General features: G+C 59.8%; 83 protein-coding genes and 1 riboswitch (1 of these 84 running past the window's edge). Of the genes, 40 read left to right on the top strand and 43 right to left on the bottom strand.

All coding sequences use genetic code 11. The annotated features are described in order from the left end of the window. The 5 genes from DBP26_RS09510 to DBP26_RS09530 form a co-directional block, all read left to right on the top strand. Nucleotides 1-304 (top strand): polymorphic toxin type 15 domain-containing protein (locus tag DBP26_RS09510; RefSeq protein ID WP_256604721.1); only part of this gene is annotated, 304 nt, incomplete at its 5' end. A gap of 9 nt (nt 305-313) precedes the next feature. Then, the gene (locus DBP26_RS09515; protein ID WP_108237331.1) at nt 314-931 is read left to right on the top strand and encodes a GAD-like domain-containing protein; all 618 of its coding nucleotides are present in this window, start codon (nt 314-316) and stop codon (nt 929-931) included. A 172-nt stretch (nt 932-1,103) separates the two neighbouring features. Then, nucleotides 1,104-1,724, top strand: a complete 621-nt coding sequence (locus DBP26_RS09520; RefSeq protein ID WP_108237332.1) for a GAD-like domain-containing protein — start codon at nt 1,104-1,106, stop codon at nt 1,722-1,724. 23 nt (nt 1,725-1,747) lie between these two features. Next, nucleotides 1,748-2,374 carry a GAD-like domain-containing protein gene (locus DBP26_RS09525; RefSeq protein WP_108237333.1) on the top strand — a complete coding sequence of 209 codons (627 nt, stop codon included), beginning with the start codon at nt 1,748-1,750 and terminating at the stop codon, nt 2,372-2,374. 114 nt (nt 2,375-2,488) lie between these two features. Further along, entirely contained in the window at nt 2,489-3,118 is a 630-nt protein-coding gene (locus DBP26_RS09530; protein WP_108237334.1) for a GAD-like domain-containing protein, read from the top strand. Between the two features lie 75 nt (nt 3,119-3,193). On the opposite strand, the gene cytX is transcribed toward DBP26_RS09530, so the two are convergent. Continuing rightward, nucleotides 3,194-4,531 carry a putative hydroxymethylpyrimidine transporter CytX gene (gene cytX / locus DBP26_RS09535; RefSeq protein ID WP_177411036.1) on the bottom strand — a complete coding sequence of 446 codons (1,338 nt, stop codon included), beginning with the start codon at nt 4,529-4,531 and terminating at the stop codon, nt 3,194-3,196. Between the two features lie 312 nt (nt 4,532-4,843). Further along, nucleotides 4,844-6,730 carry a phosphomethylpyrimidine synthase ThiC gene (gene thiC, locus DBP26_RS09545; RefSeq protein ID WP_108237337.1) on the bottom strand — a complete coding sequence of 629 codons (1,887 nt, stop codon included), beginning with the start codon at nt 6,728-6,730 and terminating at the stop codon, nt 4,844-4,846. Between the two features lie 167 nt (nt 6,731-6,897). Next, nucleotides 6,898-7,002, bottom strand: a riboswitch (TPP riboswitch). Between the two features lie 165 nt (nt 7,003-7,167). On the opposite strand from thiC, the gene DBP26_RS09550 reads away from it, so the two are divergent. Continuing rightward, the gene (locus DBP26_RS09550; RefSeq protein ID WP_108237338.1) at nt 7,168-8,607 is read left to right on the top strand and encodes a TolC family outer membrane protein; all 1,440 of its coding nucleotides are present in this window, start codon (nt 7,168-7,170) and stop codon (nt 8,605-8,607) included. 15 nt (nt 8,608-8,622) lie between these two features. Here DBP26_RS09550 and waaA read toward each other — a convergent pair whose 3' ends face one another. After that, on the bottom strand, nt 8,623-9,897 hold the full coding sequence (waaA, locus tag DBP26_RS09555) for a lipid IV(A) 3-deoxy-D-manno-octulosonic acid transferase (RefSeq protein WP_108237339.1): 1,275 nt from the start codon (nt 9,895-9,897) through the stop codon (nt 8,623-8,625). Nucleotides 9,898-9,911: 14 nt separating this feature from the next. Then, nucleotides 9,912-10,796 (bottom strand): LysR family transcriptional regulator, encoded by an 885-nt coding sequence (locus DBP26_RS09560; protein WP_108237340.1) that lies wholly within the window; start codon nt 10,794-10,796, stop codon nt 9,912-9,914. A gap of 107 nt (nt 10,797-10,903) precedes the next feature. Here DBP26_RS09560 and DBP26_RS09565 point away from each other — a divergent pair, with 107 nt between their 5' ends. The 4 genes from DBP26_RS09565 to DBP26_RS09580 all read left to right on the top strand — a co-directional run bounded on the left by DBP26_RS09565 (nt 10,904) and on the right by DBP26_RS09580 (nt 14,307). Beyond that, the gene (locus tag DBP26_RS09565; protein WP_108237341.1) at nt 10,904-11,236 is read left to right on the top strand and encodes an SMR family transporter; all 333 of its coding nucleotides are present in this window, start codon (nt 10,904-10,906) and stop codon (nt 11,234-11,236) included. Between the two features lie 69 nt (nt 11,237-11,305). Further along, complete coding sequence (locus DBP26_RS09570; RefSeq protein ID WP_108237342.1) at nt 11,306-12,481, top strand: FAD-dependent oxidoreductase; 1,176 nt, start codon at nt 11,306-11,308, stop codon at nt 12,479-12,481. Next, nucleotides 12,478-13,299 carry an aldo/keto reductase gene (locus DBP26_RS09575; protein ID WP_177411037.1) on the top strand — a complete coding sequence of 274 codons (822 nt, stop codon included), beginning with the start codon at nt 12,478-12,480 and terminating at the stop codon, nt 13,297-13,299. The genes DBP26_RS09570 and DBP26_RS09575 overlap by 4 nt, the downstream gene beginning before the upstream one ends. A 36-nt stretch (nt 13,300-13,335) precedes the next feature. Beyond that, nucleotides 13,336-14,307: a metal ABC transporter ATPase gene (locus tag DBP26_RS09580; protein ID WP_108237344.1), complete on the top strand. Its 972-nt coding sequence runs from the start codon at nt 13,336-13,338 to the stop codon at nt 14,305-14,307. 96 nt (nt 14,308-14,403) lie between these two features. On the opposite strand, the gene hldE is transcribed toward DBP26_RS09580, so the two are convergent. Both hldE and msbA read right to left on the bottom strand, forming a co-directional pair. Further along, nucleotides 14,404-15,825: a bifunctional D-glycero-beta-D-manno-heptose-7-phosphate kinase/D-glycero-beta-D-manno-heptose 1-phosphate adenylyltransferase HldE gene (hldE, locus tag DBP26_RS09585; protein ID WP_108237345.1), complete on the bottom strand. Its 1,422-nt coding sequence runs from the start codon at nt 15,823-15,825 to the stop codon at nt 14,404-14,406. Nucleotides 15,826-16,070: 245 nt separating this feature from the next. Further along, on the bottom strand, nt 16,071-17,873 hold the full coding sequence (msbA, locus tag DBP26_RS09590; RefSeq protein ID WP_108237346.1) for a lipid A export permease/ATP-binding protein MsbA: 1,803 nt from the start codon (nt 17,871-17,873) through the stop codon (nt 16,071-16,073). A gap of 171 nt (nt 17,874-18,044) precedes the next feature. Here msbA and DBP26_RS09595 point away from each other — a divergent pair, with 171 nt between their 5' ends. Further along, a complete protein-coding gene (locus DBP26_RS09595) occupies nt 18,045-18,707 on the top strand; it encodes a toluene tolerance protein (protein ID WP_108237347.1) in 663 nt (220 codons plus the stop codon). On the opposite strand, the gene DBP26_RS09600 is transcribed toward DBP26_RS09595, so the two are convergent. The 7 genes from DBP26_RS09600 to DBP26_RS09630 all read right to left on the bottom strand — a co-directional run bounded on the left by DBP26_RS09600 (nt 18,698) and on the right by DBP26_RS09630 (nt 27,162). Continuing rightward, a complete protein-coding gene (locus tag DBP26_RS09600; RefSeq protein WP_158541436.1) occupies nt 18,698-19,924 on the bottom strand; it encodes an O-antigen ligase family protein in 1,227 nt (408 codons plus the stop codon). The genes DBP26_RS09595 and DBP26_RS09600 overlap by 10 nt on opposite strands. Beyond that, the gene (locus tag DBP26_RS09605; RefSeq protein ID WP_108237551.1) at nt 19,921-20,805 is read right to left on the bottom strand and encodes a glycosyltransferase family A protein; all 885 of its coding nucleotides are present in this window, start codon (nt 20,803-20,805) and stop codon (nt 19,921-19,923) included. Before DBP26_RS09605 ends, DBP26_RS09600 begins: the two co-directional genes overlap by 4 nt. Nucleotides 20,806-20,961: 156 nt before the next feature. Continuing rightward, nucleotides 20,962-21,918 carry a glycosyltransferase gene (locus tag DBP26_RS09610; RefSeq protein WP_108237349.1) on the bottom strand — a complete coding sequence of 319 codons (957 nt, stop codon included), beginning with the start codon at nt 21,916-21,918 and terminating at the stop codon, nt 20,962-20,964. A gap of 70 nt (nt 21,919-21,988) precedes the next feature. After that, nucleotides 21,989-23,398: a PIG-L family deacetylase gene (locus tag DBP26_RS09615; RefSeq protein WP_108237552.1), complete on the bottom strand. Its 1,410-nt coding sequence runs from the start codon at nt 23,396-23,398 to the stop codon at nt 21,989-21,991. Further along, nucleotides 23,395-24,291 carry an antimicrobial resistance protein Mig-14 gene (locus tag DBP26_RS09620; protein WP_108237350.1) on the bottom strand — a complete coding sequence of 299 codons (897 nt, stop codon included), beginning with the start codon at nt 24,289-24,291 and terminating at the stop codon, nt 23,395-23,397. The genes DBP26_RS09615 and DBP26_RS09620 overlap by 4 nt, the downstream gene beginning before the upstream one ends. Then, complete coding sequence (locus tag DBP26_RS09625) at nt 24,291-25,421, bottom strand: glycosyltransferase (RefSeq protein WP_108237351.1); 1,131 nt, start codon at nt 25,419-25,421, stop codon at nt 24,291-24,293. The genes DBP26_RS09620 and DBP26_RS09625 overlap by 1 nt, the downstream gene beginning before the upstream one ends. Beyond that, entirely contained in the window at nt 25,405-27,162 is a 1,758-nt protein-coding gene (locus DBP26_RS09630; RefSeq protein ID WP_108237352.1) for a carbamoyltransferase, read from the bottom strand. Before DBP26_RS09630 ends, DBP26_RS09625 begins: the two co-directional genes overlap by 17 nt. Nucleotides 27,163-27,497: 335 nt before the next feature. Between DBP26_RS09630 and DBP26_RS09635 the strand changes: the two genes are divergently transcribed. Then, entirely contained in the window at nt 27,498-33,557 is a 6,060-nt protein-coding gene (locus tag DBP26_RS09635) for a membrane-targeted effector domain-containing toxin (protein ID WP_108237353.1), read from the top strand. Between the two features lie 44 nt (nt 33,558-33,601). Here the strand turns inward: DBP26_RS09635 and DBP26_RS09640 are convergent, their stop codons facing one another. From DBP26_RS09640 to glnE, 8 genes are all read right to left on the bottom strand, one after another. Beyond that, entirely contained in the window at nt 33,602-35,041 is a 1,440-nt protein-coding gene (locus tag DBP26_RS09640; RefSeq protein ID WP_108237553.1) for a lipopolysaccharide kinase InaA family protein, read from the bottom strand. Between the two features lie 73 nt (nt 35,042-35,114). Then, nucleotides 35,115-35,870, bottom strand: coding sequence for a lipopolysaccharide kinase InaA family protein (locus tag DBP26_RS09645; RefSeq protein ID WP_108237354.1), 756 nt, complete (start codon nt 35,868-35,870; stop codon nt 35,115-35,117). Further along, a complete protein-coding gene (locus DBP26_RS09650; RefSeq protein ID WP_108237355.1) occupies nt 35,867-36,601 on the bottom strand; it encodes a lipopolysaccharide kinase InaA family protein in 735 nt (244 codons plus the stop codon). Before DBP26_RS09650 ends, DBP26_RS09645 begins: the two co-directional genes overlap by 4 nt. Beyond that, nucleotides 36,601-37,407, bottom strand: a complete 807-nt coding sequence (gene rfaP / locus DBP26_RS09655) for a lipopolysaccharide core heptose(I) kinase RfaP (RefSeq protein WP_108237356.1) — start codon at nt 37,405-37,407, stop codon at nt 36,601-36,603. The genes DBP26_RS09650 and rfaP overlap by 1 nt, the downstream gene beginning before the upstream one ends. Beyond that, entirely contained in the window at nt 37,404-38,528 is a 1,125-nt protein-coding gene (locus DBP26_RS09660; RefSeq protein ID WP_108237357.1) for a glycosyltransferase family 4 protein, read from the bottom strand. The genes rfaP and DBP26_RS09660 overlap by 4 nt, the downstream gene beginning before the upstream one ends. After that, nucleotides 38,528-39,592, bottom strand: a complete 1,065-nt coding sequence (waaC, locus tag DBP26_RS09665) for a lipopolysaccharide heptosyltransferase I (RefSeq protein WP_108237358.1) — start codon at nt 39,590-39,592, stop codon at nt 38,528-38,530. The genes DBP26_RS09660 and waaC overlap by 1 nt, the downstream gene beginning before the upstream one ends. A 1-nt stretch (nt 39,593) precedes the next feature. Then, nucleotides 39,594-40,628, bottom strand: a complete 1,035-nt coding sequence (gene waaF, locus DBP26_RS09670) for a lipopolysaccharide heptosyltransferase II (RefSeq protein ID WP_108237359.1) — start codon at nt 40,626-40,628, stop codon at nt 39,594-39,596. A 269-nt stretch (nt 40,629-40,897) separates the two neighbouring features. Beyond that, complete coding sequence (gene glnE / locus DBP26_RS09675) at nt 40,898-43,849, bottom strand: bifunctional [glutamate--ammonia ligase]-adenylyl-L-tyrosine phosphorylase/[glutamate--ammonia-ligase] adenylyltransferase (protein WP_108237360.1); 2,952 nt, start codon at nt 43,847-43,849, stop codon at nt 40,898-40,900. Between the two features lie 386 nt (nt 43,850-44,235). Between glnE and aceE the strand changes: the two genes are divergently transcribed. The 4 genes from aceE (at nt 44,236) to msrA (ending at nt 52,593) form a co-directional block, all read left to right on the top strand. Next, nucleotides 44,236-46,884, top strand: a complete 2,649-nt coding sequence (gene aceE, locus DBP26_RS09680; protein ID WP_108237361.1) for a pyruvate dehydrogenase (acetyl-transferring), homodimeric type — start codon at nt 44,236-44,238, stop codon at nt 46,882-46,884. A 142-nt stretch (nt 46,885-47,026) separates the two neighbouring features. Next, the gene (aceF, locus tag DBP26_RS09685; RefSeq protein ID WP_108237362.1) at nt 47,027-48,688 is read left to right on the top strand and encodes a dihydrolipoyllysine-residue acetyltransferase; all 1,662 of its coding nucleotides are present in this window, start codon (nt 47,027-47,029) and stop codon (nt 48,686-48,688) included. A gap of 448 nt (nt 48,689-49,136) precedes the next feature. After that, nucleotides 49,137-51,830, top strand: coding sequence for an EAL domain-containing protein (locus DBP26_RS09690; protein WP_108237363.1), 2,694 nt, complete (start codon nt 49,137-49,139; stop codon nt 51,828-51,830). A gap of 103 nt (nt 51,831-51,933) precedes the next feature. Then, nucleotides 51,934-52,593, top strand: a complete 660-nt coding sequence (msrA, locus tag DBP26_RS09695) for a peptide-methionine (S)-S-oxide reductase MsrA (protein ID WP_108237364.1) — start codon at nt 51,934-51,936, stop codon at nt 52,591-52,593. A gap of 188 nt (nt 52,594-52,781) precedes the next feature. Here the strand turns inward: msrA and rlmJ are convergent, their stop codons facing one another. Both rlmJ and DBP26_RS09705 read right to left on the bottom strand, forming a co-directional pair. Then, complete coding sequence (rlmJ, locus tag DBP26_RS09700; RefSeq protein WP_108237365.1) at nt 52,782-53,624, bottom strand: 23S rRNA (adenine(2030)-N(6))-methyltransferase RlmJ; 843 nt, start codon at nt 53,622-53,624, stop codon at nt 52,782-52,784. A gap of 92 nt (nt 53,625-53,716) precedes the next feature. Then, nucleotides 53,717-53,917 (bottom strand): hypothetical protein, encoded by a 201-nt coding sequence (locus tag DBP26_RS09705; RefSeq protein ID WP_146749670.1) that lies wholly within the window; start codon nt 53,915-53,917, stop codon nt 53,717-53,719. Between the two features lie 681 nt (nt 53,918-54,598). Here DBP26_RS09705 and DBP26_RS09710 point away from each other — a divergent pair. Then, the gene (locus DBP26_RS09710) at nt 54,599-54,862 is read left to right on the top strand and encodes a hypothetical protein (protein WP_108237367.1); all 264 of its coding nucleotides are present in this window, start codon (nt 54,599-54,601) and stop codon (nt 54,860-54,862) included. A 118-nt stretch (nt 54,863-54,980) separates the two neighbouring features. On the opposite strand, the gene DBP26_RS09715 is transcribed toward DBP26_RS09710, so the two are convergent. Together DBP26_RS09715 and DBP26_RS09720 are read right to left on the bottom strand one after the other, a co-directional pair. Further along, nucleotides 54,981-56,084, bottom strand: a complete 1,104-nt coding sequence (locus tag DBP26_RS09715; RefSeq protein ID WP_108237368.1) for a GlxA family transcriptional regulator — start codon at nt 56,082-56,084, stop codon at nt 54,981-54,983. A gap of 577 nt (nt 56,085-56,661) precedes the next feature. After that, complete coding sequence (locus DBP26_RS09720; protein ID WP_108237369.1) at nt 56,662-58,038, bottom strand: L-serine ammonia-lyase; 1,377 nt, start codon at nt 58,036-58,038, stop codon at nt 56,662-56,664. A gap of 466 nt (nt 58,039-58,504) precedes the next feature. Between DBP26_RS09720 and DBP26_RS09725 the strand changes: the two genes are divergently transcribed. The 12 genes from DBP26_RS09725 to yccS all read left to right on the top strand — a co-directional run bounded on the left by DBP26_RS09725 (nt 58,505) and on the right by yccS (nt 75,774). Then, nucleotides 58,505-59,452 carry a choline ABC transporter substrate-binding protein gene (locus tag DBP26_RS09725; RefSeq protein WP_108237370.1) on the top strand — a complete coding sequence of 316 codons (948 nt, stop codon included), beginning with the start codon at nt 58,505-58,507 and terminating at the stop codon, nt 59,450-59,452. A gap of 64 nt (nt 59,453-59,516) precedes the next feature. Then, nucleotides 59,517-60,365, top strand: coding sequence for a choline ABC transporter permease subunit (choW, locus tag DBP26_RS09730; protein WP_177411040.1), 849 nt, complete (start codon nt 59,517-59,519; stop codon nt 60,363-60,365). Continuing rightward, the gene (choV, locus tag DBP26_RS09735) at nt 60,362-61,543 is read left to right on the top strand and encodes a choline ABC transporter ATP-binding protein (RefSeq protein ID WP_108237372.1); all 1,182 of its coding nucleotides are present in this window, start codon (nt 60,362-60,364) and stop codon (nt 61,541-61,543) included. Before choW ends, choV begins: the two co-directional genes overlap by 4 nt. 292 nt (nt 61,544-61,835) lie before the next feature. Beyond that, nucleotides 61,836-62,429, top strand: a complete 594-nt coding sequence (gene betI, locus DBP26_RS09745) for a transcriptional regulator BetI (RefSeq protein ID WP_108237373.1) — start codon at nt 61,836-61,838, stop codon at nt 62,427-62,429. A 76-nt stretch (nt 62,430-62,505) separates the two neighbouring features. After that, nucleotides 62,506-63,978: a betaine-aldehyde dehydrogenase gene (gene betB / locus DBP26_RS09750; protein WP_108237374.1), complete on the top strand. Its 1,473-nt coding sequence runs from the start codon at nt 62,506-62,508 to the stop codon at nt 63,976-63,978. 150 nt (nt 63,979-64,128) lie between these two features. Next, entirely contained in the window at nt 64,129-65,820 is a 1,692-nt protein-coding gene (gene betA / locus DBP26_RS09755; protein WP_256601580.1) for a choline dehydrogenase, read from the top strand. Nucleotides 65,821-66,014: 194 nt separating this feature from the next. Next, nucleotides 66,015-67,457, top strand: a complete 1,443-nt coding sequence (locus DBP26_RS09760; protein WP_108237375.1) for a TldD/PmbA family protein — start codon at nt 66,015-66,017, stop codon at nt 67,455-67,457. Continuing rightward, a complete protein-coding gene (locus DBP26_RS09765) occupies nt 67,457-68,782 on the top strand; it encodes a metallopeptidase TldD-related protein (protein ID WP_108237376.1) in 1,326 nt (441 codons plus the stop codon). The genes DBP26_RS09760 and DBP26_RS09765 overlap by 1 nt, the downstream gene beginning before the upstream one ends. 144 nt (nt 68,783-68,926) lie before the next feature. Continuing rightward, the gene (gene mdtD, locus DBP26_RS09770) at nt 68,927-70,369 is read left to right on the top strand and encodes a multidrug transporter subunit MdtD (RefSeq protein ID WP_108237377.1); all 1,443 of its coding nucleotides are present in this window, start codon (nt 68,927-68,929) and stop codon (nt 70,367-70,369) included. Between the two features lie 357 nt (nt 70,370-70,726). After that, nucleotides 70,727-72,106 carry an ATP-dependent RNA helicase DbpA gene (gene dbpA, locus DBP26_RS09775; protein WP_108237378.1) on the top strand — a complete coding sequence of 460 codons (1,380 nt, stop codon included), beginning with the start codon at nt 70,727-70,729 and terminating at the stop codon, nt 72,104-72,106. A gap of 135 nt (nt 72,107-72,241) precedes the next feature. Continuing rightward, nucleotides 72,242-73,420 (top strand): NAD(P)/FAD-dependent oxidoreductase, encoded by a 1,179-nt coding sequence (locus DBP26_RS09780; RefSeq protein ID WP_108237379.1) that lies wholly within the window; start codon nt 72,242-72,244, stop codon nt 73,418-73,420. A 143-nt stretch (nt 73,421-73,563) separates the two neighbouring features. Beyond that, nucleotides 73,564-75,774, top strand: a complete 2,211-nt coding sequence (yccS, locus tag DBP26_RS09785) for a YccS family putative transporter (RefSeq protein ID WP_108237380.1) — start codon at nt 73,564-73,566, stop codon at nt 75,772-75,774. Here yccS and DBP26_RS09790 read toward each other — a convergent pair. Further along, entirely contained in the window at nt 75,755-76,492 is a 738-nt protein-coding gene (locus DBP26_RS09790; RefSeq protein WP_108237381.1) for a transporter substrate-binding domain-containing protein, read from the bottom strand. The genes yccS and DBP26_RS09790 overlap by 20 nt on opposite strands. A 299-nt stretch (nt 76,493-76,791) precedes the next feature. On the opposite strand from DBP26_RS09790, the gene DBP26_RS09795 reads away from it, so the two are divergent. Beyond that, nucleotides 76,792-77,250 carry a GNAT family N-acetyltransferase gene (locus DBP26_RS09795; RefSeq protein WP_108237382.1) on the top strand — a complete coding sequence of 153 codons (459 nt, stop codon included), beginning with the start codon at nt 76,792-76,794 and terminating at the stop codon, nt 77,248-77,250. 68 nt (nt 77,251-77,318) lie between these two features. On the opposite strand, the gene DBP26_RS09800 is transcribed toward DBP26_RS09795, so the two are convergent. Genes DBP26_RS09800 through DBP26_RS09810 form a run of 3 tightly spaced genes read right to left on the bottom strand, consistent with a single transcriptional unit; the run spans nt 77,319 to nt 80,334 of the window. Further along, the gene (locus DBP26_RS09800; RefSeq protein WP_108237383.1) at nt 77,319-77,615 is read right to left on the bottom strand and encodes a winged helix-turn-helix domain-containing protein; all 297 of its coding nucleotides are present in this window, start codon (nt 77,613-77,615) and stop codon (nt 77,319-77,321) included. A 28-nt stretch (nt 77,616-77,643) separates the two neighbouring features. Then, nucleotides 77,644-78,138 (bottom strand): M48 family metallopeptidase, encoded by a 495-nt coding sequence (locus DBP26_RS09805; RefSeq protein ID WP_108237555.1) that lies wholly within the window; start codon nt 78,136-78,138, stop codon nt 77,644-77,646. Between the two features lie 54 nt (nt 78,139-78,192). Next, nucleotides 78,193-80,334 (bottom strand): EAL domain-containing protein, encoded by a 2,142-nt coding sequence (locus DBP26_RS09810; RefSeq protein WP_108237384.1) that lies wholly within the window; start codon nt 80,332-80,334, stop codon nt 78,193-78,195. A gap of 317 nt (nt 80,335-80,651) precedes the next feature. Between DBP26_RS09810 and DBP26_RS09815 the strand changes: the two genes are divergently transcribed. Beyond that, complete coding sequence (locus tag DBP26_RS09815) at nt 80,652-81,323, top strand: polysaccharide lyase family 7 protein (protein ID WP_108237385.1); 672 nt, start codon at nt 80,652-80,654, stop codon at nt 81,321-81,323. A 140-nt stretch (nt 81,324-81,463) separates the two neighbouring features. Here DBP26_RS09815 and putP read toward each other — a convergent pair whose 3' ends face one another. Further along, the gene (gene putP / locus DBP26_RS09820; RefSeq protein ID WP_177411038.1) at nt 81,464-82,948 is read right to left on the bottom strand and encodes a sodium/proline symporter PutP; all 1,485 of its coding nucleotides are present in this window, start codon (nt 82,946-82,948) and stop codon (nt 81,464-81,466) included. A 331-nt stretch (nt 82,949-83,279) separates the two neighbouring features. On the opposite strand from putP, the gene putA reads away from it, so the two are divergent. Continuing rightward, on the top strand, nt 83,280-87,230 hold the full coding sequence (putA, locus tag DBP26_RS09825; protein WP_108237387.1) for a trifunctional transcriptional regulator/proline dehydrogenase/L-glutamate gamma-semialdehyde dehydrogenase: 3,951 nt from the start codon (nt 83,280-83,282) through the stop codon (nt 87,228-87,230). A gap of 218 nt (nt 87,231-87,448) precedes the next feature. Here the strand turns inward: putA and DBP26_RS09830 are convergent, their stop codons facing one another. After that, nucleotides 87,449-87,883 (bottom strand): hypothetical protein, encoded by a 435-nt coding sequence (locus DBP26_RS09830; protein ID WP_108237388.1) that lies wholly within the window; start codon nt 87,881-87,883, stop codon nt 87,449-87,451. A gap of 4 nt (nt 87,884-87,887) precedes the next feature. Next, complete coding sequence (locus DBP26_RS09835; protein ID WP_108237389.1) at nt 87,888-88,577, bottom strand: hypothetical protein; 690 nt, start codon at nt 88,575-88,577, stop codon at nt 87,888-87,890. Nucleotides 88,578-89,167: 590 nt separating this feature from the next. Here DBP26_RS09835 and DBP26_RS09840 point away from each other — a divergent pair. Then, the gene (locus DBP26_RS09840) at nt 89,168-90,970 is read left to right on the top strand and encodes an acyl-CoA dehydrogenase (RefSeq protein WP_108237390.1); all 1,803 of its coding nucleotides are present in this window, start codon (nt 89,168-89,170) and stop codon (nt 90,968-90,970) included. 6 nt (nt 90,971-90,976) lie between these two features. Here DBP26_RS09840 and DBP26_RS09845 read toward each other — a convergent pair whose 3' ends face one another. Beyond that, nucleotides 90,977-93,505: a DUF6543 domain-containing protein gene (locus tag DBP26_RS09845; protein ID WP_108237391.1), complete on the bottom strand. Its 2,529-nt coding sequence runs from the start codon at nt 93,503-93,505 to the stop codon at nt 90,977-90,979. Between the two features lie 345 nt (nt 93,506-93,850). Between DBP26_RS09845 and DBP26_RS09850 the strand changes: the two genes are divergently transcribed. From DBP26_RS09850 to selO, 3 genes are read left to right on the top strand one after another with little or no spacing between them, the layout of a single operon-like run. After that, nucleotides 93,851-95,593: a potassium/proton antiporter gene (locus DBP26_RS09850; protein ID WP_108237392.1), complete on the top strand. Its 1,743-nt coding sequence runs from the start codon at nt 93,851-93,853 to the stop codon at nt 95,591-95,593. Between the two features lie 36 nt (nt 95,594-95,629). Then, nucleotides 95,630-99,004 (top strand): mechanosensitive channel MscK, encoded by a 3,375-nt coding sequence (mscK, locus tag DBP26_RS09855; protein ID WP_108237393.1) that lies wholly within the window; start codon nt 95,630-95,632, stop codon nt 99,002-99,004. 51 nt (nt 99,005-99,055) lie between these two features. Then, complete coding sequence (selO, locus tag DBP26_RS09860) at nt 99,056-100,519, top strand: protein adenylyltransferase SelO (protein WP_108237394.1); 1,464 nt, start codon at nt 99,056-99,058, stop codon at nt 100,517-100,519. On the opposite strand, the gene DBP26_RS09865 is transcribed toward selO, so the two are convergent. The 5 genes from DBP26_RS09865 to DBP26_RS09885 all read right to left on the bottom strand — a co-directional run bounded on the left by DBP26_RS09865 (nt 100,503) and on the right by DBP26_RS09885 (nt 104,852). Continuing rightward, nucleotides 100,503-101,399 carry a hypothetical protein gene (locus DBP26_RS09865; protein WP_108237395.1) on the bottom strand — a complete coding sequence of 299 codons (897 nt, stop codon included), beginning with the start codon at nt 101,397-101,399 and terminating at the stop codon, nt 100,503-100,505. The two genes, selO and DBP26_RS09865, sit on opposite strands and share 17 nt — an antisense overlap. A 669-nt stretch (nt 101,400-102,068) precedes the next feature. Beyond that, nucleotides 102,069-103,076 (bottom strand): hypothetical protein, encoded by a 1,008-nt coding sequence (locus tag DBP26_RS09870; protein ID WP_108237396.1) that lies wholly within the window; start codon nt 103,074-103,076, stop codon nt 102,069-102,071. A 286-nt stretch (nt 103,077-103,362) separates the two neighbouring features. Beyond that, nucleotides 103,363-103,725 (bottom strand): type II toxin-antitoxin system PemK/MazF family toxin, encoded by a 363-nt coding sequence (locus DBP26_RS09875; RefSeq protein WP_108237397.1) that lies wholly within the window; start codon nt 103,723-103,725, stop codon nt 103,363-103,365. Then, complete coding sequence (locus DBP26_RS09880; RefSeq protein ID WP_256601576.1) at nt 103,725-104,015, bottom strand: AbrB/MazE/SpoVT family DNA-binding domain-containing protein; 291 nt, start codon at nt 104,013-104,015, stop codon at nt 103,725-103,727. The genes DBP26_RS09875 and DBP26_RS09880 overlap by 1 nt, the downstream gene beginning before the upstream one ends. A 141-nt stretch (nt 104,016-104,156) precedes the next feature. Then, nucleotides 104,157-104,852 carry an amino acid racemase gene (locus tag DBP26_RS09885; RefSeq protein ID WP_108237398.1) on the bottom strand — a complete coding sequence of 232 codons (696 nt, stop codon included), beginning with the start codon at nt 104,850-104,852 and terminating at the stop codon, nt 104,157-104,159. A 164-nt stretch (nt 104,853-105,016) separates the two neighbouring features. Between DBP26_RS09885 and trxC the strand changes: the two genes are divergently transcribed. Both trxC and DBP26_RS09895 read left to right on the top strand, forming a co-directional pair. After that, nucleotides 105,017-105,451 (top strand): thioredoxin TrxC, encoded by a 435-nt coding sequence (gene trxC, locus DBP26_RS09890; RefSeq protein WP_108237399.1) that lies wholly within the window; start codon nt 105,017-105,019, stop codon nt 105,449-105,451. 181 nt (nt 105,452-105,632) lie between these two features. Then, nucleotides 105,633-106,031 (top strand): PAAR domain-containing protein, encoded by a 399-nt coding sequence (locus DBP26_RS09895; protein ID WP_108237400.1) that lies wholly within the window; start codon nt 105,633-105,635, stop codon nt 106,029-106,031. Between the two features lie 25 nt (nt 106,032-106,056). Here the strand turns inward: DBP26_RS09895 and DBP26_RS09900 are convergent, their stop codons facing one another. Further along, nucleotides 106,057-106,836, bottom strand: a complete 780-nt coding sequence (locus tag DBP26_RS09900; protein WP_108237401.1) for a ParA family protein — start codon at nt 106,834-106,836, stop codon at nt 106,057-106,059. Between the two features lie 282 nt (nt 106,837-107,118). Between DBP26_RS09900 and DBP26_RS09905 the strand changes: the two genes are divergently transcribed. Next, a complete protein-coding gene (locus tag DBP26_RS09905) occupies nt 107,119-107,607 on the top strand; it encodes a hypothetical protein (protein WP_108237402.1) in 489 nt (162 codons plus the stop codon). 30 nt (nt 107,608-107,637) lie between these two features. Here the strand turns inward: DBP26_RS09905 and DBP26_RS09910 are convergent, their stop codons facing one another. Then, a complete protein-coding gene (locus tag DBP26_RS09910) occupies nt 107,638-108,528 on the bottom strand; it encodes a LysR family transcriptional regulator (RefSeq protein WP_108237403.1) in 891 nt (296 codons plus the stop codon). Between the two features lie 145 nt (nt 108,529-108,673). On the opposite strand from DBP26_RS09910, the gene DBP26_RS09915 reads away from it, so the two are divergent. Continuing rightward, complete coding sequence (locus DBP26_RS09915) at nt 108,674-109,903, top strand: MFS transporter (RefSeq protein WP_256604722.1); 1,230 nt, start codon at nt 108,674-108,676, stop codon at nt 109,901-109,903. A gap of 70 nt (nt 109,904-109,973) precedes the next feature. Here the strand turns inward: DBP26_RS09915 and hemE are convergent, their stop codons facing one another. The 3 genes from hemE to gltB all read right to left on the bottom strand — a co-directional run. After that, nucleotides 109,974-111,038 carry a uroporphyrinogen decarboxylase gene (gene hemE / locus DBP26_RS09920; RefSeq protein ID WP_108237405.1) on the bottom strand — a complete coding sequence of 355 codons (1,065 nt, stop codon included), beginning with the start codon at nt 111,036-111,038 and terminating at the stop codon, nt 109,974-109,976. A gap of 169 nt (nt 111,039-111,207) precedes the next feature. Continuing rightward, nucleotides 111,208-112,626: an FAD-dependent oxidoreductase gene (locus DBP26_RS09925; protein WP_108237406.1), complete on the bottom strand. Its 1,419-nt coding sequence runs from the start codon at nt 112,624-112,626 to the stop codon at nt 111,208-111,210. 115 nt (nt 112,627-112,741) lie between these two features. Beyond that, a protein-coding gene (gltB, locus tag DBP26_RS09930; protein ID WP_108237407.1) for a glutamate synthase large subunit crosses the window boundary here: on the bottom strand, nt 112,742-115,343 show its 3' portion. Its footprint extends 1,844 nt past the window's final position; only the last 2,602 of its 4,446 coding nucleotides appear in the window; its start codon lies off the right edge, out of view — the gene reads right to left on this strand; it ends in the stop codon at nt 112,742-112,744.

The following is a 115,343-nucleotide window of genomic DNA, read 5'->3' on the forward strand; positions in this document are numbered from 1 at the left end:
GGAGGATTTTATAAGGAAGCTAAGGATAGAGTTAGAAAGCCAAAAACACTCTGCCAGCGAAGCAACGAAAATGGCCAAAACATTGGCAAAAGAAAAAATGGCCGTACTTGCCGCGCTGCACAATCCAGACCTTTTCGCAGGAGGCAAAGATACGATTGCGGACTTCGGTGACCGCCGGGTAAATTCCAGTATAGGATCGCAGTGGCGTGGAAGGATCCTAGGCTTGGATGAAGCAGTTAGAAGATTGAAGAGCGCCGGAGCAAGCACGACCAAAATAAATGCAAGATTGGTACGATGTCAGTAGGAAAATATAATGGACGAAGATTTTAAGTTATTCATTGACGAATTTGGGCCACCCTCCGAGAAGAGGGAAGTGCCAGCCTCATCAATAGATAGATACAGAGGAAAATTACCTGGACAGCTGCTTGCGTATTGGGTGGAACATGGGTGGAGCAGCTACGCACGCGGTCTTTTCTGGACTGTTAACCCCTACGAATATGAAGGCATTATTAAGGAATGGCTGGAGTGCTCAGGGATTCCAAACGCCTCGAGCTATAACGTCATCGCAAGAAGCGCGTTCGGTGATCTCTACCTCTGGAAAAACAGTGCGTCGGAATTGATTAAAATTGACTCCGTTTACTCTCGCTACTCGCACGACATTTTAGACCCAACCAAGGGAAGAATCGATCTCGCCGTTCGCGTCTTTTTCGCTTCTGTGACCTATGCGAGTAACGATTTGGATGGCCTCTTTAAAAAAGCACTTCAAAAGCTAGGGCCGCTGAAATCCGACGAGATGTACGGCTTCGTCCCGGCCCTCGCACTAGGAGGGCCGAGCGATCTGGAACACCTGGAAAAAGTAAAAACCATCGAGCATCTAACGTTCTTGTCTCAGCTCACCCCCCTCACCGACTGGGGATTTCCAGACATTTGAAGACTTGGTGGCTGGTGGGTACGCAGCCATCAGCGGTATACACAGTCACGGGTAATAAGCTGGCGCATGGGGCTTGGGTGCAGGACAACGGCCCGAATAACTTCACCGTGAATGCAGAGCGAGTCGAAATAAAAATCAATGCACGTTTGGAGGGATGCAAATGAGCGAATGGATGGAAGAGTACTTCGAAATTTTCACGGAAAAAGTGGGTGATGCATGCTTCAGGAGGGAAGTGCCAACATCATCGCTCGACAAATACAAAAATATCCTTCCTTCGCGGCTGCTTACACATTGGAAAAATTATGGCTGGGCGGGCTATGGAGATGGAATCTTTTGGACAGTCAATCCGGAAGAATATGAGGGTATCGTTCATTCTTGGTTACTGGGGTCGAAGATTGCAGAGGCCAGTACTTTCCATCTCATCGCAAGAAGTGCATTTGGAGATCTTTATCTCTGGCAGGAGAAGACATGCAGCTACATAAAAATATGCTCGGTTTACTCCCGATACAGCATGTTAGAAAAAAACGCGTCTTCACTTAGAGAAGCAGACATCCTCATTATGTCATTTTTTGTGGCATCCGCCCGTGAACATAATGATTTCGATAGTCTTTTCGAGAAGGCACTGAGCAAGCTGGGCCCATTGCAACCTGAAGAAATGTACGGATTCGTCCCGGCCCTCGCACTAGGAGGGCCGAGCGATCTAGAACACCTGCAAAAAGTCAAGACAGTTGAGCACTTAACGTTCTTGTATCAACTCGATCCCCTGACTGACTGGGGATTCCCGGACATTTGAATGCTAAATATCAAGAATACATCATGGACGAACACTACAACGTTTTCACTGAAGAATTTGGACTTGGATTCAACCGTCGAGAGGCTCCAGACTCTACCCTTACACGCTATGCAAGCAGACTTCCCAGCCAGCTTCTGGAGTATTGGGAAAAGTACGGATGGTGTGGGTACGTAGACGGACTATTTTGGACCGTTGATCCTCAGGAATATGAAAACCTGGTAGACGCCTGGGTTTCGGCAATTCCCGAACTTGCACACGAGAAGCTGCACGTGATAGCTCGAAGCGCGTTTGGGGATCTTTATCTATGGGGAGAGAAGAAGGGGCACTGCCTAACTGTATTCAGCCTTACTGCTCGCTATTCATTGCGGACTTCCAAGCTGATTGGTGTACACATGGATCTCGGGGTGCAAGCTTTCTTTTCTTTCGTGAAAAAGAATCACCATGACTTCTGCGACATTTTCTACCCTCTTTTGGCTAAGCTCGGAAAATTGAAAACCGACGAAATGTACGGGCTTGTGCCAGCGCTAGCTCTAGGCGGTTCGACAAGCCTGGAGAATTTTGAGAAGTTAAAAACGATCGAACACCTTACGTTTCTATCCCAACTCATGCCGCTCATGCCTTGGGCGTTTTCTGGTATTGAAATCAATTGAGCGCGCGGTGTGAAGGCCGAATAGACACGTTCGAGGAAACTTTAAAACGTCCACGAAGCAGATCGCCACGCAACAAAAACCAATGCAAGCCTGGAAATTTCACATAGGCGCACTATGAACGAGTACTTTTCGTATTTTTTGAACAACATGGGACCTGACATCCATCGGCGTGAAGCACCCGCGACATCTATCGAATGCTACAGAGGCGATCTGCCCGATCTGCTGCTTGAATTCTGGGGAGAGAACGGCTGGAGCGGTTATGGCGACGGCATTTTCTGGACGGTCAACCCGGCCGATTACGATGCAACTGTAAGGACGTGGCTGGAGGCATCAGGCATTCAGGATGCTGACACTTATCATGTCGTGGCTCGCAGTGCATTTGGCGACCTCTATCTATGGCAAAGCCGTACAGGAAGCACTTTAAATATCGATTCTGTATACGCGCGCTATTCGCTGAGCGCGCGCCCGCTCATGTCAAAAGCTGAAGCGAATCACCATGTCGAAGTTTTTTTCATGAATAAAGATCGCGATACAGATGATTTCGATGATCTTTTCACTGCAGCGCTGAAAAAACTCGGTCGTTTGGAACCCGATGAGATGTACGGTTTCGTCCCTGCCCTCGTACTAGGAGGGCCGAGCGATCCAGACCACCTGCAAAAAGTCAAAATTGTCGAACACTTGACCTTTCTTTCTCAGCTATCGCCTTTGAGAGACTGGGGCTTCCCGAATCTGGATTCGCTTTGACGGTGTAGCGCCTCTGTACAGCTAGAGGCGCTCCGTTCTTCTTTTCAATTCATTATGTCTTAGCCGCGCAATGCTTCAGCTGGGCGAAATATCGGGCTGCGGGTGGCCTTGGATGTGCGACAACACCCAGTGCAACGCACCTGCCACCACCAGCGCTGGCAGTGTCGCACCGACATCTGGATAAAGATTAGCCAGCATATGGTAGGTGGCGATGCCGCCAAGCCATGCCAGCAATGTCATCCCCCGCAAACCCACAGTTGCCGCCCCCTCGCGGCGGCGACGCAGGATGAAATGATCCACCAGCACGACGCCGAACAGTGGCGCGAATACCGAACCGATCAGCAGCAGAAAGTTCTGGTACTGCGCCAGGGGCGCGAAACAGGCGATGAGCGTGCAGATGACGCCGATGACCAGCGCCAGATGCTCGACCTTGGTCTTTAACAGAATCCCGCTGGAGACCGCCGCCGAGTGGATATCGGCGAAAGCGTTTTCTGACTCGTCGAGCAGAATCAGTAGCAACGGAATGCCCATCCCTGCCCCGGCCAGCGCCAGCAACAACGCATTGGCTTCGCCGCTCGGCGCGAACGCCAGCGTGTAGGCGACGCCCAAGGTCATCAACCAGAAATTGCCGATGAAAAAGCCCAGCACGGTGCCACCGAACACACCGGTCGCACCTTTGCCGAACCGGGAGTAATCCGCAATCAGTGGCAGCCACGACAGCGGCATGGCAATGGCGATGTCAAAACCCACCGCAAACGGCATCGAACCATCCCCGGCGCGCGCCCACAGCGCGGCCAGATCGGCCTTGGCGAAGAGGTTCCAGGTCAGCCATGCGCACGCGGCCAGCAGCAGCCAAATGCCCCACTTGCGCAAGATCTGGCGCACGAAAGCCAGCGGACCGCTGACGGCGAGTAAGGTGGCCAGCCCACCAAACAACAGCGTCCAGAGCAACGGGCTCGTCCAAATGCTGCCTTCAGCGAACGCCCCGGCAGCCAGCAAACTGGCCGCATCGCGCATGACGATGATTTCGAACGAACCCCAGCCCACCAATTGCAGCAGGTTGAGGATCGCCGGCACTGTCGCGCCTTTGGTCCCGAGGCTCAGCTTGAGCGCAGCCATGGCTGACAGGCCCGTATCGCTGCCGATCACGCCAACCGCCGCGAGCAGCAAGACCCCAATCAAGGTGCCGAGAACAATCGCCAGCATCGAAGCTGACATGCCCAGCCCCGGCGCGAGCAATGCGCCGGTTTGCAGGACCATCAGGCCGATGCCGAGGGAGAACCACAGGGAAAACAGATCGCGCCCGCCGAAGACCCGCTTGGCGGCAGGAACGGGGATGTCGGGGGAGTAGGTGCCGGGTGTGTTCACAGTGTGTGATCTCAGAGGAGCATTGTTATTGGGTTTGGTGATCATTCCCACGCTCCGCGTGGGAATGCTGCCCCGGACGCTCCGCATCCCATTTGACGCAGAGCGTCAGCCAGGGCGTTACCACGCGGAGCGTGGGAACGATCAAGATCTTCTGGTTGGCCGCGTATTCGCGAACTTCCTGAGTGAACTTGATCGAGCAGAATTTGGGGCCGCACATCGAGCAGAAATGCGCCACCTTGGTGATCGTTCCCACGCTCCGCGTGGGAATGCCGCCCCGGACGCTCCGCGTCCCATTTGACGCAGAGCGTCAGCCAGGGCGTTACCACGCGGAGCGTGGGAACGATCAATCAAGATCGGTCAGACCTTTTTATAAAGCTGGCTACCTTCCTGCTTGAACCGTTCAGCCTGTTCACGCATGCCTTCGGCTACCGAAACGTCCACCGCCTCGATCTTCTGGTTGGCCGCGTATTCGCGGACTTCCTGAGTGATCTTCATCGAGCAGAATTTGGGGCCGCACATCGAGCAGAAATGCGCCACCTTGGCGGAATCCTTCGGCAGGGTTTCGTCGTGATACGAGCGTGCCGTGTCCGGATCCAGCCCAAGGTTGAACTGATCTTCCCAGCGGAATTCGAAGCGAGCCTTGCTTAGTGCGTTGTCGCGAATCTGTGCACCGGGGTGGCCTTTGGCGAGGTCGGCCGCGTGCGCGGCGATCTTGTAGGTAATGATCCCGGTCTTGACGTCGTCCTTGTTTGGCAGCCCCAAATGCTCTTTCGGGGTGACGTAGCAGAGCATGGCGCAGCCGAACCAGCCAATCATCGCCGCCCCGATGCCGGAAGTGATGTGGTCGTAGCCTGGAGCGATGTCGGTGGTCAGCGGGCCGAGGGTATAGAACGGCGCTTCGTCGCAGCATTCCAACTGCTTGTCCATGTTCTCCTTGATCAATTGCATCGGCACATGGCCGGGGCCTTCGATCATGCATTGCACATCGTGCTTCCAGGCAATCTTCGTCAACTCGCCGAGGGTTTCCAATTCGCCGAATTGCGCTTCGTCGTTGGCATCGGCAATCGAGCCGGGGCGCAAGCCATCGCCCAGCGAGAAGCTGACGTCGTAGGCCTTCATGATTTCGCAGATCTCATCGAAATGCGTGTAGAGGAAGTTTTCCTTGTGGTGCGCCAGGCACCATTTGGCCATGATCGAGCCGCCGCGGGAGACGATCCCGGTCACGCGTTTGGCCGTCAGCGGCACGTAGCGCAGCAGCACGCCAGCATGAATGGTGAAATAGTCGACGCCCTGCTCGGCCTGCTCGATCAGCGTGTCGCGGAACAGCTCCCACGTCAGGTCTTCTGCGACACCGTTGACCTTTTCCAACGCCTGGTAGATCGGCACGGTGCCGATCGGGACTGGCGAGTTGCGAATGATCCACTCGCGGGTTTCATGAATGTGTTTGCCGGTGGACAAGTCCATCACGGTGTCCGAACCCCAGCGAATGCCCCACGTCAGCTTCGCCACTTCTTCTTCGATGGACGAGCCCAGGGCGCTGTTGCCGATGTTGCCGTTGATCTTCACCAGGAAGTTACGGCCAATGATCATGGGTTCCAATTCGACATGGTTGATGTTCGCGGGAATGATCGCGCGGCCTCGGGCGATCTCTTCGCGCACGAATTCGGCGGTGATCTCTTTCGGGATGCTTGCGCCAAAACTGTGCCCCGCGTGCTGCTGTTTCAACAGGCCGGCAGCCCGCGCCTCTTGCAGCTTCATGTTTTCGCGGATGGCGACGTATTCCATTTCAGCCGTGATGATGCCTTGACGCGCGTAGTGCATCTGGCTGACGTTGGCACCCGCCTTGGCACGACGGGGGTTGCGCACGTGGGCGAAGCGCAGCTTGGTCAGCTCGGCATCCGCCAGACGCTGTTGGCCGAATTCCGAACTCAGGCCGGCGAGGCGCTCGGTGTCGCCGCGATCGTCGATCCAGGCCGAGCGGACATCGGCCAGGCCTTTGCGCACGTCGATGACCACATCCGGGTCGGTGTAAGGACCTGAGGTGTCGTAGACGCACACCGGCGCGTTGATCTCACCGCCGAAATCGGTGGGCGTGATGTCCAGGCTGATTTCGCGCATGGGCACGCGGATGTCCGGACGCGAGCCCTGAACGTAGATTTTCTGCGAACGGGGGAACGGCTGAACCGACCCCGAATCGACTTGGGCGGACTCACTCAGATTGGCGCTTTTTAGTGTTGTACTCATCACGGGCTCTCCTGACATCATCCTGCAGCGGATGGAATTGTCGGAGCTTGAGCCTGATTGGAACGGACGGAGGCACCCTGAGAAGACGGATGCTGAGAGTCGAACGACGAGGACTGTTCAAAATATGAACAAAGACACCCCGGACGACACTCAAGAGGACTCGCCGGGAGACGAGAAATCTTGTTCCCTACGCAGGCGCTAACCTGATCAGGTTCAACGGGATCCGGATTATCCGATCTCAGCCTCATAGCAAGGCACCCCGACAAGAACGGCGTCAGTCTAGACGCGACAGCCGATAAACGCCAAGCAGGGAATTCAAACGCTCGTTAAATGGCGGTTCTGTCCGATTGTTGTAGCGATCCGACGGAACTACACTCGCTACGCGACGCCAAAGCCGTCGGTGTAAATGTTGGCGAAACCATTACCAGGGACTGTCTATGCTGCGCAAAATCTCATTGGCCATTGCCGTGTCATGTGCCTCGAACGCAATGGCGGGTGCAGCGGACTTGCCTCTACCGACCAGAACCGGACTGGTCAGCGTGTACCAGGAAGCTGTCAACAACAACGCGGACCTGGCCGCCGCCCGTGCCAGCTATGACGCGCAAAAGGAAATCGTGCCTCAGGCCCGTGCCGGTCTGCTGCCCAACCTCTCCGGCGGGGCCGACATCAACAGCACGCGGACCAAGATCGACGAACCGTCTGCCGTTATCAACCGCAGCGGCACCGTGTACCGCGCCACCTTGAGCCAGCCGATCTTCCGCGCAGATCGCTGGTTTCAGCTCAAGGCGGCCAAGGACGTCAGTGAACAGGCTTTGTTGCAACTCTCGGCGACCGAACAAAACCTGATTCTGCAGAGCGCGGAAGATTACTTCTCGGTGCTGCGTGCTCAAGACAACCTGGCCTCGACCAAAGCCGAGGAAGCGGCCTTCAAACGTCAGCTCGATCAAGCCAACGAACGCTTTGACGTGGGCCTGTCCGACAAGACCGACGTGCTGCAAGCCCAGGCCAGCTACGACACGGCCCGCGCTGCGCGGATCGTCGCCAAACGCCAAGTGGATGATGCCTTCCAGGCCTTGGTCACGTTGACCAATCGCGAGTACAACTCCATCGAGGGCATCGTGCACACCTTGCCGGTGCTGGCGCCCTCCCCCAACGACGCGAAGTCCTGGGTCGATACCGCCTCGCAGCAGAACCTCAATCTGCTGGCCAGCAATTACGCTGTCAGTGCTGCCGAAGAGACACTGCGCCAGCGCAAGGCCGGCCACGCGCCGACCGTCGACGCTGTCGCCCAGTATCAGAAGGGCGATAACGACCCGCTGGGCTTCACCAACCCGAACTACACCGGGCAGGACTTCCATGGCAGCGTTGAACAGCGCTCCATCGGCCTGCAGGTGAACATTCCGATCTACAGTGGCGGCCTGACCAGCTCGCAAGTGCGCGAGGCGTACGCTCGTCTCGGCCAGACCGAACAACAGCGTGAAGGTTTGCGCCGCCAGGTGGTGGAAAATACCCGCAACCTGCACCGAGCCGTGAACACCGACGTCGAGCAGGTGCAGGCGCGCAAGCAGTCGATCATCTCCAACCAGAGTGCGCTGGAAGCCACGGAAATCGGCTATCAGGTCGGTACGCGCAACATCGTCGACGTGCTCGACGCGCAGCGCCAGCTTTATGCGTCAGTGCGTGATTACAACAACACCCGCTACGACTACATCCTCGATAACCTGCGCTTGAAGCAGGCAGCGGGGACGTTGAGCCCGGGAGACCTTCAGGACCTGGCGCGCTATCTGAAGTCCGATTACAACCCGGACAAGGACTTCCTGCCCCCGGACCTGGCGAAAGAGGCGGCGAAGAATTTCGAGCGGCCCTCAGGGCGTTGACATTCGAACCGATCGTCAGCGCAGCAGGCCGCCGATGCCGTCCAGCAGCTTGCTCAACGCCCCGTGATTGGCCTTGATCACCGCCAACCCGGCATCCGCCATCGCCTTCGCTTGGTCGGGCTGCTCGATCAAACCCTGCACCGCCGCTGCCAGGCCCACCGCGTCGCTCGCCTCCTTCAAAGCCCCCGCATTGCGCAGCAACGCGGCGATTTCAAGAAAGTTGAACAGGTGCGGACCGCTCAGGACAGGCTTGTCCAGCGCAGCAGGCTCCAGGAGATTGTGCCCACCGTTAGGCACCAGACTTCCACCCACGAAGGCGATGTCAGCCAGTGCGTAGAGAAACAGCAATTCGCCCATGGTGTCACCGACCAGCACCGCTGTCTCGCGGGTGACCGGCTCACCGGAGGATCGACGCACGCCGGTAAAGCCTTGCTGGCGGACCAATTCATACACGCTGTCGAAGCGTTCGGGATGGCGCGGCACCAGTATCAGCAGCGCGTCTGGATGATGCGCCAATACTTGGCGATGGGCGGACAAGACCACCTCATCCTCACCGGCGTGGGTACTCGCAGCAATCCAGACGGGGCGATCGAGGGTCTGCCAATCGGCGCGTTGCCGGGCGGCGCGGCTGAGCAATTGCGGGTCAATGGTGAGATCGAATTTGATCGAACCCGTGACCTGCACGCATTCCGGATGTGCGCCCAGGTCGCGAAAACGCTGCGCCTCGGTTTCGGTTTGCACGGCGATCAGGCTCATTTCTGCCAGCATGGGCCGTGTGAGCCGCGCGAACTTTGCGTAACCCCGTGCTGAGCGCTCCGATAGACGCGCATTGGCCAACACGGTGGGAATGCCGCGCTTGGCGCATTGATGAATGTGATTGGGCCACAGCTCGGTCTCCATGATCACCCCGATCTTTGGCCGTACGTGATCGAGAAATCGGGCGGCCGCCCAGGGAAAATCATAGGGCAGATAGCAGTGCTGCACTCGGGGTTCGTTGGCGAACATCGAGCGGATGCGTTCCGAGCCTGTGGGTGTCATGCAGGTAATGGTCAGCGGCAGGTGTGGATAACGCGCCAGAAGCGCGCGCACCATCGGTGCCGCCGCGATGCTTTCGCCCACCGAGACGGCGTGAACCCAGATGCCGCCCTGCTGCATCATTGGAAGTCCGCGGGCGAAACGCTCGCCGATACGCTGCGCGTAAGCGGGCGCTTTGCGGGCTCGAAGCCACAGACGCAAGGCAATCAGCGGCAGCCCAAGATGAAACAGCAGTGTGTAGAGCGTTCTATTCATGGGCGCGGAGTCTATCAGCCAATGGCCTTCAGGTGATGGGTGAAACATTCGGCCAGCCATTGAGCAGCAGGCCCCAATGGCTCATCGCGGCGCCAGACCATTTCGACCACCAACGCCGGAGGTGTCCATTCGCTGCTCAACTCGATCATCTGATTCTGATACGCCGGGTACTGAACGACATGGCGCGGCAACCAGGCCCAGCCCAGTCCACGCATCAGCAATTCGGCCATGACGTAGAAGCTGTCAGCGCGCCATATCTGCGGGCTGACCGGCTCCCCGCCAGGGTAACCACTCTGCTGAGGGGCGATGAGCAATTGACGGTGCCGGGCAAGTTGCTGGCGAGTGACCATCGGCTCGTGGGCCAGGGGGTGATTGGTGGCGCACACCGTGACCATTTCCACGCTGCCCAGCACCCGACGCTCGAGCGCATCCGGCATCTGTTCATGATGGAACAGTAGACCGAGGTCAGCGCGACGCTCCACCAGTTTGCGGGCCACATCCCCTTGGGCACCGCTGGCCAGTTGCACCTCGACGCTGGGGAATCGCTGGTCCAATTTGTCCAGACTATCGAGCACTGGCTGATAGGGCATCGCCTCGTCGTGAGCCAGGCGCAGACGCGCCTCCTGCCCACGCATCAGCGCCAACGCCCGGCCTTCCAGCCGATCACACTGGCGCAATAATTCCCGCGCTTCTTCCAGCAGGGCGCTGCCCGCCTCGGTCAATCGGGGCTGACGGCCGCTGCTCCGGTCAAACAAGCTGACGCCCAAATCGGTTTCCAGCAGGGCAATCGCACTGCTGACCGCTGACTGGGCGCGCTTCGCATCACGCGCTACGGCCGAGAACGAGCGTTGCTCGGCTACGCCGACGAACAACCGGATCTGCTCCAGACTCCATTGCATGTCGCTCAACCTATCGATTCGGGAGATAGGTAATGACTTTACCCCATCTATACAGCCTCTAAAATCCTCAGCCATCGAAGGGTGTATTTGCCAAGAGGATTTTCACCATGTCCGCCTATTACCTGCTCGCGATTGCCATTTGTGCAGAAGTCATCGGGACCGTTTCCATGAAAGCCGTCAAGGGGCTGAGCACCCCTCTGCCCTTGCTGCTGGTCATTGTGGGCTATGCGACGGCGTTCTGGATGCTGACGCTGGTGGTGCGCACGATTCCAGTGGGCGTGGCTTACGCGGTCTGGGCAGGCATGGGCATTGTGATGGTGAGCATTGCCGCGCTGATCATCTACGGCCAGAAGCTCGACCTGCCAGCGATTGGGGGCATGGCGATGATTGTGGCTGGCGTGGTGGTGATTCAGTTGTTCTCGAAAACGGCCGGCCATTGAGGCAATCGTTTAAAAGCGGCCCAGAAAAGCAGCATAATGGCGCGATTCGTTTCGCCATTTGAGGTTTCCATGCCATCTGCTATCTCCACTGACGTCCTGATTGTCGGCGCAGGCGTTGCCGGTCTCTGGCTCAACGCGCGCTTGCGTCGACAGGGCTTTTCGACAGTGGTCGTGGAGCGCGACAGCCTGGGTGGCGGGCAGACCGTCAAGTCGCAAGGCATCATCCATGGGGGGGCCAAGTACGCGCTGCACGGCGCGTTGTCCGGCGCTTCCGAGGCCATCGCCGACATGCCCCGTCGCTGGCGCGACGCGCTCTCGGGAAAGGGTGAACTGGATCTCTCCGGTGTGCGGCTGCTTTCCGAAGCCCATTATCTCTGGTCGCCAGGGACGCTGGCGGGCAACCTCACCAGCTTCTTCGCCAGCAAGGCCGTGCGCGGTCGCGTCGATCAGGTCAAGGGCGCGGAACTGCCCCCTGCCCTGCAAGACCCGCGCTTCAAAGGCAAGGTTTACCGTCTTGCGGAACTGGTGATCGACGTTCCGAGCCTGATCGAGAATCTGGCAGCCCTGGCTGGCGACAGCCTATTGGCAGGCGAGAAGATCGAGCCGCTGCTCGATGAAGGGGAAGTGGTCGGGCTGCGGGTCGACGGCCGAGATATTCATGCCCAGCGCGTGGTGCTGAGCGCGGGCGGCGGAACGGACGACCTGCTGAGAATGCTGAACGTCGACCAGCCCGCGATGCAGCGTCGTCCGCTGCACATGGTCATGGTCAAAGGGCCGACACTCAAGCCACTCTACGCGCATTGCCTGGGGGGCGGCCCCAAGCCACGCATCACCGTGACCACGCACCCTGCGGCGAATGGCGAGTGGGTCTGGTACCTCGGCGGCGACCTTTCCGAGGCCGATGGCGTGGCCCGTGAACCGGCTGAACAGATCGCCACGGCAAAAAAGGAACTCGCCCAATTGCTGCCATGGGTCGACCTGAGCCAGGCGCAGTTCGCCACACTGCGTGTCGACCGAGCCGAGCCTATGCAATCCGGCCTCGTGCGCCCCGACAACGCTTTTCTCGATGTCCAGGGCCGTCTGATGGTGGGTTGGCCAACCAAGCTGGCCTTGGCCCCGGACTTCGCCGACCGAGTCCTGGCTTCGCTGTCCCGCGATGCCATTCATCCGATACCACAGCCGAAATACCCCGACCTGCCCAAGCCGCCTTTGGCTAAACCGGTATGGGATGTATTGCTGCCATGAAGACCCTGCATGATTGGCACCGCCCACTGGGCAATCTGGGCCTCGACGTTTCGCCGCTTGGCTTGGGCACCGTCAAGCTGGGCCGCGATCAGGGCGTCAAATACCCCAGCGGCTTCACCATCCCTGATGACGACGAAGCACGCAGGCTACTCAAGCTCGCGCGTGATCTGGGCATCAACCTGATCGACACGGCCCCCGCCTATGGCCGTAGCGAAGAGCGCCTGGGACCACTGCTGCGTGGCCAACGCCATGACTGGGTCATCGTGAGCAAGGTCGGTGAGGAATTCGAAGCCGGCCAGTCACGCCATGACTTCAGCGCCGCGCACACACGGATGTCGGTCGAGCGCAGCCTGAAGCGTCTGGAAACAGACTTCATTGATCTGGTGCTGGTCCACTCGGACGGTAATGACCTGCACGTACTCAACGATTGCGAGGTGTACCAGACCCTGGCCGATCTCAAACGCGAAGGCAAGATTCGCGGCATGGGCTTCTCCGGCAAAACCGTAGAAGGTGGGCTGCTGGCCCTGCGACACGGTGATTGCGCCATGGTCACCTACAACCTCAATGAACAAGCAGAAAAGCCGGTGCTCGATTACGCCGCCGCGCACGGCAAAGGCATTTTGATCAAGAAGGCGTTGGCCAGCGGGCACGCCTGCCTGAGTTCCGGCGTCGACCCCGTGCAGGCCAGCTTTGAATTGCTGTTCGAGCATCCTGGCGTGACCGGTGCTATCGTCGGAACGATCAATCCATTGCACCTGTCCCACAACGTGGCCACTGCCGCTGCCGTGCTAGACCATCAGTACCGTCAACGGCGCTGACTGCCGCGGCCGACCCCAACGCAAGAAGGAGCCGATATGCCGCGAACGCTGATCCGCAAGAACCCGAGCAATTTCAAAACCCTGCCACTGTTCGTCGAAGCTACACCCGAAGGCCTGAGCTACCAGAGTGTCGGGATGCCGCTCAATTTTTCCCAGACCCTGCAACGTCGTCGCAACATCGAAGTGGACAACAGCGAACGCTTTTCCACCGAACTGGCCAATCTGGGGGTCTCGGTTCGCCTCACCCTCACCTGGCAGAACCGCGACTACTGGGTGTTGGTCCGGCAACGGCGGCAGGACCGCGGCGATGTGGTGCTGAAGCTGATCTCCGGCTACGTGCCGGCACATGAGCTCAACCTGCCGCTGCTGACCGCCATTCAGGAGGTCGCCGAAGAATGCCTGATCGAAACGCCACAGGGGTGGCTCAGCGGCCGCTTCAATGACACGTGGCTGCCGACACCCTACGCGTCAGCGTTGCATTACCGCGAGGCGATGCCCTTTCGCTTGAGCCCGCTTTCAGGGGCGGCGCGCCCGGTGCGTTGCGGCAGCATGAACCTGATCGAGCGACCTCGCGCCTACGTCCATCTGCCGACGGCATCGTTGCAATTGATCTATGACCTGCGCCTTGAGGTGCCGAAGGAAGCCCGTCCCTTGAGTCTGTTCCACGTCGACGAGGCGCTGGAGAAAGATGAACTGGTGGCACGCCTCAACCGCAGCAAGCCTGACCTGTATCTCATGCCTTTGGCAAATGGCAAACCGCTGCCCGAACTCTACACCTTGAAAAACGACAAGTTGTCTCCTGCGGGCACGCGCGGTTTGTACCTGGCCGAAAGTTTTGCAGCCCAGGATGGCTGGGTGGTGCGGGACGAGCGAATTCGTTGGAAAGACTGGCTGGTGCAGCAAGGGCTGGTGCCGCCTAAGGCGAAGAAGGCAGGGATCAAGCGGCGATTGAAAGTGGGTGCCAAACAACTGCTGCGCATGGCGCGGCACAAGTTGCACAAGTCCTAGTGGAGAGAAGAGCGCTCATGAGGGTGTTGAGCCTGACTGCCACCGCTTGCCGACAAGCGCTCCTACAGGCGCTTGTCGAGCGGGTGGAGCGATCACTCACTGGCCGCGAATTTTCTCGACGATGGCCGTGGTGGAGCTGTTTTCAACCAACCCGAGCACACGCACTTCGCCCCCATAGGCTTGCACGATCTGCGCCCCGACCACTTGGTCCACGGTGTAATCCCCGCCCTTCACCAACACGTCAGGTTTGACGTGACTCAGCAGGTTCTCCGGGGTGCCTTCCGAAAAGCTGATGACCCAGTCCACGGCGCCCAGGCCGGCCAGCACGGCCATGCGACGGTCGACGCTGTTGATTGGGCGGCCGGGGCCTTTGAGGCGACTGACCGAGGCGTCGTCGTTCACCGCAACGATCAGGCGATCCCCTTGGGCGCTGGCCTGCTCCAGATAGGTCACATGGCCGGCATGCAGGATGTCGAAGCAGCCGTTGGTGAAGACGATTTTTTCGTTGTGCGCCCGGGCGTCCTCGATCGCCAGCAGCAACTGATCAAGGCTCAGCACCCCTCGCTCGGAACCCTCGGCACGCTGAATGGCACGGCGCAACTCGGGGGCGCTGATCGCCGCGGTCCCTAGCTTGCCGACGACGATACCGGCCGCGAGGTTGGCCAGTGCCACGGCGTGGGGCAATTCTTCACCGGCAGCGATGGCCGCGGCCAAGGTGGAAATCACGGTGTCACCGGCGCCGGTCACGTCGAAGACTTCGCGGGCACGTGCAGGCAGGTGGAGGGCTTGCTGATCGGGGCGCAACAACGTCATACCGTGTTCGCCACGGGTCACCAGCAGCGCCCCCAGTTCCAGATCGGTCATCAGCCTCGCGCCTTTGGCGACAAGTTCAGCCTCATCGGCACAGGAGCCGACAATGGCTTCGAATTCGCTGAGGTTCGGGGTGATGATGCTGGCGCCGCGATAAATCGCGAAATCCTTGCCCTTCGGGTCGGCCAACACGGGAATACCCCGGTCGCGCGCGGCCTTGATTAGCACTTGGTGATTCTTCAGTGCGCCCTTGCCGTAATCGGACAGGACCAGCACCTTGACCCCGTCGAGCAAGGCGTCGACTTCACGGCCCAGCGCATCGGCGTCTGTAGCGAAAGGCTCTTCGAAATCGATGCGCAGCAATTGCTGATGGCGGCTCATGACGCGCAGCTTGACGATCGTAGGCTGTTGCGCGATGCGCTGGAAGCGCGCCGTGACGCCCGCGGCCTTGAGGCTGTTGCCCAGGCTCTCGGCGGCTTCGTCCTCACCGGTCACGCCAACCAGGGACGCCTTGGCTCCCAGCGCGGCGATGTTCAGCGCCACGTTGGCGGCACCGCCCGGCCGGTCTTCGATCTGATCGACTTTCACCACCGGGACCGGGGCTTCTGGGGAAATTCTCGACGTGCCGCCATGCCAATAGCGGTCGAGCATGACGTCGCCCACCACAAGAACTGGTGCCTGATCGAAACGTGGCATGGACAACTTCATCGAACAACCCGCAACTGAAAATGAACAGGGGCGGAATCTTAGCACAGGGTTTGCGAAGGCTTGATGCCTTGGGGAAAAGTGAGTGGGACCGTTGACGACAATTACACTTGTAGCAGCGCGCTTGCCCGCGATTACGGTGCATCAATCACATGGACCTTGATTGATGAATCGCAATCGCGGGCAAGCGCGCTCCTACAAGGTTTCGGGCGCTCGACAATTGTCAGAGCGCAATCGTCCGAAAAGGATCAGACCGCCCCGACCGGTGCCGGCTCGTCGAGCCCCATGGCATGCAGCCGCGCGTAATAACCATTTTTGGACAGCAACTGAGGATGGGTACCTCGCTCGACGATACGCCCCTGATCCATCACCAGAATGAGGTCGGCCCGTTCGATGGTCGACAGCCGGTGCGCGATGACCAGCGTTGTACGGCCCTTCATGACGTGATCCAGCGCGGCCTGAATGTGCCGCTCGGATTCAGTGTCCAGTGCCGACGTCGCTTCGTCGAGAATCAGCAATGGCGCGTTTTTCAACAGAGCACGGGCAATCGCCAATCGCTGCCGCTGACCACCGGAGAGCAGCACGCCGTTTTCACCTACCTGCGTGTCGAACCCTTCCGGCAATTGATCGACGAACTCCTTGGCATAGGCATCGGCAGCGGCAGCCTCGATATCCGCGCGGGGGGCACCGGCCAGATCGCCGTAGGCGATGTTGTTGGCAACGGAGTCGTTGAACAGCGTCACGTTCTGATTCACCTGGGCCACATGGCGGCGCAGGTTGCGCAACCGATAGTTTTCGATTTCGACACCGTCGAGCAGGATCTGCCCCGATGAATGGTGGTAGAAGCGAGGAATGAGGTTGGCCAGGGTCGATTTGCCGCTGCCCGAACGCCCTACCAGCGCGATCATCTGACCGGGCGAGGCGGAAAAACTGATGTCATGCAGCACTGTTCGATCGGTGTCCGGGTAGGCGAAACTCAGATTACGCACTTCCAGATGGCCTTCGACACGCTCGCGCTCGACGGTGCCCGTATCGATTTCCGGCTCCACATCCAACTGTTCGAAAATGCTCTCCGCGCCCGCCACACCCTTCTGGATCGTCGAACTGACTTCCGAGAGCTGGCGAATCGGTTTGGGCAACAGGCCCGCGGCGGTGATGTACGCCACCAGATCACCCGCCGTCGCGTCGCCACGCAACCACAGCACCAGGAACATCAGCACGGCCATGGCGGTGTAGATGACCAACTGCAGCATGGGCGTGTAGATCGAGCCGGTCTTGGTCATGCGCAGTTGCTTATCGGTATTGCTGGTGCTGGCCCTTTTAAAGCGTTCCTCTTCGTACTTTTCGCCGCCGAAGCTGCGCACCACGCGATAACCCTGAATGGTTTCCGAGGCCACGTGGGTGACATCCCCCATCGCCACCTGGATCTTCTTGCTCTGCTTGCGGAATTTCTTGCTGGAACTGCCCACCATGACCGCGATCAACGGCAGGATCGCCAGCATGACGAGGGTGAGCTTCCAGTTCATCCACACCAGGTACAGGAACAGAAACACAACGGTCAGCCCTTCGCGAATGACGACTTTGATAGCGTCCGTTGCAGCCCCGGTGACCATGGTGACGTTGAAGGTGATGCGGGAAATCAGATGCCCGGAGTTATGGGTATCGAAATAGCGATTGGGCAACACCAGCAGCTTGTTGAACAGTTCGACCCGCAGATCGTGAACCAGGCCGAGGGAGACCTTTGCCAGGAAATAGTTGCCCAGGTAAGAGCCAAGCCCCTGCCAGGCGGCGATCAGCACGATCAGCAAAGGCACCGCTTGCAGCAGTTGCACGTCCCGGAGGTAGGGCGTGTTGGGAAACAGCACGGCCTCGGGGTTGGTCAGGCCGTCGACGAAGTACTTCAGGATGCCCGCCAGCATGGGCTGGGTCGAGGCGAAAATGACGAAACCGACGATGCTGAGCAAAAAGATGCCCACGTAGGGTTTCACGTAAGTCAGCAGTCGAAAATAGATTTTCAGGCTGGAGGATTCGCGTTTCTCTGGCGTGCTCATGGTCATCGATACGATTAGAAGAGCCGAAATACTACCACACGCAAGGTAGGTGAAAACGTTACGCAACCGGGCCGCCCCGGCAACGAGCGATTTGAAGAGCCCCGTGCGCAGAGCGTTGGGCCTGGGGCGAGCGGCTGAGGTATCATGGCGGCCTTTTTCGAAGGAGCCCGCATGCGCGCACTCGCCTACCCTGACTACCAAGCCTTACGCAAAGATGCCGAAGTCATCGAGGCCGATGCTTTTGGAGACAAGGTCTTGCGCCTGACCGATGGCAACTTCATGAAGCTGTTCAGGCGCAAGCGACTGGTGTCGTCCGCTGCGCTGTTCCCCTACGCCAAACGCTTCGCGAACAACGCGTCGACCCTGCACAAGCGCGGCATTCCCTGCCCCGATGTGCTGGAAACCTACCGGGTAGGGGAAATAGCCCGTGACGTGGTTCATTACCGGCCACTGCCGGGTCGAACCCTTCGCCAACTGATTGCCGAACCTGGGTATTTCAACGATGAGGCTTTGCTGCGCAAGTTCGGCCGGTTCGTCGCAGAACTGCACAATCAGGGTATTTATTTCCGTTCGCTGCACCTGGGCAACGTCGTCATGACCCCGGACAACGAATTCGGCCTCATCGACATCGCTGACATGAAGACGCTGCGTCGCCCATTGCGTAAAAGCCTGTGCCTGCGCAACTTCCAGCACATGCGCCGCTATAAGGGAGACCATGCGTGGCTACTGCAAAACCACGGCGACCTCTTCTTCGAGGCCTACATTGAACACAGCGCCCACGCATGGGAACGCCAGGTACTCGTAGAGCACCTAGCACGTGCGGATCAGGTCTGACGCTCGATCGAGCGCTCCTTTTTTTCCGACTTACCGAGACACAGCGAAAGCACGAACGGCATCCAGACCACCATCCACATCGCACGCGCACGGCCGAAAACGGTGAAGACGTCGAACTGCACGGCCACCGTCGCGAACACCCAGATCATCAGAATCGCCATCCCCAGGCTTTCCGTCCGGTGACGCCATGCCCGAAAGCCCAGCCAGAGCCAGAGCCAGATCCAAAGCGCGGCAAAGGGCACCCCGTACTGAATGGCCGTGTCCAGAATCAGATTGTGGCAATGGCCGAATACCACTCCGCCCGCGCTCACTTCGTAGTCGCTGCTCAGGCCGATCCCCAGCCATGGGCGCTGCTGAATCAGCTCGACAGCGCCTTTCATCAGGATCAGCCGCTCCGAGTCGCCGCGTTGCACGATCGAAGGTTCGAAAATGGCCAGGGCTGCCGCGGCCACCAAAGCCACGATCGCCAGCGCACGATAGAAACGACCACCGCCCAGCAGCACGACTACGCCAGCGACGGCAATCAGCGACACGATGGACCCACGACTGCCGGTCATGATCACGAACGCCACTGAACATGCCTGCAGGATTGCCCAAACAACACGGGCACTCAGCCGTTGCGGCCACCATGTACAACTGAGCACCACCAGCGCTGCAATCGTGTAACCGGCTGGGTTGGGGTTGTCCATGAAGCCGCCAAACCCGAACATCCGGTCGATCCCGCGCATCGGATAGGCGATCAGCGCGGCCAGGGAGTAAAGCCCCGCAAGCGCGCCCCAGAGAATCATCATGCTTTGCAGCGGCTTGTTGAATGTGCGCCCCCACACGATCCAGCCAAGGATCAGCATGAGGAAAAACAACTCGCGTTTGATGATGGTCAGGTAGCGCTCGGCATCGGCACTCCAGCTCAGCGACACCAGCGACCAGACGAACAGCAGCAAGAACAGCCAGAGCTCACGGCGATTCAAAACCGTATGACGGAATTCGTGGAAGTAGCGCACGATCAGGTACAGGCATGGCAGGTAAACGAATGCCGTCAGCAGCCAGCTGTAAAACTTCATGGTCGGTGTCAACAGCACACCGGCGACGCTCCAGAACAAGCCCAATGCGAGCAGCAGGCCCCCAGGGCCCAGATGATTCGAAATCTCCCGCCACTGCGCGGTGACCTGAGAATAAACGCTGCTTACCGACCGCTTGTCCTGTAAAGGCTGACTCACTGTGCACCCTTGGGTTTGCCGTATTTGAAAACAAAGTGCCTGAATCTCTTCCATGTCAGGCGATTCCAGCGATGAACCGGAATGCTGGCGAACAGGCCCCGGGCGAATTTCTTGTCGGTCACGACGGACTCTTTCAACGCCTTGTTGATGATCGCCAGACGCCCCGCTTCGTAGGCCGGATTGTCGCGGTAGGCCTCGATGACTTTCAGGTCGTAGACGAGTTGGCTTTTGTACGCGGTTTTGGAGATGTTGGTGGCGTGCCGGCGATACAGCGTGACTCGATCAGGCAGAATGTCGACCTGATAACCGGCCTGGGCGATTCTCAGCGTCATCTGAAAATCCTGGACCTTGATGGCCGGGTCGTACCCACCGACATGATCGATCGCCTCACGCCGGTACATTGCCACCGGAGCCCCGACCGCATAAGCATCCGCCAGCAACTGGTCGAAGCTCCAGCGCTGCACGGACGATTGCCGGGCGACCTTATGCTTGATCGGACGACCAATCGAGTCGATGTAGATGACCTTTGCACCCAGCAGACCGACTTCCGGATGTTCCTGCATGTAGCTGACCTGCCGGCGGATCCGCCCGGCCAGCATGATGTCGTCGGAGTCGTGGGTAACTATGAACTCGCCCCGCGCATGGCTGAGCGCCAGGTTGAGTGCAGCACTGACGCCCATGTTGGGCTGCTGGTAAAACTGGAAACCGTGCAAGCGCTGCAGCGCTTCGATCTTCGCGGCGCTGCCGTCGGTGGAGCCGTCGTTCACGACGATCAGCTCAAAATTGTCGTAATCCTGCGCCAGAATGCTGCGCAGGCATTCCTCGATGTACAACTCGTGGTTGAAACACGGCACCAGAATCGAGACCAATGGCCATTTCATATCCGCAATTGACCCTTGGCTCTGCATAACACCTTCGATGACCGCATGCACAGGGAGCGATCAGTATCGCGTCGACCTGGCTTTAACAGCAAAAACGTTCGAGGGCAGTCTGTTTTCAAATGAGTGTCGTTATAGGCGCTGGCTAAGCCGTTCAATTCAGATCCCCAGTGCTGCGCGCAGCTTCTGGAAACCGCTCATGGGTGGTTGCGGGCGAAGCGCAGGTTCGAGTTCTCGCACGATGCGGGCACCGATGGCCTCGAAACTGAACTGAGACACTGCCAGATTGCGCCCGTTGACCGCAATACGCGCGGCCAGATCCTGATCCTGGCGCAACATGGCGAGTTTCGCCTGCAACTGCGGAATATCACGGTAGAACACCACATTGTCCATGTCCTGCAGACCCAATGCGCGATTCTCCGCCTCTCCTTGATCATAGGCAAACAGAACGCAGCCACAGGCCATCGCTTCGAAATTCTTGATCATGTATTCGCCCATGCCGACATCGGCGCTGACGAAGAAACGGATACGGTTCAGTGTGTTGCAGTATTCCTCGCCGGACTTGGTCCGGGTGACCACCAGGTTCTCGACCTGCCCTAATTCGTCGAGCAACGCCTTGCGGCCGCTGTATGCCACGCTGTTGGTGCTGCCGACGAATGCCAGCTCGATATCCCGCTCGCGCCGCTGATCGCTGAGCAACGTCTGGTCGTACCCCTTGGGCACGAACACGGCGTCGAATCCTTCACTGCGCAGGCGGTCACTGACCACGAAACCCGAACTGAGCACGCGCACCCACGGCATCTTGCGGTAATGGGCGCTGAACTGGCCGGTGTATTTGCAAGGGATGTAGTTCTGGTAGGCGTCGTGTTCGAGGATCACCAGGTTGGGCACCGTGCGGATGAAGCTCGCCTGACGAATTTCCTGCTTGAACCGCAGAAAGAATACGATGCGGTCGTACTTCGAAACATCGACATGCTGTCGGAAATAGCGGCGCAAGTGGCGCTGCTCGTCGGAGGTCAGCCAACGCAGGTCGCATTCGCAGTGTGCTGCAACGCCCTCATAGAGGCGGTCCAGAATGGCGCGCTGCTCCTTCTGGACAAGAAATAGAACCTTCATCGGCTTCCTTACAATACCGGATCACTCACAGCCCGGCCCGCTCACATCCTTAAACGGACTTCGAGGGCCATCAGAGCTCTCTGCGCCAGAACAGCTCGTGTCGACGCACGGCCTTTCTGAAAAATTCGTTTTCACCCTCGGCAGGCCACCGTCGACTTGCCAAGCGCTGTTGCAGCCATCGTCGCACACGACGCTTGAGCGGCGGAGGGGGCAGCAGGTCATGCATCATACCCAAGGCCATGGCCTTGTCTCGCTGTTGTTCTTCACCAAGCTCGATACTGTAAGGTACCAGCGGTTGGGATGCATCAAACACAGGTGGCAATGAGACACCTGTCTTTGCATCACCCATCGGCCAGCGATCGTTATCGTGAAGATGGTTGGCATACCCCAGCACCACACTCGGCTGCCAGGCAAGCCCGTCCAGCGCTTCGAGCACGGCGGCCTGGGAGCAGACGTGGTCGGGATGGGGGTCGATCGTCGCGTGCGGCATGACCAAGACCTGAGGTTTGGCATGGAGGATGACCGCCCGCAGATCTGCGATCAGGTTGTGCCAGGTCGGCGCTCCGTCTACGTCGCCAGGAAGCGGCATCGTATTGAACTGCCGGAACACTCGCGTATCGGCCAAGTCGGCTTCGCGAGAGGCAATCGGCTGATCGGGGGCGGCCTGCATCGCCGGGAGCTGAAGGCAGAAATAGCCCAGTTGCACACACCGTGACTCGGGCACACCCGCCCAACGTGGAACGACGATACTGTCCCAGGCGCGCAAGCGACCTTTGGTCCTGGCGGCTTCGGCAGGGCTCATGCCCATGCGCTGGTAATGCTCGGCTTCAATTTCGCCCGCCGTCAGCGTCACGATCCAGCTTTCGTCTGCCTCGCTGTACAGCCCGAAGGCGGCCAGCTCCGCGTCGTCGGCGTGCGGGGCGATGACCATCACCCGCTGCCGACGTGCATCGTCCTGCCGGAAGGCCCACAACCGCGGCTGACCTTCGATGCTGCAATAACGCCCACGCACACGAAGCGAGCCCTCGTTCAGTGCGGCGTGAAACCCGGTCAGGTTCAGGTAGCGCAGGCCATCAACCCCACGTTCGAAGGCTTGGCGGTCGTGCAACGGGCCGGCACTCAACTCGATGCAGGGATCCAGAAAACATCCCAGCCAGGAGCGTTTTATCGACAGCGCCAGGACCACCGTGTCATCGCCCGTCAAGACGCGCGAGTGATCGCATGCGAGGACATCGCCCTGCAACGCGACGCCTGCCAGCTCATGCCCTGTCGGGAATTGATATTGGTAGTCGTCACGCGGCGAATAGAACAGGTGATCGGAGAACCAGGCCTCGTGAGCGACCCACCCCAGCACCGCCAGGATGAACGGCAGCCACCAGGCAATCAGCAGCCCCACGAGGATCAGCACCACCAGCGCGACCAGCAACGCCATCCGTTTGTTGCGACGATGGCGTTTGAGCAGTTCCTGTTTGCGACTCAACTGTGAAATACCGGCACGGGGTTGCACCAACGATCCTTGTATTCACGATCGGCGCGACCAAACGAAAAACGCAGCGCTTTGCCACGAGCCCGTGCATCCTCCCAGGCACTCTGGGTATTGAGGAAACTCAACACACTGCCGGGGCTGAAATCACGGGTTTCGGGGTCGACGCCACCATTGATGTATTCGACGCTGATCCACTCGCACGCTTCCACGCGGTACACCAGTTGAATGGCGATCGGCGCGTCGTTCAGGAACACCACCGAACCGATCAGCAACTCGCGGAGCAACTCGATGACGTCTGCCATACGTTCGGCACCGGTTGCCGCGAAGCCCCAACGGCGCTGGAACAACTCGCAGTACATGCGCGCGATGTCGGCACTGCTGAAGTCGGTGATGGGACGCACCACGCCGCCCGCCTCTTCCAGCAAACGCAATTCGCGTCGCTGGTTGTAGCGAAACTTCTTGGACAGGTCCTCGGGGGCCCGGGCCATGGCAAGGGCTTCGGCCTGCGGCTTGAGCGTGGCGATACGGCCCTGATTGAGCTCCGATAGGTAGCGAGCCTGATGACGTAAAGGCACTTGAGCATCCGAGGCAGCCGGCAGGATCAGCTCGGCATTGCCCAGATCGAACAGGCCCTTTTTGCCGTTTTTCTTCAATACGTCCTTGGACAGCGCCAACGAGCGCCCCCAGGTCGGGATCGCGGCTTTCAATTCGCCGTCGCGCTCCCAACCCAAGTAGCGCACAGGAAGCCCGGCCAGTGTTGCAAGCCGCTCGACCACCATGGGGTACGTGGCGACGCTGCCCCCGTAACGCTGCCAGACTTGCTCGTACGCCGAGGCGTCGATCACCGTCCAGCCACGTTCGCGCCAGGCTTGAAAGTGATTGAGCATCAGGACTCCGTCGTCAGGTCGGTGACTTGCGGCAAGCGCCAGAAGACACTGCGCACAGACTCGTCGGAGAAGCGCTCGCGCACGCGTTTCAGCATCACGTCAGCGCAGGACTGACGCTGCTCGGCGTCGAGCCGCGAGAGGTGAACCAGGCCTTGGGCCAAATGCTCGGCATCACCGAGCGGAAACAGGATTCCCACGCCCTCGACGACCTCTTTGGCGCCCCCCGCGGCCGTGGCGATGACCGGAACGCCAGCGACCATTGCCTCCAGCAATACCATGCCGAAAGGCTCATGATCGGAACTCAGGGCAAAGGCGTCGAATGCCTTGAAGTAGCGGCTGGCCTGAGGTACCTGGCCCAGCAGCATGACGTGCTGAGCCACACCCAGTTCCATCGCCAGCGCCTTCAGGTCCTGTTCCAGACGCCCCTTGCCCAGAATCACCAACTCGCTGCGCGCAGGGAGATGGGGATGCGCCTGTGCGAAACCGCGCAGCAACGTGGCTTGGTCCTTATCGGGATGCAGCCGACCGACATTGCCGACGATCCAGGCGTCCTGTGGCAGACGAAGGGCTTCGCGGGCCTGCTCACGCGTCAGTTGAGTCTGCGAGAGAGCATCGACATCGATGCGGTTGTACAGCGTCTGGATCCGCCCGGTCGGCCAGTTCGGCAGGCAGTTGCGCATGTCGTCTCGCACGGCATCGGACACCCCCAGCAAGCTCAGGCGGGCGCGAAACAGCTGCGCAAACAGCTTGCGGCTGCGACGCTGATAGTCGCCAAAAGCGTGGTGAACGCCAATCACGGGCAAACGAGTGGCCAGCAAGGCAATGTAGATGGGCTTGAAACGGTGCGCGATGCAGAACGTGAAAGAGCGGGAGGCAGCGATTTTGCGAAGGTCTCGAATGGCGCCCAGCTTGAGGCCGCGAACGGCCTTTGAGCTGTATTCCATGAACAGCACTTCGTCAGAAGCACAGCCCGCAGCGACATCGGGGTCCGCCGCACCGGTCAGGAATACCGTGGTAACCCGATATCCCTTGCCGGCGAACAGGCTGGCGTATTGACGTGCACAGTCGAGAAACGGCCCGTCATAGCCGTGGCAGAACTGCAATACATGCCGCTCAGCCGAGCGTGTCATAAGCGTCCGCGCCGTCTTTTACCACCAGGATGTCTTCCATGATCAGGTACTGCAGGTCCGAGCCAAAGAACATGTTCAGGGCGTCGGTGGGCGAGCAGATCATTGGTTCGCCGCGACGGTTGAGCGAGGTGTTCAGCGAAACGCCGTTGCCCGTCAGGTTTTCCAGCGCCTTCATCATGTCGTAGTAACGCGGGTTGTATTCGCGCTTGAGGACTTGGGCGCGGGAAGTGCCGTCTTCGTGGACAACCTCCGGCACACGGGTTTTCCACTCTTCGGCCACTTCGAAAGTGAAGGTCATGAAGGGGGCCGGATGATCGATCTTGATCATCTGAGACGCAACGGTGTCGAGCATGGATGGGCAGAACGGCCTCCAGCGCTCGCGGAACTTGATCTGGTGGTTGATACGGTCGGCCACGCCCTTCACGCTCGGGCAGCCGATGATCGAACGACCGCCCAGCGCGCGCGGGCCGAACTCCATACGCCCCTGGAACCAGGCAACAGGATTGCCATCGACCATGATTTTGGCGATCTGCTCCGGCATGTTCTCCAGCTTGCGCCATTTTGGCTGACTGGGGTGACGGGCGCAGGCCGCGATCACGTCTTCGTTGCTGTACGAAGGGCCTAGGTAGACGTGTTCCATCTTCTCCACCGGAACGCCCCGCTGATGCGAAACGTAAGCCGCCGCGCCCACTGCCGTACCGGCGTCGCCGGAAGCGGGTTGAACGAACAGCTCCTTGACTTCAGGGCGGGCGATGATTTTCTGGTTCAGCTTGACGTTCAGCGCACAGCCGCCGGCGAAGGCGATCTTGCCGGTCTCCTTGAGGATGTCGCCCAGGTAGTGATCCATCATCTGCAGCGCCAGCTTCTCGAACAGCGCCTGCATGCTTGCCGCGTAGTGGATGTAAGGCTCGTCGGCGATGTCGCCTTCGCGCTTCGGACCCAGCCACTCGATCAGCTTCGGCGAGAAATAGAAGCCTTTGCCCTTCTCTTTATAGCGGCGCAGGCCGATGACGTTGGCGTATTCGGTGTTGATCACCAGCTCGCCGTTTTCGAAGCTGGCCAGCCGCGAGAAGTCATATTTGCTGGCATCGCCATACGGCGCCATGCCCATGACCTTGAACTCGCCGTCGAGCATTTCAAAGCCGAGGAATTCGGTGATAGCACCGTACAGGCCGCCCAGGGAGTCCGGATCGTAGAATTCCTTGATCTTGTGGATCTTGCCGTTTTCGCCGTAGCCAAAAAACGTGGTGGCGTACTCGCCCTTGCCGTCGATACCGAGGATCGCGGTCTTCTCTTTGAAGCCCGAGCAGTGGTAGGCGCTGGAAGCGTGAGCCAGATGGTGCTCGACCGGCTCGATCTTGACCTTTTTCGGATCGAAACCCAGTTGTTCGAGGCACCACACGATCTTGTTACGGTAGCGCTTGTAGCGGCGGTTACCCATCAGGATCGCGTCGAGGGCGCGATCCGGCGCGTACCAGTAGCGCTTGGCGTAGTGCCAGCGCGCCTCGCCAAACAGGCTGATCGGGGCGAACGGAATGGCCACGACGTCAACATCGGATGGCTTGATGCCCGCCTGCTCGAGGCAGAACTTCGCAGATTCGTACGGCATGCGGTTCTTTGCGTGCTTGTCGCGCACGAAGCGCTCTTCTTCGGCCGCCGCGACCAGCTTGCCGTCGATGTACAGGGCCGCGGAAGGATCATGGCTAAGGGCGCCGGACAGGCCAAGGATCGTCAATGCCACTAGGGTCTAGCCTCTCAAGTCTGCAACAGGCGTCGTACGCCTGATCAATAAGGTGCGCCTGGCGCGAATGTGCGGCGGGCAGCTAAAGGGCGGGATTATAGCGTAATGAAGTGAGATATGGCGCGGGCTGAACAAAACCGTCCCGCGCGCCATTTACCGCCCCGTCCCGCTCGATTCGAAACCCGCTGACCGCTCCCCCCTGACCGAAATGTGCTGCGTTAACTATGTATCGCGCCTCTGTGAGCGAACCGTGATTGATTAGGCCAATGAATCACGCGGGACTCCCCGCCATTGCCGCCCTCAGATCAATAGGGCTTATCAAGGAAGACAATCACATGCATCGCATCACCCCAGCCCCCTCCTCGCCCGAGGCTACCCACCGCCAGGCTACCGAGGCGCTGCAACGCCTGAGCCAGTCGGATAGCGCGTTGTCAGCTGAACTGGCGCAACTCCCAACGATTACGCAGACCTTGGTCGATGCACTGAACAGCAACGACGCGCCGCTGATCGAGCAAGAAACCGCTGACTTTCTGCAACGACTGGACACGTGGTGGAACGCCCCGAGCCACTCTGGCCTGCGTCGTCGCCAACTGTTCACCGACCATCTGGAAAGCGCTTTGCGTGACGAGGTCATCCTCAAATGCCATGAAGGACGTCTGACGCCTAGCGCTGCCGAATCCCTCACCACGCCCGCCCCCCAGCAAAACGAGGCCACCCGCGAACAGCCGCAAGCCTGTTCGCTTCATGTGCGGCTTGACGAGCGAACCACCGTTGAGATCAGAGGCGCATTGGTGATGAGCCATCCGACCGGCTCAACGCTACTCGCCTTGCCTGGCATCGGCCTGAGTGAATTCCCAACCCTGACAGCGCTGCTGAAGACGCTGGTTGAGTGGCTTAACGACGAGACATTGCGGCGGGTGCTCTTGATCAACGCCGATCAGCGCCATCAAGCGTCCGTTTTCAGCGTAGCCGACGATCAGGATCTGTTTTTGAGCCCCTTCGGCCAGCGCGACGTTGTGCTCCACGTCATCACCGGCGCGCCTTACCGGTTTGCGTTGCAGCGTCAGCTCGAGAAACAGCGTGAGGACATCATTTACGCATGCGGCGACGGCCGACGCACAAATCCGGACCGTCACGCAGAACGCATCACCGCCGCCATGCGCATGCCCGGCCTGTTCGGTCCTGCATCAATGCTGCAACAACGCGAACGGTTGTTGGCCGAAAGCGCATTGCGCGCAAAGCTTCCGCACTGGGTCAAAATGGCTCCGGCCGCTGACCTGCAAACTTACGTGGGACATCTCAAGCGCTATGACCAGGCCCGCGACGCGCTGTCTAGCGCCCTGAACGGAGCAACCTCGGCCCAAGACTTTGCGCAGATCAGCCTGCGCACCCGACTCGCGAACGACTTGGGTTATGACCTGGATCCCGCAACGATTTCTGTCAGCACTCAGCGCTTACTGCCTGTCACAGGGGAGCCCTACACCGTCACCCGCTCGCTGCCGGAACTGGCGCTGCACGGTCTTCACCCAAACGATGAGCAGGAAGACTCGGCGTTTTTGACGCACACCACCCTGCGTCTTAATGACGCCCCGATTGGGAGCCACCATGCCGCACTGACGCCCGCCTACCTCGCCCGAATCATTGACGAGCTGCAACTGCGCATCCACTTTGCCGACCACCAGCGAACGGCGTACGCCAAACCCGGTCATCAGAAGCTCATGCGCGACGTGCTGCACTTGCAGATCGTGGAGTCCGCGATGGCCGGCAAAATGCAGGGGCACATCAGCGCAACCGATCTCGCCCTCATCGAAACCATCGGCACGACCTCCGACCTCAACGGAACAGGTTTGTGTGTACAGCAACTGAACCTCGATGAAAGCGCCACCCTAGGACGAATCCTGCTGTTCAGAAAGCAGGCCACGCAGAACGAACAGGGCCGTCTGGTCATGTTCACGGCAGACGCGCCGGGTGATCGCCGCGTTTACAGCTTCGCCAGCGAGACTCAGTTGCTGGAAGAGTTGGTCGGTTGGTCCGCACGCCCGCAGATGCGTGAATACCTGCTCAGCCAGTTGCCCGCCGAGCTGCGTCCTGGCATCCAGGCATCACTTGACGCCCTCGCCCTTAAACCGATGCCGGAGCCGCAGTTCCTTCGCCTGACTGGCCTGGCAAATTACGAGACGGCGCTGAGCACCCTCGTGACGCAGACCATCGAGACGAACCTGTCTGACCTGTGCACTCGCACACCGGATTGGTACGTGAACGCGACGGCCGCCCAACGTCAGCAATTGGTTGCCCTTGAGGACGCCGCAGCTGGCGCGATTCGCAACTATGCCGCCAAACCGCACACTCAGGTTCAGGCGTTCGAGGACTACGTTCGGCAGCGAGCCAGCGAGAAAATCAGTCAGTTGCTGAATGTTCCGGTCGGCACCGTCGACCCGGACAGCGTCATCATCCACTCAGAGCGGGAAACCCTGAGCTACACCCGCATGATTCGCAACGGTTACGACGACAGCATCGGCTTTATCAACCCGTCGGCTGACACCATGGCGACGTTCAGCGGACCGGAAGGCGTCGACCTGAGCCCACTGACACCCGCCCGCGTTGCAGGGTCGGTGCGTGGTAAATGGCTGGCCGATGACTATGCGGCGCTGGTACAACGCTCGCTGCTCGACCCGCAAAGTGCCGGGTATGACTACCGACGCCGAACCAGCACGGCGATCACCCGCTTGCAGATGCAAAGCGCTGCACTGCGCAGCTACCTCAAGGGGCACATCGACGCTGAGCAGTACCAGTGGCTCGACGCAATCATCTGCAAGGTTCAGCGCAGTGATGCCGACACGCGCACGCGCTTCCCGGTGTACCCGCTGCAGATACACATCGATAAGCCATTCATTGCGTCACGCCTGCACCTGCTCGATCAGTTGGTCATCCCCGACACTCACCTGATTCACGTCGAAACCATCCAGGGCTGTTACGTCCTGCTGCCTACCGGCACCCGCCACTCGGCATTGCTGTACACGCCCGAGACGCCTGACGGCATCGAATTTCGTCTGTTCAGTTCCTTCGTCGAGTCGCTCGAGCAGCCCGGCATGATCGACTACTACAAAGACCGCTGCAGGATCGGCATCCGTCGAGTCATGTCGTTTTTCCTCAACGACATGAAAAAAGGCAACGCACACAAAGCGCCCTTCGTACCAAAAAACCCGATCTCGGACTTCGCTCAGACGTGTTTCAACCGCCCCCTTGAGCGCAAGCTGCGAGACGTGGCAGACACCACCACAGGTCGTAGCGACATGCTGAGCCAACTGATCTGGAACAGCGTCGAGATCATTGCCACCGTCATCACCTTGCCGTTTCCTCTGGCTGCGTTTGCGGTAGGCGTCACGCTGTCACTTCGGGACAGTCTTCACGCCCTGCAAGCACTGACGGGCGAAACACCGGAAGACGCCAGCGAACTGATTCTGGCGGCGATCCTCAACATGGCCGGCGCCGTGGGTGACCTCGATCAAGGGTTGAAGGGCTTCGGCGGGGTGTTGCGCAAACTTGGCAAACACTCCAGACCCGGCATGGGCCCTGCGTTTAAACCCGAAGCCGTGAGACTGAGCGCACCGGAAAAGCTCTACCCTGTCTCGCTGGGGGACGAGCCGTTCCTGGTGGCCAAACCCAACGCGAACGGACACGCGCAGGTGTACCATAACCCTGGCTTCGAAGCCGATGAGGTGTTCCCTACCGGTCATTACGCGACCCGCAACAACACCGGTACCTGGCAGCCGCTAGAAGATCTCCCGACGCAACGCAGCGCCCCTCGCGCCGTCGACCTGTCTCTGGAAGGCATGCCACGAGCGACCGAAGGCCATGCCGCAGGCGTCAGTCTGGCCAACGGTAAGTGCTACATCGAAATGAACGGTTCGAGCTTTCAGGTTCATTACGACACAAGCCTGATGTGTTGGCACATCGTGGACCCTGAAAACCCCTTCTCGTTTTTCGGCCGTCAGCCGGTGCGGCTGAACGAGAAAGGACAGTGGCATACCGTCGAACGCCCGGGGCTGCGTGGTGGTGCTGACCGCGCCACCCCGCACAGCCCTCAGACGAGCGAGTCCGTACCCGTAGGGCTGTCAGCCTATGAGTTGCCGAGAAACCTGCAACCGTACCTCGACGAAATCCTCACAGGCTCCTCGCTCGACCCTGTCGGACTTGGCGTGGAGGTGTATTTGGCTGAACGATTTGCGCAATACCGTCAGACGTTTGCCCAGCTCAGGGAAAACCTCTACCGCGATGCAAATACGTTTTTCTCCAACCCATTGGTCATTCCGCCGCGCCCCTCACTTCCGGCCGTCGACGACGTCAGCACCTTCGCGGGTTTTCTGGAAGACGTCTTCAATTACAGTAATGGCCTGGTGCTCAGTGAGGCGCCTGCGTCCGTCGCGAGTAAAAAACTCTTGATGAGCCACATGCAGACGCTGGTCGATCAGCGCGTGGAGGTGCTGTACATCCCTCACGTGTTCACCGACAAACATATGGCCAAGCTGGCGAAGCATCACGCCAAAGGTTCGCGCGTACGCTCCGGTTCCCATGAGATCAAATACCACCTGAAATACCTGAACGGTAAGGCGCTGGATAATCTGAGCCGCGAGTACGATTACTACCACCTCATCAAACAGGCCCATAAGCACGGTATTGAAGTCCGCCCCTTGAGTTCCTCGGTCAGCTATCCGCTGGAGATGCATCCGGTGGCCAGTGCCGGGGGAGACGCCACAGCGGGTCAAAAAATGAGCAATTTCTTCGGCCACAAGCTGATCAGCAGCGACGTCAGCGCCCATCCTGCAAAGCGCTGGGTAGCCTTGGTCGACCCCAGAATGGCCACAACCCACGATCAAGTCCCCGGCCTGACGCAGTTGCAAGGGTGTATCAGCGCGCACATCGAGCAAGCCCCAGACGGCTTGGCGACACGCGTCCAGCGTAACGCCGAGCTGGTAGACGCAAGCGCGAGCAGCACAGCCTGTGATTTCAAGATCGAAGTCGGTGACGCCCGCTACGCCGACACGCCTGCGGCGGGTGCCAATACCCCGTTACCCGCTCCCGATTCCGACGCGCTGGTGACGGCCATTCGCTCGCCGGAAGACATCGGCTTCCGCTGGGATGAATTTGCGGGTTGGCGCCGCGTCACCTCTGAACAGTGGCTGGCCGAGCACCCTCCGACCGCTGTCCAGCATTCCCTGTTCGACACCGCCTATAACATGCCTGGGGAAAACCGCGAGGCGATGTTCAAACTCGCCTATTTCAAATCAAAGGGGCTGAACAGCGACTATTTCTTCTTCGATGACGAGTTGACTGTGGTTCAGGACAAGTTCTTTGACCTGCGAGCCAAACTGCGCAACGACGCTCGCGCCATCCTGACCGCGGACCTGCCACCACGCCCAGCCATGCCCGCGCTGGTACCCACGCCGGACAACGCAGAGTTCATCCGACGCCTGTACCAACACACCGATGGTATGGTGGTTGGCGAGTATCACGCCTCCGTCGGCAGCAAGCGATTCATCATCGACCACCTGCCCTTGCTCGCCGAACAACAGGTGAAAACCCTGTACCTGGAGCACCTGCTGACAGACTTGCACCAAGCCGATCTGGATCGCTATTTCGAAACCGGCCAGATGACCAAGCGCCTGCTGCACAGTCTCAAGGCGCTCGACAACGGCCACATAACAGACCCGAGAAAGGTCTACAACTTTGAGCAACTGGTGATCAAGGCACGGGAGCACGGTCTTGAGGTACGCGCCATCGATTGCGCCGCGAGTTATCACCTCAAAGGCCTGCCGGAAACCACCTCATCCACGCGCCAGGAGATGATGAATTACTTCGCTTCGCGCACGATCCGTCAGCATCAGGCAGTGATGGGTAAGCATAGGTGGGTAGCGCTGGTCGGAAACAGTCACGCCAACCGATATAAAAACGTACCGGGGCTCGCTGAGCTGGAGGGCGCTATCGGTGTGAGGCTGGACGATGTGTCTGCCGGGACGTCACGGGGTGTATTCATCGACCCTGGAGAGGACCTGCGCCGACCGATGAGTAATCAGACCGAATTCGTCAAAAGTGACTTCATGGTGGAGATGGAGAATTTGAACATCTCGCAGGTCGTGCGCGCACCGCAGCCGATGTCGCTGGAGCAGCGTCTGGCAAGACCGGGTCAGTTCGTGACAGAGCAGATAGGTGACACGCATTTCATCTGCCATCGTTCCCGGGACCGTGCGATTTACCGCACGCCTGTGCAGGTGAGTGCTCAAGGCAAAGTATTCGTCGACCGCCCGAGCTGGGCAGCCGTGCACTTGCAGCCTTACAACAACATCGATGCGCTGATCATGGCACTGGAGGACATCAACCTGACCCGCGTTGGGTAAGGTTTACACCACAGTGGTGGCCATACAGCGCCACCACTTGAACCTCACGAGAGCTTCGGCAGGCGCTGCTCCAGCAACTGGTGCAGCGCGCTGTCGGCGGGCCAGTTGCGCATGAACCGGGCGCGGTCTTTGGCAAAGGCTGCCGCGAATGCACTTGCAGAGCTGTGCTGGCACATGGCGTCGAGGTCGATCAGCGCCCAGCGATCCTGATGCCAGAATACATTGTGCCCTTTCAGATCACCGTGGCTGATGCGCTCACGCACCAACTGGGCGAACAGGCGATCCAGCGCCTGCAACTCGGTTTCCGGCGCATCGCCGGAGGCCACGTAGGGCGCGAACCGTTCGATGATGTCCGGCCCTGGCAAATACTCCGTCACCAGGTACGCCTTGCGTCGCAGCCAGAAAAAACGCTGCTCCAGCAATGCCAGTGGTTTTGGCGTTGCGATACCGAGAAACATCAGGCGGTTGCCCTCGCGCCAGGAGTGCCAGGCCCGGCTCGGGCGCCAGAAACGCTTGAGCCAGTGAGCGAAGTTCTTGATGTTGTAGCGCTTGATCACCAGCGCCCGCCCATCGACGTCGGCTTTGGCCACACTGGCCGCGCCACCGGTTTTGTAAAGGTGGCCGCGGTCGATCAGCGTATCGGCCTGCTCGAGCACCGGCACCATCGCGGCCTCTTCTTCGCGGCGAATCGCGCGCAGACCGAACGGGCCGTCGCTGACGCTGAACAAACTGCACTCACGACCGACCTTGATCAAGTAATCCGCCAGGCGCCACCGACTGACCTTGTCGATCTGCTTCTGTAGCGCCTCGACCGGCAGGGCATGTTCGCCATTGCTCAACAGGTAGTAGACCAACAGTTCTTCAGTGAAGGGCTCCAGTGCCTTGGGCAATTGGGCGAAGAACACCCCGAGGTTTTCCAGCACTTTCTGACGAGACAGCGGCTTGCCCGGCTCCTCGGTCCGAATGCCGGCACCGTCGATCAGGTACAGATGGCCGTTCTGGCGGAGCAGATTGTCCAGGTGCAAGTCTTCCTGCCACAGACCTTTGGCGTGCATCTGGCCGATGGCGCCGAGCGCTTCGCTGAGCACGGCGGTCTGCTCATCGGCGAGCGGGGGCAGGTGCTCGACCGCCTTCCAGGCATCGCCGAGGGATTGGGCGCGATCGAGAAATTCGAACAACAGCCAGCCGCCCTCGCCCTCCTGCAGCCCGTCAGCCAGCAGCTTCGGCGTGGCCAGGCCTTGATCGGCAAGCCACTGCACGCCTGTGCGCTCACGCTGAAAATGCCGCGGCGCCTTGTGCCCCACGAGCAACTTGGCCAGTACCGGACGCCCACGCCATATGCCTGCGCCCACATAGCGCTGCCCCGGCAGCACACGCAACAGGCTGAGTAACTGCAAGTCAGCAGGGCCCGCCGCATCCGCTAAAGTGATGCTCATCGGCAACGCGGGGGTACGGCCGGCGTTTTTCAGTTCAGACAGACGCATCGGCATCCTCTTCAATCTTGCTTGATCCAGATGGCTCATCTGGCAGACAACATCACCCGCAGGGGTGAACGTTTTAACGATGGCTGCGCTTATGGCTGCCGCGTCTGGCCAACCGCTGCCACCATGCATCGATCAGCCCGCTGTCAATGGGGGCTTGCAGGTAGCTGGCAAGCAGCTCGCGAATTTCCGCTTCGTTCCACATCGGTGCGCGCCGCAGCAGTGGCTCGATGTCCTTGACTCGGTCGCGTTGGCCAAAGATCGCTCTGCGCGTCTTTTCCAGGTCGATCAATTGCGCCTGATATTCGCCGCCATTGGCCTTGAGGAAAATATGCTTGGGGTAGAAACAACCATGCACCTGCCCCGCCTTGTGCAGTGTACGCGCCAGTTGGCCACAAGCCTGGAGAATTGCCAGGCGCTGAGTGGCCGCCATCTCGCCCCAATGGGTCAGCAGGGTATCGAGATCGGTCCAGCCATCCAAGGCGCGGGTCATCAGGATAGCCCGGCGCTCGCCATCGACCTTCTTCTCGCCGTAGAACACGGCGTGCAGCGCCGGTATGCCAAGCTTCTGATAAAGACGGATATTGCGAAACTCGCGGGAAAACGAGGGTTCGCCGAACGGGTGATGCAAGGTATGCGTCAGGTAATTGCTCTGGCGCTTGAGGTAGAAACCCGCTCCTTCGAGGTCCAGACGGAACACACTGCTCCATCCGCCCCGCCCGGTATTGGGCTCGTCGACGGCGTCCAGTTCAAGCGCCCACAGCGGATCAAAGGCCGCCAGGCCGTGGCGCTCCAACAGCGAACGGTCGGCATCGGCAATAAAAACACTCATTCGCGCCCCTCGAAAAAGCTGACGATATGGCGAATACGTTTCTTGTCCGAATCGTTCAGGCGCTGGCGCCCGCGGTATTGCAGATAGAAACGCAGTCGCTGGGTGGCGGACAAGTGGTATTTGGCGACCTTGTCCAGACATGCCAAGTCCTTGGTGATGCGGTAACGCAACATGAAGCTGACCCAGAACGCGCCGTTGGGGCAATCGATCAGGAACACCGTTGACTGATCGTCCACCAGCAGGTTGCGCCACTTCAGGTCGTTGTGGGTGAAGTGATGGTCATGCATCGTGCGGGTGTAACGCGCCACTTGCTGGCTGATCCCTTCGACCCACGCGCGATCGGCCAGGCGTTCGTCTTGGTGCTTGGCCAGCTCGGACAAATCTTCGGTACGCGGCAGCTCGCGGGTAATCAACGCCCCTCGATCGTAAGCGGCGCCCTTGCGCTCTAGCCCCCAGGCCACCACTTCGGCCGTTGGAATGCCCCACTTGGCGAAACGCTTGAGGTTTTGCCACTCGGACTTGACCCGAGGTCGCCCCAGGTAGCGTCGCAGACCTTTACCCGCAGCCGAGTAGCGCTTCACGTAATAGTGGATGCCGCCGCGCTCGACGCGGATCACTTCTGACAGCGGGTCGCGGGTCAGGCGCTCTCCCTGCAGGGCGAAGACCGCGTCCAGCGAGCCAAAATCATCGGCCAGTGCAGCGTACTCAGGTTCCAGATTCCAACCCGCCATCAGAGCGCATCCCCGTATCGCAGCTTGCGCTGATACAGCTTCTCGGCCTTGGCCTCCAGCCAATCAAGGAGCGCCGACTCTTTGGCGAGGATCTTGCGCAGCGGCTGTTGGAAGTAGCCTTTGAGAAAGCGCAGCTTGTCGCGGCGGGTCAGGCCGATATCCAGCGCAGAAAAATAGAGCGCGGCCAGATCCTTGTTACGCCAGCGCCGGGTGATACGCGGTCGGGTCTGAGCGCGGTGCAGATCGATCACCGACAGCTTGAAGCTGTCCGGGGTGACCGGCGTGTCGGTGTGCAGCAGGAAGTGGCACAGATAGCAGTCACGATGGTTGACCCCCGCGCGATGCATCGTGCCGACCAACCTTGCGATTTCGGCGATGTACGCCCGCTTCATTCGGGGCTCGGGCGGGACTTTCACCCAGTCGATGCTGACGTCTTCCATGCTTTCAGTGGGCGCCAGCTCTTCGGTGATGATGAAAGAATGCTGGGCGGCGGGGTTGCTTCCTCGCTCACCGTAGGCCACCGACGTCATGGTAGGCACACCAGCCGCCTTCAAGCGATTGATCGCTTCGAACTCTTTGCCGGCGCCCAATACCGGCAACTTGGCGGTCAGCAGGTTCTTCGCGACTTCTCCCCAACCAATGCCCCGATGGATCTTGACGAAATAGCCACGGCCATTGACCTCGGTACGCAGAGTGCGGCGGTTTTCCAGCTCGCGGTACACCTGGCCCTGCAACGCCTCGACCGCTTCGAACGCATCGCGCCCGGCCCAGAGGCTCTTGAAAGGTTCTTCAAGCATCAGCTTCATCCGCGGTGCTCCGCCAGAATCACATCCGCTGCGTGCTGCGGCATGCTGTAAAGGTCAGCCGTGTCGGCGAACGCCAGCCCGTTCCTGCCCCAGGCGGCACGCAAGGCATCATCCTTGAGCACACGTTCGAGGCAATCGTTGAGCTGGTGTTGTTCGAAGGGCTCATCGAGCACCAGGCCGCTGTCGGCCTCGGCAATGTAATGGGCGTAGCCGCACACCGCACTGACCAGCACCGGCAACCCGGCGACCAGCGCTTCGAGCAGGACGGTGCCGGTATTTTCGTTGTACGCCGGGTGAATCAACAAGTCGGCGCCCAGCAGGAAGCGCGGGATATCGCTGCGCCCTTTCATGAACGTCACGTTGTCGGTCAGGCCCAGCGCGGTGCTCTGCATCTGGAACAGCTTGGGGTCGTCCTGGCCGATGACGAACAGACGAGTACGCTTGCGCAAGTCCGCTGGCAAGGCCGCGAGCGCCTTGAGACTGCGGTCGACCCCCTTGGTCTTGAACCCGGAGCCGATCTGCACCAAAAGCAGATCGTCGGCGTCCAGCTCGAACTCGCGACGGAAGTCAGCCCGGATCTGGGCTGCATCGGGCGGCGCGCGGCGGTCCTGAGAGATGCCCGGCGGCAGCAAATGGAAACGCTCCAGCGGCGTGCCGTAATGCTTGATGAACAGCGGCTGCTGCACTTCGGAGATCATCAGCACCTCGGTCTTGGCGTCCTTGGCGAATACCGCGCGCTCATAGTCCGCGAAATGACGATAGCGGCCCCAGTATTTGTAAAGGCCGTGGCGCAGGTTCTGCGCTTTGTCCTCATAGCACCCGTCGGCGGCGTAGTACACGTCCAGCCCTGGCATCTTGTTGAAGCCGATCAAGCGGTCCACCGGACGCTTGGCCAAGTCGGCATTCATCCAGTCGGTGAGTTTTTCGTTGCGCCGGTGATTGAAGATCGCCTTGACCGGTGCCACCAGCACCTCGAAGCCGGGAGGCACGTCACCTTCCCAGATCAGCGTGTAGACGCGAATCGAATGCCCACGCCGCTGGCACTCCAGGGCGATGCGCATGAAATCGCGCTGCAAGCCGCCGAAGGGGAAATACTTATAGAGCACGAATGCCAGTTGCATCACAGGTGTTCCTTTGCCGGCAACAGCGAGCTCAACCGGCTCGCTACTCGCTCGGGATTCAGGCGAGTGAAGCACATCGGCCACTCGCGTTCGATATCGACCTGACGCCGGTCTTCGGCGGTGGGGCGATAGGTGCATTTTTTCTGCAGGCAGGGTGCACAGGCCGGGTAGTCAGCCGCCAGGTGAACCTGCGATTTGCCATAGGCGCCGGTCAGGCCCGGATTGGTAGGCCCGAACAACGACAGCGTGGGTACGTCCAGCGCAGCCGCCAGGTGACCCAGACCGGTATCCACGGCCACACAGCCCTGAGCGCCGGCCAGAACCTGAGCAACGCCTGCCAGATTCAATTTGGGCAGCACAACTGCTTTATCAAGCCCTTGGGCGATACGCTCAGCCCGCGCCCTCTCTGACGGGTTGCCCCACGGCAGGTGCACTTCCAGGCCTTGCCCGATCATGCGCTCGGCCAGTTGGCGCCAGTACAGCTCGGGCCAGTGTTTGGTATCCCACGTCGTGCCGTGCAGGAATAGAACGAACGGCGCGCCGCGTTCACCACTCAGCAGACGGCTGCGGTCCAGACCATAATCGCCGACGCCCACAGGTACCGGGTACCCCAGCGCCTGGGCGAACAATTGCCGCAAGCGTTCGACGGCGTGCTGGCCGCGGGCGACAGGATACGGGTGATCATAAAAGTGCGCGGCCAAGGGCTCACGCGCAGAGCTTTTGTCCAGCCCCGCAATTGGCGCCTTGACGTAACGGGTCAGCCACGCGCTTTTCAGCAGGCCCTGTGCGTCGATCACCTGATCGTAACGGGTATCGCGCAAGCGCTGTTTGAACTGGCGCCACTGGCCGTTCTTGAAAGTCTGCCAGAGGTTTTTGCGCCAGCGACGAATCGCCACCGGAATCACCCCGGACACCGCGGGATGCCAGGTAGGAATCTCGGCGAAGCCTTCTTCCACCACCCAGTCGAACTGAATGCCAGGAATGGCGCGGGCAGCGTCGGTCAGCGCAGGCAGGGTGTGAATGACGTCACCCAACGAAGAAGTCTTGATCAGTAGTACCCGCAAGTCAGGCAACCTCGACCGGCGTGCTACTCAACTGGGCCAGCGCTTGGATCACCGAATCCGGTTCCAGGAGACGCAGGCAGTTGTAGTGGCCGAAACGGCAGGTGCGTTCGAAGCATGGGCTGCATTCGATGCCCAACTGCACGATTTCGACCTGATCGGCCAGAGGCGGCGTAAAGCTGGGCGAGGTCGAGCCATACACGGCGACCAAGGGACGGTTGAGCGACGCGGCCACATGCATCAGGCCTGAATCGTTGGAGACCACGGCGTCAGCGCAGGACAGCAGATCAATGGCCTCGGCCAGCGAGGTCGCGCCGCTGAGGTTGCTCGATTCCTCACGCAAGCCGGGAATCAGCCGCTCACGGATGCTTTCGCCCACTGCGTGATCGTTTTTCGAGCCGAACAGCCAGACTTGCCAGCCTTCGCGAATCTTCGCTTCAGCCACTTTGGCGTAATGCTCGGAAGGCCAGCGCTTGGACTCACCGAATTCGGCGCCAGGGCACAGGGCCAACACCGGGCGGTCGAGCGTGAGCCCGAACTTGGCCAGTGCGGCATCGCGGCTGGTGGCTTCGATCCGTAAACTCGGCTGCGGATAAGGACGCGGAATTTCAGCACCTTTGTCAAAGGCCAGCGCCATGAACCGCTCGATCATCAGCGGGTATTTCTGTTTGTCCAACAGGCGAACGTCATTGAGCAGGCCGTAGCGAAATTCGCCCCGCCACCCCGTCCGCTTGGGAATGCCTGCAAAAAAAGGCACCAAGGCCGACTTCAAGGAATTGGGTAACAGGATCGCCTGATCGTACTGGCCCTTCAGAGATTGGCCGATGCGTCGGCGCGTTGCCAACTCCAGTGCGCCGTGGCCGAGCGGAAAGCTCAAGGCCGTGCGCACCTCGGGCATGCGCTCGAGGAGCGGCCGACTCCATTCAGGGGCCAGCACATCGATTTGGCATTGCGGGTGTCGCTGTATCAGGCACTGGAACAGCGTTTGCGCCATCACCATGTCACCGACCCAGCTGGGCCCTACGATCAGAATTCTCATGCTCAATCCAAAACGACCAGAAACGAGCAGGGAGGCCGATCAGGCTGCGTGACGCTTCCACACAGCCTGACGCCTCCCTGTCATAGCTTTATATAAATCCAACAAATTCGGACCCTGTGGCGTTGGTTCTGACGCCATCGCGGGCAAGCGCGCGCCTACAATGGAACGCAGCGCCCCGATCAATCCCGATTTCCCGCAGAAACGCGATGTACCGGTGGCGCGCTTGCCCGCGATGGGGCCGAAGGCTTCCATGAAGAATCCTTCATGCTTCAACTCAACCCCAACTGCCCCCAGATCCGCATCACTTCACGCCGTTCGACTGCGAACTGATCACCGCTGACCACACCCGCATCCTTTTGCAGCGCCTGTCGGTGGGCGGCGGAACGGTAGGCTTTATACACCTCGCGCAACAGGCTGGCATCTGCGGGGGGCATCAGTCCTGCTGCTTCCAGCCCTTCGAGAATACGAATGTTATCGGTGTAGCGAAGCAGCGCGGGATGCTCTCTGGACCAGGCCAAGGCCGCGTATTGCACCATAAATTCGATATCGACGATACCACCGGCATCCTGCTTGAGGTCGAACGATGCCGTGGGTTCGAAGGCATTTTCGCCCTTGCCTGCTGCGGTGCTGCGGGTCCCGAGGTTGTCGCGCATCTTGGCGCGCATGTCGCTGACCTCCCGGCGCAACGTATCCAGATCGCGCTCGCGCCCCAGCACCGAAGCGCGTACGGCTTCGAACCCTTGCCCCACGTCCGCGCTGCCGACCAACACCCGTGCACGGACCAGGGCTTGGTGTTCCCAGGTCCAGGCTTCGTTTTCCTGATAGCGCGAAAATGCGCCCAACGAACTGACCAGCAGCCCCGCCGCCCCCGAGGGCCGCAGACGCATGTCCACTTCGTAGAGCTGGCCCGAGTTCGTCTGCGTGGTGATCAGGTGAATGATCCGCTGCCCCAGACGCGTGAAGAATTGCGCGCCATCGATGGGCTTGGGACCGTCGGTCTCGGCCTGGGGATCGCCATCGTGGATGAACACCAGGTCCAGGTCCGAACCATGACCCAGTTCAATCCCCCCGACCTTCCCGTAGCCGACGATCACGAAACCCGGGTCGCACAAACTGCCATCCGGACGGCGCGGCGCACCGTGACGCGCAACGGTGTGTCGCCACGCCAGTGCCAGAACCTGCTCCAGAATGGCCTCGGCCAGCCAGGTCAGGTAATCGCTGACTTTCATCAACGGCAAACTGCCAGTGATCTCCGAGGCAGCCACCCGCAGACGATGTGCCAGCTTGAAATGACGCAGCGCTTCCATTTGCTGCTCAAGATCGTCTTCAGGGATACGGGTCAGGCGTTCGCGCAACTCGGCAGCCAGTTCAAGCGCCTTTGGCGGGCTGAACAGGCGCCCCTCATTGAGCAACTCGTCGAGCAGCAACGGGAAGCGCGCGATCTGCTCGGCAATCCAGGGACTGGCCGCGCACAGGGTCAGTAAACGGCGCAGTGCGTCGGGGTTTTCGGTCAGCAGGACCAAGTAGGCCGAGCGCCGAGCCACTGCCTCGACCAGAGGCAGCACTCGCTCGAGCACCAGATCAGGATTGTCATGCTCGACGGCTTGGGCCAGCAGGCGCGGGATGAATGCGTCAAGGCGCTCACGCCCCAGCCGTTGCATCGAACGCAGTTGTGAGCTGTTGCGCAGATTGCTCAAGTGCCTGAGGGCTTTCTGGGCATCGGCGAAACCGGCTTCTTGCAGTTGGCGACAGGCGGCTTCCTCGTTCTGCGATTCTTCCCACAGCGGCAACCATTCGCCGCCGACGATCTCGTCACCGCCGTACGCCTGCCCTTCTTCCTCATCCGGGTCGGCGATCACTTGACGGAAATGCCATTCGATCCGACCCCGCCAGTGCATCAGCGTCTGGTGAAACGCGCTCCAATCGGCAAACCCCATGATGAAAGCGACACGCGCTTGATCACGGGGGTCATCGGGCAGCATTTGGGTTTGTCGGTCGGCGATGGCCTGAATTGCATGCTCGGTGTAGCGCAGGAATTCGTAGCCGTCGCGAAGCTCGGCGATGACGGAACTCGGCAGATAACCCTGCCCTTCGAGGGTGCGTAGCACCTTGAGCAGAGGGCGTTGCTGCAGGCTCAGGTCACGTCCGCCGTGGATCAACTGGAAGGCCTGGGCGATGAACTCCACCTCGCGAATACCGCCGGCCCCCAGCTTGATGTTGGCGGCCATGCCTTTACGACGGACCTCCTGTTGAATCAGTTGCTTCATCGTGCGCAGCGCTTCGATGGCGGAAAAGTCCAGATAGCGTCGGTAAACGAAGGGCCGCAGCATCTCCAGCAGCTCCCGGCCGCGAGCCTGATCGCCCCCGACCACTCGCGCCTTGATCATGGCGTAGCGTTCCCAATCGCGCCCTTGATCCTGGTAGTACTGCTCCAGAGCATTGAAGCTGAGCACCAACGCGCCGGACGAACCGTAGGGCCTCAAGCGCATATCGACACGGAACACAAAACCGTCGACCGTCACTGGATCCAACGCCTTGATCAAGCGCTGGCCGAGACGAATGAAAAACTCCTGGTTATCCAGCGGGCGTTTGACTCCGTGGGTCTCACCGCCTTCGGGGTAAGCGAAGATCAGATCAATGTCCGACGACAGGTTGAGCTCCACGGCCCCCAGCTTGCCCATGCCGAGGATGACCATCTGCTGAGGCTCGCCGCTTCGACGCCCAGTCGGCACACCGAATTGCTGGCAGTGTTTGTCGTACAACCACCGATAGGCGAGGTCGATACTGCCATCGGCCATGTCGGACAGGTCGCGGCATGTTTCTACCAAGTCGGCCTGGCGAGTGAGATCGCGCCAGATAATTCGGACTTGCTGCCGCGTCCGTTGACGACGTAGATTACGCCCCAGCTCATCGTCGGTGTTCGCTTCGGCAACCGCAGCGGCGATGTGCTCACGCAGCTCGTTGGCCGCAAAGCTGCGCTCCAACTCACCGGATTCGGCGAGATCGAGCAGCATTTGCGGATCGCGTCCGACGTGTTCGGCGACGAAGTCGCTGGCCGCGCAGACGCGCTCGAAAGCCGCCAGACGTTCGGCAGGCCAGGCCTCGAAAGCGGCCAGGCTCGCGTCGTTCAACGCGGCGAGCGCCGCTCGGACGGTGTGTTGCGCACGAGTGACCAGCGGCAGCAGTGAGGCTGGCAGATCGGCCAGCGAAGGAAGGCTCATGGTCTATCCTTGATCGGCGTTCGAAGGCCGGCCCGGAACCAGCGGTGTACCGCAACATCCGGTCGGACTGTCGAACAAAGGTTAAAAATTGCTGGTATTTGCCTGTTTTTGATTGCCAGCATCAGACGCCCGCTGATCTTTTTATGGTTTCTACCAACATTTTTCATTTGATTCATCGCAAAACTTGGGCGAAAACATCGCCCAACTGTAGTTTTACTACTGTATATACAAGTCAAAAAGCTGAAACAGCCAAAGATTTGTAGTAAAACTACACGGAGCCGGACACCTCTCCGGTCATCCAAGAATTTTACGTCGTCTGCCCACAAGGCCAGTCGCAACAAACTCAGGCAACCGATTCTGGAAGCCTTTCCGCCCTGGAGCAAGCCATGCAAGACCTCGATCCCGTCGAAACCCAGGAATGGCTGGACGCCCTGGAATCGGTTCTCGACAAAGAAGGCGAAGACCGCGCTCACTACCTGATGACCCGTCTGGGTGAACTCGCCACTCGCAGCGGTTCGCAACTGCCCTATTCCATCACCACGCCTTACCGCAACACGATCCCCGTTACCCGCGAAGCACGCATGCCCGGCGACCTGTTCATGGAACGCCGCATCCGTTCGATCGTTCGCTGGAACGCCTTGGCGATGGTCATGCGCGCGAACATGCAGGACCCCGATCTGGGTGGCCACATCTCCACCTTCGCCTCCAGTGCGACGCTCTATGACATCGGCTTCAACTATTTCTTCCAGGCCCCGACCGAGGAACACGGCGGCGACCTGATCTATTACCAAGGCCACGCTTCACCGGGTATCTATGCTCGCGCCTTCCTCGAAGGCCGCTTGAGCGAAGAACAGATGCTCAAATTCCGTCAGGAAGTCGATGGTGGCGGCCTGTCGTCGTACCCGCACCCACACCTGATGCCTGACTTCTGGCAATTCCCGACCGTTTCCATGGGTCTGGGCCCGATCACCGCGATCTACCAGGCACGCTTCATGAAGTACCTGGAAAACCGTGGCTTCATCCCGGCTGGCAAGCAGAAAGTCTGGTGCTTCATCGGTGACGGCGAGTGTGACGAGCCGGAAACCTTGGGCGCCATCTCCCTGGCCGGTCGTGAAAACCTCGACAACCTGATCTTCGTCATCAACTGCAACCTGCAGCGCCTCGACGGCCCGGTTCGCGGCAACGGCAAGATCATTCAGGAACTCGAAGGCGTGTTCCGTGGCGCCAACTGGAACGTCAACAAGGTCATCTGGGGTCGCATGTGGGACCCATTGTTCGCCCAAGACGAAGATGGCCTCATGCAGCGCCGCATGGACAAAGCCATCGACGGCGAGTACCAGAACTACAAGGCCAAAGACGGCGCCTACGTGCGCAAGCACTTCTTCGGCGACGATCCGGAACTGCTCAAGCGCGTCGAGAACCTCTCCGACGACGAGATCTGGAAACTCAACCGTGGCGGCCACGACCCGTACAAGGTCTACGCGGCGTACCATCAGGCGGTCAACCACAAAGGCCAGCCTACCGTCATCCTCGCCAAGACCATCAAGGGCTACGGCACCGGTGCGGGCGAAGCGAAGAACACCGCGCACAACACCAAGAAAGTCGATATCGAGTCGCTGAAGAAATTCCGTGACCGCTTCGACATCCCGCTGAACGATTCGGAACTCGAGTCGCTGCCGTTCTATCGTCCGGCCGAAGACAGCGCGGAAATGAAATACCTGCGCAAGTGCCGCGAGAAACTGGGCGGCTCGCTGCCACAGCGCAACCGCGGCAACATCAGCATCCCGACCCCAGGCCTGGATACGCTGAAATCCATCCTGGACGGCTCCGGCGACCGCGAAATTTCGACCACCATGGCGTTCGGTCGCATCCTCGCCTCGCTGGTGAAAGACAAGGAACTGGGCAAGCGCATCGTTCCGATCCTCGCCGACGAAGCGCGTACCTTCGGTATGGAAGGCATGTTCCGTCAGTTGGGCATCTACTCCCCAGTCGGCCAACTCTACGAGCCAGTCGACCGTGACCAGGTGATGTACTACCGCGAAGAGAAGGACGGCCAGATCCTGCAGGAAGGCCTCAACGAGGCGGGCGCGTTCTCCTCGTTCATCGCTGCCGGTACTGCCTACAGCAACTACAACACCCCGATGCTGCCGGTCTACATCTTCTATTCGATGTTCGGCTTCCAGCGCATCGGCGACCTGGCCTGGGCGGCGGGCGATGCCCAGACGCGCGGTTTCCTGCTGGGCGGCACGTCCGGCCGGACCACGCTCAACGGTGAAGGCCTGCAACACGAAGACGGCCACAGCCACCTGCTGGCCAGCACCATCCCGAACGTGCGCAGCTACGACCCTGCCTATGCCTACGAGCTGGCGGTGATCATGCAGGAAGGCACGCATCGGATGATGACCCTGCAGGAAAACGTCTACTACTACATCACCGTGATGAACGAGAACTACCATCAGCCAGCGATGCCGGCCGGGGTAGAGCAAGGCATCATCAAGGGCATGTACCTGCTGGAAGAAGACAAGCGCGAAGCGGCTCATCACGTTCAACTGATGGGTTCCGGCACCATCCTCAACGAAGTGCGCGAAGCGGCGAAGATCCTGCGCGAGCAGTTCAATATCGGGGCTGACGTCTGGAGCGTCACCAGCTTCAACGAATTGCGCCGCAACGGGCTGGCCGTTGAGCGCAGCAATCGCCTGAAACCCGGTCAGAAGCCGCAACTGAGCTACGTTGAAGAGTGCCTGAACGGCCGTAAAGGTCCGGTCATCGCTTCGACCGACTACATGAAACTGTTCGCTGACCAGATCCGTCAGTGGGTTCCGACCAACGAATACAAGGTTCTGGGCACTGACGGCTATGGCCGCAGCGACAGCCGCAAGAAGCTGCGTCACTTCTTCGAAGTCGACCGTCACTTCATCGTGCTGGCGGCTCTGGAAGCCTTGGCTGATCGCGGCGATATCGAACCGAAAGTCGTGGCGGAAGCCATCACCAAGTTCGGCATCGACCCTGAGAAGCGCAACCCGCTGGACTGCTGAGCGTAGGTCGAGAAGAGCGCTGAACGCATGCGCGAAACAGCCGCCGATGCGGAATTTACTTCGGTAAATGAGCATCCCCGGCTGTTTCGTTGCTGGCGCAACAGCGCAGTCGAGTGAACAGGTTCTCCTGAGGAGAGACATTGTGAGTGAGTTAATTCGTGTACCCGACATCGGCAGCGGTGACGGTGAAGTCATTGAGTTGTTCGTCAAGGTCGGTGATCGCATCGAGGCCGACCAAAGCCTCCTGACCCTGGAGTCGGACAAGGCCAGCATGGAAATTCCGGCGCCGAAAGCCGGTGTCGTCAAAGCACTGAAAGTGAAGCTGGGCGACCGTCTGAAAGAAGGCGACGAACTGCTGGAACTGGAAGTGGAAGGCGACGCGGCCGCCGCACCGGCGGCTGAACCTGCTGCCCAGGCCCCTGCTGCCCCGGCGCCCGCCGCCGAGCAACCCGCTGAAGCCGCGCCTGCACCTGCCGCCGCGCCTGCTGCTGCCGCAAGCGAGTCGGTTCAGGATATCCATGTACCGGACATCGGCTCGTCGGGCAAAGCTCGCATCATCGAGTTGCTGGTCAAGGCCGGCGACAGCATCGAAGCGGATCAATCGCTGATCACGCTGGAATCGGACAAAGCCTCGATGGAGATTCCTTCTCCAGCGGCAGGCGTGGTCGAAAGCATCAGCGTCAAGGTCGAAGACGAAGTCGGCACTGGTGACCTGATCCTGAAACTGAAGGTCGCAGGCGCTGCTCCGGCTGCCGCACCGGCTCCAGCCGCTGCTCCGGCTCAAGCCCCGGCCAAGGCTGAAACCCCTGCCGCCGCATCGGCTCCCGCTCCAGCGCCAAAAGCTGAAGCGGCACCGGCTCCGGCCGCTGCTCCGGCTGCAAGCGGTGCAAAAGTCCACGCAGGCCCGGCAGTTCGCCAACTGGCGCGTGAGTTCGGCGTCGAGCTGAACGCTGTGACGGCTACCGGCCCACACGGCCGCGTCCTGAAGGAAGACGTGCAGGCGTACGTCAAATCCATCATGACCAAGGCCAAAGACTCTCCAGCTGCTGCTGGCGCGACCGGCGGCATGGGCATCCCTCCGGTTCCGGAAGTCGATTTCAGCCGTTTCGGTGAAATCGAAGAAGTGCCGATGACTCGCCTGATGCAACTGGGCGCGACCGGCCTGCACCGCAGCTGGCTGAACATTCCCCACGTCACGCAGTTCGACCAAGCCGACATCACCGACCTGGAAGCTTTCCGCGTCGCGCAGAAAGCCGTCGCTGAAAAAGCGGGCGTGAAGCTGACCGTGCTGCCATTGCTGCTCAAGTCCATCGCGCACCTGCTCAAGGAAATGCCGGACTTCAACAGCTCGCTGGCCCCTAGTGGCAAAGCGGTCATTCGCAAGAAGTACTTCCACATCGGCTTCGCCGTGGATACCCCGGACGGTCTGCTGGTGCCGGTGATCAAGAACGTCGACCAGAAGAGCCTGTTGCAACTGGCGGCGGAAGCGGCCGAGCTGGCCGAGAAAGCCCGCTCCAAAAAGCTGTCGGCCAACGACATGCAAGGTGCCTGCTTCACCATCTCCAGCCTCGGCCACATTGGCGGCACAGGCTTCACGCCGATCGTCAACGCGCCGGAAGTCGCGATCCTGGGCGTGTCCAAGGCCACCATGCAGCCCGTTTGGGACGGCAAAGCCTTCCAGCCTCGTCTGATGCTGCCGCTGTCGCTGTCCTACGACCACCGCGTGATCAATGGTGCTGCGGCTGCGCGTTTCACCAAGCGTTTGAGCGATCTGCTGGCGGACATCCGGACGATCTTGCTGTAAGTCGCACGGGGCTCGCTCCCACGAGCGGGCCTTGGCTGTTTTCGAGCGCCACGCTCGTACCTCAACCCCGCTCAATCAGCGGGGCTTTTTTTGCCGAAGATATGACAGATGGTAGGAGCGCGCTTGGTCCGGGCCGCATCCGGACGATTGGGCATGCCTGCCACCCACAGCGGTGAATGTGCCACCGCCGTCGTCCGGATGCGGCTCAGACCAAGCGCGCTCCTGCGGTCTGCTGGTCGCCGACACTCACGAATAACAACCACTTACCCGCCCTTTACGACAATTCCGACCAACAACCTTTAGTTAATCCACGATTTGCCGACAGATTTATAGCACTAAGCCATCGCGCTCACTTGTCAGCCCGTGCGCCATGATGCAACCTTGCGACACGCGATTTAACGATGGGTTTCTGCCCACGCGCGACCGTACTCTCAAAGCGAGTTCCTTCATGAAAAGCCAACCTGATGCTGCCGCAAGATCGGCAGCCGAGGTCGTGACGCAATTGCCGGTGCCCTCGCGGCTCGGCATGTTGCGTTTCGAGCGGCTGAATGAAGCCAGTTGGGCCATGCTTTACCTGGACCCCAACTGCGAAAAGCAATTCGACATGCCCGCCATCGAGCTGTGCGCCCTGATCGGGGCGCCGTACGCCAGCCTCATGGAGCCCGAGGCACGCTATCAGTTGCACGACTCGGTGCAGACGCAGCTCAGCAAGCACTCGCACTACATCATCCGCTATACCCTACACACCACCCGTGGGCCGCTGGGCCTGATGGAGATCGGTGAAGGCTACCGACAGCACAATCGGGAACTGTTGCGGGGTTACCTGATGGTGGTCAGCGACGTTTTCGACCCCAGCGAGCTCGCCTTCTCCCCCGACCTGGAAGTCCAGAATTCGCGCCTACAGATCGCGCTGGAGCTCAACCAGCGGGCGCAGCACGAACAGTTGCAGCACTTGGAGCGCGTGCGTGCTCAGCAGAACCTGATTTTGCGGCTGACCCGCCATCGTTATCGATCCAGTGATTCGCTGCAGGAAGCGGCCGAGCTGATCACCAAAAACGCCTGCGAAATCTACGACATCGACCGCGCAGCCATCTGGAATCTCAACGGCCAGGTGCTGGAGCCCATTGCCGAGTACAGCCGTGCAGCCGATGAGTACCGCAAGGGTGCGCCCATCGATATCAGCCGCTACCCCAGTTACTTGGAAGCCCTGCACAACAGCCGCGCCATCGACGCTCACGATGTGCAACATGACCCACGCACCCGCGAACTGGCCGAGAGTCTGGGCCCGCGTGACATCAACGCCATTCTCGACGCCAGTATTCGTATCGATGGCCATGTAGTCGGTGTGCTGTGCCTGGAACAGACCGGCGTCACCCGCGAGTGGCAATCGGACGAGATCGCCTTTGCGGGCGAATTGGCCGATCAATTCGCCCAGGCCATCAACAACCACAACCGGCGCGCCGCAACCAATGCACTGCACCTGTTCCAGCGAGCGGTGGAGCAAAGCGCCAACGCGTTCCTGCTGGTGAACCGCGAGGGCGTGGTGGAGTACGTCAACCCAAGTTTCACGGCAATCACCCAATACACCGCCGAGGAGGTCCAGGGCCAGCGCCTATCCGAGTTGCCGGCCCTGGAGAACCTCGACACGCTGCTGCTCGATGCCAATTCCAGCCTGGTCAGTGGCAACAGTTGGCAGGGCGAATTCAAAAGTCGGCGCAAGAACCTGGAACCCTATTGGGGCCAGCTCTCGATCTCCAAGGTCTACGGCGATAACCGCGAACTGACCCATTACATCGGCATCTACGAAGACATCACCCAGGCCAAGCTCTCCCAGCAACGGATCGAGCGCCTGGCGTATACCGACAACCTGACCAACCTGGGCAACCGGCCAGCATTCATTCGCACCCTCGACGAGCATTTCGCCCGCGACGTCGAAACGCCGATCAGCCTGTTGCTGGTCGACATCGACAACTTCAAGCGCATCAACGACAGCCTCGGCCATCAGACGGGCGACAAGCTGCTGATCAGCCTGGCGCGCCGCCTGCGCAACAGCCTGAGCCCGAGCGGTATTCTGGCGCGCTTCGCCAGTAACGAGTTCGCCGTGCTGCTGGACGACACGGCACCGGAAGAAGGTCAGCGCATCGCACAACAGGTGCTGACGACCCTCGACAAGCCCATGTTCGTCGACAATCAGCTGATCAGTGTCACAGGCTCCGTCGGCCTGGCTTGCGCGCCGTTGCATGGCCGCGATCCACAGACGTTGATGAAGAACGCCGGGCTCGCGCTGCACAAGGCGAAAGCCAACGGAAAGCATCAGGTTCAGGTCTTCACCGAGGCGCTCAACGCAGAGGCCAGCTACAAGCTGTTCGTCGAAAACAACCTGCGGCGCGCGCTGACCCAGAACGAACTCGAAGTCTTTTACCAACCCAAGCTCTGCCTTCGCACAGGCCGGCTATTGGGCTTGGAAGCGCTGCTGCGCTGGAACCACCCGGAAAAGGGCATGATTCGTCCGGATCAGTTCATCAGCGTGGCCGAGGAAACCGGCCTGATCATCCCCATCGGGAAATGGGTCGCGCGCCAGTCCTGCCGCATGAGCAAGCAACTGAACGCTGCCGGTTACGGTAACTTGCATGTGGCAATCAACGTGTCGCCCAAACAGTTCTCGGACCCGGAACTGGTCAGCTCGCTGGCCAACATTCTGCGAGAGGAACAGCTCGACCCCTCATTGCTCGAACTCGAGTTAACCGAGGGTCTGCTGCTGGAGGCGACGGAAGATACGCGGCTACAACTGGAATCGTTGAAGACGCTGGGCCTGACCCTGGCCATGGACGACTTCGGAACCGGCTATTCGTCCTTCAGTTACCTGAAGAAATTCCCCATCGATGTGATCAAGATCGACCGCAGTTTCATCCGCGACATTCCGGATGACCAAGACGATATGGAAATCACCTCGGCGGTCATCGCCATGGCGCACAACCTCAAGCTGACGGTGGTGGCCGAGGGCATCGAAACGGCCGAACAACTGGCATTCCTGCGCCGTCATCGCTGCGATGTCGGCCAAGGGTATCTGTTCGACAAGCCCATTCCCGGCGAAGACCTCATCAACGCCTTGCGTCGCTACCCTCGCGTCAGCCGCGGCTGAACCCTTCCCTGCTCTGCCCTTGTGCGGCAAACTGGCCGCCTTGATCGGAATCAGAATCCTCTGACTTCACTTAGCCGTTATCTGTCCAGAGAGGATCGACCTCATGGCCTTGCGCTCGGAAATTCTTGTGAACAAAAGTGATATGCCCACCGCCCAGCAAGCCTTGCCGGGCCGCGAAACGCCGATGGCGCTCCCTGAAACGCACTTCGTCAACGGTCGTCCACTACTGGGACCGTTCTTCGAGGACGTGGAGTTCGCAATCTTCGGTCTGGGTTGCTTCTGGGGTGCGGAACGTCGTTTCTGGCAACGCGAAGGCGTCGTCAGCACGGTCGTGGGCTACGCCGGTGGCTTTACACCAAATCCGACCTATGAAGAAGTCTGTTCGGGGCTGACCGGGCATAGCGAAGTGGTGCTTGTGGTCTACGAGCCTGCGAAGGTCAGCTACGAAGCGCTGCTGGCGATGTTTTGGGAACTGCACAACCCGACTCAGGGCATGCGTCAGGGCAACGACATCGGTACTCAGTACCGCTCGGTGATCTACGCCACCACACCTGACCAATTGGACGCTGCGAAGAAAAGCGCCGAGGTGTATCAGGCCGAATTGAGCAAAGCCGGCCTGGGTCAAATCACCACGGAAATCGATCAGGCGCCGACGGTTTATTTCGCTGAGGCTTATCATCAGCAGTACCTGGCGAAGAACCCGCAGGGTTACTGCGGCATTGGCGGAACCGGGGTGTGCATGCCACCGAGCCTGAATCGCTGATCATCCCGTAGAAGCGCTTGCCCGCGATAGCGTCGGTACCCCGACAGCGTGGGTGACTGATACTCCATTGTTGCAGGCAAGCGCGCTTCTACAGATCGAGCGGGGCGAACTCAAACCTTTCAGACACCCTCATGCCCCTTAGCAGCCCGGCTTGCCAGCAATAGCCCCCTCTCCAAACCGCCACGGCCTCACGCCTCGGCAATCAGCCAATCCAACCGCCAGTCACCCTTGGTTTGCGCCAGCTTTTCTGCCAGCCATGGCAGCAATTCACGCAGTTCTTCTTCCAGCCCCCACGGCGGGTTGGCGATGGCCAGGCCCGAGCCGTTGAGGCTGTTCGGCGTTTCCAGCGGGTGCACCAGCAGCTCGACACGCAGCAGTTTGGGCGCGCCTGTCTCGGCCAGCTCCTGATAGAAACGCTTGAGCGCGCGCGGATCCTTGATCGGGTACCAGATCGCCGCCACGGTCTGACGCATCCGCCCTATCGTCTCCTTGAGCGCTACCGAGCAGCGCTTCATCTCGTCCAACTGCTCGAACGGCGGATCGATCAGCATCACCGCGCGTTTTTCCTGCACCGGCAGCAAAGCACGCGGAACATGCCAGCCTTCGCCCAGATGCACGGCCACGCGCTTGTCATACTTCATGTTGTCCTTGAGCAGTACGCCGTCTTCCGGATGCTTCTCGTTGAGCAGCACGCGGTCCTGCTCGCGTGTCACGCGGCGCGCCAGCTCAGGGGAACCGGGGTAATAACGCAACTCGCCGGTCTTGCGGTTCATGTGACGGATCACATCCAGATACCCGGCCGCCACGGCGGGCACATCGGTAGCGTCCCATAGACGGCCAATACCTTCGATCCACTCGCCCGTGCGGGTGGCCTGATCGCCTTGCAGATCGTAAAGCCCAATGCCGGCGTGGGTGTCGAGGTACGCGAGCGGTTGCTCCTTGCGCGACATCAGCGCAATCAAACGAGTCAGGACGATGTGTTTCAAGACGTCGGCGTGGTTGCCAGCGTGAAAGGCGTGACGGTAGTTCATGGCGGCTCCTGGAAGGCTGCGGAGTTTAGCAAACCAGGCTTGTTTTGGCAGACGCTTCCTCTGTCACGTTTGATCGCCAAACGCCTTCACCTTTAACGTGCGTCGGGCTCTGCATACCGTTTGGAGACACCTTCGAGGGACCGCACACGCCCCACACTGAAGGGGCAGGGTTTCAGCATGACGGTCCCGGAAGGCGCGGCCAGACACGCCGGATGATCGTAGAAATCTGCCCAGCGATTCACGACCTCGTACCCGCCGGCTTTCAATTGATTGAAGTTCCAGTTGTTCAACATGGCAGGCCCTGCCAAGTTGCCCTCGCAATCACGAAGCTTGACCTCGTCACTCCCCTTGAACGTGGTTAGACAGCGCATCTTCTTGCCATCGGGGGAGTGGATTCTGATCTAAAAATAGCCATTACCGATGTTGGCCAGCTCCCAAACGCCCGGATTTTCAGCGCCGAGCTCAATTTCGCCTCGTGGCGCTTGAGAAGGTTCTTCCGCTTGAACAGCCGTCCAGCCAAGGCATGTGAACATGAGACATGACAGGCAGCATTGCACTGCCAGGCGCCCGAGACGGTTCACTATGCATTGCGCTTCTCCATGAGGTCTTTAGCGGCCACCTCGATATGACCCTTTTTTCAAGATAGCGAACGGGAGCGCAGGGCTTGGAACGATCCGAAGTAATGATTAAAGCGAATCGCGATTAGGCGAAATGGTAGGCGTCTTTTCAACGGGCAAAAAAAGCCCCGGTCAAGCCGTTACGAAACCGGGGTCGAGGCATTTGTCCGGGCCAGAAGGTGACCAACCCAAGCTTCGGACAATGATGAGTGAAGCCATTATGTGGATTGAACTAACCGGTTACATAGCTAAAACCGACACCCTGTTGCGCATGCCAGACATCGCCTGCGACAGGTATTGCCGAGTGCGCAGCGCGCTCCCAGAATCGGTGCAACCTCAATAAAAGGAGCGAGCCTCATGATGCATGCAGACCTGATCGACCAGGACGATCTTCTCGGCCAACTCAGAGCCATCGGTTTTGAAATGCCGTCAGGTGCCACGGCCGAGCAAGCGTGCGCTCAGGCCGTCTGCGGCCTCAATGAAGACCGCGCCCGCGCATTGCGGCAGCTGGTCGAGAAGATGCTCAGCGGCAGCGCGACCATCCTGCCTGCCGTGCGCCAGGCGATCGATCAACAGTTGTTGCCGGCGCTGGCGTCGTACAACAAGAGCAAGGCGCACTGAGCGTTCATCTTTGCAGATGCGCGCTTGCCCGTGATGACGGTGTGTCTGCACCCAATACGGCGGCTGACACGCCCTGTTCGCGGGCAAGCGCGCTCCTACGGCCTTACGGTGTGAGTGCTTACAACCTCACACTCGCGAACGTCGATTCGTTGCGCGCCTGGCTCAAGGCCGAGAGCGGACCGGAAAGCGGAGCCAGCACCATCGCTTGCGGAATCGGCATCATCGCCACCTGCTGCGCGGTATTGGAGCCGACACGCTCATCCCGTGGCGGAATGCCGAAGTACTCGCGGTAGCACTTGGAGAAGTGCGGCGTTGAGACAAAACCACAGACCGAAGCCACTTCGATGATCGACATCGGCGTCTGCTTGAGCAGTTGCCGGGCCCGGATCAGGCGCAACTTGAGGTAGTAGCGCGACGGCGAGCAATGCAGGTACTTCTGGAACAGCCTTTCCAACTGACGCCGCGACACCGAGACATAGACGGCCAGTTCATCGAGGTCGATCGGCTCTTCGAGGTTGGCCTCCATCAACGCGACGATTTCCTGAAGCTTGGGCTGATTGGTCCCCAGCATGTGCTTGAGCGGCACGCGCTGGTGATCCTGCTCATTGCGAATGCGCTCATAAACGAACATTTCGGAAATCGCGGCGGACAGCTCACGACCATGATCACGGCTGATCAGGTGCAGCATCATGTCCAGCGGCGCCGTGCCACCGGAGCTGGTGAAGCGGTTACGGTCCAGTGTGAACAGACGCGTGCTCATGGCCACGCGCGGGAAGGCTTCCTGCATCGCCGCCAGACATTCCCAGTGCACGCTGCAATCGAAGCCGTCGAGCAAGCCAGCGCATGCCAACGCCCAACTGCCGGTGCAGACAGCGCCTAGACGACGAGACTGACGGGCCTGGCTCTGCAGCCAGCTCACATGTTCACGGGTGACGGTGCGTTGAATCCCGACGCCGCCGCAGACGATCACGGTGTCCAGCACCGGCGCCTTGTGCATGGCTGCGTCAGGGGTGATCTGCAGACCGTCGCTGGCCCAGACCTGGTTGCCGTCGACGCTCAACGTGGTCCAGCGATACAGCTCACGGCCGGAAAGTTGGTTGGCCATACGCAGTGGCTCAACCGCAGATGCGAGAGAGATCAGTGTGAAATTGTCCAACAGCAGGAAGCCGATGGATTGAGGCGCACGGTTCTGGGGTTGAGCCCCGGAGTTGAACGAAGTCATCACGGTATCTCCTCACACGAAAAGCGGTTGATGGCCCCAAGTCGAGGCTCTTGTTGTTTCGCCCTCATCGCTGGAGAGCTTTGTGTATTGCAACGCAAATGCCATGCCTAAAGTTGAATGAGCATTCAATAACTCTCGTTTGCGACGTCGCGAAGCGTCTATTCGGGAGCGACATGGCTGTTCCGTTAGCGACCTATCGATTGGGAAGCCGCGGGAATGGCGGGCGGGATGAGCAATTCGGTAGCACTCGCGCGAATCAGCGAAAGGTCACTCCGGGGCGAGTGTCACTTCATGCACAGCCGACCGGCGGCAGAAGCGGCTAACGTCGTGCGGCATGGCATTGCGCTATGCCCCCACACTTTACGCGCCAAAAGGCAGCGGCAGGTCTGGCGCGTGATCGAAAAGCGAGCAGTGTCGACAGACCGCTTCAACGGCAGCTGATCGTTCCCACGCTCCGCGTGGTAACGCCGCTCAGGACGCTCCGCGTCCATCGACGGGTGACGCGGAGCGTCACAGGAGGCATGCCCACGCAGAGCGTGGGCACGATCAGGTTCTGCGTCAGATCGTAACGAGGTGTTCAGCACTCCACTGCGCTGACAGCCAGGCCGCCGCGGGAGGTTTCCTTGTATTTGTCGTGCATGTCTGCACCGGTGTCGCGCATGGTGCGAATCACTCGGTCCAGGGAAATGAAATGCTCGCCATCGCCCCGCAAGGCCATCTGCGCTGCGTTGATGGCTTTGACGGCGGCAATCGCGTTGCGCTCGATGCAGGGCACTTGAACCAGGCCGGCCACCGGATCACAGGTCAGCCCCAGGTTATGCTCCAGGCCAATTTCAGCCGCGTTGCACAGCTGTGGAGGCGTCGCTCCCAGAATATCCGCCAGCCCTGCTGCGGCCATTGCGCAGGCCGAGCCCACCTCGCCCTGGCAACCGACTTCCGCACCGGAGATCGACGCATTCTTTTTGCAGAGAATGCCGATCGACGCCGCCCCCAGGAAGTAATCCACCACGTTGGCTTCGCTCACGTCATCGCTGAACTTGACGAAATAATGCAGCACCGCGGGGATAATGCCCGCCGCCCCATTGGTCGGTGCCGTGACCATGCGCCCCCCTGCTGCGTTTTCTTCGTTGACCGCCAGCGCGAACAGGTTGACCCACTCCATGGCGTTGAGAGTCGACCCAATCACGTTCGGCTTGCCCAGCTCCTGCAGGCTGCGATGCAACCGTGCGGCACGGCGACGTACATTCAACCCGCCCGGCAGGACGCCCTCCTCTTTCAGGCCGTGCTCGACGCAATCCTGCATTGCCTTCCACAGCCGCATCAGGCCGGCGCGAATTTCGCCTTCGCTGCGCCAAACCTTCTCGTTTTCCATCATCAATTCCGACACACGCAAGTTGTGCTGCTTGCACAGCCTGAGCAATTCTTCGGCGCTGGAGAATTCATAAGGCAGAACGGTGTTATCGGCGTCGAGTACACCACTGGCGGCTTGTGCCTCGTCCACCACGAAACCGCCACCTACCGAATAATAGGTGTCGCGATGCAGCTCGCCGTTGGCGTCGAAGGCGATGAGGCGCATGGCGTTGGGGTGGTACGGCAAGTTTTCGTCGAGCAACAGCATGTCGCGCTGCCAGATGAACGGCACCGGGTGGTCACCATTGAGTTTCAGGGTCTCGGTTTCGCGCAATTCGGCAATGTGACGACCGATCTGGGAAGGATCGATTGCATCCGGCCATTCGCCCATCAAGCCCATGATCACCGCATTGTCACTGCCGTGGCCGACACCGGTCGCGGACAGCGAGCCGTATAGACGGACTTCAATGCGATCGACCTGCGCCAGACGGTCGTTTTCACGCAAGCTTTGAACGAACAAGGCCGCCGCTCGCATCGGCCCGACGGTGTGGGAGCTCGAGGGGCCGATTCCGATCTTGAACAGGTCGAACACGCTGATAGCCATTTACCGCAAACCTCCGAATAACAGGGCTTCCGGCACGCCAGGCGGCCGGCGACGGAGCTGCTACGCTTCAAGCTGCGACCCGTCGAGATAGCCGCATCATCAGCCTTTTATCCAGAAGGGCGGCGTCTCACACCGACTCACTCTTGTCCACGAACGCCGTGATAAGCAGGTACCCACGCCCCCGAAGCAGCGCCACCGATTTCGACACTTTTTGCCGCTTTGACACTCGAAAACCGGTCGGCGGGTGGGGAAAAAAGCTGTAAGCGACGTCACCGACACTGGATACGACCCCCTCTGTACTGGTTACGACGCACCCTGTAGGCGTTTGTTTTTCCCTGTTACATGATCGTTAGCGACTCAATCGCCATACGCAGTGATAGAGCTGTTTTCCTACTTGACTCGCCGACACCAGAAAACGCGTCAGCTTCGCCTGATGCCGAGAAGAAAACACCTAAGGAGTCCAACCATGAAAGGTTCACATAAGCTGTTGCTGGGCGTTGCGCTGAGTCTGCCACTGGTAGCGCAGGCCGCGGAGCCCGCCGCTTGCCAGACCGTCAATTTCTCCGATGTGGGCTGGACCGACATCACGGCCACCACCGCCGTGACCAGCGTGGTGCTGCAGTCGCTGGGCTACAAGACCAAAACCACCATGATTTCCGTGCCCGTGACCTATAAATCACTGGCCGATGGCAAGAATATGGACGTGTTCCTCGGCAACTGGATGCCGACCATGGAAAACGACATCAAGGCTTACCGCGACGCCGGAACCGTGGAAACCGTGCGCGCCAACCTTGAAAACGCCAAGTACACCCTCGCCGTACCTCAAGCCCTTTATGACAAAGGCCTGCACGACTTCGCGGACATCGTCAAATTCAAGAAGGAGCTGGACGGCAAGATCTATGGCATCGAGCCAGGCAACGACGGCAACCGATTGATTCAGAGCATGATCGACAAGAACGCCTTCGGCCTGAAAGACGCCGGTTTCAAAGTCGTCGAATCCAGCGAAGCGGGCATGCTTTCGCAAGTGGATCGCGCCTCCAAACGTGGGACGGATGTCGTGTTCCTGGGTTGGGAACCGCACCCGATGAACACGCGCTTCAAGATCCAATACCTGACCGGTGGCGATGACTATTTCGGTCCGAACTTTGGCCAGGCGACCGTTTACACCAACGTGCGCAAGGGCTACACCAGCGAATGCGCCAACGTCGGCCAACTGCTGAAGAACCTCTCGTTCACCCTGCCGATGGAGAGCGGCCTGATGGGCAACATCCTCGACGACAAAATGAAGCCTGAAGCCGCCGCCAAGGCATGGCTGAAGAAGAACCCGCAAATTCTCGACACCTGGCTGGCGGGTGTCACCACAGTGGACGGTAAGCCTGGCCTGGACGCCGCTAAAGCCGAGCTGACGAAGTAACTCGACAGGCAGGCGGGTTCGCCCGCCTGTTGTCCTCTTTTCATCCCGCACGCGGACAATCGATATCATGCTGACTGATCATAAAATCCCCCTGGGCGAGTACATTGCCGGTTTTGTCGAATGGCTGACGCAGCACGGCGCCAGCACCTTCGACGCCATCGCCTCGAGTCTCGAATCCATGATCCATGGACTGACCGCCGGTCTGACCTGGTTCAACCCATTCGTTCTGATCGGCCTGATTGCTCTGCTTGCTCACTACATCCAACGCAAGTGGGGGCTGACCGCCTTCGTCGTGGCCTCTTTTCTGCTGATCCTTAACCTGGGTTACTGGCAGGAAACGATGGAAACCCTGGCGCAAGTGCTGTTCGCGACCCTCGTGTGCGTCGTGATCGGCGTCCCACTGGGGATCGTCGCCGCGCACAAACCCTGGTTCTACACCGCCATGCGACCGATCCTCGACCTCATGCAGACGGTCCCGACGTTCGTTTACCTGATTCCAACCCTGACTCTTTTCGGACTGGGCGTCGTGCCGGGTCTGATTTCGACGGTCGTGTTCGCGATTGCCGCGCCTATCCGTCTGACGTATCTGGGCATCTGCGATGTCCCGCAGGAACTCCTCGACGCTGGTAAGGCCTTCGGCTGCTCCCGCCGTCAATTACTGTCCCGTATCGAACTGCCCCACGCCATGCCAAGCATCGCGGCCGGTATCACCCAGTGCATCATGCTGTCGTTGTCGATGGTGGTGATCGCCGCACTGGTGGGTGCCGACGGCCTGGGCAAACCCGTGGTCAACGCACTGAACACTGCTGATATCGCCCTGGGCTTCGAAGCAGGCCTGGCGATCGTATTGCTGGCGATCATGCTCGACCGTATCTGCAAACAACCCGACGCTAAAGTGAGGGCCGACGCATGAGCATCATCAAATTCGACCAGGTAGACGTCGTCTTCTCCAAAGACCCGCGCGAGGCTCTCAAGCTGCTGGATCAGGGCCTTGCGCGGCCAGAAATCCTGAAGAAAACCGGCCAGATCGTCGGTGTCGAAAAAGCCAGCCTGGAAATCAACAAAGGCGAAATCTGCGTGCTGATGGGGTTGTCCGGCTCGGGCAAATCCAGCCTGCTGCGCTGCATCAACGGGCTGAACACGGTCAGCCGCGGGTCGCTGTTCGTCGAGCACGAAGGCAAGCAGATCAACATCGCCAACTGTTCGGCGGCCGAATTGAAAATGATGCGTACCAAACGCATCGCGATGGTGTTTCAAAAGTTCGCGTTGATGCCCTGGCTGACGGTTCGCGAGAACATCAGTTTCGGTCTGGAAATGCAGGGGCGCCCCGAGAAAGAACGCCGTCAGTTGGTGGACGAAAAACTCGAACTGGTGGGCCTGACCCAATGGCGTAACAAGAAGCCAGACGAACTGTCGGGCGGTATGCAGCAACGCGTGGGCCTGGCGCGCGCGCTGGCGATGGATGCCGACATTCTGCTGATGGACGAACCCTTCTCGGCACTCGATCCGCTGATCCGCCAGGGCTTGCAGGATGAACTGCTGGTTCTGCAGAAAAAACTGCACAAGACCATCGTGTTCGTGAGTCACGACCTGGACGAAGCCCTCAAGCTCGGTACTCGAATCGCGATCATGAAAGACGGCAAGATCATTCAGTACAGCGTGCCGGAAGAAATCGTGCTCAACCCGGCGGACGAATATGTGCGCACCTTCGTTGCCCACACCAACCCGCTGAACGTACTGTGCGGCCGCAGCCTGATGCGCTCGATCAATGACTGCACCCGCATCAACGGCTCCCAGGTATGCCTGGACCCGGGCGACGATTCCTGGATCGACCTCGCCGAAGGCAACACCATCAAAGGCCTGCGTCAGCATGGCACGGCGGTGGACCTGCAGAGCTGGGAGCCAGGTCAATCGGTTGAAAACCTTGGCCGCAAGCCCACCGTCGTGCACTCCAACATCGGCATGCGCGATGCCCTGCAAATTCGTTATCACACTGGCAACAAGCTGGTGCTGCAAGAGAATAACCAGTTGGTCGGCATCCTCGGCGACAGCGAGCTTTACCACGCACTGCTGGGCAAGAACCACGGATAAGTCAGGTGATCGTTCCCACGCTCCGCGTGGGAACGCATTCCGGGACGCTCTGCGCCCCATGGGGTGACGCGGAGCGTCAAACACGGCATTCCCACGCGGAGCATGGGAACGATCATCGATCGCGGGCAAGCGCGCTCCTACAGAGTGTCGATCCAAGGCTCTAGAACGGGGATATTCGCGGTTTTTCCGCACGCCCATCGTTTTTTGTTGTTTGAACGTTCAATCAAAAAGCAATAGACTGGAGCCCGTTTTCAGTCATTCACGATCACCCGGCGAGCCAAGGAGACGCGAGATGCCCAAGGTCGGTATGCAACCCATTCGGCGGCAACAACTGATCCAAGCCACCCTGACGGCGGTGGATCAGGTCGGGATGGGCGAGGCTAGCATTTCGGTGATTGCCAAACTGGCCGGGGTCTCCAACGGCATCATCAGTCATTACTTTCAGGACAAAAACGGTCTGATCGCAGCCACCATGCGCCACCTGATGAACGCGCTGATCGTCAACGTTGCCGAGCGCCGTCAGGCGCTGACAGACGACAGCCCGCGAGCGCACCTGAAAGTGATCATCGAGGGCAATTTCGATGCCAGCCAGGTGAATGGCCCAGCGATGAAAACCTGGCTGGCCTTCTGGGCCACCAGCATGCATTCGCCTTCGCTGCACCGTCTGCAGCGCATCAACGATCACCGCCTGTATTCGAACCTGTGTTGCCAGTTCCGCCGCGTCTTGACGCTGGACGACGCCCGTACCGCCGCCCGAGGGCTGGCAGCGTTGATCGACGGCCTGTGGCTGCGCGGTGCGCTTTCGGGAGACGCCTTCGATACCGAGCAGGCTCAGCAGATCGCCTTCGAATACATGGATTTGCAACTGGCGAAAGCGGTGGGCTGAGACCGCCGCCGAACACTGACCGGCACGGTGCGCCCTGCAACGGTCAACGCCAATCACCGATAAACGAGAGGACACTATGGCCCGTTTCGAATTGCAAAAACTCTACATTGACGGTGGTTACGTCGACGCCAGCAGCGACGCGACGTTCGAAGCCATCAACCCGGCTAACGGCGAAGTGCTCGCCCTCGTCCAGCGGGCCTCTCAGGCCGATGTCGAACGCGCGGTAACCAGCGCCGAAAAGGGCCAGAAAATCTGGGCTGCGATGACCGCCATGGAGCGCTCGCGCATTCTGCGTCGGGCCGTCGATATTCTGCGCGAGCGCAACGACGAGTTGGCAGAGCTGGAAACCCTCGACACGGGCAAGGCGATTTCCGAAACCAAATACGTCGACATCGTCACCGGTGCGGACGTGCTGGAGTACTACGCCGGCCTGGTCCCAGCCATCGAAGGCGAACAGATCCCGCTGCGGTCGTCGTCCTTCGTCTATACCCGCCGCGAACCGCTGGGTGTGACCGTCGGCATCGGCGCCTGGAACTACCCGATCCAGATCGCGCTGTGGAAGTCCGCCCCCGCGCTGGCAGCCGGGAATGCGATGATCTTCAAGCCCAGTGAAGTCACCTCGCTGACGACCCTCAAACTGGCAGAAATCTACACCGAGGCGGGCGTGCCCGATGGCGTGTTCAACGTGCTGACCGGCAGCGGTCGCGAGGTCGGCACCTGGCTGACCGAGCACCCTCGCATCGAGAAAGTCTCGTTCACCGGCGGTACCGACACTGGCAAAAAAGTCATGGCCAGTGCGTCCAGTTCGTCACTCAAAGAGGTGACCATGGAGCTGGGCGGCAAGTCGCCGCTGATCATCTGCGACGACGCCGATCTGGACCGGGCCGCTGACATCGCGATGATGGCCAACTTCTACAGTTCGGGTCAGGTCTGCACCAACGGCACCCGGGTATTCGTGCCGAGCGCGTTGAAAACCGCATTCGAGGCGAAGATCGTCGAACGCGTGAAGCGCATTCGCGCAGGCAACCCGCAGGATGACAACACCAATTTCGGCCCCCTGGTCAGCTTCGCTCACATGGAAAGCGTGTTGGGCTACATCGCCAAGGGCAAGGAACAGGGGGCGCGCCTGTTGATCGGCGGCGAACGCCTCACCGAGGGCGACTTCGCCAAAGGTGCCTTCGTGGCACCGACCGTGTTCACCGACTGCACGGATGACATGGTCATCGTCCAGGAGGAAATCTTCGGCCCGGTGATGAGCATCCTCAGCTATGAGACCGAGGAAGAAGTGATCCGCCGCGCCAACGACACCGAATTCGGCCTGGCTGCCGGGATCGTCACCCGCGATCTGAATCGCGCCCATCGCGTGATCCATCAATTGGAGGCAGGGATCTGCTGGATCAACGCCTGGGGCGAGTCCGACGCCAAGATGCCGGTCGGTGGCTACAAGCAATCGGGCGTGGGCCGCGAGAACGGGATCAGTTCGTTGGCGCAGTACACGCGATTGAAGTCTGTCCAGGTTGAATTGGGCGAATACAGCTCGGTGTTCTAAGGCCGCCGATCAGCTTCAAGCGGCAAGCTTCAAGAAAGATCACAAGCAGATCGAGTTGGCCGCTCCCTCTATCAATCTGGCAGGCGCCGCCTCGCTGCTTTTTCTTGCAGCTTGAAGCTTGCGCTTGCAGCTCCCCGAAGGAGGAATATCTTGGAATACGATTACATCATCGTAGGCGCCGGTTCCGCCGGTAACACACTGGCCGCGCGTCTGACCGAAGACCCCGGCGTCACGGTGCTTCTGCTGGAAGCCGGCGGGCCTGACTATCGCGCGGACTTCCGGACCCAGATGCCCGCGGCCCTCGCCTTCCCGCTCCAAGGCCGCCGGTACAACTGGGCCTACGAAACCGACCCGGAACCGCACATGAACAACCGTCGGATGGAATGTGGCCGCGGCAAGGGGTTGGGTGGATCGTCCTTGATCAACGGCATGTGCTACATCCGCGGCAATGCCATGGACTACGACGGTTGGGCGAAGCTGCCTGGCCTGGAAAACTGGACCTACCTGGACTGTCTGCCGTATTTCCGCAAGGCCGAGACCCGCGACATCGGCCCCAACGACTATCACGGGGGCGACGGTCCGGTCAGCGTGACGACGCCCAAGGCGGGGAACAACCCGCTGTTCCACGCGATGGTCGAGGCCGGGGTTCAAGCCGGCTATCCGCGTACCGACGACCTCAACGGCTATCAACAGGAAGGTTTCGGCCCGATGGATCGCACGGTGACCCCCAATGGGCGTCGCGCCAGCACCGCGCGCGGTTACCTGGATGTCGCCAAGCAGCGTAATACGCTGACAATTGTCACCCATGCCCTGGCCGATCGCATCCTGTTCGACGGCAAGCGCGCCGTGGGCGTGACCTATCTGGTGGGCAACAGCGACACCCGCATCGAAGCGCGTGCACGTAAGGAAGTGATCGTCAGCAGCGGTGCGATTGCCTCGCCGCAACTGTTGCAACGCTCGGGTGTGGGCCCTGCCGAATTACTGAAGAAACTCGACATTCCTGTGGTGCACGACTTGCCGGGCGTGGGCGAAAACCTTCAGGACCACCTGGAGATGTACCTGCAATACGCTTGCAAGGAACCCGTCTCGCTCTACCCGTCACTGCTGTGGTGGAACCAGCCAGCAATCGGGGCGAAGTGGATGTTCCTCGGCAAAGGCATTGGCGCCAGCAACCAGTTCGAGGCCGGCGGCTTCATCCGCAGCCGAGAGGAGTTCGAGTGGCCGAACATTCAATACCACTTCCTGCCGGTGGCGATTAACTACAACGGCAGCAATGGCGTCAAAGAACACGGCTTCCAGGCTCATGTGGGGTCGATGCGTTCGCCAAGCCGTGGCCGGGTGCAACTGAAGTCGAAGGACCCCCGGCAACATCCGAGCATTCTGTTTAACTACATGGCCACCGAACAGGACTGGCAGGAGTTTCGTGACGGCATTCGCTTGACCCGCGAAATCATGGCTCAGCCCGCGCTGGACAAATACCGGGGCCGCGAAATCAGCCCGGGCATCGAGGTGCAGACGGACGAGCAGTTGGACGCCTTCGTGCGCGAGCACGCCGAGACAGCGTTTCACCCTTCCTGCTCCTGCAAGATGGGCACCGACGACATGGCCGTGGTCGATAGCCAGGGTCGCGTTCACGGTATGCAGGGTCTGCGAGTGGTCGATGCCTCGATCATGCCGATCATCACGACCGGCAACCTCAACGCGCCGACTATCATGATGGCCGAGAAGATCGCCGACAACATTCGCGGTCGTCAGCCTCTGCCGCGCAGCACCGCCACCTACTACGTGGCCGGCGATGCGCCGGTACGGGGCAAGCCGATGCGGGAGATCCACACCGCTTGATCCCGTAGGAGCGCGCTTGCCCGCGACAGCGTCGGGTCAGTTGACACCGCAGCGTCTGGCAGTGCGCAGTCGCGGGCAATGGCGCTCCTACAGGGTTGGCGCAGTCGATATATGGCGTTCCTCCCCCGCCACAGAGCCCTTCCGCGCTATGATTCGGTCCGTTGCCCGCCCGAATCGCCGAGGAGCTTCCCTGCATGTTCGACTTCTCCGCTCAACTCAAGCAGCGGTTCGCCGCCTTGCAGAGCCGTGCTCAATTCTTTTCACTGCGCTACGTCAAGCAGACCAGCCAGCACCTGTCCGTCCGCAAGAATGTTCCCGAACCCCCGCACCTGAGCACAGACGAAGGTGCAATGCTGACCGTGCGCATCGACGGCGTCGAAGCCTATGCCGCGACCAACGACCTCTCCCCGCGCGGGTTGCAAACAGCTCTGGAGCGAGCGGAACGTCAAGCCAGACTGCTGGCGCCGCATGCGCTGCTGGACTTGCGCGACCACGCCGTCGCCACCGGCCGAGCCGATTACCTGTCGCCGAACCTGGACAAGGCGTTTCCCTCGTTGAGCGATTGCTATGCCCTGCTCGGCCACGAGTCCGCCGCGGTACCTGAAGATGCCCGACTGGTGAACTGGCACGTCACCCTCGGCCTGGAAAACGTCGAGCAGATTTACCTCAACAGCGCGGGTGCGGAAATCCGCCAGGCTCAACGGTATGTGTTCCCTGGGCTGAGTGTGACGGCTTACGACGGCCGCGACAGTCAAACCCGCAGCCTGGGTCGCGAAAACTTCGGCCAGCAGGGCGGTGCCGAGGTCATCGCTTCTTGCGGAATCATCGGCGCGGCTCCTCTTGTCGCCGATCAGGCCCTGCAACTGCTCATGGCGCCGAACACGCCCACCGGCCCGCGCGATCTGTTGCTCACCCCCGATCAGATGATCCTGCAGATTCACGAGTCCATCGGGCATCCGTTGGAGTTGGACCGCATTCTGGGGGACGAGCGTAACTACGCGGGCACCAGCTTCGTCAAAACCCATGATTTCGGGCACCTGCAATACGGCTCGCCGCTGCTCAACGTCACCTTCGATCCGAACATCCCTCACCAACTGGCCAGCTATGGGTTCGACGACGACGGCACCCAGGCAAGCAAGGCGTTTCTGATCAAGGACGGCATTCTCGAGCGTCCGCTGGGTGGCGCCCTTTCGCAGTACCGCAGCGGTATGGAAGGGGTCGCCAACAGCCGAGCGTGCAGTTGGAACCGAGCGCCGATCGACCGCATGGCGAATCTCAACATCGAGCCTGGCGACAAGACGATGGCACAACTGATTGGTGGCATCGAGCGCGGCATTCTGATGAGCACCAATCGTTCGTGGTCGATCGACGATGCGCGCAACAAATTCCAGTTCGGTTGCGAGTGGGGCCAGTTGATCGAAAACGGCGAGCTCAAGGGCGTGGTGAAAAATCCGAATTACCGGGCAGTCTCCGCGCAGTTCTGGCGCAGCCTGAACGCGGTAGGGGACGCCAGCACCTTCAAGGTGCTCGGTACGCCGAATTGCGGCAAGGGGGAGCCCAATCAGGTGGTGCGCGTCGGCCATGCTTCGCCCGCGTGCGTATTTGCCAACGTCGACGTTTTCGGAGGTGACGCCTGATGGCCCATCAAGCTCGATTCAAAGCACTGGTCGATTGGCTGCACAGCGCGATCACGCCACAGGAAGGCTTTACCCTCGCCTACAACGCCGAAGCGTCGGACTTCATCCGCTTCAACCACGCCAAGGTGCGCCAGGCCGGCCACGTGCAACAGGCCAGCCTGGCATTCAAACTGATCGAAAACGGCCGCCACGCCGACCTCAGCCTGACGCTGTCGGGCGACGAAGCGGTGGACCGCGAGCGTTTGAGCGACGCGCTGCAACAGCTGCGTGGGACCTTGCCATTGCTTCCACCAGACCCCTACTTGCTGCTCAATGATCAGGTCTGGCAGAGCACCCACGTTCAAGAACGGCCGCTACCTGCCAGTGAGCAGGTCGTCGAGCGGATTGCGCAACTGGGCGAAGGCCTTGATCTGGTGGGCATCTATGCAGCCGGACCGATCTATCGCGGCTTTGCCAGCGACAACGGCGCATTCGGCTGGCACCAGGCCAACAGCTTCAATTTCGACTGGAGCCTGTTTCACGCGAACGGCCAAGCGGTCAAAGCCAATTACGCCGGCGATGAATGGAGCGACGAAGCCTTCGCCAAGCGCTTTGCGCTGGCCCGCGATCAACTGGCGTTTCTTGGGCAACCCTCGCATGCGCTGGCGCCCGGTCAATATCGCGCCTACCTCGCACCGGCAGCGCTGGAGGAGATCATGGGCATGCTGTGCTGGGGCGGTTTCTCGGCGCAGTCGCTGGCCGACAAGCGCAGCCCGCTGCAACGGCTGTATGACGGTCAGGCGACGCTGAGTCCGCTGGTGAGCCTGAACGAACAGGTCACAGGCTCTCTGTCCCCGGCATTTTCCGGCGAAGGCTATCCCCGCTCGGACTTGGCTCTGGTGGTCGAGGGCGCTGCCAGGGATCGCCTCGTCGACTCGCGCAGCGCGGCCGAATATGGCCTGACCGCCAACGGTGCCGGAGGCGGAGAATCACCTGGTGCGTTGAGCCTGTCGGGCGGATCGCTTCTACAGGACGATGTGTTGAAGGCACTCGGCACTGGGCTGTACATCAGCAACCTGTGGTACCTGAACTTTTCGGACCGCACCGCCGGGAGAATCACCGGCATGACGCGCTTCGCGACGTTCTGGGTCGAGGACGGCAAGATCAAAGGGCCGGTCGACACCATGCGCTTCGACGACAGCATCTTCAGCCTCTTGGGCGACGCGCTGGAACAATTGACGCAAGAAAGGGAACTCAGCCTCTCGACGAGTACCTACAGTCAGCGTCAGACGGATTCCAGCCTGCTGCCGGGAGCGCTGGTGAGCAAGTTGACACTGACGTTGTGAATCCACGGCCAGTAGGCGCGCTTGCCCGCGATGGCGATGGCGTTGACACATTGAGCAGCAATGGCGTCTCACACGACGCTGTCGCGGGCAAGCGCGCGCCTACTGGCTGCATGACCTCAAAAAATATAAGGACCCACGACCCACATGCCCACCACCACCCCGCCACTGGACGCCAAGACCTTGCGCTGGATGCCTTGGGTCATCGCCATCGCCTTTTTCATGCAGAGTCTGGATGGCACGATTCTGAATACCGCGCTGCCGTCGATGGCCCATTCGCTCTCGGAAGACCCGTTGCGCATGCAGTCGGTGATCATCGCCTACATGCTGACGATCGCCCTGCTGATTCCGGCCTCGGGGTGGATTTCCGACCGGTTCGGCATCAAGCGCATCTTTTTCAGCGCGATCCTGCTGTTCAGCTTTGGCTCATTGTTGTGCGCAGCGTCCAACTCATTGGGGATGCTGGTAGCGGCGCGGGTCATTCAGGGATTGGGCGGAGCGCTGATGATGCCGGTGGGTCGCTTGATTGTGTTGCGGGCTTACCCACGAACCGAACTGGTGCGCACCCTGGGCTTCATCACTACGCCTGCGCTGCTTGGCCCGCTGCTCGGCCCGACGGTAGGCGGCTGGCTGGTGGAATACCTGAGCTGGCACTGGATTTTTTTGATCAACATCCCCGTCGGCGTGATCGGGTGCTTCGCTGTTCGCAAATTCATTCCGGACTTGCAGGGAGGTGGCCGCACGCGCTTCGATCTGGTCGGCTTCGGCCTGTTCGGCGCCTCCATGGTGCTGATCACCATTGCTCTCGAAGGCTTGGGTGAATTGCACTTGCCCCATTTGCGCGTGGTCATGTTGCTGTTCGGCGGCATGGCTTGCCTGGCGGCTTACTGGCTGCGGGCCGGGCATGTCGAAGCGCCACTGTTTTCGGCCTCGCTGTTTCGCACCCGCAGTTTTGCCGTGGGGATCATGGGCAATCTATTCGCGCGGTTGGGCAGCGGTGCACTGCCGTTTCTGGTGCCGCTGATGCTGCAGGTCGCCCTGGGTTATTCCCCTTCTCATGCTGGGATGAGCATGATTCCGCTGGCGCTGGCCGCGATGACGGCCAAGCCTTTGGCCACTAAGCTGATTCCGCGCTTGGGCTACCGGGTCATCTTGACGGGCAACACGCTATTGCTGGGGGCACTGCTGGCCAGCATGGCGCTGGTGGACGCCGAGACCCCTTACTGGATGCTGTTGATCCATCTGGCCCTGCTGGGTGGCGTGAACTCGCTGCAATTCTCGGCGATGAACGCCGTGACGCTGATCGACCTGGACGATGCCAGTGCCGCCAGTGGCAATAGCCTGCTTTCCGTGGTCGCACAGTTGTCGTTGAGCCTGGGTGTGGCGTGTGCCGCTGCATTGCTGGGCGGTTTCACGGACGACGTCGCCGCCGGGGAAGTGAGCAACGTGCTGGGGGCATTTCAACTGACATTCCTCTGCGTTGGGGTATTGGCAATGCTTGCGGCGTCGATATTCCTGCAGCTGTCGCCGCGCATGCCACCAGAAGCACCGCCGCGCAAGCCGCAGACCGAACCGGAAATAGAGGCCTGACGCCGAGCGGCCAAGGAACGCCCTTCCGCTTATGGTGAAAACCGGGTGCAACGAAGCGCGACGGCCATGGACGGCGTGGGAGGAACGCCGATAGATCGACGGGTGCCAACCCTGTAGGAGCGCGCTTGCCCGCGACTCCTTACTGCCAGACGCTACGGTGTCAACTGACCCGACGCTTTCGCGGGCAAGCGCGCTCCTACGGGCACCGGGCGGTGTGGATTTCCCGCATCGGCTTGCCCCGCACCGGCGCATCGCCAGCCACGTAGTAGGGCGCCTTCGCCATTTATCGCCCGCCTACGCAAGGCGGGGCGCGTGACCTGATACACTGCGCGACATTTTGTTTTGCAGGCCACCCTTGTGACTAACACCGCGTTCAATTCACTGCCACTCTCCGCTGCCATGCTGGCTAACCTGGAGTCTCTCGGCTATGCCGAGATGACACCGATTCAAGCGCAGAGCCTGCCGGTGATCCTCAAGGGCATGGACCTGATCGCCCAAGCCAAGACCGGCTCCGGCAAGACCGCCGCATTCGGCATCGGCCTGCTCAACCCGATCAATCCGCGTTACTTCGGCTGCCAGGCGCTGGTCTTGTGCCCGACCCGTGAACTGGCCGATCAGGTGGCCAAGGAAATCCGCCGCCTCGCCCGCGCAGAGGACAACATCAAGGTATTGACCCTGTGCGGAGGTGTTGCTTTCGGCCCGCAGATCGGCTCACTGGAGCACGGCGCGCACATCATCGTCGGCACGCCAGGCCGTATTCAACAGCACTTGCGCAAGGGCTCGCTGGTGCTCGACGGGCTCAACACGCTGATCCTCGACGAAGCCGATCGCATGCTCGACATGGGCTTTTATGACGCCATCGAAGACATCATCCAACAGACGCCCGCACGCCGTCAGACGTTGCTGTTCTCGGCCACCTACCCGGTGGGCATCAAGCAACTGGCCTCCAAATTCATGCGCGACCCGCAGACCGTCAAGGTCGAGACCCTGCACGCAGACAGCCAGATCGAGCAGATCTTCTACGAAATCGCCCCAGAGCAACGTCTTGAAGCCGTCGTAAAAGTGCTCGATCACTTCCGGCCGCAGTCCTGCGTGGCTTTCTGCTTCACCAAGCAACAGGTGCAAGAGGTGGTCGATCACCTGACGGCCAAGGGCATGTCAGCGGTGGGGTTGCATGGCGATCTGGAGCAACGGGACCGCGATCAGGTGCTGGCAATGTTCGCCAACCGCAGCACGTCGGTGCTGGTGGCCACCGACGTGGCCGCCCGCGGCCTGGACATCGACGCGCTGGACATGGTGATCAACGTCGAGCTGGCGCGGGATTCGGAAATCCACATTCACCGCGTGGGCCGTACCGGTCGCGCCGGGGAAAAAGGGATCGCCGTCAGCCTCGTGGCGCCATCGGAAAGCCAGCGGGCCCGCGCCATCGAAGAACTGCAGAAAGCGCCTCTCAATTGGCAACAGTACGATCAATTGAAGCGCTCGGAAGGTGGCAAGCTGCTGCCGCCGATGACCACCCTGTGCATTGGCTCGGGCCGCAAGGACAAACTGCGTCCTGGCGATATTCTGGGCGCGCTCACGGGAGAAGCGGGCATTCCCGGCACTCAGGTGGGCAAGATCGCGATCTTTGACTTTCAGGCGTATGTGGCCGTCGACCGCACCCTCGCCAAACAGGCGCTTGAGCGCCTGAACAAGGGGAAGATCAAAGGCAAGTCGTTGCGAGTTCGGATTTTGTAACAACGCCCGCCGCTCGTAGGAGCGCGCTTGCCCGCGAAATCGTCGGTAGATTCCACATCATTGGCGACTGAAACGCCCTGATCGCCGGCAAGCGCGCTCCTACAGTTTCAATTCTGTTTACCCGAGGACATCGTTTTGCCCGCAACAGACGTTTTGATCATCGGCGCCGGCGCCGCTGGCCTGATGTGCGCCGCCACCGCCGCCAACCGGGGCCGCAAGGTGATGCTGATCGACCACGCCAACAAGCCGGGCAAGAAAATCCTCATGTCGGGCGGCGGGCGCTGCAATTTCACCAACCTGTACACCGAGCCCGCCAACTTTCTTTCCCAGAACCCTCATTTCTGCAAATCGGCGCTGGCGCGCTACACCCAGTGGGACTTCATCGCGCTGGTCGCCAAGCATGGCGTGCCCTACCACGAGAAGAAGCTTGGGCAACTGTTTTGCGACAACAAGTCCAGCGACATCCTGAATCTTCTGTTGAAGGAGTGCGATGACGCGGGCGTGAGCCTGCACATGGACACGGCCGTGCAAACCATCGAGAAGACTGAGGCAGGCTATCGGCTGCTCACGACGCTGGGCACCGTTGAGTGCACCTCACTGGTCATCGCCACCGGTGGCTTGTCTATCCCGACTCTGGGTGCCACCGGGTTCGGCTATCAGGTGGGCAAGCAGTTCGGGCACACGCTGCTGCCCACCCGCGCAGGCTTGGTACCATTCACCATCACCGATCAGTTGAAGGCGCTGTGCAGTGAGCTGTCGGGCACATCGGTGGACTGCCTCGTCAGTTGCAACGGCGCCAGTTTCCGCGAAAACATCCTGTTCACGCATCGGGGCTTGAGTGGCCCGGCGATCTTGCAGATTTCATCGTTCTGGCACCCGGGCGATGCCGTGGAGATCAACCTGCTGCCCGATCATGACGCCCATGACTGGCTGACCCAGCAACAGGCCGAGCGGCCCAACAGCGAGTTGAAGACCCTGCTGGGCGAAATCTTCACTCGCAAGATGGCCAACCTGATCGCCGATCAGTGGTTCGTTTCCCGGCCGATGAAGCAATACACCCATGCTGAATTGACCGACATTGCCGACAGACTGGCGAGCTGGCAGGTCATTCCGGCGGGCACCGAGGGGTATCGCACGGCAGAAGTGACACTCGGCGGCATCGATACGCGGGAAGTGTCCTCCAAGACCCTGGAATCATTGAAGTCGCCAGGGCTTTACTTCATCGGTGAAGTCCTCGATGTCAGCGGACACTTGGGTGGTTTCAACTTCCAATGGGCCTGGGCCTCGGCTTACGCAGCAGCGCAGTTCGTCTGATCGCCGTCTGGTCGCACTCACGCTTGCGCGACGGATCGCCGCACGCCTCGCGGAATAAATTTTGCTAACCGGATGTACAGCACGCATCCGGCGCTGTACATATCGTTCAGCAGATTCAGTCGCGAAAAAGGCCGTCCGCGTTCATGGCATCGAAATCGTTGCGCAACACCTTCCGCCGCCTGTGGGCGCTGGACAAGTTTTCCTACAGTGTGCGGGTATTCATCGCACTGACCGGCAGCATGGCGCTGTGCTGGTACCAAAATGAAATGTCGCTGGTCATCCCCCTCTTCCTGGGGATTATCGCCAGCGCGCTGTCCGAAACCGACGACAGCTGGCAAGGCCGACTCAATGCGTTGGCCGTGACGCTGGTGTGCTTCAGCATCGCGGCCCTGTCCGTAGAGCTGCTTTTCCCTTACCCGGTGCTGTTCATCTGCGCCTTCGCCCTTGCCGCGTTTTGCCTGACGATGCTCGGCGCGCTCGGAGAACGATACGGCGCGATTGCCTACGCGACACTGATTCTGTCGGTCTACACGATGATTGGGGTGGACCAGCGTGGCGGTGAAGTCACCGACTTCTGGCATGAACCGATGCTGCTGGTGGCGGGCGCGGCGTGGTATGGCCTGCTTTCCGTACTCTGGCAGATGCTGTTCTCCAACCAGCCTGTGCAACAAGCGTTGGCGCGCCTGTTTCGCGAGTTGGGCCTGTACCTGAAACTGAAGTCCGAACTGTTCGAGCCGATCCGCACCCTGGACGTCGAGGCCCGCCGACTGGAGCTGGCCAAACAGAACGGCAAGGTCGTCGCGGCGCTCAATGTCACCAAGGAAATCATCCTCAACCGGGTCGGCAGTGGCCGCCCGGGCTCGAAAGTCAGCCGTTATCTGAAACTGTACTTTCTGGCGCAGGACATCCATGAACGCGCCAGTTCGTCGCACTATCCCTATAACTCGTTGGCTGAGGCGTTTTTCCACAGCGACGTCCTGTTCCGCTGCCAGCGACTGTTGCGCCAACAAGGCAATGCGTGCCGTGACCTCTCCGTGTCGATCCAGTTGCGCCAACCCTTCATCTACGACGACAGCTTCGCCCACGCCCTCGATGATCTACGAGCGTCCCTGGAACACTTGCGCATCCAGAGCAATCCAGCGTGGCGCGGCTTGCTCCGCTCCCTGCGCGCACTGGCCCACAACCTCGGCACCCTGGATCGCCTGCTCAGCGATGCCAGCAATCCGGACGCACTCGCCGATGCTTCCGACAGCAGTCTTCTGGACCGCTCGCCACGCAACCTCAAAGATGTCTGGACGCGACTGCGCCTGCAACTGACGCCCACCTCGCTGCTGTTCCGCCATGCCCTGCGCCTGCCGTTGGCGCTGGTGGTGGGCTACCTGATGGTTCATCTGATTCACCCGTCCCAGGGTTACTGGATCATCCTGACGACGGTTTTCGTCTGCCAGCCGAGCTACGGCGCGACACGGCGCAAACTGGGGCAGCGTATCATCGGGACGGCCATCGGCCTGACCGTGGGGTGGATTCTGTTCGACCTGATTACCACGCCGATTCTGCAATCGATGTGCGCCGTGCTGGCAGGCGTCGTGTTCTTCGTCAATCGCACGACCCGATACACCTTGTCGACAGCGGCGATCACGGTGATGGTTCTGTTCTGCTTCAACCAGGTGGGCAACGGCTATGGGCTGTTCCTGCCGAGGCTGATGGACACCTTGCTGGGCAGTCTCATCGCAGGCTTGGCGGTGTTCCTGTTCCTGCCGGACTGGCAAGGCCGTCGCTTGAATAAAGTGCTGGCCAACACGCTGTCCTGCAACAGCATTTACCTGCGTCAGATCATGCAGCAATACGCCGCGGGCAAAAGCGACGATCTGGCTTACCGGCTGGCCCGACGCAACGCTCATAATGCCGATGCAGCGTTATCGACCACGCTGGCCAACATGCTGCTGGAGCCGGGTCACTTCCGCAAAGAGGCTGATGTAGGCTTCCGCTTTCTGGTGCTGTCCCACACCTTGTTGAGCTACCTGTCTGGCCTTGGCGCGCACCGCGAGACCCCATTACCGACCGAAGTGCGCGAACACCTGATCGAGGGCGCGGGGGCGAATCTGGCGGCCAGTATCGACGAAATCGCGCAGTCCCTGGCGGCCCGTCAGCCGGTCGCGGTGCAAAGCGATGCCGAAGAGGCGCTCGCGTCAGAACTGGAGCAGATGCCTGAGGAAATCGACGAAGGGCAGCGCCTGGTGCAGACCCAACTGGCGCTCATCTGCCGACAGCTCGGCCCGTTGCGCACCCTCGCTGCGCATCTGATCAAGGAACCGGAAAAGGACAGCGCCAACATCACAGACCGTGCAGCTTGAACAACCTGTCGTAGCTGCCGTCGGCCTTCATGGCGGCGATGGCCTTGTCGAAATCGGCGACGATCCGGGCATGGTCGGGGTTCTTCAGGCTGACCAGGATATGCAGGCTGTTCTCACTCAATGACTTGGACAGGAATTCGACGCTGTCCCGCACTTCCTCGGCCTCATGGCCCAAGGCAAAACGTGCGGCATATTCATCCTCCACCGTCAGATCCACCCGACCCGCTGCCAGCATCCGCGCCGCCGTCGAAAAACTCGCCACGGGAACCTTTTTCAAGCTGGCATCGCTATCGAACGCGGGTGAATAGGCGTAACTGCGCACCACCGCGATTGAATAAGGGTGCAGTTGTTGCAGGCTTTCGTATTGGATATCCGAGGTCTTGCGCTTGATGAATCGCAGCCGATTGATCATGTACGCTTCGGAGAACTCGCCAATCAATGTACGCTCATCGCTGTACCAAGCGTTGATCAGCACGTCGTAACGCCCTTCGCCGACACCGTGAATGGCTCGCGCCCAAGGCACTTGATCATACTCGACGGTGTAGCCGGCACGGGTCAGCGCGGTGCGCACAAGGTCGGTGGATAAGCCGCCGTTGAGCAGCGCGACGTCTGAATACGGCGCCCAAGCATCGCCCGCCATCCGCAAGGTCTGAGCCCACGCGCCGTGCGCGATCAGAAGCATTCCCAGCAAAGCCATGGCTCGAAGCAAACGCAGCATGCTCAAGATCCTTAGGCAGGTGGAGGCCTGCGATTTTTTTCAGCGGCAATCGAGTGACACTGTGACATCCGTGAAGCGAGCAGCGGATTACAGGCCTCTTGAAAAGGCCATGGCAAGTGGCCTTCATTGAAGCCCGCCGAGCCGTTTTCCACAACATATAAGTCGCCAATCTCTGTGCAGCAGTTCAAGAAAATGACGCAATGTCCTGATTGCCGTCACACCTGCCTTGCCTCTATGGCTTTGGACTGAAGGCCATATGCGTTTAGTATCCGACAACGATTTTTTTGTGAGCCGGCTCCATGTCTATCAACTGGATTTGCAAACACCATACCGCCCTCAGCAAAGAGCAGTTGTACGCCATCCTGCAGTTGCGTGCGCAGGTGTTCGTCGTGGAGCAGAAGTGCTGGTACCTGGACGTCGACGGGCTGGACTTGCTAGGCGACACTCGCCATCTGATGGCATGGCAAAACGATGAGCTGGTGGCCTACCTGCGCCTATTGGACCCGATCCAGCAAGATGGGGATGTGACCATCGGTCGAGTGGTGACCGCCCCATCAATGCGCAACAAGGGCATGGGGCACGAACTAATGGTGCAGGCCCTGGAGCATGCCGAGCAAAACTGGCCCGACCAGCCCATTTACCTGTCTGCCCAGGCACACCTCCAGGGCTACTACAGTCGCTATGGCTTCATTCCAGTGGGCGAGGTGTATGTCGAGGACGGCATTCCTCATATCGGGATGCGACGGGATCTGGACTGAGCGACTGGGTCCACTCCCGGCGGGCATGAGACCACGCGTGCCTACGCCGGCGGTCCAGTTCCTTGCGGTCAGGGGTAACCTAACACCGCTTTGATCTGCGCCAGATGCTCGGCAATCCAGCGTTTGTCGATAGCTCCCCAATCATGAATCCGATATGCCCCGGCATGATTGCGGGCGCCGTCCTCTTGCTCGAATGCGCACACGATATCCAGGTCCGCCAGCGCGAGCAGGGTGTCCTGTGCCGTACGACGGGGCATGCCGGTGACCTCCGTGATGGCAGGCACGCTGGTGGCAAGGCCGGTGTCGATGAGGTGAGCCACGTAGAGGCGGCGGTAAAAACTGCTCTTGGTCTTACTGACGTCCATCGTCAGGTCCTTATCGGTAAAAAAGCCATCAACCCTGCATGTCACGCCACGTCAGGTAGACACGCAGGTCGAACTCCAGTTGGTGATATCCCGGCTGCATGTGCTCGCAGAGTTTGTAGAACGCCTTGTTGTGCTCGGTCTCCTTGAAGTGGGCCAGCTCATGCACGACGATCATTCGGAGAAATTCCGGAGCGGCCTCTTTGAACAGGGAGGCAACGCGGATTTCCTTCTTGGCCTTGAGTTTGCCGCCCTGAACCCGCGACACCGTGGTGTGCAACCCGAGTGCGCGATGGGTCAGGTCAAGACGGTTGTCGAACAGCACCTTATCGATATTCGGTGCGTTACGCAGGTGCTCCTGCTTGAGTGCCAGCGCATAGGCATAGAGTGCCTTGTCGCTCTGCACCTCATGCCGCCCCGGATAGCGTTGTTGCAGGTAGCTGCCCAGCTTGCCCTGCGCAATCAATTGCCGCACCTGATCCTGAAGCGATGAAGGATAGGCTTGCAGGTATTTGAGCGGCATCACGGCTGTTGAGGTCATCATCGAATCAGCGGAATCAAAGAGCGTCAGTTTACCGCGTCAATCCTCGCTGAGCAGCGGGTGCCGACTTGGCAGAGTGACAGGCTCGACGAAACGGAGCGCCTCTTGCGGCGTCAACGGATGGGCCAGCAGGAAGCCTTGAATGATCTCGCAGCCGTTATCCACCAACCACTGGTATTGCTCTAGCGTCTCCACGCCCTCAGCGATGACCTCGATGCTCAACAGCCGACACATGTCGATGATGCTGCGCGCCACGGCCAGATCACGCGGCGAGCTCATCATGCCGCCGATGAAATGACGGTCGATCTTGAGGGTGTCCAGATCCAGATTGCGCAGGTGTGCCAGAGAACTGTCTCCTGCGCCGAAGTCATCCAGCGATACCCGCACCCCGATGTCATGCAGGCTCTGCAGCTGTTTGCGGCTGTGGACAAGGTTGTGCACCAGGGACGGCTCGGTGATTTCCACCTCCAGTTGCCGAGGCTTGAGGTTGTGAATCTGGATGGCTCGCTGCAACTCGGCTGCCAGGTTGGGCATGCTGAATTGCGCCGGGCTGACGCTCACACTGACCACCAGATCATCGGGAAACACACTGGCCCACTGCTGTCGCTGAGCAGCCCCCTGTTCGTAGATCCAGCCGCCCAGCTTGTTGATCAGCCGGGTTTCTTCCAATAGAGGGATGAACAGGCTCGAGGGCACATCCCCCGCGTCCGGGTGGTTCCACCGCAACAATGCCTCGAAACCCCGGGTTCGCCCGGTCACCACATTGATCTGCGGCTGATAGACGATCGAAAAGTCCTTGCCTTCGATGGCTGTGCGCACGCTCTCTTCAAGCATCAGGCGGGAACGGGCGCGGCCGTTCATGTACTGATCATAGAAGCGATACTGGTGACGACCGGCACGCTTGGCCTCATACATAGCGATATCGGAGGCGCGCAGCAAGCCGTCCAGATGGGGGCCACAGTCGGGGTAGACGGCAATGCCGATACTGACTCCCAGGGTTGCCTCGACGCCATCGACATGGCGCCGGACGGAAATCCGATCAATGAGTTTTTCGGCGACCTTGGCGGCGTGCTCCGGGAAGTCCAAACCGTCAATCACCACCACGAATTCGTCGCCCCCCATCCGCGCCAGTACGTCATAGGGGCGCAGGCTCTCCTTGAGCTGCTCGGCGACCCACACCAGCACCTGATCGCCCGCGTCGTGCCCCAGCGAATCATTGACGTGCTTGAATCCGTCGAGGTCCAGATACAGCACCACCAGGTACTTCCCGGCGTTTTCGTTGCGCACCAGCATCCCTTCCACCGTTTGGTAAAAGCCTCGGCGGTTGAGCAGCCCGGTGAGGGAGTCGGTGACGGCTTGTTGTTCGAGTTGACTGTAGAGATCACGCACCACAGACATGTCCAGCACACTCAACACCATCGCCTTCTGTTCGTCGGGCAACGGGGCGCAGGACAGCGCCACTGGCACTTGCCTTCCTTCCGGGGTACGCAGGATCGCGTCATGGACACGGTAGGTGTCCGCTCGCCGATAGTGGTGGTAGAAGCCCGAATCGGTCCACTCACTGATCGCGGGCTCTTGCAGGTAACGGGACAGTCCGGTGCCACGCAATTCGCCGTCGGTCATGCCCAACAGACGACAGATCGCCGGGTTGGCGAAGCTGATGACCCCGTCTTCCTTGACCACCAGGATGCCCTCGGCGACGTTAGCCAACACCGAGGCATTGAAGGCACGAGCCGACTCCAGTTCGCGGCTGAGTTTCTGCAAGGCGCGGCGATTGCTCTGCTGCTCCAGCAGCGCCTGGACCTTGGGTTTGAGGATATTGGGGTCGAACGGCTTGAAGAGGTAATCGACCGCTCCACTGGCGTAGCCTTTATGCACAGCATCACGGGACTGCTCATTGGCCGTCAGGAAGATGATCGGTGTCAGCCGGGTTCTCTGGCTGCCGCGCATCAAGCGCGCGACTTCGAACCCATCCATCTCGGGCATCTGCACATCCAGCAAAACCAGGTCGACATCGACGTCCAGCAGCAGGCCTAGCGCTTCCATGCCTGAACTGGCCGTCACGATTTCCCAGTCCTGACGCTGCAGGACCGCCCGCATCGTGACGAGATTCTCCGGATAGTCATCCACGACCAACAACACTGACTTGCCATTTGGTGGCTGGGTTTGCACGCATTCCATGCTGCTACTCATTCACGTTACTGCTAGGTGAGAGGGTTCCAGTCCTTCTCTGATTGGCATCTACTCTAGCCCCGAATGCCAAAAAGTGTAGGAAGGCCATCCTTTTGCTATCTAGATCAATCGAGCGACCCGACTAACGGTCAAGGTGCTGGAGCCCCCTGAGGACGTGCCATTCGACGAAAGTGACAGCACTTTGGTTTCATCCGTTTGACGGATTCGATTTAACAACCGACAGGACGAAACGTATAAGAGTCGCCCCTCAAACCCTAGCGCCAGACGCGTTTACTGGCAATGAGACATGAACGGACGACTGAAAAATGATCGATTTAGGAACTTGGAATCTGAGCATTCCAGTGGGCTCGCCCCCCGCGACTATTGAAACCAAGCAACTGCTTCAAGGCTATGACGGCAAATACTTCACCTCCAGCGGGGCGAATATCACCTTCTGGGCCCCCGTGACGGGAAGCAAGACCGCCAACGCCATTTATCCGCGCAGCGAATTACGGGAAACCTGGTCCAACGGCGAACTGCACAACTGGTACTACCCCGACGCCGACAACTTTTTGAATGCCAAGCTCAAGGTGCTGCAGGTCCCCTCTTCCGGCCGCGTGGTGATTGGCCAGATTCATGTGTACGAAAGCAATCAGCCGTTGCTCAAGCTCGAATATCAATATAAAGACGCTACGAAAGACGGCAGCATCGTGGCCAAGGTGAGGTTTCACCCCAACGACAAGAAAGCCCGAGTCATCACCGTCGCTGAGGGCATTCGGCTCAATGAAACGTTCAAGTACGTCATCCATTTGAACAAGGCAGGATTGCTGGCGGTGCGGGCGGGCGACAGGGTCTGGAACGACCGCATCAGCGCAAGTTGGCGGGCTGAGCAGCTGTATTTCAAGGCAGGTGTCTACACCCAGGACAACACGGGCTACACCAGCGAAGGTGGGAAGGTGATGTTCTTCAACCTGGATACCGATCACAACAAGGGCTAGTGGCAGGCACAGGGGGTGCAACCAGGGGCTTCGCCAACTGAAACATCACCCGGCCTACTCTCGCGCGCAAGCTCGGCAGCGGCCCAGATAAGGCCGGATGACGCCTGGATTGGCGTCATCCGGATTTCCGACTGGCCCAGTCAGGCCGTCTTGTATTCCTTTTCAGCCGCTTCGAAGCGCTCGACCATGCCTTGCGACGGCCCTTTGCCCAGCGTGCTGAACAGCACGATCGCGACAGTGGCGAACAGAAAGCCTGGAATGATTTCGTACAGCCCCAGCCACGCGAACTGCTTCCACACCACGACAGTAATGGCGCCAACGAGAATGCCCGCCAAAGCACCATTGCGGGTCATGCCTTTCCAGACCACCGAAATCAGAACCACAGGACCGAACGCGGCGCCGAAGCCGGCCCAGGCATAACTCACCAGCCCTAGAACGCGGTTTTCCGGATTAGCGGCCAGGGCAATGGCAATCAGCGCGACCAGCAACACCATGGCGCGACCGACCCAGACCAGCTCCCGCTGAGAGGCATGCTTGCGCAGGAACGCCTTGTAGAAGTCTTCCGTCAGCGCACTGGAGCAGACCAGCAACTGACAACTCAGCGTACTCATCACCGCTGCCAGAATGGCCGACAACAAGACCCCGGCGATCCACGGGTTGAAGAGCAGCTTGGCCAATTCGATGAACACCCGCTCATGGTTCTCCGTCACAGGGCCGGCCACCTCCGGATGCGCCGAAAAGTAAGCAATCCCGAAAAACCCTACCGCGACCGTGCCACCCAGGCACAAGACCATCCAGGTCATGGAAATACGCCGCGCGTTGGCGATGGACCTGACCGAGTCGGCCGCCATGAAACGCGCCAGGATGTGCGGTTGCCCGAAGTACCCCAGCCCCCATCCCATCAGGGAAATGATGCCGATGAAGGTGGTGTTCTTGAGCATGTCGAAGCTCGTCGGATCTTTCGCTTCGATGGCGAGGAAGGTGGTGTCGACGCCCCCGGTTGCGAGCAGCACGATAATCGGCGTGAGGATCAGTGCAAAGATCATGAGTGTGGCCTGGACCGTGTCGGTCCAGCTCACGGCAAGAAAGCCGCCAATGAACGTGTAGGCGATGGTGGCCGCTGCCCCCGCCCACAGGGCCGTTTCATATGACATGCCAAAGGTGCTCTCGAACAGGCGCGCGCCCGCCACGATGCCCGACGCGCAATAAATGGTGAAGAACACCAGAATCACGATGGCTGAGATCACCCGCAGCAGTCCGCTGGCGTCTTCGAAACGACTGGAAAAATAATCCGGCAACGTCAGTGCATCGCCGTTGTGCTCGGTCTGGACACGCAGCCGCCCTGCGACGAACAGCCAGTTCAGGTAGGCCCCTGCGATCAGCCCGATGGCGATCCAGCTTTCAGACAGGCCCGAAAGGTAAACGGCACCCGGCAGGCCCATGAGCAGCCAGCCGCTCATGTCTGAGGCGCCGGCAGACAGCGCGGTCACGACGCTGCCCAGGCTGCGCCCTCCAAGGATGTAATCAGAGAGGTTATTAGTGGCTCGATAGGCCATCAGCCCGATCAGTACCATCGCCGCGATGTAGATCACGAACGTGATCAAGGTGGGATTGCTGACGCTCATTGTGTGGGTCCGTGCGTTGTTTTTATGGCAGGAGCAACGGGTTGCACCAAGGCCGGGCATGCTAGCGACTCAAACCGCGAAGGCGCAACCCAAATCGGGCAGCGAGTTGCACCTTTTCTGCTCAAAGCATGCTAGTCAGACCTCACCTACGGAAGGTAAAGCCGCGTACTACATAGCCTGCGCCTTCTTTTGGCGCGACGATGCGCCATCATCGAACACGGAGGAAATATCTTGAAAAAATGGGTTGCACCCGGTTGCACCGCACCAGGTGCGGGGCTACCCTTGGCGGCAGTTATCGCCACGCTCACCGTGGCTCTCATGAGGACAAGACATGGCGACCACCACTCTGGGTGTCAAACTCGACGACCCGACCCGCGAGCGATTGAAAGCGGCTGCGCAGTCCATCGACCGGACCCCGCACTGGCTGATCAAACAGGCCATTTTCAATTACCTGGAAAAGCTCGAGAGTGGTGCAACCCTGAGTGACCTCGACGGTTTAAGCAAGGACGGTGAAGACCAAGGCGAATTGCCCGCAGAGACCAATCACCAAGCGTTTCTGGAATTCGCCGAAAGCATCCTCCCCCAATCAGTGCTGCGAGCCGCCATTACTTCCGCCTACCGCCGCCCCGAGCCTGAGGTGGTGCCCATGCTGCTCGAGCAGGCGCGCCTGCCGGCCCCGATGGCCGATGCGGCCCACAAGCTTGCCGCTTCGATCGCCGAAAAGCTGCGCAACCAGAAGAGCGCCGGCGGCCGGGCCGGAATCGTCCAGGGCCTTCTGCAGGAATTCTCGCTGTCCTCGCAGGAGGGCGTTGCCCTGATGTGCCTGGCCGAAGCGTTGTTGCGCATCCCGGACAAAGGCACCCGCGATGCCCTGATCCGAGACAAAATCAGCACCGGCAACTGGCAACCCCACCTGGGTAACAGTCCGTCGCTGTTCGTCAACGCAGCCACTTGGGGCCTGCTGCTGACCGGCAAGCTGGTCAGTACCCACAATGAGGCAGGGCTGACTTCTTCCCTGAGCCGCATCATCGGCAAATCCGGCGAGCCCATGATCCGCAAGGGCGTCGACATGGCCATGCGGTTGATGGGCGAGCAGTTCGTGACCGGTGAAACCATCGGCGAAGCGCTGGCCAATGCGAGCAAGTTCGAGGCCAAGGGCTTTCGTTATTCCTACGACATGCTCGGCGAAGCGGCGCTGACCGAACACGACGCCCAGAAGTACCTGGCTTCCTACGAGCAGGCGATCCACTCCATCGGCAAAGCGTCTCATGGACGCGGGATCTATGAGGGCCCCGGAATCTCGATCAAGCTCTCGGCGCTGCATCCGCGCTACAGCCGTTCGCAGTACGAGCGGGTCATGGAGGAACTGTACCCCCGCCTGCTGTCGCTGACGCTGTTGGCCAAACAGTACGACATCGGCCTGAACATCGACGCCGAAGAGGCAGATCGCCTCGAACTGTCGCTCGACCTCCTGGAACGCTTGTGTTTCGAGCCGCAACTGACCGGCTGGAACGGCATCGGCTTCGTGATCCAGGCCTATCAAAAGCGCTGCCCTTATGTGATCGACTATGTGATCGATCTCGCTCGCCGCAGCCGTCATCGCTTGATGATCCGCCTGGTGAAAGGCGCCTACTGGGACAGCGAGATCAAACGCGCCCAAGTCGAAGGCCTGGAGGGTTACCCGGTCTATACGCGCAAGGTGTACACCGACGTGTCCTATATCGCCTGCGCCCGCAAGCTGCTGTCGGTGCCCGAGGTCATCTATCCGCAATTCGCTACCCACAACGCCCATACGCTGTCCGCCATCTACCACATCGCTGGTCAGAACTATTACCCCGGCCAGTATGAATTCCAATGCCTGCATGGCATGGGCGAGCCTTTGTACGAGCAGGTGGTGGGCAAGGTTGCAGAGGGCAAGCTGAACCGTCCATGCCGCGTGTATGCGCCGGTCGGTACCCATGAGACCCTGCTGGCCTATCTCGTTCGTCGCCTGCTGGAAAACGGCGCGAACACCTCGTTCGTCAATCGCATTGCCGATCAGTCGATCTCGATTCAGGAACTGGTGGCCGATCCGGTTTCCAGCATCGAACGCATGGCCACCCAGGAAGGCGGTTTCGGGCTGCCGCACCCGCGGATTCCCCTCCCACGGGATCTGTATGGCAGCGAGCGCCCCAACTCGGCGGGTATCGACATGGCCAACGAACATCGGCTGGCGTCGCTGTCTTCTGCCCTGCTCGCCACCGCACACAACGACTGGAAAGCCCTGCCGATGCTGGGCAGCCCAGTCAGCGCGGGGGCAGCCACACCGGTGCTGAACCCGTCCGATCTGCGTGACGTGGTCGGTCATGTTCAGGAAGCCAGCCTGCAAGATGTCGACAACGCCCTGTTGAGCGCGCTGAGTGCAGGACCGATCTGGCAGGCGACCCCGCCAGCCGAGCGCGCCGCTATTCTGGAGCGCGCCGCCGACCTGATGGAGGCTGACATCCAGCCCCTGATGGGCTTGCTGGCTCGCGAAGCCGGTAAAACCTTCGCCAACGCCATCGCAGAAGTGCGCGAGGCTGTGGATTTCCTGCGCTATTACGCCGTACAGGCGCGCAATGATTTCAGCAACGATGCGCATCGTCCGCTGGGGCCGGTGGTGTGCATCAGCCCATGGAACTTCCCTCTGGCCATCTTCAGCGGTCAAGTCGCGGCGGCATTGGCAGCAGGCAACCCCGTGCTGGCCAAGCCTGCTGAACAGACGCCGCTGGTGGCTGCGCAAGCCGTACGCATTCTGCTGGAAGCCGGCATTCCCGAAGGCGTGGTGCAGCTGCTGCCGGGCCGTGGTGAGACCGTCGGCGCTCGACTGGTCGGCGACGAACGGGTCAAAGGGGTGATGTTTACCGGTTCGACCGAGGTCGCTCGCTTGCTGCAACGCAACATCGCCGGGCGCCTTGACGCACAGGGCCGCCCGATCCCGCTGATCGCCGAAACCGGCGGGCAGAACGCAATGATCGTCGACTCCTCGGCACTGACCGAACAAGTGGTCATCGACGTCGTGTCCTCAGCCTTCGACAGTGCGGGCCAACGCTGCTCGGCCTTGCGCGTGCTCTGCCTTCAGGAAGACTCCGCCGACCGCGTCATCGAAATGCTCAAGGGCGCCATGGCGGAAAGCCGTCTGGGCAACCCGGAGCGGCTGGCGGTGGACATCGGGCCGGTGATCGATGCCGAGGCCAAGGCCGGTATCGAGAAACATATCCAGGCCATGCGCGACAAAGGCCGTTCGGTATACCAGGTCGCCATCGCGGACAGTGACGAGATCAAACGCGGCACCTACGTGATGCCAACCCTGATCGAACTGGAAAGCTTCGATGAACTGCAACGCGAAATCTTCGGACCAGTGCTCCACGTTGTTCGCTACAAGCGCAAAGAACTGGATCAGTTGATCGGCCAGATCAACGCCTCGGGTTACGGCCTGACACTGGGCGTGCACACCCGCATCGACGAAACCATCGCCAAGGTGATCGACTCGGTCAATGCGGGCAACATGTACGTCAACCGCAACATCGTCGGCGCCGTGGTCGGGGTGCAACCGTTTGGCGGCGAAGGCCTCTCAGGCACGGGGCCGAAGGCGGGTGGTCCGCTGTATCTGTACCGCTTGCTGTCGACACGTCCTGCCGATGCCGTGCAGAAATCCTTTGCCACCCGTGATGCCGGGGTTGCGCCGGACACTCGCCTGCGGGAGACCCTGCTCAAGCCGCTCAACGCATTGAAAGCCTGGGCGACCAGCCAACAACTGTCGGAACTGGTAAGTGTGATTTCGCAGTTCACCGAGCAATCGCAAAGCGGCATTACCCGCCTGCTCGCAGGCCCGACCGGCGAGCGCAACAGCTATACCCTTCTGCCACGGGAGCATGTGTTGTGCCTGGCCGATGACGAGGCCGACTTGCTGACCCAACTGGCGGCTGTCCTGGCAGTTGGGGGCACGGCGATCGTTCCCGATAACGAAGTAGGCAAGCCACTCTACAAACGCCTGCCCAAAGAGGTGCAAGGCCGCCTCAAGCTGGTCAATGACTGGAACAAGGACGACGTCGCAATCGAGGCGGTGCTCCACCATGGCGACTCCGATCAGCTGCGCGCGATCTGCGAGCAGGTTGCGCAGCGCAGCGGTGCCATCGTCGGCGTGCAGGGCATCCCCAAAGGCGAAACCGGCATTGCATTGGAGCGTTTGGTGATCGAGCGCGCACTGAGCGTCAACACCGCAGCAGCAGGGGGCAATGCAAGCCTGATGACTATCGGGTAAGGATCCGAAGCGCAAACCTGTAGGAGCGCGGCTAGCCATGCCATCTGGGGCGCAGCGGCAGTTAGGTCAGTTGATCCGGTATGCCCGGCATATCGACGTTGCCTGATTTCGCTGCCGCTGCGCGCCAGATCGCGGGACAAGCCACGCTCCTACAGTTGTTTGAGCAGGCCTCCCTTTCTGGAGAGCGGTATTTCCGAGAAGCTCCTGCCCACTTTTCGTCACAACGAATGCTTGCGAGCAACCCACAATGTCCAGCCCTTCAAACACTCAGACAGGACAACCAAAAGCAGCATAAGGACGACGCCGTACCGCTCAACGATGTCAGACCCCATGAAGATGATAGAAACGGAAGGGATCACCAGAACCAGACGAAAGGGTATCTGAGCCCACCCTAACCACAGTGCCGCTCGCCATCGCCCTAGAAACAAGAAACAGCTGAGAATAATCGATACCTCAAAGCCCCAAGACAACGCCGCCAGCGCCTTGGCATACACCCCGTGATCCGAGATCAACACCAAGCCATTCTGAAGGTCACTCACATAGGGGATCCTGCCCGCGGCAATGCTCAAAAAAACGTAACGGGCGATGTAAATCGCATCAAACATCCCCCACCCCCAAAAAACCGCTCGTGCAGAAATGTTCAACTGACGCACCTGCCTATTCTCCTTTCAACTCATAAGTAATGTTCCCTATCGTCGGTCGCCAGTGCCAAGAAGTACCTGAAATCTGCCAGTGATCCTCAGCCTCAACAAACTGCTGTCCTATGCGGCGCTGCTCGCCGTAATAGCGAGACACTGATTTATCTCGTAGATGCATTTGCCCATCCATGAGAGGTTGCCACTCCTGAACTACCGTTCTGGAAGTGTTCGCGTAATCCTTACCCTCGCTCAAAAACATGCGCCCTTCATCGCCTCTTGAAGTCAGCCAGTTGGCAGCAAAAAACACCGCGTTTCTCGCCGTGTCATATTCAATGCCTTTTGTCACCCATCGTCCGGGACCGCCTGTCAGAGTCATTCTTTTGGCAACGTGCAACGCCGGGGCCACCGAAAGCGAGCGAAGGTTGAATTTTGCGGTCCCTGTCAGCTCGGAGATTTTCAGCGGTTTGAAAGGCCGGTCGGTCACCAACAACCACTCAGCTCGTTCCATCCGCTCAAGAATTGAACGCTTGTGATACTCCAACCGGCAGTCACTCAACGCGATATGAGCGTCGTCAATCAGCTCGACTAACCCTTCGAGGTCATATGGGTTTGCCAACGCCCGCTCTACCTCAAATGCTGCGAAGAGCGGACTTTCTATGGAGTTCAGCGAATAGTGCCGCGCACTAGCCCTTGGGATAACCTTTTTCATGCTCAACGCCCACCGTCAAAGAAACCGACAATCAAGTGGTGCGTTGATAACGTCTTTACCCATTGCTGAATGCCGGGCGATTCGTCCGGTGATGTAGGACAGCGCCTCTCCAACAGGCCAGCCCCCACTCCCCCAAAGTTGATAAGCTCAAGACTGTATGATCCGCCCAGTGGCGAAGAGGTCTTCAAACGACTGCCGAAAGAGGGATAGGCGAATCAATTGGTCAGCGACTGGAACGCCTGGTGATCGAGCGCGCACTGAGCGTCAACACCGCAGCAGCAGGGGGCAATGCGAGCCTGATGACTATCGGCTAAACAACGATGCCCCTGTGTAGGAGCGCGCTTGCCCGCGATGCGTGAGCCATGACACCGCAATGGTGTCTGGCAAAACGCAATCGCGGGCAAGCGCGCTCTACAGTGCTGCATATTCCCGAGGCGCAGTGTCCAGCCGCTCAAGGAGTCAGATGACTGGAGCAGCAACAGCATCAGACACCCCCTCGTTCTATTGCTCCATCACCCAAATCAATCTTCCTGTTCACCCCCTCCCTGCTTCCCTAGACTCAAACGCACATCAGTTAAAGGTGCGCTGCCATGTCCGAAATGTTGCTCAGTTCTCGCAATCTGGCTTTCGAACTCTACGAAATGCTAGACGCCGAGGGGCTCACGCGGCGGGAGCGCTTTGCGGAGCACAGTCGCGAGACCTTCGATGCAGCCCTCTCCACAGCGCGGACGATCGCTGAGAAGTTCTTTGCCTCACACAACCGCAAGAACGACGAGAACGAGCCCCGCTACGAGAACGGCGAAGCGGTGTTGATCCCTGAGGTGAAACCGGCAGTCGACGCCTTTCTGGAGGCGGGTTTTCTCAACGCGGCGCGGGACTTCGAGGCGGGCGGCATGCAGCTGCCCACGCTGCTCTCTCAAGCGTGCTTTGCGCATTTCCAAGCGGCAAACGCCGCCACGGCGTCGTACCCGTTTCTCACCATGGGCGCTGCTAACCTGATCGAAAACTTTGGCAGCGATGAGCAAAAACAACGCTTCCTGCAGCCGATGCTCGAGGGCCGGTTCTTCGGCACCATGGCACTGACCGAGCCTCACGCAGGATCCTCGCTGTCGGACATACGCACCCGCGCAGAACCCGCCAACGACGGGACTTACAGGCTGCGTGGCAACAAGATTTTCATTTCGGGCGGTGACCATCCATTATCGGAAAACATTGTGCATCTGGTGCTGGCCAAGCTTCCTGACGCACCGCCTGGTGTGAAAGGGATTTCACTGTTCATCGTGCCGAAGTTCCTGGTCAAGGATGACGGTAGTCTCGGCGCGCGCAACGACGTGGTGTTGGCGGGGCTTTTCCACAAAATGGGCTGGCGTGGCACGACATCGACCGCCCTGAACTTCGGTGAGAACGGCCACTGCACAGGCTATCTGATTGGCAAGCCACACCGCGGTTTGAGCTACATGTTTCAGATGATGAACGAGGCCCGGATCGGCGTCGGCATGGGCGCAGTCATGCTGGGTTACGCCGGGTATCTGTACTCGCTGGAGTATGCACGCGAGCGTCCGCAAGGCCGTCTGCCCGACAGCAAGAACCCTGAAAGCGCGCCGGTTTCGATCATTCAACATGCTGATGTGAAACGCATGCTGCTGACGCAGAAAGCCTACGTCGAAGGCTCTTTCGACCTGGGACTGTATGCCGCACGCCTGTTCGACGACACGCAAACCGGCGAAACCGAGGACCAACGCAAACAAGCACATGAATTGCTGGACCTGCTGACGCCCATTGTCAAATCCTGGCCCTCGGAGTTTTGCCTGAAAGCCAACGAGCTGGCGATCCAGATTCTTGGCGGCCATGGCTATACCCGCGAGTATCCGGTAGAGCAGTATTACCGCGACAACCGCCTGAATCCGATTCACGAAGGCACTCACGGCATCCAGTCACTGGACCTGCTGGGACGCAAGCTGGCGCAGAACGGCGGCGCCGGCCTCAAACAACTGATTCGCCTGATCGCAGACACGTGTCAACGCGCTCAAGAGCATGCTTCGCTGAGCGCGCTGCGTCAGCCTCTGGAACAACTGGTTGCGCGCCTGCAGGGCGTCACGCTGGATCTATTGACCGACCTGGCCCAAGGCAAGACCACCGCCACGCTCGCCAACTCAGCGCTTTACCTGAAAGCCTTCGGTCATACCGTCATCGGTTGGCGCTGGCTGGCGCAAGCGATCCGTGCAGAAGAAGGGCTCAGGACGGCCAGCGAGGACGACGTCGCGTTTTACAAAGGCAAGCTGCAGGCCGCCCGGTACTTCCTGACCTGGGAGGTTCCGGCCTGCCATCACGAGCTGGCCATTTTGCAGGCGCGGGACGACCTCTGTCTGTCGATGCAAGATCAGTGGTTTTGAAGGGGCTTAAGAGGTCGCAGGCGGGAATAAGCTGTCAACAAGCGTTTCGGCACCTGCCCCCAGCCTGGCGGCGAACTGGTCACGGCTGAAAGGCATGCCCGTGCGCAAGTCGTACACAGCCCCAGTCACCTGCTCCAGGGGTATCTGCTTGAGCTGCACGTTCATGAAACGATACCCGGTACCCATCACCTCCTGAACGCGCTGAATCTCGAAGTAGTTGCCTGGCACAAACACTGACTCGACCTCCTCGGGGCTCACGGAAAACGGGCTGATGGGGGTGGCGCTCAAATACTGCTTGGCAGGTAATTCGAACACGATTGAGGTGTTGTCGAAAGAAACGTCGCCCATAAAGCTTTCTGACGCCGCACCCGCCTGGCTGCTCGCGAACACCCGACTGATGTACGGATTCTCACTGAAAGAAGTGAAGTCGGTGTTCACAAGCACGTCGCCTGCCTTGAACTGGCCATCGCGAAAGGCCTGCCCCGAGGTGCCGCGATGCCCGCTGCCGCCTCTGTATAACGGCACGTCATTGTTGTGACCGACTTCAGCAAGGTCTTCGAGCAGACGGCTTATGACGCCAACCTGATCAGGCCCTTTGCGCGCGCCGGTGCGCAAGAACACGTTGTAGGCGTCTTCATCCCTTGTGAACAGCGTGATAGTCCCCCCGAACCAATCGTGAGCGGTTTTAAAGATGCGGTGCTTTTCGCCAAAGCTGTCGATGGCAACCTCATCACCTTCTGAATCAGTGAACACGCTATCGTCCTCAACGACTTCGTAAATGCTCGTCAGCGACTCCTGGCGTTGATTGCCGACCTCGGACAATCGCCGCTCCTCTGACACATTGAATTGCATGTAGGTGTCCCAGAACGACGACGTCACACGCTCGAAGGGGGGCGGCACACTGCCGCTCGCCTCCATGGAACCCCCGCCGCGCAGGCCCGGCGCGCCGACCAGTTCCCATTCATTGGCCTCATTGAATCGAACCAGATGCGCGCCGCTGAACGAGAATGGGTTGTCCGGTTTGACGATGAACCAGAGTTTCAAGTCCGCAACGTACTGCACCCGAAACGAACGGTCATTCAAACTGATCCAGTTTTCGCCGTTTTCCAGTACATGAATCCCCCGATAAGGGGAGGCATCGGTCAGCGAAGTTGCGGGCGGCAAGATAGCGTTCCCTTCCAACGCTTCCAACGCTTCCAACCCGTCCACCGCTTCATGTTCCAACTGCGAGATGGAGGTTGCCAGACCGCGGATGTCGGCCAATAAAGGCAGATTGAACAGCAGATAGATGGAATTGACGATGGCGCCCACCACCCCCGACTTCCGAAGTGGTGCAGTGCGCCCGTTGATCGCTTGATCGATGTTCAAACCAATGCTCGCGACGCCTGCTCCGACCAGGGTCAGTGCGACGGGCCAACCAATGGGCGCAAATGCCCCGGCCACCTGAATGAACGCTCCCAGATAACCGATCCACATTTGCTTGCGCAGGCTCGCGTTGCCGGTCAGCAGCGTATGCACGTCCTCTCGCATTTCTTCCTGGGCACGGTCTCGTAGCTGTTCGAAAACCCAGGTGCTCGCGGCCTGTCCGGGGGCACGCATCTTGATCGCCCGATTTCCTACTCGGGATACCTTCTTGGCAAAGTCTTTCTGCTGCGCTTGGCCTCGAACGAAGTGTGAGGCAAGCGCTGCGTTTGACGCCCGATCGGACACTTGTGCCGTTATCCAGCGACCCAAAGCGTGATCGTCGTCAAAGCACCGAAACGCGGGTCGGGCGTCGGCCTGATACACAATCACGCGCCCAGACCCGCTGCGGATATAAAGCATGTCCCGCGCTGCGTGCCCGGCAAGCTCGAACACATGGACCGACCCTCGATGATTGGCGCGATTGCGCGTTTGCAGCATCGCCCAGGTCACGCGCGGGTCATCGCCGCCCGTGACTGCCGCCAGGACAGCCTGAAAATCATCCGGCGCCAACTGCCTTTTGCTGAGTGCAACGCCTGCTGACGACAGCAACCGGGCCTTGGTGAACGCACAGAACTCATCGCCATGTTCGCGCCAGAACGCTTCGACCTTGTGCTTGCACGCACTCGCGAAATCCATCGTCCAGAAGTCGCGCAGCACGTCACTGGGCAGCATCGGGACTTCATTCTGCTCGTCATAACGCACCCCATCAGCGCCCACTGTGTAAAAGCCGCTGTAGACGTTCAAGTCATCCGGCGCATCCTGGTCAGCGGCGCTGAACCGGTGCATGACCAATTCGATCAACGTCAACGATTGCGAAGGCCGCCCTCCGTGTTGCCAGCCGGTGAACGTGCGGGAGCTATTGCTCGCTCCCGAAAAACGATGCCAATACACCCTCGCCGGGTTAAATGACTTATTCCCGGTATGCTTTTCAAGAATATGCCGTGCGGCCTGATACGCGAGGGTGTACATGTCTGGGTAGTTGCGTATGAAAGCTGCGGCGCGTTCACGCAACGCCAGATAGCCCAGGCCATCAAACGCGGCCGTGGAAAGTTGTGGGGTAGAGACATGCATGGCTTCCGGTCCTTGGTAGCGATCAAAGCCATGCACGTAATCAGGTGGAATCGATGGTAGGTGGTAGCTATTTATCCTGCGGGTTTGTGAGAGGCGGGCGCAGTCATTGGAAGCTCCGGGGTGCCTCAATCCGTCGATGTGTGATAGATACGCACCGCACTCGAAGTCGAGCATTGCTGATGGCGAACGGAGCTCACCCAAATCGTCCCCTAATCCCTGTCCTCTGGACATCGACAGTCATAAGCCTTTGACAGCCCACTAATTCAACGGGTTAAATCCATTGGCACGTCGGCTGCATGTCAGTCTTCGGATGCGCTCATTCTGCTTTTATCTGGAGTACCGCCCTTGGATGCCACGACCATCAACAGCCTGTTTCTGATCGGCGCGTTGCTGGTGGCCGCGAGTATTCTGGTCAGTTCGCTGTCATCACGCCTGGGCATTCCCATCCTGGTGATCATCCTGGCGGTCGGCATGGTGGCGGGCGTCGACGGCGGCGGCATCATTTTCGACAACTACCCGACGGCCTACCTGGTCGGCAACCTCGCACTGGCCGTCATCCTGCTCGATGGCGGGCTGCGCACTCGGGTGGCGAGTTTCCGAGTAGCGCTCTGGCCTGCGTTATCGCTGGCCACGGTCGGCGTGCTGATCACCACGGGGCTCACCGGCATGGTCGCGGCATGGCTGTTTGACCTGAACATCATTCAGGGCTTGCTGATCGGTGCCATCGTCGGTTCCACGGACGCCGCAGCGGTGTTCTCGCTGCTGGGCGGCAAGGGCCTGAACGAACGGGTGACCGCCAGCCTCGAAATCGAATCCGGCAGTAACGACCCGATGGCGGTGTTCCTCACCGTGACCCTGATCGACATGCTGGCCAAAGGTCAGACCGGCCTGCACTTGAGCCTGCTGGGGCACCTGGTGCAGGAGTTCGGCATCGGCGCCCTAGTCGGTCTTGGCGGTGGCTGGCTGATGCTGCAATTGGTCAATCGCATCAACTTAGCCAACGGCCTCTACCCCATCCTGGTGATCGCGGGCGGCCTGACCATCTTTGCCCTGACCAACGCCATCCACGGCAGCGGCTTTCTGGCGGTTTACCTGTGTGGTCTGGTGTTGGGCAACAAACCGATCCGTAGCCGCCACGGCATCCTGCACATGCTCGACGGCATGGCCTGGCTGGCGCAGATCGGCATGTTTCTGGTTCTCGGGCTGCTGGTCACACCCCACGATCTGCTGCCGATCGCACTGCCCGCCCTGGGGCTGGCGCTGTGGATGATCCTGGTAGCGCGCCCGCTGTCGGTGCTGGCCGGGCTGCTTCCCTTCCGCGTATTCCACGGCCGCGAGAAGGCGTTCATCGCCTGGGTCGGCCTGCGCGGCGCGGTGCCGATCATTCTCGCCGTCTTCCCGCTGATGGCCGGGCTCCCTCATGCCCAACTCTACTTCAACCTGGCATTCTTCATCGTTCTGGTTTCGCTGCTGGTCCAAGGCACGAGCCTGCCGTGGATGGCCAAATGGCTGAAGGTCACGGTACCGCCGGACCCAGCGCCTATCTCCCGCGCCGCACTCGAGGTGCACGTGACCAGCGAATGGGAGCTGTTCGTTTATCGCCTCGGTGCGGAAAAATGGTGCATCGGCGCAGCACTTCGCGAGCTGAAAATGCCGGAGGGTACGCGGATCGCTGCGCTGTTTCGCGGTCAGCAACTGCTCCATCCGTCGGGTAGTACGGTGTTGGAAACGGGCGACTTGCTGTGCGTCATCGGCCATGAACATGACTTACCCGCCCTCGGCAAACTGTTCAGCCAGGCCCCGCAGCGAGGTCTGGATCTGCGCTTCTTCGGCGACTTCGTCCTCGAAGGAGACGCTCAGCTCGGGGCTGTCGCGGCATTGTACGGTTTGAAACTCGACGGTCTGGACCCAGACATGCCGTTGAGCCAGTTCATCATTCAGAAGAATCGCGGCGCGCCAATCGTTGGCGACCAGGTGGAATGGAATGGAACTATCTGGACAGTCGCCGTGATGGAAGGGAACAAGATCCTTAAAGTGGGCGTCAGATTCCCGGAAGGAACCCGCCCGGCCCCCGGGTTGTTCCTCTAAACTGCTCACATTTCCTGATCGTCCAGCCCGGTGTCTATGTTCCTGCTGCGTAATTTTTGTGCCTCAGCCTTGCTGGGGCTTTGCCTGTTCAACGTCCCGGCCTTCGCCGCCGACACCCCTCCACCTTCGGCCGAAGCCGTTCAGCAAAGCCTGGACAAGATCGCCGATCGCAAACTGTCCGCCGATGATCAAAAGGCCCTGCAACAGGTGCTGGAACAGACGCTCGGTTTCCTCGCCAGCCAGAAGGACAACCAGCAAAAGCTGGAGGACCTGAAGAAGCAATTGACGGATGCCCCTCGGCAGACGACCGAAAACCAGCGCGAACTCGCCAAACTCAAAGCCAGCAAGGTGATCCCGGTTGCCCAGCGCTACGCCAATCTGGATGTCCCCCAGCTTGAGCAGATGCTCAGCCAGCGCAGCGCTCAACAAGCCGACTTGCAGAAAGCCCTGAACGATGCCAACAGCCTGACGATCACTGCCCAGACGCGCCCGGAACGCGCGCAGGCCGAAATCAGCAACGCTCAGACGCGCATTCAGACCATCAACGGCATCCTCAAATCCGGTAAGGACGGCGGCAAAGCAATCAGTTCCGACCAGCGCAACCAGTTGAATGCAGAGCTGGCATCGATCAATGCGCTGATTGCCCTGCGACGTCAGGAATTGGCCGGCAACAGTCAATTGCAGGACTTGGGTGGCAGTCAGCATGACCTGTTGACTGAAAAGGTGAGCCGTCAGGACCAGGAAATCCAGGACCTGCAGACGCTGATCAATGACAAGCGTCGCGCGCAGTCGCAGGAAACCGTGACCCAACTGTCGATCGAAGCACAAAAAGCCGGTGGTAGCAGCCTGCTCGCCAGCGAGAGCGCGGCGAACCTCAAGCTGTCCGACTACCTGTTGCGGGGCACCGACCGCCTCAACGAGCTGACCCAGCAGAACCTCAAGACGAAAACCCAACTGGACGCCATCACGCAGACCGACGCCGCGCTCGATGAGCAGATCAACGTTTTGAGCGGCAGCCTGCTGCTCTCCAAGATCCTCTACAAACAGAAACAGGCGCTGCCCAAGCTCAAGCTCGACAGCGGGCTGGCCGATGAAATTGCCGACATTCGGCTGTATCAGTTCGAGGTCAATCAACAGCGCGAGCAGATGAGCAACCCGGCGAGTTACGTTGACACGCTGCTGGCCACGCAGAAGCCTGAGGACGTTACCCCTGCTCTGCGCAAGGCCTTGCTCGACCTCGCCACCACCCGCAGCGATCTGCTGGAGCGGCTTAACCGTGAATTGAGCGCGCTGCTCAATGAATCCATCACCCTGCAACTGAACCAGAAACAGCTCGTCAGCACGGCGATCAACCTGCGTCAGACCCTCGATGAACAAATGTTCTGGATTCCCAGCAACAAGCCGCTGGATTTCGAATGGTTCGAGCGTGTCAAACCGCGGCTGATGAAACAGATCTCCACCTTGCCCTGGACCTCCACCGTCAGCGAACTGGCCGATGGCCTGACCCAGCGCCCGTTGATCTTCCTGCCGTTGCTGCTGGTGATTGGCGTGCTGATGTGGAAGCGCAAGGCGCTGTACGACAAGCTCAACCGCCTGCACGGTGACATTGGCCACTTCAAACGGGATCGGCAGTGGCAAACACCGCTGGCGATCATTATCAATATCCTCCTTGCCATGCCACTGTCGCTGGCGCTGGCCACCTGCGCGCTGGCGTTGCAGATCGACGCCCGAGAACAGAACGTCAATCTCGGCGCGGCGCTCATGCAAATCTCGCTGGCCTGGCTGGTGTTCTATACCGCCTACCGCATCCTGGCGCCCGGTGGCGTGGCGCAACTGCATTTCCGCTGGGAAAAGTCCCAGGTGGAATTCCTGCGTGGCTGGATACGCCGGTTGGGCCTGGTGGTGCTGGCTCTGGTGACTGTGGTGGCGGTCGCCGAACACGAGCCGTCTGCGTTGGCCGATGACGTCATTGGTATTGCAGTGGTGCTGACCTGTTACGCCCTGATGACCTGGCTGCTCGCCCGTCTGTTGCTGACCAGCCCGACCCACGAAAACGCGTCACTGTTCCGCCGTGCCGTCGGCCTGGCGTTCACCGCCCTGCCGGTCGCGTTGTTCCTGGCGGTGTGTTTTGGCTACTACTACACCGCGCTGAAGCTCAGCGACCGGTTGATCGACACCCTCTACCTGCTGATGCTCTGGCTGGTCATCGAGGCCGCATTCGTGCGCGGCCTGGGCGTCGCCGCACGGCGTCTGGCCTACCAGCGGGCCCTGGCCAAGCGTCAGGCCGCCAAGGACGCAGGTGAAGGCGAAACCCTGGTCGAGGAGCCGACACTGGACATCGAGCAGGTCAACCAACAATCCCTGCGCCTGATTCGTCTGGCATTGATCGCGGGTTTCATCGGCGCGCTGTATCTGGTGTGGGCCGACCTGATCACCGTGTTCTCCTACCTGGACAACATCACCCTGTACGAATACACCACCGGAACCGGCACCAACACCAGCATGGTGCCGATCAGCCTTGGGGACCTCATCGGCGCACTGGTGATTATCGGCATCACTTTCGTGCTGGCGGGCAACCTCCCTGGCTTGCTGGAAGTGTTCGTGTTGTCGAAGCTGAACCTGAAACAGGGCAGTTCCTACGCGACAACCACACTGCTGTCGTACATCATCGCGGGCGTCGGGTTCGTCTCGACACTCTCTGCGCTGGGCGTGAGCTGGGACAAGCTGCAATGGCTGGTGGCGGCCCTGTCGGTCGGCCTCGGGTTCGGGATGCAGGAGATCTTCGCGAACTTCATCTCCGGCATCATGATCCTGTTCGAGCGCCCGGTACGGATCGGCGACACCATTACCATCGGCAACCTGTCAGGCACGGTGAGCAAAATCCGCATTCGCGCGACTACCATTACCGATTTCGACCGCAAGGACATCATCGTTCCGAACAAGACGTTCATCACCGGCCAACTGATCAACTGGTCGCTGACCGACACCATCACCCGCGTCACCCTGAAGCTGGGTGTGGACTACGGCTCCGATCTGGACTTGGTGCGCAAGTTGCTGTTGCAGGCCGCCCGCGAAAACCCTCGCGTTCTCAAAGAGCCGGAGCCTATCGTCTACTTCCTGAATTTCGGCGAAAGCACGCTGGACCACGAACTGCGCATGCACGTCCGCGACTTGGGCGATCGCAACCCGGTGCTCGACGAGATCAATCGGTTCATCAACAAGGAGTTCAAGAAGCAGCACATCAACATCTCGTTCCGGCAGATGGAGGTGTACCTCAAGAACATGCAGGGCCAGGAATACAAAATGGTGCCCGTCGATCAAGACACCAAGGCAATCGCACCGCCTGCATCGACGGTGGTGCCCCCCGCACCGAAGGATGTGCCGGAGCCGCCGGAAGCCAAGCTCGACTGATCGGCGCATTGCCCGCAGAATGGGTTTCGCACATTCTGCTGGAGGCTCGCTTTGAAAGCCCTCGACGCCCTGACCTTCGACAACCGTTTCGCCCGCCTGGGCGATACGTTCTCCACGTCCGTACTGCCCGAGCCCATCGCTGAACCCCGCCTGGTGGTGGCCAGCGATGCGGCCCTCGGGCTATTGGACCTGGACCCCGCCCAGGCCGAGGATCCGGTGTTTGCCGAGCTGTTCAGTGGGCACAAACTCTGGGCCGAAGCGGACCCACGGGCGATGGTGTACTCAGGCCATCAGTTCGGTTCGTATAACCCACGCCTGGGCGACGGGCGGGGACTCTTGCTGGGCGAGGTCTACAACGACGCCGGCGAGCATTGGGACCTGCACCTCAAAGGCGCCGGGCAGACACCCTACTCGCGCATGGGCGACGGCCGCGCGGTGCTGCGCTCCTCGATTCGCGAGTTCCTGGCGTCCGAAGCGCTGCATGCATTGAACATCCCAACCAGCCGCGCAGGCTGCGTCATCGGCTCGAGCACGCCCGTGTGGCGCGAAACCCAGGAGCGCGCGGCCATGGTGCTGCGACTGGCCCGAAGCCATGTGCGCTTCGGCAGCTTCGAATATTTCTTTTACACCCAGCAGCATGACGCCCTGAAAACGCTGGCTGACCACGTGCTGTCACTGCATTACTCCGAATGCCTCCAGCAGCCTGAACCGTATCTGGCGATGTTCCGCACGATCGTCGAACGGCAAGCCGAGCTGATCGCCAAATGGCAGGCCTATGGCTTCTGTCACGGGGTGATGAACACCGACAACATGTCGATTCTGGGCATCACCTTCGACTTCGGCCCGTTCGCATTCCTGGACGATTTCGATCAGCACTTCATCTGCAACCATTCCGACCATGAAGGCCGCTACTCCTTCAGCAATCAGGTCCCCATCGGCCAATGGAACCTCAGCGCACTGGCGCAGGCCCTCACGCCGTTCATCGAAGTCGAGCCCCTGCGCGAAGCACTGGGCCTGTTCCTGCCGCTGTATCAGGCCCACTACCTGGACCTGATGCGCCGCCGTCTTGGCCTGACCACCGCCGAAGACGACGACGCCGACCTCATCGCCCGCCTGCTGCAGTTGATGCAGAACAGTGGCGTGGACTACAGCCTGTTTTTCCGCCGTCTGGGCGAAGACGCTGCTGACGTCGCCGTTCAAAGCCTGCGCGATGACTTTGTCGACATGCGCGGCTTCGACGCCTGGGCCGACGCCTACAAAGCCCGCATCGCCCGCGACCCTGCCAGCAGTCAGGATGACCGCCGCGCCCGGATGCACGCCGTCAACCCGCTATACGTGCTGCGCAACTACCTGGCCCAACGCGCCATCGAAGCCGCCGAACAAGGCGATTACACCGAAGTCCGCCGCCTGCACCAAGTGCTGTGCAAGCCGTTCGAGGAGCAGGCAGGGATGGAAAGTTATACACAGCGGCCGCCGGATTGGGGGAAGCATTTGGAGATTAGTTGTTCGTCTTAGATGTCGACGCCGAATCAGTATCAGATACCCCCGTAGGTTTATCAGAAACAGAGGACGGGGCTGACGCCTGCACAGAGTGCTGTTTTACAGACTGCTCACGCTTGGCTTCAGCCTCCTTTTTCTCTGGCATCGCGATGCTCGCCAGAATGTCATACAGATTCAATCCCCGCTTCGCCAGCTCCGGCACTTTGTCATTGGGCCGACTCAGCTCCACGCGAATCTTCTCCAAAAGCTCTGCTTCGTAATCGCCTGGATAGCAGTCCTGAACCTGCTCGATTTTAGGCAGCGCTCTATAAAAGCTCAGCACTTCTGTGAGGAAGACCGGGATTCGCCCCGTTTGAGCACTTTCTAACTGGGCGCGAGTGACTGCTCCTTCTGCCCACTCGGATTTCAGACGATGACTTTCAGACCAAGCCGCGTGGCGCTCATTGATCGTGTAGCCGCCACTGTCGTCATAAGCGATCAGTGCCAACTGATCACGAGACAGACCTGCAAACGGATTTTGCGCATAACGGTTGCCACTAGCGGCTTGGTTGACGTAATCGGTTGCCTGCCTCGCCCTCGCCAGATGTTCAGGATCTTCTGTATCGGGCAGTTCCTGATCGTGTCGATGTTTTCCAAAGCTGTAGCCGTCGAGCGCAAAATCATTTATCTGCTTCTTCGCATAAGCAGCCAGCTCATCGCGGGTCAGCTCCTGCTCTCGTTTGTTGGATCGAAGAGCACTCTCACCTAGCTGTCGAGTCAGCAAAGAGAAATTGGCTTTATCAGCCCGCTCCCGCGATGAGCTGAGTGTGTTCAGCGCATCACCATCAGGCACGGCTTTCTTTCCTACAATAAAAATCACAGGCATTTCTGAAACGGCACCCATACCTTGAATCATGTTGCCTCCCTGTATGGCTTTCTTAAACAAGGCCACCGTTCCGGCGACCTTATTCAAATTATGCACATCAACGCATGATGAGATTTACGCTCCAATCGTGACTGGCGTAATTCACAGATGTGATACTAATTTCACATCTAGCACCACCACTTGCGACTGCGCTCTTATTCCATTTGGGCGTTCTGACTCCACCTGGTGTGGCGTTCATCAGATAGCTGGTCGTGAAACGACATGACTTGCTTCCCGACTTGTATGTCACCATCGCGTAGGTGATGGGCGAGGAGCCTGTAGCCCTTACAACGTAGGTCTCGGTACCACCTGCCGGCACATCGGATGGCTTCGGCGATGCATTCGCATACGTCGTTCTTTCGTTCTGACTACTGCCAGGTTGGTAACTCACAGGCTCTGCCAAGTTGTTAATGAGGTTAACGGTAACTTGCGGGGTTGCCACCGCCACACCAGTCGACAGCATAGCAATCGCAACTATAGAACATTTAATCGTCTTAACATTTTTCATCTTGATCATCCTTTTGTCAGATCCGAAAAAAGCTAATCAGACATAGATAATCGCGACAACTATCCGAACGAATAGTCCTTTTGGAACATAACACCATCGCCGCCAATCCATTAAGACCTGTAATCAATTCACTCTTACATTGATACCTATCACTACCCAATGATTGGTTTTGAGTTATTGGCTACTTCACCTTCAGCTGTTGCTTTAGTCGATGTGGCTGCCGACGCGGTGGGCTGAGTCGCTCCAACTGTCTGCATCGGCTTCGCCGCCTTGACCGCAGACGCCTCTTTTTTGGCCCAGCGCTCATTCCACGACACGGGCGTCGGCGACGTTCTGGGGGTGAATTTCTTTTTGAGGACGGGGCTGTTCGGGTCAGTCTTGCTTTTGGTGGGTTCAACGACGCCCGCGATCACGTCGAACAGCGTCAGTTTGCGGTCGCCGCCCTGACGCTGAACGAGGCCGGGCATGCTCGGCGAGGGCAGGGTTCGCTCCCCTTTGATGCGCGACTCAAGGATCGCCTGGGCGTCTTTGGGGTAATCTACGGCCCTTTCGATAGCAGGCAGCGATTTGAAATAACTCAAGGCCTCGTTGTAGAACCTGGTCGCCTTGCCAGTGCGGATCTGCTCGATCTCGCCTTGAGGGATCGCGACTTTGCGCCAGGCTTCATCCATCTTCTGCACGCCCTGCCACGCCGCACGTCGCTCATTGAGGGTGAACGAACCGCTGTCGTCGTAGGCGATCAGATTCAGTTGCTCGCGGGACAATTTCTCGAACGGGCTTATGGCGCTTTTGTCCCCCGCGAGGGTGCGCGCGACGTAAGCAGAAGCCGCACGTGCACGGTCCAGCAATTCCGGATCAGTGGTATTCGGCACTTCCATCGCTCGGGTGCCGCTGTTGGCTTCGGGGGTTTCCTGGGTGAAATCCTTGATTCGGTTGCGCCCATATTGGCCCAGTGCTTCATGGGTCATCCCCGCATCCCGCTTGGCGGCGCGGGCAGCGCTTTCATTCAACTGGCTGGCCAGTGTGGAAAAGCTCGCCTTGTCGGTGGCCGTCTTTTGCGTTTTATCCACAGCAGGTTGATCAGCCTTTTCCGCCGAAACGGGCGCGGGTGTCTTGGACGGAAGGATGGCAACAACGGCAGCCTGAAGGTGATTGATCATCGGCTAACTCCCTGACAATGAGTGAAAGGGGCCAATGCGGGTTATGCGGAACGAAACAGCCCCTGACGCGGGAAGCTAATCGGGGGAGCACGCCAGAGCTAGCTGTGCGAATGAGGTGTTCTTTCGGATAAAAGCGTCGAAAGGAAAGCCTCTGGAGCAGTGTGTACCGGCGTATCAATACCGCGGCTCAGGGAATGTCCAGCGTCTTCAAATGCCCCGACATCGACGCAGAAACATCAAGCCGCGTTGCACAACGTGATGAGAAACACATTCCGTTTGTTAACAGCTAGTCCGACAAATCAATAACGCTTAGCACCCTGGAGACGATTTCATTGACAGTAACCTTGTCCAACGTCTCGACAAGCCTCGCAGATCCAGTGCGAACACGCTGCTCAAGGTCAAAGCTACGCACTTGATTACACACCGCAACACCGCTGGTCTCGTGTCCTGAAATGACCACACAGAGCCCGGATTGCCACGCGAAATCACCGCCACTGGTCACTGGGACAGTCATGCAGATACCTAGCGCGTTGATTTGCTGAGCAGTGATGACTACTAATCGATGCCGATCTTTCATCTCCCTCCCCGCCACTGGATTGGGGTCTACCCAATACACATCGCCCTGGCAGGGTGCCTTGCGAGGAACCATCAGGTGATCTCCCGCCCGACAGAGTCACCTTCTCGAGCCCAAGCTGTTTCGTTGTTCAATTCAGCAACGAATTCAGCCCCTTTTAACAGCTCGGTTACCGAATAGCGCTTGCGGATGAGCGGCGGTACAGGCTTGGCGACCAACTCCCCCGCCTCAACGCTCAACTCGACCTCAGATCCAATGTGCAGATCCAGCAACTTCAAAAAAGCAGGGGGGATCGTCATCACCGCCGCGCCGCCCTGACGGCGGATAGTCGAGTTCATTGTCATCGTTTTTATCTTGTCGGCCATGGTGGATACCTTGTCTATCAGTGCTACAAAAGTAGCACCACGCTCAACCGTTTACGGGCTGCGACAAGACACACGTAGCCTATTCAGCTTGCCTCGCCTATTCAATCCGAAGACACAGCCAGCTCTGTGGGAATTCGCCGATCAACTCCCCAACAACCACCCCAACCCCATCGTCACATGCTCTTCGGTACTGTCAACCAGCGGCAGGGGGCTTTCCACGTTCTCCAGCAGCAGGCCGATTTCTGTACAGCCAAGTATTGCGGCCTGGGCGCCTTGATCACGAAGTTGCTCAAGCACACCGAGGTAAAAATCCCGAGCCGGTTGATGGAACTGGCCCAGGCAAAGCTCGGCGAAGATCACGCGGTCGATTTCACTCATGGCATCGGCCGTGGGCAACAGGACGTCGATGTCGAAGCGCTCGGCCAGGCGGCGTTTGTAGAAGTCTTCCTGCATGGTGAAGCGGGTGCCCAGCAGTGCGGCGCGGGTGACGTCTTTGGCGCGTAGCGCCTGGCCCACAGCGTCGCCGATGTGCAGCAGCGGAATGTCGACAGCCGACTCGATGGCCCCCGCGACTTTGTGCATGGTATTGGTGGCCAGCAGAATGGCTCCGGCGCCAGCGCGCTCAAGGCCTCGGGCGGCATCGGCCAGTTGCTCGCCTGCCAGATCCCACTGTCCGGATTTCTGCAGGGCGGCGATGCCCGCGAAGTCCACGGAGTGCAGCAACAGCGGCGCCGAATGCAGGCCGCCCAGTTGGTTGCGCACGCCTTCGTTGAGCCATTTGTAATACGTGGCTGTGGATTCCCAGCTCATTCCGCCCAAAACACCGAGGGTTTTCATATTGTTCTCCGGCTGACAGTCGTCTGCGCAGGCTAGAGGCAAAGGCCAGGACAGGCCAGTGACAGAAGCGCGACAAGCGGGCGGTACAGTCTTCGATCCATCGCTTGATAAACCTGTTTGACGGCTCCATTTATCAGTCATTGGCCTAATTTCAGGTGATCCTCATGTCTGACCCTCTTCATATCCCCTGCCCCCACTGCAACGGCCTCAACCGCATCCCCGCCGATCGCCTGGCCGACCAGCCCAAATGCGGGCGCTGCAAACAGCCGGTGCTGCTGAGCACACCGTTCAATCTCTCCCAAGGCGACTACGCCAGCCAGATCAAGGGCGACCTGCCGCTGCTAGTGGATGTCTGGGCGGACTGGTGCGGGCCGTGCAAATCATTTGCGCCGACGTTCGAGCAGGCAGCGGTTCAACTGAGCGGGCGTGTGCGTTTGGCGAAGCTGGACAGCGAGGCCAATCAGCAGCTTTCGGCGCAATTGGGCATCCGGTCGATTCCGAGCCTGATTCTGTTCAAGAATGGCCGCGAAGTGGCCCGCCAGAGCGGTGCAATGCCTTTGCCGCAATTGACCGCTTGGCTCAAGAGCCAGGGGATCTGACGCCTCATACGCTCTGGCATGCCGCTGTCGTGAGATTGAGTTGCCAGCGTCGTCTGCTGAGCCGCAGCCGTTCTCCGCATATCCGGTAGGACCTGTCCGAACGTGCGCTTGCGCGCTCCAGACTCAGCATTGGCCGCCTAAGGTTAAGCCACTTCCACGGTTTACCAGAGGGCGATACACGATGACGGCAGCGATCAGGGAAGGTGACGCCACCAGCACGGGTGGCAGGGTTTTGCAAACGTCCGGTACGCAGGTATGGAGAGAGCGTCGGCTGGCCCGCATGGGTGATCCAGTGTGGTGCGGGGCGTGCGGGACCGTCGGGTTTATCGCCCAAGGCAACCCGACGTTCATCGATGAAGTGTTGGCCGTTGCCACCGAAGGGCAGGCGGTACGTTGTGGCTGCCCGGAAGGAGAGCACCGGCTGATCGCCAGTCAGGATCAACTGAGGGCCGACATGCAGGCCACCATCGAGATCCCCAAGGATCAGGCGAGAAAAGCGCGCAAGCGGGCAAAGAAAATTGCCGCGCTCCTGAGCAGTGATCGGCCTCCAACTGCGGCGGCTCGATCCGATACGGCGTGAAAACACGGGCGCCTGGAATCACCGGTTACTGGGCTGCGTTGGCCTCCAACAAATGATGCAACTCGACAAACTGCTGGCTGAGTTTATGCCGTGGCTCCAGATGGATCAGCGGCAAGCTGGCCTGGTGGGATTCGCGCATCTTCACTGAACTGTTGAGATACACCGGCAACACCGGAAGACCTTCGGCAATCAATTCGTCGAGCATTTGCTGCGGCAGGCTCGCACGCGCCTGGAACTGGTTGACGATAATGCCTTCCACTTCCAGGTCTTCGTTGTGGTCGTCCTTCAATTCTTCGATTTCCCGAAGCAGGCCATACAGCGCCTGACGGGAAAAACTGTCGCAGTCGAAAGGAATGAGCACGCGATCCGCTGCGATCAATGCCGACACGGCGTAGAAATTCAGTGCGGGCGGCGTGTCGAGATAGATCCGGTCGTAGTCTTCGGCGAGTTCGTCGAGCAACTTACGCAGCTTGTTGATCTTGTGCTTGGCCTCGAGTTTGGGTTGCAGGTCTGCCAGTTCACCCGTGGCCGTCACAACGTGGAGGTTGTCGAAGGGGGTTTCGTAGATATCCACCTGATTTTTTTTGGCGAAGGGTCCCGAGGACAAGGATTGCTTGAAAAACTCGGCAATGCCCATGGGAATCTCGTCACCGGTCAGGCCCGTAAGGTACTGCGTCGAGTTGGCCTGGGCATCCAGGTCGATCAACAGCGTCCGATAGCCTTCGTTGGCACTCACCGCCGCCAGATTACAGGCGATGCTGGATTTACCCACACCGCCTTTCTGATTGAACACCACACGCCGCATGTCATTACTCCCTGTCGCAGTCTTGTCTCGCTGGCCGGTACGCGCCCTGATGAATGGCCCGAGTCTAGGCAAATCAGGTGACAACGGCGAGTGCTTCGACCATTCGAGACGAAGGAAACTGACGAAGACTACTGAGCCACGTGAATTATCCGACTTACAAATTGCTACATGTCTTACTCATCAGGATAATGCCTCCCACCCCGCCAGGCTTCGATGCCGGTAAACGCGGAGAGTCAGCGTCGTCGCGAGGCTCCACAGACGTCAATCTTAAGGTGGCATCCCATGATTCGTGCTCTTTTGCTGCTTTGCGTCGTGCTGTTGAGTGCTTGCACCAGCCACGCGCCGCTACCGGCACAAATTCCGCACATCAAATTTCCGAAGCAGTTGCACGTCCAGCGTGAGCAAGGCGGTCTGCGCCAGGACTGGCTGGTGACAGCGCACAAGGAGCGCCACGGCCTGAGGTGGTCGTTGACCGATCCATCCGGCACCCTGCTTGCGCGAGAGCAACTGTACGAAGAGGCCTGGACGCCGGACAGCTCGCTGCCGCCGAACCCGGAAGCCAGAGAGCTGTTCGCCGCTGTGCTGTTCGCCCTGACCTCCAATGAGGAAGCCCGTTTCGACTATCCCGGCGTCGTATTGCTGCCTCACGCGCGCACACTGGAAGATCGCTGGCGCGTCGATTACGCCTCCGAAGGGATCTTTCGCATCACGCTGGAAAGCGGCGAACTGACCTATATCGTCAGTCCGGTCGGTGGCAAGGCCTCAAAATAATCGAGGGACACCGTATGGATGAACGGTCACTCACCCCGCCTTACGCGTCACCAATTCCACAAACGCCTTGGCCATGGGCGATTTCTGATCCTTGCGTTGTACCAGCCATACCGCCGATGTCGCCTCGTCATCGAGCAACGTGCGATACACCACGCCATCGATACGCATGCGTTGATAGGACGCAGGCAATACCGTCACCCCTAACCCCGCCGCCACCAGACCGATGATCGTCATTGCCTCACCGGCCTCCTGCGCGAACAAGGGGCTGAACCCCGCAGCGCGCGCCAGGTCAAGCAATTGGGCGTACAACCCGCTGCCGTAACTGCGAGGAAAGAACACGAACGGCTCGCTCGCCAGTGAGTTGAGATACATCCCCTGCTCGCTGCCTTCGGCCAGTGGGTGATCCGAGCGCAGCACCGCCACCAATGGCTCGCGCAATAACTCCACTGCAACCAACGAGTCCGGTAACGGCAAAGGCCGCATGATGCCAACCTGCATCGACTCTTCTTCCAGCCGTTCCGCCACCTCTCGACTGCTCATTTCCTGCAGCGCGAGATGCACGGCCGGGTAGCGTTGGCGGAAGGCGAAGATCGCCTGCGGGATGCTCGAAGTGAACGGTGCCGACGCCGTGAAACCGATCTTCAGTTCACCCAGTTCCCCCAACTGCGCGCGTCGCGCCACATCCGAGGCTTTCTCGACCTGCGCGAGCACCAGCCGCGCTTCATCGAGGAACAGTCGTCCCGCTTCACTCAATTCCACCCGTCGGTTGGTACGCTCGAACAGGCGCGCGCCCAGTTCCTGTTCGAGGGCCTGAATCTGCTGGCTGAGCGGCGGCTGTGAAATGCCCAAGGCCTCGGCAGCCCGTCCAAAATGCAGCTCTTCGGCAACTGCAATGAAATAGCGCAAATGACGTAATTCCAAGGGTTCACCATTGAGTCGTTAAACCTATCAATTAGGTCGAACAATATATTGGAAGGAATCGTTAGCGAGCTATATGCTTTTTCCATTGCCATGCTGCTTTTTCTTGAGGTTAATCGTGAATACTGCTGCATCCCCCGCGCCCGCCATGATCGAAGCCGCGATTCCGCTGGGTGATACGTACATCGAAAAAAACACCCCTGCCTTCATCCGCACCGTACTGGCTCTCTTCTCCGGCGGTTTCGCCACGTTTGCCCTGCTCTACTGCGTTCAGCCGATGATGCCGCTCCTGTCGCATGAGTTCTCGATCAACGCTGCGCAGAGCAGCCTGATTTTGTCGGTCTCCACCGCGACGCTCGCCATTGGCTTGCTGATCACCGGGCCGATTTCCGATCGCCTGGGACGCAAGTCGGTGATGGTGTTCGCGCTGTTTTCCGCAGCTTTTTTCACCCTGGCCAGCGCGGTGATGCCGAGTTGGGAAGGTGTGCTCGTGACCCGGGCGCTGGTTGGCCTTTCCTTGAGCGGCCTGGCGGCCGTCGGAATGACCTACCTCAGTGAAGAAATCCACCCTCAGCATATTGGCCTGGCCATGGGGCTTTACATCGGGGGCAACGCCATTGGGGGAATGAGCGGGCGCTTGATCACCGGGGTCTTGAGTGACTTCGTAAGCTGGCACACTTCGCTGCTGATCATGGGCCTGGTCGCTCTGGGCGCTGCCGGCCTGTTCTGGAAATTCCTGCCGCCCTCCCGCAATTTCCGCTCAAGTCCGCTCAACGCTCGCAACCTGTTGGACGGGTTTGTCATGCAATTCCGTGACGCAGGGCTGCCGTGGCTCTTCCTGGAAGGCTTTCTGCTGATGGGCGCCTTCGTGACCCTGTTCAACTACATCGGCTATCGCTTGCTGGCAGACCCTTACAACCTGAGCCAGGCCGTGGTGGGGCTGTTCTCGGTGGTTTACCTGTCGGGTATCTACAGCTCCGCCAAAATTGGCGCACTGGCCGACAAACTGGGACGCCGCCGAGTGTTGTGGGCCGTCATCGGGTTGATGCTTGCAGGTTTGCTGCTGACCTTGTTTACCCCGCTGCCCATTGTGATCGTCGGTGTGCTGATGTTCACGTTCGGCTTCTTTGGCGCCCACTCGGTGGCCAGCAGTTGGATTGGTCGTCGCGCCATCAAAGCCAAAGGCCAGGCTTCGTCGTTGTACCTGTTCAGCTACTACGTGGGTTCCAGCGTCGCGGGGACGGGCGGCGGGGTGTTCTGGCACTACGGCGGCTGGAACGGAATCGGGTTGTTCATTGGCATCCTGCTGCTGGTGGCCCTGGTCGCTGCCCTGAAGTTGGCGAAACTGCAGCCTTTGCCAGCCAACGCCCCAATCTGACGGCGCAGCCGATTTCAAATGAAAACGCCCGGAACTCATGCCGGGCGTTTTCACATCGAAGCGTGGGCGCTTAGGGGTGGTACTGCGCCGACAACTCATGCACGGCGTTGATGAACGCGCCGGCGTTGGCCGGATCGACTTCCGGTGTGATGCCATGGCCAAGGTTGAATACATGGCCGGTGCCGCTGCCATAGCTCTTGAGGATATTGGCGACTTCCTGGCGAATGGCCTCTGGACGAGCGTAGAGCACCGTGGGGTCCATGTTGCCTTGAAGGGCGACTTTGCTACCAACGCGGCGGCGAGCCTCGCCGATGTCGCACGTCCAATCCAGCCCCAGCGCATCGGCGCCTGCATCGGCGATGCTTTCCAGCCACAGACCACCGCCCTTGGTAAACAGGATCACCGGGACTTTACGGCCCTCATGCTCGCGGATCAGGCCGCTGACGATCTTGCGCATATAGGCCAGCGAGAACTCCTGATACGCCGCTGCCGAGAGACTCCCGCCCCAACTGTCGAAAATCTGTACGGCCTGCGCACCGGCGAGGATCTGCCCGTTCAAATACGCCGTGACTGACTGAGCGAGCTTGTCCAGCAGCAGGTGCATGGCTTGCGGGTTGTCGTAGAGCATGGCCTTGCACTTGCGGAAGTCCTTTGATGAGCCGCCTTCGACCATGTAGGTCGCCAGGGTCCACGGGCTGCCAGAGAAACCAATCAAGGGCACACGGCCATTGAGTTCACGGCGAATGGTGCTGACTGCGTCCATGACGTAGCCCAAGTCCTTCTGCGCATCGGGTATGGGCAGAGCTTCGATATCGGCCACGGTGGTAACAGTCTTTTTGAAGCGCGGGCCTTCACCGGTTTCGAAATACAGCCCCAGGCCCATGGCATCAGGCACGGTGAGGATGTCGGAGAAAAGAATCGCCGCGTCCAGTGGGTAACGCTCAAGCGGCTGCAAGGTGACTTCACAGGCGAACGCCGGGTTCATGCACAGACTCATGAAATCCCCGGCCTTGGCGCGGCTGGCGCGGTATTCCGGGAGATAACGGCCTGCCTGCCGCATCATCCACACCGGGGTGACGTCGACGGGTTGCTTGAGCAGTGCACGCAGGAAACGGTCGTTCTTCAGGGCAGTCATGGCAGGATCCGGAAAAAAAGTGCGGGCATTTTCTCAGACACCAACGCAAAAGGCACGGTCAGTACCGTGCCTTTTGTCTATGGGGGCGATTTGTCGCAGCGTTGACACGCCTTCTATGTAGCAACACGGCTTATGCCGGCAAGCCTTGCTGCTACAGGGCGCGTGTCGCTTAGACGCCCAGGTAATCCAGAATCCCTTCAGCTGCGTTACGGCCTTCGAAGATTGCGGTCACCACCAGGTCAGAACCACGCACCATATCGCCACCGGCGAAGATCTTCGGGTTGCTGGTCTGATGCTTGAACTTGCCCTGCTCCGGGGCGATGACCCGGCCCTGGCTATCCATCTCGATCCCGTGCGCTTCGAACCAGGGCGCAGGGCTTGGACGGAAGCCGAACGCGATGACCACGGCGTCCGCCGGAATGATTTCCTCGGAGCCCGGAATCGGCTCAGGGCTGCGGCGACCGCGCGCATCCGGCTCGCCCAGTCGGGTCTCGACGACCTTCACGCCCTCGACCTTGTCCTCGCCCACGATGGCGATCGGCTGGCGGTTGTAGAGGAATTTCACGCCTTCTTCCTTGGCGTTTTTCACTTCCTTGCGCGAGCCCGGCATGTTTTCTTCGTCGCGGCGGTAAGCGCAGGTCACCGCCTTGGCGCCCTGGCGGATCGAGGTGCGGTTGCAATCCATCGCAGTGTCGCCGCCACCCAGCACCACGACCTTCTTGCCCTTCATGTCGACGAACTCTTCCGGCGACTTTTCGAAGCCCAGGTTGCGGTTGACGTTAGCGATCAGAAAGTCCAGCGCGTCGTGCACCCCTGGCAAGTCTTCGCCTGGGAAACCGCCCTTCATGTAGGTGTAGGTACCCATCCCCATGAAGACAGCATCGTACTCAGCCAGCAACTGCTCGACGGTGATGTCCTTGCCGACTTCGGTATTGAGGCGGAATTCGATGCCCATGCCGGTGAACACTTCACGGCGGTTGCTGAGCACGGTTTTTTCGAGCTTGAACTCGGGAATACCGAAAGTCAGCAGACCGCCGATTTCCGGGTTCTTGTCGAACACCACTGGGGTGACCCCACCGCGCACCAGCACATCCGCGCATCCCAGGCCCGCGGGCCCTGCGCCGATGATCGCCACGCGCTTACCGGTTGGCACCACCCGGGACATGTCCGGGCGCCAGCCCATGGCGAAGGCGGTGTCGGTGATGTATTTCTCGACAGAGCCGATGGTCACGGCCCCGAAACCGTCATTCAGGGTGCACGCGCCTTCACACAGGCGATCCTGGGGGCACACGCGACCGCAGACTTCCGGCAGGGTGTTGGTCTGGTGGGACAGCTCCGCAGCCGCAAGGATGTTGCCTTCGGACACCAGCTTCAGCCAGTTGGGAATGAAATTGTGCACAGGGCATTTCCATTCACAGTACGGGTTGCCGCAACCCAGGCAACGGTGGGCCTGATCGGCCGACTGCTGGGGTTTGAAAGGTTCGTAGATTTCCACGAACTCTTTCTTGCGTTGACGCAGCAGTTTCTTCTTCGGATCTTTGCGCCCGACATCGATGAACTGGAAGTCGTTACTCAGACGTTCAGCCATTTGGAGCCTCTTCGCGGCAGCTTCGAGCGACACGCTTCAAGCTGCAAGAAAATCAAATTCGGTTTGGCACACGACGCTGCAAGCTTTGTGCTCAAAGCTTGCAGCGGTGGCTGCGTTATTGCGGGTTAGCGCGGGTGCTGGACAACAGCGACTTCAGGTTCGCGGCTTTTGGCTTCACCAGCCAGAAGCGGCGCAGGTAGTCATCCAGGTTTTCCCAGAGATTACGACCCCATTCGCTGTCGGTTTCCTTCACGTATTCCGCAAGCACGCTTTCCAGATGGCTGCGATAGGCTTCCATCGCTTCACCACTGATGCGCTGGATTTCAACCAGTTCGTGGTTGACCCGGTCAACGAAGGTGTTGTCCTGATCGAGCACGTAGGCGAAACCACCGGTCATGCCGGAACCGAAGTTGTAGCCGGTCTTGCCCAGTACGCAGACAAAACCGCCGGTCATGTACTCGCAGCAGTGATCGCCAGTGCCCTCTACCACGGCATGGGCGCCGGAGTTACGCACACCGAAACGCTCACCGGCAGTACCCGCAGCAAAAAGCTTGCCGCCAGTGGCCCCATACAGGCAGGTGTTACCGACAATGGCGCTGTCCTGGGTTTTGAACGGGCTGCCTTTCGGCGGCACAATCACCAGCTTGCCGGCGGTCATGCCCTTGCCGACGTAGTCGTTGGCGTCGCCTTCCAGGTACATGTTCAGGCCACCGGCGTTCCACACGCCAAAGCTCTGACCGGCCGTGCCCTTGAAGCGGAAGGTCACTGGCGCATCTTTCATGCCTTGGTTGCCGTGCAACTTGGCGATCTCACCGGAGATCCGTGCGCCGATGGAGCGGTCGCAGTTGCAGATGTCCAATTCGTACTCGCCGCCGCTCTTCGACGCGATGGCCGCCTTGGCCATCTCGACCATTTGCTCGGCCAGCAGGCCTTGGTCAAATGGCGGGTTGCGGTCAACGCTGCAGAACTGCGGCTTGTCGGCCGGGACATGATCGCTGCCCAACAGCGGGGTCAGGTCCAGGTGCTGCTGCTTCTCGGTTTCACCGGGCAGAATGTCCAGCAAATCGGTACGCCCGATCAGCTCTTCCAGCGAGCGAACACCGAGTTTGGCCAACCATTCGCGCGTCTCTTCAGCCACATAGGTGAAGAAGTTGATCACCATGTCGACGGTGCCGATGTAGTGATCCTTGCGCAGCTTGTCGTTCTGGGTCGCCACGCCCGTGGCGCAGTTGTTCAGGTGGCAGATACGCAGGTATTTGCAGCCCAGCGCGATCATCGGTGCGGTGCCGAAGCCGAAGCTCTCGGCTCCCAGGATGGCAGCCTTGATCACGTCCAGACCGGTTTTCAGGCCACCGTCGGTCTGCACACGGACCTTGCCGCGCAGGTCGTTGCCGCGCAGGGTCTGGTGGGTTTCGGCCAGGCCGATTTCCCACGGCGCGCCCGCGTATTTGATCGACGACAATGGCGATGCACCGGTACCGCCGTCATAGCCGGAAATGGTGATCAGGTCCGCATAGGCCTTGGCCACACCGGCAGCAATGGTGCCGACGCCCGCTTCGGCCACCAGCTTGACCGACACCAGCGCCGATGGGTTGACCTGTTTGAGGTCGAAAATCAGCTGCGACAGGTCTTCGATCGAGTAAATGTCGTGGTGCGGTGGAGGCGAAATGAGCGTCACACCCGGTACTGCGTAACGCAGCTTGGCGATCAGGCCGTTGACCTTGCCGCCCGGCAATTGACCGCCTTCGCCCGGTTTGGCGCCTTGAGCGACCTTGATCTGCAACACGTCGGCGTTGACCAGGTACTCAGGGGTCACGCCGAAACGACCGGTCGCGATCTGCTTGATCTTGGAACTGCGGATGGTGCCGTAGCGCGACGGATCTTCACCGCCCTCGCCCGAGTTGGAGCGCGCACCCAAGCGGTTCATCGCCTCGGCCAGTGCTTCGTGGGCCTCCGGCGACAGCGCCCCCAGGGAAATACCCGCCGAGTCGAAACGCTTGAGGATCGCTTCCAGTGGCTCGACTTCGTCGAGGCTCATCGGCGTGTCCAGTTGTTTGACTTTGAACAGGTCACGAATCATCGACACCGGACGGTTGTCCACCAGCGCGGTGTACTCCTTGAACTTGGCATAGTCGCCCTGTTGCACGGCGGCTTGCAGCGTGGCGACCACATCCGGGTTGTACGCGTGGTACTCGCCGCCGTAGACGAACTTCAGAAGCCCGCCCTGCTGGATCGGCTTGCGCGGGCTCCAGGCTTCGGCAGCCAACGCTTTCTGCTCGGCTTCGATGTCGACGAAACGCGCACCCTTGATACGGCTCGGTACGCCACGGAAGCTCAACTCGCAGACCTCTTCCGACAGCCCGATGGCTTCGAACAGTTGCGCGCCACGGTACGAGCCGATGGTCGAGATGCCCATTTTCGACAGAATCTTGAGCAAGCCCTTGGTGATGCCTTTACGGTAGTTCTTGAAGACTTCATAGAGGTCCCCAAGGACTTCACCGGTGCGGATCAGATCGCCCAGCACTTCGTAAGCCAGGAACGGATAAACCGCCGAAGCACCGAAGCCGATCAGAACGGCAAAATGGTGTGGATCGCGAGCGGTAGCGGTTTCCACCAGAATGTTGCTGTCGCACCGCAGACCTTTTTCGGTCAGGCGGTGGTGCACCGCACCTGTTGCCAGAGAGGCATGAATGGGCAGCTTGCCCGGCGCGATATGG

This window comes from Pseudomonas sp. RIT409 (genome assembly GCF_003052515.2).
Lineage (GTDB): Bacteria > Pseudomonadota > Gammaproteobacteria > Pseudomonadales > Pseudomonadaceae > Aquipseudomonas.

Bases quoted from the DNA above. Each gene is read 5' to 3' on its own strand.
- DBP26_RS09620 (WP_108237350.1), bottom strand. From the start codon at position 24,291: ATGCTCAATCACTTTCAAGCCTGGCGCGAACGTGGCTGGACGGTGATC.
- DBP26_RS09645 (WP_108237354.1), bottom strand. From the start codon at position 35,870: ATGAGTGTTTTTATTGCCGATGCCGACCGTTCGCTGTTGGAGCGCCAC.
- DBP26_RS09640 (WP_108237553.1), bottom strand. From the start codon at position 35,041: ATGCGTCTGTCTGAACTGAAAAACGCCGGCCGTACCCCCGCGTTGCCG.
- DBP26_RS09915 (WP_256604722.1), top strand. From the start codon at position 108,674: ATGATCGAAGCCGCGATTCCGCTGGGTGATACGTACATCGAAAAAAAC.
- DBP26_RS09570 (WP_108237342.1), top strand. From the start codon at position 11,306: ATGCCATCTGCTATCTCCACTGACGTCCTGATTGTCGGCGCAGGCGTT.
- DBP26_RS09835 (WP_108237389.1), bottom strand. From the start codon at position 88,577: ATGAAAAAGGTTATCCCAAGGGCTAGTGCGCGGCACTATTCGCTGAAC.
- hldE (WP_108237345.1), bottom strand. From the start codon at position 15,825: ATGAAGTTGTCCATGCCACGTTTCGATCAGGCACCAGTTCTTGTGGTG.
- putA (WP_108237387.1), top strand. From the start codon at position 83,280: ATGGCGACCACCACTCTGGGTGTCAAACTCGACGACCCGACCCGCGAG.
- DBP26_RS09520 (WP_108237332.1), top strand. From the start codon at position 1,104: ATGGAAGAGTACTTCGAAATTTTCACGGAAAAAGTGGGTGATGCATGC.
- DBP26_RS09800 (WP_108237383.1), bottom strand. From the start codon at position 77,615: ATGGACGTCAGTAAGACCAAGAGCAGTTTTTACCGCCGCCTCTACGTG.
- DBP26_RS09580 (WP_108237344.1), top strand. From the start codon at position 13,336: ATGCCGCGAACGCTGATCCGCAAGAACCCGAGCAATTTCAAAACCCTG.
- DBP26_RS09515 (WP_108237331.1), top strand. From the start codon at position 314: ATGGACGAAGATTTTAAGTTATTCATTGACGAATTTGGGCCACCCTCC.
- DBP26_RS09870 (WP_108237396.1), bottom strand. From the start codon at position 103,076: ATGATCAATCACCTTCAGGCTGCCGTTGTTGCCATCCTTCCGTCCAAG.
- DBP26_RS09575 (WP_177411037.1), top strand. From the start codon at position 12,478: ATGAAGACCCTGCATGATTGGCACCGCCCACTGGGCAATCTGGGCCTC.
- msrA (WP_108237364.1), top strand. From the start codon at position 51,934: ATGGCCTTGCGCTCGGAAATTCTTGTGAACAAAAGTGATATGCCCACC.
- glnE (WP_108237360.1), bottom strand. From the start codon at position 43,849: ATGAGCCTTCCTTCGCTGGCCGATCTGCCAGCCTCACTGCTGCCGCTG.
- DBP26_RS09660 (WP_108237357.1), bottom strand. From the start codon at position 38,528: ATGCAACTGGCATTCGTGCTCTATAAGTATTTCCCCTTCGGCGGCTTG.
- DBP26_RS09760 (WP_108237375.1), top strand. From the start codon at position 66,015: ATGTTCGACTTCTCCGCTCAACTCAAGCAGCGGTTCGCCGCCTTGCAG.
- DBP26_RS09710 (WP_108237367.1), top strand. From the start codon at position 54,599: ATGATGCATGCAGACCTGATCGACCAGGACGATCTTCTCGGCCAACTC.
- DBP26_RS09765 (WP_108237376.1), top strand. From the start codon at position 67,457: ATGGCCCATCAAGCTCGATTCAAAGCACTGGTCGATTGGCTGCACAGC.
- choV (WP_108237372.1), top strand. From the start codon at position 60,362: ATGAGCATCATCAAATTCGACCAGGTAGACGTCGTCTTCTCCAAAGAC.
- DBP26_RS09925 (WP_108237406.1), bottom strand. From the start codon at position 112,626: ATGGCTGAACGTCTGAGTAACGACTTCCAGTTCATCGATGTCGGGCGC.
- DBP26_RS09815 (WP_108237385.1), top strand. From the start codon at position 80,652: ATGATCGATTTAGGAACTTGGAATCTGAGCATTCCAGTGGGCTCGCCC.
- waaF (WP_108237359.1), bottom strand. From the start codon at position 40,628: ATGAGAATTCTGATCGTAGGGCCCAGCTGGGTCGGTGACATGGTGATG.
- putP (WP_177411038.1), bottom strand. From the start codon at position 82,948: ATGAGCGTCAGCAATCCCACCTTGATCACGTTCGTGATCTACATCGCG.
- DBP26_RS09865 (WP_108237395.1), bottom strand. From the start codon at position 101,399: ATGATTCAAGGTATGGGTGCCGTTTCAGAAATGCCTGTGATTTTTATT.
- DBP26_RS09635 (WP_108237353.1), top strand. From the start codon at position 27,498: ATGCATCGCATCACCCCAGCCCCCTCCTCGCCCGAGGCTACCCACCGC.
- thiC (WP_108237337.1), bottom strand. From the start codon at position 6,730: ATGAGTACAACACTAAAAAGCGCCAATCTGAGTGAGTCCGCCCAAGTC.
- DBP26_RS09795 (WP_108237382.1), top strand. From the start codon at position 76,792: ATGTCTATCAACTGGATTTGCAAACACCATACCGCCCTCAGCAAAGAG.
- DBP26_RS09560 (WP_108237340.1), bottom strand. From the start codon at position 10,796: ATGCAATGGAGTCTGGAGCAGATCCGGTTGTTCGTCGGCGTAGCCGAG.
- DBP26_RS09880 (WP_256601576.1), bottom strand. From the start codon at position 104,015: ATGGCCGACAAGATAAAAACGATGACAATGAACTCGACTATCCGCCGT.
- DBP26_RS09530 (WP_108237334.1), top strand. From the start codon at position 2,489: ATGAACGAGTACTTTTCGTATTTTTTGAACAACATGGGACCTGACATC.
- DBP26_RS09625 (WP_108237351.1), bottom strand. From the start codon at position 25,421: ATGACACGCTCGGCTGAGCGGCATGTATTGCAGTTCTGCCACGGCTAT.
- cytX (WP_177411036.1), bottom strand. From the start codon at position 4,531: ATGATCACCAAACCCAATAACAATGCTCCTCTGAGATCACACACTGTG.
- DBP26_RS09725 (WP_108237370.1), top strand. From the start codon at position 58,505: ATGAAAGGTTCACATAAGCTGTTGCTGGGCGTTGCGCTGAGTCTGCCA.
- betB (WP_108237374.1), top strand. From the start codon at position 62,506: ATGGCCCGTTTCGAATTGCAAAAACTCTACATTGACGGTGGTTACGTC.
- DBP26_RS09610 (WP_108237349.1), bottom strand. From the start codon at position 21,918: ATGAAGGTTCTATTTCTTGTCCAGAAGGAGCAGCGCGCCATTCTGGAC.
- DBP26_RS09900 (WP_108237401.1), bottom strand. From the start codon at position 106,836: ATGCGGCGTGTGGTGTTCAATCAGAAAGGCGGTGTGGGTAAATCCAGC.
- DBP26_RS09875 (WP_108237397.1), bottom strand. From the start codon at position 103,725: ATGGTTCCTCGCAAGGCACCCTGCCAGGGCGATGTGTATTGGGTAGAC.
- DBP26_RS09595 (WP_108237347.1), top strand. From the start codon at position 18,045: ATGCGCGCACTCGCCTACCCTGACTACCAAGCCTTACGCAAAGATGCC.
- DBP26_RS09790 (WP_108237381.1), bottom strand. From the start codon at position 76,492: ATGCTGCGTTTGCTTCGAGCCATGGCTTTGCTGGGAATGCTTCTGATC.
- DBP26_RS09605 (WP_108237551.1), bottom strand. From the start codon at position 20,805: ATGAAATGGCCATTGGTCTCGATTCTGGTGCCGTGTTTCAACCACGAG.
- msbA (WP_108237346.1), bottom strand. From the start codon at position 17,873: ATGAGCACGCCAGAGAAACGCGAATCCTCCAGCCTGAAAATCTATTTT.
- DBP26_RS09565 (WP_108237341.1), top strand. From the start codon at position 10,904: ATGTCCGCCTATTACCTGCTCGCGATTGCCATTTGTGCAGAAGTCATC.
- waaA (WP_108237339.1), bottom strand. From the start codon at position 9,897: ATGAATAGAACGCTCTACACACTGCTGTTTCATCTTGGGCTGCCGCTG.
- DBP26_RS09840 (WP_108237390.1), top strand. From the start codon at position 89,168: ATGTCCGAAATGTTGCTCAGTTCTCGCAATCTGGCTTTCGAACTCTAC.
- DBP26_RS09550 (WP_108237338.1), top strand. From the start codon at position 7,168: ATGCTGCGCAAAATCTCATTGGCCATTGCCGTGTCATGTGCCTCGAAC.
- DBP26_RS09810 (WP_108237384.1), bottom strand. From the start codon at position 80,334: ATGGAATGCGTGCAAACCCAGCCACCAAATGGCAAGTCAGTGTTGTTG.
- DBP26_RS09715 (WP_108237368.1), bottom strand. From the start codon at position 56,084: ATGACTTCGTTCAACTCCGGGGCTCAACCCCAGAACCGTGCGCCTCAA.
- DBP26_RS09845 (WP_108237391.1), bottom strand. From the start codon at position 93,505: ATGCATGTCTCTACCCCACAACTTTCCACGGCCGCGTTTGATGGCCTG.
- DBP26_RS09705 (WP_146749670.1), bottom strand. From the start codon at position 53,917: ATGTTGAACAACTGGAACTTCAATCAATTGAAAGCCGGCGGGTACGAG.
- aceE (WP_108237361.1), top strand. From the start codon at position 44,236: ATGCAAGACCTCGATCCCGTCGAAACCCAGGAATGGCTGGACGCCCTG.
- DBP26_RS09895 (WP_108237400.1), top strand. From the start codon at position 105,633: ATGACGGCAGCGATCAGGGAAGGTGACGCCACCAGCACGGGTGGCAGG.
- betI (WP_108237373.1), top strand. From the start codon at position 61,836: ATGCCCAAGGTCGGTATGCAACCCATTCGGCGGCAACAACTGATCCAA.
- DBP26_RS09525 (WP_108237333.1), top strand. From the start codon at position 1,748: ATGGACGAACACTACAACGTTTTCACTGAAGAATTTGGACTTGGATTC.
- DBP26_RS09650 (WP_108237355.1), bottom strand. From the start codon at position 36,601: ATGGCGGGTTGGAATCTGGAACCTGAGTACGCTGCACTGGCCGATGAT.
- mscK (WP_108237393.1), top strand. From the start codon at position 95,630: ATGTTCCTGCTGCGTAATTTTTGTGCCTCAGCCTTGCTGGGGCTTTGC.
- trxC (WP_108237399.1), top strand. From the start codon at position 105,017: ATGTCTGACCCTCTTCATATCCCCTGCCCCCACTGCAACGGCCTCAAC.
- rlmJ (WP_108237365.1), bottom strand. From the start codon at position 53,624: ATGAACTACCGTCACGCCTTTCACGCTGGCAACCACGCCGACGTCTTG.
- rfaP (WP_108237356.1), bottom strand. From the start codon at position 37,407: ATGAAGCTGATGCTTGAAGAACCTTTCAAGAGCCTCTGGGCCGGGCGC.
- hemE (WP_108237405.1), bottom strand. From the start codon at position 111,038: ATGACTGCCCTGAAGAACGACCGTTTCCTGCGTGCACTGCTCAAGCAA.
- DBP26_RS09690 (WP_108237363.1), top strand. From the start codon at position 49,137: ATGAAAAGCCAACCTGATGCTGCCGCAAGATCGGCAGCCGAGGTCGTG.
- yccS (WP_108237380.1), top strand. From the start codon at position 73,564: ATGGCATCGAAATCGTTGCGCAACACCTTCCGCCGCCTGTGGGCGCTG.
- DBP26_RS09905 (WP_108237402.1), top strand. From the start codon at position 107,119: ATGATTCGTGCTCTTTTGCTGCTTTGCGTCGTGCTGTTGAGTGCTTGC.
- DBP26_RS09720 (WP_108237369.1), bottom strand. From the start codon at position 58,038: ATGGCTATCAGCGTGTTCGACCTGTTCAAGATCGGAATCGGCCCCTCG.
- mdtD (WP_108237377.1), top strand. From the start codon at position 68,927: ATGCCCACCACCACCCCGCCACTGGACGCCAAGACCTTGCGCTGGATG.
- DBP26_RS09885 (WP_108237398.1), bottom strand. From the start codon at position 104,852: ATGAAAACCCTCGGTGTTTTGGGCGGAATGAGCTGGGAATCCACAGCC.